Origin of the sequence: Caldisericum exile AZM16c01, from assembly GCF_000284335.1 — a bacterium.
Classification (GTDB): domain Bacteria; phylum Caldisericota; class Caldisericia; order Caldisericales; family Caldisericaceae; genus Caldisericum; species Caldisericum exile.
Genome location: NC_017096.1, coordinates 1,441,664 through 1,557,006, shown reverse-complemented (window position 1 = coordinate 1,557,006; position 115,343 = coordinate 1,441,664). Strand labels below are relative to the sequence as shown.

93 protein-coding genes (2 of these 93 running past the window's edge) are annotated in these 115,343 nt (G+C 35.8%); 63 read left to right on the top strand and 30 right to left on the bottom strand.

The genetic code is table 11. The features are described 5' to 3' along the window. The 12 genes from CSE_RS07735 to CSE_RS08615 form a co-directional block, all read left to right on the top strand. On the top strand, positions 1–1,335 hold the 3' portion of the coding sequence (locus tag CSE_RS07735; protein ID WP_014454101.1) for an IS200/IS605 family accessory protein TnpB-related protein. 300 nt of this gene lie to the left of the window's left edge; 1,335 of the gene's 1,635 nt are visible here — the last part of the coding sequence; its start codon lies beyond the left edge, outside the window; its stop codon occupies positions 1,333–1,335. Between the two features lie 15 nt (positions 1,336–1,350). Then, positions 1,351–2,988, top strand: coding sequence for a 2-oxoacid:acceptor oxidoreductase subunit alpha (locus CSE_RS07730; protein WP_014454100.1), 1,638 nt, complete (start codon positions 1,351–1,353; stop codon positions 2,986–2,988). Beyond that, positions 2,985–3,827: a thiamine pyrophosphate-dependent enzyme gene (locus CSE_RS07725; protein ID WP_014454099.1), complete on the top strand. Its 843-nt coding sequence runs from the start codon at positions 2,985–2,987 to the stop codon at positions 3,825–3,827. The genes CSE_RS07730 and CSE_RS07725 overlap by 4 nt, the downstream gene beginning before the upstream one ends. Positions 3,828–4,071: 244 nt before the next feature. Next, a complete protein-coding gene (locus CSE_RS07720) occupies positions 4,072–5,304 on the top strand; it encodes an efflux RND transporter periplasmic adaptor subunit (RefSeq protein WP_014454098.1) in 1,233 nt (410 codons plus the stop codon). A gap of 2 nt (positions 5,305–5,306) precedes the next feature. Continuing rightward, positions 5,307–6,026, top strand: coding sequence for an ABC transporter ATP-binding protein (locus tag CSE_RS07715; protein WP_014454097.1), 720 nt, complete (start codon positions 5,307–5,309; stop codon positions 6,024–6,026). Beyond that, the gene (locus CSE_RS07710) at positions 6,023–7,222 is read left to right on the top strand and encodes an ABC transporter permease (protein ID WP_014454096.1); all 1,200 of its coding nucleotides are present in this window, start codon (positions 6,023–6,025) and stop codon (positions 7,220–7,222) included. Before CSE_RS07715 ends, CSE_RS07710 begins: the two co-directional genes overlap by 4 nt. Positions 7,223–7,507: 285 nt before the next feature. Next, positions 7,508–8,638 (top strand): hypothetical protein, encoded by a 1,131-nt coding sequence (locus tag CSE_RS07705; protein ID WP_014454095.1) that lies wholly within the window; start codon positions 7,508–7,510, stop codon positions 8,636–8,638. A 116-nt stretch (positions 8,639–8,754) separates the two neighbouring features. After that, positions 8,755–10,425 (top strand): IS1634 family transposase, encoded by a 1,671-nt coding sequence (locus CSE_RS07700; RefSeq protein ID WP_014452655.1) that lies wholly within the window; start codon positions 8,755–8,757, stop codon positions 10,423–10,425. Positions 10,426–10,544: 119 nt separating this feature from the next. Further along, positions 10,545–13,190 carry an HD domain-containing phosphohydrolase gene (locus tag CSE_RS08090; RefSeq protein ID WP_407919060.1) on the top strand — a complete coding sequence of 882 codons (2,646 nt, stop codon included), beginning with the start codon at positions 10,545–10,547 and terminating at the stop codon, positions 13,188–13,190. A gap of 21 nt (positions 13,191–13,211) precedes the next feature. Then, positions 13,212–13,925, top strand: coding sequence for an anaerobic ribonucleoside-triphosphate reductase activating protein (locus CSE_RS07690; protein WP_014454093.1), 714 nt, complete (start codon positions 13,212–13,214; stop codon positions 13,923–13,925). Positions 13,926–14,666: 741 nt separating this feature from the next. Then, positions 14,667–15,236, top strand: coding sequence for a molybdopterin-dependent oxidoreductase (locus CSE_RS07685; protein ID WP_014454092.1), 570 nt, complete (start codon positions 14,667–14,669; stop codon positions 15,234–15,236). Continuing rightward, positions 15,208–15,747: a type IV pilin protein gene (locus tag CSE_RS08615; protein ID WP_014454091.1), complete on the top strand. Its 540-nt coding sequence runs from the start codon at positions 15,208–15,210 to the stop codon at positions 15,745–15,747. Before CSE_RS07685 ends, CSE_RS08615 begins: the two co-directional genes overlap by 29 nt. On the opposite strand, the gene CSE_RS08080 is transcribed toward CSE_RS08615, so the two are convergent. From CSE_RS08080 to CSE_RS07660, 4 genes are read right to left on the bottom strand one after another with little or no spacing between them, the layout of a single operon-like run. After that, complete coding sequence (locus tag CSE_RS08080; RefSeq protein WP_014454090.1) at positions 15,736–16,647, bottom strand: ParB/RepB/Spo0J family partition protein; 912 nt, start codon at positions 16,645–16,647, stop codon at positions 15,736–15,738. The genes CSE_RS08615 and CSE_RS08080 overlap by 12 nt on opposite strands. A gap of 7 nt (positions 16,648–16,654) precedes the next feature. Beyond that, positions 16,655–17,416: a ParA family protein gene (locus CSE_RS07670; protein WP_014454089.1), complete on the bottom strand. Its 762-nt coding sequence runs from the start codon at positions 17,414–17,416 to the stop codon at positions 16,655–16,657. Further along, on the bottom strand, positions 17,413–17,946 hold the full coding sequence (gene yfcE / locus CSE_RS07665; protein ID WP_014454088.1) for a phosphodiesterase: 534 nt from the start codon (positions 17,944–17,946) through the stop codon (positions 17,413–17,415). Before yfcE ends, CSE_RS07670 begins: the two co-directional genes overlap by 4 nt. Continuing rightward, positions 17,943–18,329 carry a PadR family transcriptional regulator gene (locus tag CSE_RS07660; RefSeq protein WP_014454087.1) on the bottom strand — a complete coding sequence of 129 codons (387 nt, stop codon included), beginning with the start codon at positions 18,327–18,329 and terminating at the stop codon, positions 17,943–17,945. Before CSE_RS07660 ends, yfcE begins: the two co-directional genes overlap by 4 nt. Positions 18,330–18,540: 211 nt before the next feature. On the opposite strand from CSE_RS07660, the gene CSE_RS07655 reads away from it, so the two are divergent. Both CSE_RS07655 and uvrA read left to right on the top strand, forming a co-directional pair. Continuing rightward, a complete protein-coding gene (locus tag CSE_RS07655) occupies positions 18,541–19,320 on the top strand; it encodes a hypothetical protein (RefSeq protein WP_014454086.1) in 780 nt (259 codons plus the stop codon). Continuing rightward, positions 19,310–22,141 (top strand): excinuclease ABC subunit UvrA, encoded by a 2,832-nt coding sequence (gene uvrA, locus CSE_RS07650; RefSeq protein WP_014454085.1) that lies wholly within the window; start codon positions 19,310–19,312, stop codon positions 22,139–22,141. Before CSE_RS07655 ends, uvrA begins: the two co-directional genes overlap by 11 nt. On the opposite strand, the gene CSE_RS07645 is transcribed toward uvrA, so the two are convergent. From CSE_RS07645 to rgy, 7 genes are all read right to left on the bottom strand, one after another. Then, the gene (locus CSE_RS07645; protein ID WP_014454084.1) at positions 22,124–23,401 is read right to left on the bottom strand and encodes an ATP-binding protein; all 1,278 of its coding nucleotides are present in this window, start codon (positions 23,399–23,401) and stop codon (positions 22,124–22,126) included. The genes uvrA and CSE_RS07645 overlap by 18 nt on opposite strands. Before the next feature lie 104 nt (positions 23,402–23,505). Continuing rightward, positions 23,506–25,008: a hypothetical protein gene (locus CSE_RS07640; RefSeq protein ID WP_014454083.1), complete on the bottom strand. Its 1,503-nt coding sequence runs from the start codon at positions 25,006–25,008 to the stop codon at positions 23,506–23,508. Beyond that, positions 24,986–25,996, bottom strand: a complete 1,011-nt coding sequence (locus CSE_RS07635) for a radical SAM protein (protein ID WP_014454082.1) — start codon at positions 25,994–25,996, stop codon at positions 24,986–24,988. The genes CSE_RS07640 and CSE_RS07635 overlap by 23 nt, the downstream gene beginning before the upstream one ends. Beyond that, positions 25,974–26,840, bottom strand: a complete 867-nt coding sequence (locus tag CSE_RS07630) for a radical SAM protein (protein WP_014454081.1) — start codon at positions 26,838–26,840, stop codon at positions 25,974–25,976. The genes CSE_RS07635 and CSE_RS07630 overlap by 23 nt, the downstream gene beginning before the upstream one ends. A 15-nt stretch (positions 26,841–26,855) precedes the next feature. Continuing rightward, the gene (locus tag CSE_RS07625; RefSeq protein WP_014454080.1) at positions 26,856–27,101 is read right to left on the bottom strand and encodes a YkoF family thiamine/hydroxymethylpyrimidine-binding protein; all 246 of its coding nucleotides are present in this window, start codon (positions 27,099–27,101) and stop codon (positions 26,856–26,858) included. Beyond that, a complete protein-coding gene (locus CSE_RS07620) occupies positions 27,092–27,775 on the bottom strand; it encodes a class I SAM-dependent methyltransferase (RefSeq protein WP_014454079.1) in 684 nt (227 codons plus the stop codon). Before CSE_RS07620 ends, CSE_RS07625 begins: the two co-directional genes overlap by 10 nt. 38 nt (positions 27,776–27,813) lie before the next feature. Beyond that, positions 27,814–31,293, bottom strand: coding sequence for a reverse gyrase (gene rgy, locus CSE_RS07615; protein ID WP_014454078.1), 3,480 nt, complete (start codon positions 31,291–31,293; stop codon positions 27,814–27,816). 64 nt (positions 31,294–31,357) lie between these two features. Here rgy and CSE_RS08450 point away from each other — a divergent pair, with 64 nt between their 5' ends. Beyond that, the gene (locus CSE_RS08450) at positions 31,358–31,531 is read left to right on the top strand and encodes a hypothetical protein (RefSeq protein ID WP_014454077.1); all 174 of its coding nucleotides are present in this window, start codon (positions 31,358–31,360) and stop codon (positions 31,529–31,531) included. An 85-nt stretch (positions 31,532–31,616) separates the two neighbouring features. Then, a complete protein-coding gene (locus CSE_RS07610) occupies positions 31,617–32,213 on the top strand; it encodes an indolepyruvate oxidoreductase subunit beta (RefSeq protein WP_014454076.1) in 597 nt (198 codons plus the stop codon). 74 nt (positions 32,214–32,287) lie between these two features. On the opposite strand, the gene CSE_RS07605 is transcribed toward CSE_RS07610, so the two are convergent. Then, on the bottom strand, positions 32,288–32,938 hold the full coding sequence (locus tag CSE_RS07605; protein ID WP_014454075.1) for a peroxiredoxin: 651 nt from the start codon (positions 32,936–32,938) through the stop codon (positions 32,288–32,290). A 168-nt stretch (positions 32,939–33,106) separates the two neighbouring features. Between CSE_RS07605 and CSE_RS07600 the strand changes: the two genes are divergently transcribed. The 10 genes from CSE_RS07600 (at position 33,107) to CSE_RS07555 (ending at position 49,302) form a co-directional block, all read left to right on the top strand. Continuing rightward, positions 33,107–35,578, top strand: a complete 2,472-nt coding sequence (locus CSE_RS07600) for an ATP-binding protein (RefSeq protein ID WP_014454074.1) — start codon at positions 33,107–33,109, stop codon at positions 35,576–35,578. A 3-nt stretch (positions 35,579–35,581) separates the two neighbouring features. Then, positions 35,582–36,619 carry an HD domain-containing phosphohydrolase gene (locus tag CSE_RS07595; RefSeq protein ID WP_014454073.1) on the top strand — a complete coding sequence of 346 codons (1,038 nt, stop codon included), beginning with the start codon at positions 35,582–35,584 and terminating at the stop codon, positions 36,617–36,619. A 72-nt stretch (positions 36,620–36,691) separates the two neighbouring features. Next, positions 36,692–37,438, top strand: a complete 747-nt coding sequence (locus tag CSE_RS07590) for an alpha/beta hydrolase (protein WP_014454072.1) — start codon at positions 36,692–36,694, stop codon at positions 37,436–37,438. Then, positions 37,414–38,673 carry an MFS transporter gene (locus CSE_RS07585; protein WP_014454071.1) on the top strand — a complete coding sequence of 420 codons (1,260 nt, stop codon included), beginning with the start codon at positions 37,414–37,416 and terminating at the stop codon, positions 38,671–38,673. Before CSE_RS07590 ends, CSE_RS07585 begins: the two co-directional genes overlap by 25 nt. 15 nt (positions 38,674–38,688) lie before the next feature. After that, entirely contained in the window at positions 38,689–39,585 is an 897-nt protein-coding gene (locus CSE_RS07580) for a phosphate acyltransferase (RefSeq protein ID WP_014454070.1), read from the top strand. A 316-nt stretch (positions 39,586–39,901) separates the two neighbouring features. After that, positions 39,902–40,108, top strand: coding sequence for a DUF2905 domain-containing protein (locus tag CSE_RS07575; protein WP_014454069.1), 207 nt, complete (start codon positions 39,902–39,904; stop codon positions 40,106–40,108). A gap of 338 nt (positions 40,109–40,446) precedes the next feature. Next, the gene (locus CSE_RS07570) at positions 40,447–43,572 is read left to right on the top strand and encodes a S8 family serine peptidase (RefSeq protein WP_014454067.1); all 3,126 of its coding nucleotides are present in this window, start codon (positions 40,447–40,449) and stop codon (positions 43,570–43,572) included. Between the two features lie 16 nt (positions 43,573–43,588). Further along, the gene (locus CSE_RS07565) at positions 43,589–46,816 is read left to right on the top strand and encodes a stalk domain-containing protein (RefSeq protein WP_014454066.1); all 3,228 of its coding nucleotides are present in this window, start codon (positions 43,589–43,591) and stop codon (positions 46,814–46,816) included. Positions 46,817–47,328: 512 nt separating this feature from the next. Next, positions 47,329–48,744 carry an ATP-dependent DNA ligase gene (locus tag CSE_RS07560; protein ID WP_014454065.1) on the top strand — a complete coding sequence of 472 codons (1,416 nt, stop codon included), beginning with the start codon at positions 47,329–47,331 and terminating at the stop codon, positions 48,742–48,744. A gap of 30 nt (positions 48,745–48,774) precedes the next feature. Then, positions 48,775–49,302 carry a hypothetical protein gene (locus tag CSE_RS07555; protein WP_014454064.1) on the top strand — a complete coding sequence of 176 codons (528 nt, stop codon included), beginning with the start codon at positions 48,775–48,777 and terminating at the stop codon, positions 49,300–49,302. 43 nt (positions 49,303–49,345) lie between these two features. Here CSE_RS07555 and CSE_RS07550 read toward each other — a convergent pair whose 3' ends face one another. After that, the gene (locus CSE_RS07550; protein WP_014454063.1) at positions 49,346–49,621 is read right to left on the bottom strand and encodes a ubiquitin-like small modifier protein 1; all 276 of its coding nucleotides are present in this window, start codon (positions 49,619–49,621) and stop codon (positions 49,346–49,348) included. A 9-nt stretch (positions 49,622–49,630) separates the two neighbouring features. Further along, complete coding sequence (locus CSE_RS07545) at positions 49,631–50,494, bottom strand: DMT family transporter (RefSeq protein WP_014454062.1); 864 nt, start codon at positions 50,492–50,494, stop codon at positions 49,631–49,633. A gap of 86 nt (positions 50,495–50,580) precedes the next feature. Here CSE_RS07545 and CSE_RS07540 point away from each other — a divergent pair, with 86 nt between their 5' ends. The 3 genes from CSE_RS07540 (at position 50,581) to CSE_RS07530 (ending at position 62,536) form a co-directional block, all read left to right on the top strand. Continuing rightward, complete coding sequence (locus tag CSE_RS07540; RefSeq protein WP_014454061.1) at positions 50,581–52,164, top strand: M2 family metallopeptidase; 1,584 nt, start codon at positions 50,581–50,583, stop codon at positions 52,162–52,164. A 415-nt stretch (positions 52,165–52,579) separates the two neighbouring features. Next, positions 52,580–57,964, top strand: a complete 5,385-nt coding sequence (locus CSE_RS07535) for an Ig-like domain-containing protein (RefSeq protein WP_041726160.1) — start codon at positions 52,580–52,582, stop codon at positions 57,962–57,964. 198 nt (positions 57,965–58,162) lie between these two features. Continuing rightward, on the top strand, positions 58,163–62,536 hold the full coding sequence (locus CSE_RS07530) for a S8 family serine peptidase (RefSeq protein WP_041726158.1): 4,374 nt from the start codon (positions 58,163–58,165) through the stop codon (positions 62,534–62,536). Positions 62,537–62,724: 188 nt separating this feature from the next. Here CSE_RS07530 and CSE_RS08075 read toward each other — a convergent pair whose 3' ends face one another. Next, positions 62,725–63,027 (bottom strand): hypothetical protein, encoded by a 303-nt coding sequence (locus tag CSE_RS08075; protein WP_014454058.1) that lies wholly within the window; start codon positions 63,025–63,027, stop codon positions 62,725–62,727. An 8-nt stretch (positions 63,028–63,035) separates the two neighbouring features. After that, positions 63,036–63,173: a hypothetical protein gene (locus CSE_RS08445; RefSeq protein WP_014454057.1), complete on the bottom strand. Its 138-nt coding sequence runs from the start codon at positions 63,171–63,173 to the stop codon at positions 63,036–63,038. A 198-nt stretch (positions 63,174–63,371) separates the two neighbouring features. Between CSE_RS08445 and CSE_RS07520 the strand changes: the two genes are divergently transcribed. The 7 genes from CSE_RS07520 to CSE_RS07490 are packed head-to-tail and all read left to right on the top strand — an operon-like array spanning position 63,372 to position 70,354. After that, entirely contained in the window at positions 63,372–63,821 is a 450-nt protein-coding gene (locus tag CSE_RS07520; protein WP_050981367.1) for a glycosyltransferase family 2 protein, read from the top strand. Between the two features lie 44 nt (positions 63,822–63,865). Then, positions 63,866–64,276, top strand: coding sequence for a hypothetical protein (locus tag CSE_RS07515; RefSeq protein WP_014454055.1), 411 nt, complete (start codon positions 63,866–63,868; stop codon positions 64,274–64,276). Positions 64,277–64,316: 40 nt separating this feature from the next. Next, entirely contained in the window at positions 64,317–65,420 is a 1,104-nt protein-coding gene (locus tag CSE_RS07510; protein WP_014454054.1) for a glycosyltransferase, read from the top strand. After that, complete coding sequence (locus CSE_RS07505; RefSeq protein ID WP_014454053.1) at positions 65,417–66,790, top strand: ArnT family glycosyltransferase; 1,374 nt, start codon at positions 65,417–65,419, stop codon at positions 66,788–66,790. The genes CSE_RS07510 and CSE_RS07505 overlap by 4 nt, the downstream gene beginning before the upstream one ends. Next, complete coding sequence (locus tag CSE_RS07500) at positions 66,777–67,871, top strand: glycosyltransferase (RefSeq protein WP_014454052.1); 1,095 nt, start codon at positions 66,777–66,779, stop codon at positions 67,869–67,871. Before CSE_RS07505 ends, CSE_RS07500 begins: the two co-directional genes overlap by 14 nt. Further along, the gene (locus CSE_RS07495) at positions 67,855–69,012 is read left to right on the top strand and encodes a glycosyltransferase family 4 protein (RefSeq protein WP_014454051.1); all 1,158 of its coding nucleotides are present in this window, start codon (positions 67,855–67,857) and stop codon (positions 69,010–69,012) included. Before CSE_RS07500 ends, CSE_RS07495 begins: the two co-directional genes overlap by 17 nt. Continuing rightward, positions 69,002–70,354, top strand: coding sequence for a sugar transferase (locus CSE_RS07490; protein ID WP_014454050.1), 1,353 nt, complete (start codon positions 69,002–69,004; stop codon positions 70,352–70,354). Before CSE_RS07495 ends, CSE_RS07490 begins: the two co-directional genes overlap by 11 nt. A gap of 32 nt (positions 70,355–70,386) precedes the next feature. Here CSE_RS07490 and hepT read toward each other — a convergent pair whose 3' ends face one another. Genes hepT through mntA form a run of 3 tightly spaced genes read right to left on the bottom strand, consistent with a single transcriptional unit; the run spans position 70,387 to position 71,205 of the window. Beyond that, positions 70,387–70,632 carry a type VII toxin-antitoxin system HepT family RNase toxin gene (hepT, locus tag CSE_RS08650; protein ID WP_014454049.1) on the bottom strand — a complete coding sequence of 82 codons (246 nt, stop codon included), beginning with the start codon at positions 70,630–70,632 and terminating at the stop codon, positions 70,387–70,389. Further along, positions 70,575–70,802 (bottom strand): hypothetical protein, encoded by a 228-nt coding sequence (locus CSE_RS08440; protein ID WP_050981364.1) that lies wholly within the window; start codon positions 70,800–70,802, stop codon positions 70,575–70,577. Before CSE_RS08440 ends, hepT begins: the two co-directional genes overlap by 58 nt. Beyond that, the gene (mntA, locus tag CSE_RS07480; protein WP_014454047.1) at positions 70,777–71,205 is read right to left on the bottom strand and encodes a type VII toxin-antitoxin system MntA family adenylyltransferase antitoxin; all 429 of its coding nucleotides are present in this window, start codon (positions 71,203–71,205) and stop codon (positions 70,777–70,779) included. Before mntA ends, CSE_RS08440 begins: the two co-directional genes overlap by 26 nt. 241 nt (positions 71,206–71,446) lie before the next feature. On the opposite strand from mntA, the gene CSE_RS07475 reads away from it, so the two are divergent. Together CSE_RS07475 and CSE_RS07470 are read left to right on the top strand one after the other, a co-directional pair. Continuing rightward, positions 71,447–72,370, top strand: a complete 924-nt coding sequence (locus CSE_RS07475; RefSeq protein ID WP_014454046.1) for an SDR family oxidoreductase — start codon at positions 71,447–71,449, stop codon at positions 72,368–72,370. 33 nt (positions 72,371–72,403) lie between these two features. Further along, entirely contained in the window at positions 72,404–74,884 is a 2,481-nt protein-coding gene (locus CSE_RS07470; protein WP_014454045.1) for an O-antigen ligase family protein, read from the top strand. Here the strand turns inward: CSE_RS07470 and CSE_RS07465 are convergent. Then, positions 74,881–75,276, bottom strand: a complete 396-nt coding sequence (locus CSE_RS07465) for a PadR family transcriptional regulator (RefSeq protein WP_014454044.1) — start codon at positions 75,274–75,276, stop codon at positions 74,881–74,883. The two genes, CSE_RS07470 and CSE_RS07465, sit on opposite strands and share 4 nt — an antisense overlap. Positions 75,277–75,766: 490 nt before the next feature. Between CSE_RS07465 and CSE_RS07460 the strand changes: the two genes are divergently transcribed. Beyond that, positions 75,767–76,660 (top strand): polysaccharide deacetylase family protein, encoded by an 894-nt coding sequence (locus CSE_RS07460; RefSeq protein ID WP_014454043.1) that lies wholly within the window; start codon positions 75,767–75,769, stop codon positions 76,658–76,660. Positions 76,661–76,701: 41 nt separating this feature from the next. Here CSE_RS07460 and CSE_RS07455 read toward each other — a convergent pair whose 3' ends face one another. Continuing rightward, positions 76,702–77,115, bottom strand: coding sequence for a hypothetical protein (locus tag CSE_RS07455; RefSeq protein ID WP_014454042.1), 414 nt, complete (start codon positions 77,113–77,115; stop codon positions 76,702–76,704). 54 nt (positions 77,116–77,169) lie between these two features. On the opposite strand from CSE_RS07455, the gene CSE_RS07450 reads away from it, so the two are divergent. Together CSE_RS07450 and CSE_RS07445 are read left to right on the top strand one after the other, a co-directional pair. Continuing rightward, the gene (locus CSE_RS07450) at positions 77,170–78,429 is read left to right on the top strand and encodes an Nramp family divalent metal transporter (RefSeq protein WP_014454041.1); all 1,260 of its coding nucleotides are present in this window, start codon (positions 77,170–77,172) and stop codon (positions 78,427–78,429) included. A gap of 509 nt (positions 78,430–78,938) precedes the next feature. Beyond that, the gene (locus CSE_RS07445; protein WP_014454040.1) at positions 78,939–79,232 is read left to right on the top strand and encodes a GIY-YIG nuclease family protein; all 294 of its coding nucleotides are present in this window, start codon (positions 78,939–78,941) and stop codon (positions 79,230–79,232) included. A 231-nt stretch (positions 79,233–79,463) separates the two neighbouring features. On the opposite strand, the gene CSE_RS07440 is transcribed toward CSE_RS07445, so the two are convergent. From CSE_RS07440 to CSE_RS07430, 3 genes are all read right to left on the bottom strand, one after another. Continuing rightward, entirely contained in the window at positions 79,464–80,882 is a 1,419-nt protein-coding gene (locus CSE_RS07440; RefSeq protein ID WP_014454039.1) for an IS110 family transposase, read from the bottom strand. A 576-nt stretch (positions 80,883–81,458) separates the two neighbouring features. After that, complete coding sequence (locus CSE_RS07435) at positions 81,459–81,935, bottom strand: methylglyoxal synthase (RefSeq protein ID WP_014454038.1); 477 nt, start codon at positions 81,933–81,935, stop codon at positions 81,459–81,461. Positions 81,936–81,974: 39 nt separating this feature from the next. Continuing rightward, positions 81,975–82,931, bottom strand: coding sequence for a diacylglycerol/lipid kinase family protein (locus CSE_RS07430; RefSeq protein ID WP_014454037.1), 957 nt, complete (start codon positions 82,929–82,931; stop codon positions 81,975–81,977). 46 nt (positions 82,932–82,977) lie between these two features. On the opposite strand from CSE_RS07430, the gene CSE_RS07425 reads away from it, so the two are divergent. The 12 genes from CSE_RS07425 (at position 82,978) to CSE_RS08335 (ending at position 102,980) form a co-directional block, all read left to right on the top strand. Further along, positions 82,978–83,661 (top strand): hypothetical protein, encoded by a 684-nt coding sequence (locus CSE_RS07425; RefSeq protein WP_014454036.1) that lies wholly within the window; start codon positions 82,978–82,980, stop codon positions 83,659–83,661. A 395-nt stretch (positions 83,662–84,056) separates the two neighbouring features. Then, positions 84,057–84,188 carry a hypothetical protein gene (locus CSE_RS08610; protein ID WP_014454035.1) on the top strand — a complete coding sequence of 44 codons (132 nt, stop codon included), beginning with the start codon at positions 84,057–84,059 and terminating at the stop codon, positions 84,186–84,188. Between the two features lie 107 nt (positions 84,189–84,295). After that, positions 84,296–87,901, top strand: coding sequence for a stalk domain-containing protein (locus tag CSE_RS08345; protein ID WP_156785907.1), 3,606 nt, complete (start codon positions 84,296–84,298; stop codon positions 87,899–87,901). Positions 87,902–87,999: 98 nt separating this feature from the next. Further along, complete coding sequence (locus CSE_RS07415; RefSeq protein WP_014454033.1) at positions 88,000–90,810, top strand: stalk domain-containing protein; 2,811 nt, start codon at positions 88,000–88,002, stop codon at positions 90,808–90,810. A gap of 12 nt (positions 90,811–90,822) precedes the next feature. Further along, positions 90,823–93,642, top strand: a complete 2,820-nt coding sequence (locus CSE_RS08340; RefSeq protein ID WP_014454032.1) for a copper amine oxidase N-terminal domain-containing protein — start codon at positions 90,823–90,825, stop codon at positions 93,640–93,642. Between the two features lie 128 nt (positions 93,643–93,770). Then, positions 93,771–94,736, top strand: coding sequence for a peptidoglycan DD-metalloendopeptidase family protein (locus CSE_RS08055; RefSeq protein WP_014454031.1), 966 nt, complete (start codon positions 93,771–93,773; stop codon positions 94,734–94,736). Positions 94,737–94,748: 12 nt separating this feature from the next. Then, entirely contained in the window at positions 94,749–95,150 is a 402-nt protein-coding gene (locus CSE_RS07400) for a bactofilin family protein (RefSeq protein ID WP_014454030.1), read from the top strand. Beyond that, the gene (locus CSE_RS07395; RefSeq protein WP_014454029.1) at positions 95,134–95,478 is read left to right on the top strand and encodes a nucleotidyltransferase family protein; all 345 of its coding nucleotides are present in this window, start codon (positions 95,134–95,136) and stop codon (positions 95,476–95,478) included. The genes CSE_RS07400 and CSE_RS07395 overlap by 17 nt, the downstream gene beginning before the upstream one ends. Continuing rightward, complete coding sequence (locus tag CSE_RS07390; protein ID WP_014454028.1) at positions 95,471–95,830, top strand: HepT-like ribonuclease domain-containing protein; 360 nt, start codon at positions 95,471–95,473, stop codon at positions 95,828–95,830. Before CSE_RS07395 ends, CSE_RS07390 begins: the two co-directional genes overlap by 8 nt. A 2-nt stretch (positions 95,831–95,832) precedes the next feature. After that, on the top strand, positions 95,833–96,465 hold the full coding sequence (locus CSE_RS07385) for a phosphoribosyltransferase (RefSeq protein WP_014454027.1): 633 nt from the start codon (positions 95,833–95,835) through the stop codon (positions 96,463–96,465). A 106-nt stretch (positions 96,466–96,571) separates the two neighbouring features. Next, entirely contained in the window at positions 96,572–99,751 is a 3,180-nt protein-coding gene (locus CSE_RS07380; protein WP_014454026.1) for a stalk domain-containing protein, read from the top strand. Between the two features lie 103 nt (positions 99,752–99,854). Then, positions 99,855–102,980 (top strand): stalk domain-containing protein, encoded by a 3,126-nt coding sequence (locus CSE_RS08335; RefSeq protein WP_014454025.1) that lies wholly within the window; start codon positions 99,855–99,857, stop codon positions 102,978–102,980. A 186-nt stretch (positions 102,981–103,166) separates the two neighbouring features. On the opposite strand, the gene CSE_RS07370 is transcribed toward CSE_RS08335, so the two are convergent. Continuing rightward, positions 103,167–104,381, bottom strand: coding sequence for a glycosyltransferase (locus CSE_RS07370; RefSeq protein ID WP_014454024.1), 1,215 nt, complete (start codon positions 104,379–104,381; stop codon positions 103,167–103,169). A 1-nt stretch (position 104,382) separates the two neighbouring features. Next, complete coding sequence (locus CSE_RS07365; RefSeq protein WP_014454023.1) at positions 104,383–105,165, bottom strand: nucleotidyl cyclase domain-containing protein; 783 nt, start codon at positions 105,163–105,165, stop codon at positions 104,383–104,385. Between the two features lie 577 nt (positions 105,166–105,742). On the opposite strand from CSE_RS07365, the gene CSE_RS07360 reads away from it, so the two are divergent. From CSE_RS07360 to CSE_RS07345, 4 genes are read left to right on the top strand one after another with little or no spacing between them, the layout of a single operon-like run. Continuing rightward, positions 105,743–106,861, top strand: coding sequence for an acyl-CoA dehydrogenase family protein (locus tag CSE_RS07360; protein ID WP_014454022.1), 1,119 nt, complete (start codon positions 105,743–105,745; stop codon positions 106,859–106,861). Positions 106,862–106,865: 4 nt separating this feature from the next. Further along, on the top strand, positions 106,866–107,462 hold the full coding sequence (locus CSE_RS07355) for a deoxynucleoside kinase (RefSeq protein WP_014454021.1): 597 nt from the start codon (positions 106,866–106,868) through the stop codon (positions 107,460–107,462). A 9-nt stretch (positions 107,463–107,471) separates the two neighbouring features. Further along, a complete protein-coding gene (locus tag CSE_RS07350; RefSeq protein ID WP_014454020.1) occupies positions 107,472–107,678 on the top strand; it encodes a type II toxin-antitoxin system Phd/YefM family antitoxin in 207 nt (68 codons plus the stop codon). Then, a complete protein-coding gene (locus CSE_RS07345) occupies positions 107,668–108,270 on the top strand; it encodes an NTP transferase domain-containing protein (RefSeq protein WP_014454019.1) in 603 nt (200 codons plus the stop codon). Before CSE_RS07350 ends, CSE_RS07345 begins: the two co-directional genes overlap by 11 nt. Here CSE_RS07345 and CSE_RS07340 read toward each other — a convergent pair. The 4 genes from CSE_RS07340 to accD are packed head-to-tail and all read right to left on the bottom strand — an operon-like array spanning position 108,267 to position 111,774. Then, positions 108,267–109,607: an acetyl-CoA carboxylase biotin carboxylase subunit gene (locus CSE_RS07340; protein ID WP_014454018.1), complete on the bottom strand. Its 1,341-nt coding sequence runs from the start codon at positions 109,605–109,607 to the stop codon at positions 108,267–108,269. The two genes, CSE_RS07345 and CSE_RS07340, sit on opposite strands and share 4 nt — an antisense overlap. Further along, positions 109,597–110,055, bottom strand: coding sequence for an acetyl-CoA carboxylase biotin carboxyl carrier protein (gene accB, locus CSE_RS07335; RefSeq protein ID WP_014454017.1), 459 nt, complete (start codon positions 110,053–110,055; stop codon positions 109,597–109,599). Before accB ends, CSE_RS07340 begins: the two co-directional genes overlap by 11 nt. After that, complete coding sequence (locus tag CSE_RS07330) at positions 110,045–110,965, bottom strand: acetyl-CoA carboxylase carboxyltransferase subunit alpha (protein ID WP_014454016.1); 921 nt, start codon at positions 110,963–110,965, stop codon at positions 110,045–110,047. Before CSE_RS07330 ends, accB begins: the two co-directional genes overlap by 11 nt. Beyond that, complete coding sequence (accD, locus tag CSE_RS07325; protein ID WP_197535271.1) at positions 110,962–111,774, bottom strand: acetyl-CoA carboxylase, carboxyltransferase subunit beta; 813 nt, start codon at positions 111,772–111,774, stop codon at positions 110,962–110,964. Before accD ends, CSE_RS07330 begins: the two co-directional genes overlap by 4 nt. Before the next feature lie 533 nt (positions 111,775–112,307). Between accD and rpmH the strand changes: the two genes are divergently transcribed. The 6 genes in view from rpmH to mnmE are tightly spaced (at most 10 nt apart) and all read left to right on the top strand, a layout consistent with a single transcriptional unit that may run on beyond the window. Then, entirely contained in the window at positions 112,308–112,445 is a 138-nt protein-coding gene (rpmH, locus tag CSE_RS07320) for a 50S ribosomal protein L34 (protein ID WP_014454013.1), read from the top strand. Then, positions 112,445–112,798: a ribonuclease P protein component gene (gene rnpA / locus CSE_RS07315; RefSeq protein ID WP_014454012.1), complete on the top strand. Its 354-nt coding sequence runs from the start codon at positions 112,445–112,447 to the stop codon at positions 112,796–112,798. The genes rpmH and rnpA overlap by 1 nt, the downstream gene beginning before the upstream one ends. Continuing rightward, positions 112,795–113,004 carry a membrane protein insertion efficiency factor YidD gene (gene yidD / locus CSE_RS07310; RefSeq protein WP_014454011.1) on the top strand — a complete coding sequence of 70 codons (210 nt, stop codon included), beginning with the start codon at positions 112,795–112,797 and terminating at the stop codon, positions 113,002–113,004. Before rnpA ends, yidD begins: the two co-directional genes overlap by 4 nt. A 10-nt stretch (positions 113,005–113,014) precedes the next feature. Beyond that, positions 113,015–114,151, top strand: coding sequence for a YidC/Oxa1 family membrane protein insertase (gene yidC / locus CSE_RS08045; protein ID WP_014454010.1), 1,137 nt, complete (start codon positions 113,015–113,017; stop codon positions 114,149–114,151). 1 nt (position 114,152) lies between these two features. Continuing rightward, positions 114,153–114,599 carry a Jag family protein gene (locus CSE_RS07300; protein ID WP_014454009.1) on the top strand — a complete coding sequence of 149 codons (447 nt, stop codon included), beginning with the start codon at positions 114,153–114,155 and terminating at the stop codon, positions 114,597–114,599. Continuing rightward, positions 114,596–115,343: the 5' portion of a tRNA uridine-5-carboxymethylaminomethyl(34) synthesis GTPase MnmE gene (gene mnmE, locus CSE_RS07295; protein ID WP_014454008.1), read on the top strand. 593 nt of this gene lie beyond the right edge of the window; 748 of the gene's 1,341 nt are visible here — the first part of the coding sequence; the start codon lies at positions 114,596–114,598; its stop codon lies beyond the right edge, outside the window. Before CSE_RS07300 ends, mnmE begins: the two co-directional genes overlap by 4 nt.

Below are 115,343 nucleotides of genomic sequence, written 5' to 3'. Positions count from 1 at the left end.
ACAGGTAAAAGATATAAAGAACTAAAAAGAGAATGGAAAGAAAAAAGATTACTTCTATACTCAAGAGGAGACAAAACAAAATCAGGAAACCTAAACACAAGACTAATAAAAGAAAACGAAGAATGGTATTTAAGAATAAACACAGATAATAGACAATGGATAAAAGCAAAAATAATAAGAAAAGTAAAAAGAGGAACAGACAAATGGATAGACTTCATATGGAGACTAACAGAGGCAGAATTAACAAACAACTACTTTCCATATTCAGTTGAAATAAAACAAAAAAACGGAAAACTTTACGCAAATATTAGTTATGAAGAGATAATACCTGAAGTTAAATACACAAAAGAAAACGGTATTGTAGGCTTAGATATAAACGCATCACCAATTCACATAGCACTTGCCAATGTAAGTAAAGACGGAAATCTAATAAGCTATAAATCAATAAGTCTACATGAATTAATAGGAAAAACCAAGAACCAAAGAGAATATCTTTTGTGGCAAATAGCACACGAAGTAATAAACTATGCAAAAGAAAATGAAAAAGCTATTGCAATAGAAAGATTAGAAAGTATAAGCAAAGGCTACAGAGGAGATGGAAACGCAAAACTAAGAAAAAGATTTGAGCATTGGTCTTATAAATCGCTCCTAAACAAAATAAAGATATTAGGACAGAGAAATGGTATGCAGGTAATTGAAGTAAATCCAGCCTATACAAGCATAATAGGAGCATACAAATACTGTCCTCAGTATTTAATAGATAAAGATATAGCAGGTGCTTATGTTATAGGTAGAAGAGGATTAGGCTATAAAGATGATATACCAGAAAACTACTTAAAACTATTATCAAATAAAGAATATTTAGAATACTCCATAGCCAAATTAGAAGAGAAAAAAGAAGAACTAAAAGAACTTTTAAAGAATGAGAAAAACATCTATAAAAGAAAACCAATAAAGCAAGAAGTAAGTAAAATTAATAAAGATATTAAGTTGTTAAAACTTAATATACAAAACCTTAATAGCAACCCAAAGACTCAAAAACAGGTAAACCAAAGGAAGGAACCTGTGAGAGATGAATACTTTAAGTATTCATACAAACTTTGGAGAGTTGTTAAGGCAGCCTTAGGTATTCCTATTCTTGGTAAATCCTTTGTAAGGGACTTCTCTCCGTTAAAAACACTCTTAACGGATTGGGATAGGATACCAAGAAGGTTAGTTCCTGTGCTTGGTGCAGGGACTATGGTTAGCCAAATTCCGCCTGTAGGCTATATGGCTAACCTGAATTGGCGGACTACAAATAAGCCTACCAAAAGTGTAAGTTTTATACACTTTTGAGGACCAGGCTTTTAGATGGACTTTTCAATCTTTATAGGTGGACAGGCTGGCGAAGGCATCAAGCGTGGTTCAATGCTTATAGGCAAAGTTTTCAATAGATACGGCTATCACGTGTTTATTATGAACGACTACGGTTCAATTATAAGAGGAGGCACAGATTACTCTGAGATACGAGTTTCCACAAAGGAAATCCATACCTCATTTAATAAATTTGACTATATGTTTGCATTCCACATGGACGTATTCGAAAAATACAAAGATAAAGCAAAAGAAAACTGTTTTATACTTACTTTAAATGATTTCCCATATGATGATATTATTAAAAATACCGAAGGCGAGCCTTTTATGAAGCCTTCTATTGTTTTAGGAGTTCTTACGTATTTATTGGGAATTCCTCAGAATTTTGTTGAAAGTGTTATTGAAGACGACCTTGGGAGAAATGCACCAAAGAACATTGAACTATTTAGGATTGGCCTTCAAATGGCCCGTGATAGAAATTTCAAAACGATACACTTATTGAAAGGAGAAAAGACCCCAAAACCTCTTTTATACGGAAACGATGCAATTGGACTTGGTGCTGTGCGGGCAGGAATGAAGGTATATGCAGCATATCCTATAACCCCATCTTCAACCCTCCTTGAATTTCTTGCAAAAAACGCAGATAGGTTTGGAATTGTAGCACTCCAACTTGAAGATGAAATTGCTGCAATAAACCTTGCGTTGGGTAGTGCCTATGCAGGAGTTCCCTCAATGGTTGGCACATCTGGTGCAGGGCTTGACCTTATGGGAGAGACGATAAGCCTTGCAGGTGCAGTTGAAACACCAATTGTTATTCTCGATGTACAGAGGGTTGGGCCTTCCACAGGAGCACCAACTTATACGGAGCAAAGCGATTTGAACCTTGCGCTTAATATTGGGCATGGGGAATTTCCACGCATCGTGCTTGCGCCAGGAGATGTTGAAGAGGCATTTGAAGTGACAGCAAAGGCATTTCAATTTGCATGGTGGTACCAGACGCCTGTTATAATTCTTTCAGATAAACATATTTCGGAAAGCGCACGAACAACGGACATTCCTTTTTCAAATAATTACCCGATGTTGGTAAAAACCTATGATAAGGATTTTGATGGGCCGTACCACAGGTATAAGATTACACCAGATGGTATTTCCCCATTTGCTTTTCCTCAAACACCTGATGTTGTTGTGCATGTAAATTCAACAGAGCACACAGAAGAAGGCTACTCTTCAAGTTTACCTGAAACGCTAACTAAGATGAAAGAAAAACGATTAAAGAAAATGAAAACAATTGAAGAAGACTTTAAATTAATGCGCTTTATAAATGTGTTTAACGAAGATGATGTTGCTGTTGTTTCCTTTGGTTCACCTAAGGGTGCAATCCTTGAAGCAATTGAAAATCTTCCAATAAAATTTATCCAAGTTATTTCTTTGGAGCCTTTTCCAAAAGAAGCATTATTGGAAGAACTTGAAGGCGTAAAGAAGGTCATCTCCGTTGAGCAAAACTCATTTGGGCAGTTTGCGGACCTCTTTGAAAGGAAAACCAATAAGAAAATCGACAAAAGGATTCTAAAATATGACGGAAGGCCTTTTAGTCCGTGGGAATTAAGAAGTGCATTTGAGGAGGTGCTAAGATGAACCTTTCAACTGATAGAAAAATCCAGTGGTGTCCGGGGTGCGGAAACTTTGGCATATATAATGCGCTAAAAAGTGTTTTGGAGAAAGAGATTGATGAAGGTCATATTAAAAAGGAAGATATTGTACTTGTCTCAGGTATTGGGTGCTACGGGTATATAACAAACTATTATCACCTCAATTCCTTTCATACTATCCACGGGCGTGTGCCACCGCTTTTAACCGGTATTAAACTTGCAAACCCATCTTTAATACCAATTGGTTTTGTTGGCGATGGTGATGCATTCGCTGAAGGGATGTCTCACACGATCCACGTTGCAAGGAGAAATTCTAACGTAAAACTAATCCTTCACAATAATGCAGTTTATGGACTTACAACGGGGCAGTTTACCCCAACTTCTCCCAAGGGATTTAAAAGTAGATCTACCCCCTATGGAAATCCTGAAAACCCAATAAATCCTATAACACTTATGCTTGTATCACAGGCGACATTTGTTGCAAGGGGATTTTCAGGCGATATAAAGCATCTTCAATACATATTTTCTGAAATGATGAAACACAGAGGATTTGCTTTTGTTGAAGTCCTTCAGCCGTGTGTCACGTTTAATAATACTTACCAATTTTACAAGGAGCGGGTGTATAAATTGGAAGAAACTAATTACGAACCAACTGAATTTGGTTTAGCGCTTCAAAAGTCCCTTGAATGGGGTGAGAAAATTCCCACGGGTATTTTCTACAAGAAAGAACTTCCTACATATGAAGATTTAGTTTTGAGAGGCGAGGACATATTCTACGAAAGGAGCGTCCCAGATCTAAAGGATGTAATAAATGAATTCGTATAAGCGGGAGATTACTTTAGGAAAAATAAATACTTTATTAGAATGATATAAACTGGAAGTGATTTTGTTTAGTATACGACAATTAATTGCATTTTCACAGTGGAACATTTGATATAAAGAGCATCTTATTTGAAGCAAAACTTCGCTATGGTTAATTTATTTATTCTCGTTTTTTATAACTTGTGTATAATATAAATAGATTTAAAAATTTAAAGGTAATACAACAAATTATTTAGGAGGCGTATTTATGAAAAAGAAACTTTTAGTTTTAGGAGTTGTGCTTGCATTGGTTGTTTTGTCGGTTGGGTGTGCAAGTGTATCAGACTCAGCCAAAATTAGTTCAAACCCGAGAACATTTACTGTATCTTACATGGACCTAAATTCCGAAGTGAATTTGACTGGCACAGTTTCCTATATTGATGAAGAAAATGTCTATCCAAAGATATCAGGGATTGTGAAAAATATCTTTGTAAGTGAAGGCTCTTTAGTGAAGGCAAATGACAAGATTCTTGAAATTGATTCAACGCAGGCAAATTTATCGTATCAAAATGCAAATGCAAGTTATCAAAACGCAAAAATATCGTATGAATTAACGTTGAGATCAAAGGCAGATCTTGAGAATAGCGTTAAGCAGGCAGAGAATAATCTCAAAAGTGCAGAGGCTTCTTATGATGTAGCAAAAGCAAACTATGATTCCGTCTTTGGGAGTGATAAATCAACCGACCAACAAAGGAAACAAGCAAAGCAACAATTAGTTCAGGCGGAGGTGACGCTTAATAATGCTCGAATTTTACTTGATAATGCAAAGAGGCAACTTGATAACTTTACTCTTAAATTAGAACAAGTAAAAATTCAACTCGATCAGGCAGAGGCCTCTTTTGATGTAGCAAAAAAATCACTTAACGATTATATTATAAGAAGCCCAATTGACGGAGTTGTCCTTACATTAAACGTATCTCTTAATGCGCCAATCCAAGTAGGCGTGCCTGTTGCGGTTGTTGGCAATCCCCGGGGATTTCTTATCACAGCCTACGCAGACGAAATTGATATGCCAAAGTTAAAGGTAGGCCAAAATGTGACCGTTACCTTTGATGCACTGCCGGGAACAGCCTTAAAGGGTCGTGTTTCATTTATTGGCCTTAAAAAGGTTAATATACAAGGCGGCTCTGCATATGTTGTAAAGATTCAAGTGGACGAATCAAATCCAACTGTAAAATCTGGAATGTCAGCAAATGCCCTTATTGTTACAAGTTCAAAAAAGCATGTTCTTGCAGTACCAGTTTCTTCGATTGTAACTCTTGCAGATGGGCGCGCCTTTGTGGACAAGGTTATAAATGGTAAGGTTCAAAGAATTGAAGTTAAAACGGGAATTTCTTCAAATGCATATGTTGAAATTGTAAGTGGATTAAGTGCTGGAGACACAGTTCTTCTTATTCCTAATACAGGTAGCACGACTTCGAATTCTCCTTTTGGAGGATAAAAATGCAATATTTAATTGAAGCAAGAAACCTTGTAAAGGTTTACAAATTGGGAGAAGTTGAAATTGAAGCACTAAGAGGTGTTAGTTTAAACGTTCAAGAGGGAGAACTTATCTCAGTAATTGGGCCATCTGGCTCTGGAAAATCAACATTGATGCATATTTTAGGTTGTCTTGATACACCAACGAGTGGTGAGTATCTTCTTGAAGGAGTTAATGTATCCAAACTCAGCGACTATGAGTTATCTCGTGTTAGGAACGAAAAAATAGGGTTTGTGTTTCAAACATTTAACCTTCTTTCGCATCTTACAGTGCTTGAGAATGTCCTTTTGCCAGTGCAATACAACCCCAATGGAGATATTAAAAGTGCAACAAAAAGGGCATATGAACTTCTTGAAAAATTCGGATTAAAAAATAGAGTTAGGAATAGGCCCACTCAACTTTCTGGTGGAGAGATGCAAAGGGTTGCAATTGCAAGGGCATTAATAAACAATCCTAAAATTCTTTTTGCAGATGAACCAACAGGAAACCTTGATTCAAAAACTGGCCTTGAAATTTTGAAGATACTAAAAGAACTTCACAAGGAAGGCATGACGGAGGTAATAGTTACCCATGACCTTAATATCACAAGGTTCACAGAGAGGATTATAAAAATAAAGGATGGACTTATCGAGGGCGAGGAAGTTAATAGAGTTGTTTACGAAGTTGAGGAGGAAGGAATATGAAGATCTTAAGGATTGTGAGAATGGCATTTGATTCGCTAAGGCTAAATAGATTAAGATCGATTCTTTCGACACTTGGCATTGTTGTTGGTGTTGCATCTCTTATTCTTATAACTTCGTTTGGTTATGGTGCACAACAGGAGATTCTTTCAAGCATAAACAAAATTGGCTCTGATGCAATAATTATTACTCCTGGCAAGGTAAACGATGTAAGGAGAGCATTTTCCTCTATTGGAAGCGCAGTAACAAAACCTATAACCTATGACGATCTACAATTTCTTAAAAGCCAGATTCAAGGAGTTATTGCAACACCCTCGCTTACAACAGCAAGGGCAACTGTTAAGGTTGGCACAAATGAAATTTCAGTTACAGTAAGCGGAGTTAATGAGGATTTTCTTTCTGCACTTGGATATGACCTTGCATCAGGTAGAGGATTTACTTCTACTGATATAAATAGTTTTATGAACTATGCAATCCTTGGGTCAAAAATTGCAACTGATCTATTTGGAACAGAATCACCTGTCGGAAAAAGTATAAATCTTCTCAATACAAAATTCTATATCATTGGTGTCTTAGTCCCCCAAGGAAGTACAATGTTTGGAAGTGTCGATAGGAACATCTATATTCCAATTACTAAACTTTTTTCGATAACTAATACAAATTCTTTGGGTGCAATTTATATGAAGCCACCTCAGGGGATGTCAAAGGATGTGCTTATTGCTTTGGTAAAAACACTTCTTACAAATCGGCATGGCGTTGAAAATTTTACGATTTCAGATATGGCGCAATTTGCAAATCTTGCAAACACTGCAACTTCAATTTTGACAACAGCCTTAACACTTATTGGGCTTATTGCCCTCATTGTTGGTGGCATTGGCATTATGAATATCATGCTTGCAACAGTTGCTGAGCGAACCCGTGAAATTGGGATAAGAAAGGCAGTTGGTGCAAATTCACGAGATATTTTATTGCAGTTTCTGTTTGAATCGATTGTTATAACCGTTGTTGGTGGGACAATTGGAATAATTTTAGGTGTGCTTGGGGCACGACTTTTAAATAGTTTATCGAGAACGGCAATAACTCCAACTTCGATAATTGTTGGCTTTTCGGTTTCCGTTGCAGTTGGTGTGTTTTTTGGAGTTTATCCTGCGGTTAAGGCATCCAAACTTAACCCTGTTGAGGCACTGAGATACGAATAACACATTAGAGGGGGATTAACAATTCTCCCCCTCTAACTCCCCCTGAAAGGCGGAGATCCCTCACATTCGCTCGGGATGACTTTTTTGGGGGAATACTGAGGGGGTTTGTTGCCCCCTCAGATTTGAAGTATTTGCTTCAAAAAGGCATTTCAGGGTGAAAATTTTCAAAAATAATCGATGATGTGTTAGCAAAAAATAGCACTCGGTAAAAAAATTTGCTAAAATGTTTTAAATAAATTTGAATATTTCGTGAAAAGTTCTATAATGTAACTAGTGGGTGTAAAAATGGACTGGCTATTAATTGTTCTTGAGTACTCTGTTTTTACGGTCCCTATTGGTATCGGATTCTGGTTATCATTTAGGTGGTTTGTGCAAAAGCGAACTTATGAAAGAGTCCTTTTTATTGTTTCATTTTTGCTTCCTGTTACATCAGTTTTGTCTCTTATTAAAGTTTTTTACATTTTAGAATTGGGGCCGAAGGAGCCTGCGTTTTTACCAGTTAATTTTATATTTGCATTGGGTATTGTTTTAAGTGTCTATATAGTAATTTTTCTTACAACAGGAAAATATGTTGCGATACCGAATAAAATTGAAATTATTGGTATAGGTTTTCTTATTATTTCGTCATTTTTCATACAGAATAAAATACGTATATTTGATTATGTTTCGTGGGGTTTAATAGGGATTGCGGTAATTCATCTTGCAAGGGGTTTTGCATATTCAACATACGGCTCAAAGCGTGAAAAGAGGATCTATGTTTTTGTAGTAATCTTTTCTTCTATTTCAATTCTTTTGAAACTTCTTTTCTATCTTTCCCTTATTTCTCTTAAGCCTGCAATTTATATTTCTCTTACCCTAATGTTCCTTTCATTCTTGCATGCAACGTTTGTAATGAGAGATATTGGAGCAAAAATGCCAAGCCGTCCTCTCGAAAAACAAGTTTTTAATGAAAAGGTTTCAATTTTTAGAAGACTCATTGTGGTTTCTCTCATTGCAACACTGATTATGTCAATTTCTACGGTTTTTGGATATAACTCATACAAGACCCAAAAGGATAATATAATAAGTAATCTTCAAGATAAGATTCAGAACGCCGCATTTACAATTACAGACAAACTAAATATTTATTTGGTTGACTCTTTTGAAAATTACCTTACATATCTTGCTCAAACACTTGAAGTAGACAATATTTCAAAGGCAAAATCACAGATAAAAACCTTCTACGAAACCCACAAAGATACGTTTGCTTCGGTTACTCTTATGAATAATAAAGGTGTAATCGTCTATACTTACCCTTATACATATTCAATTGGGATAAACATAGCAAATCAACCACACGTAAAAGAGGCGCTTGAGACAAAAAAAGTGACTCCTGACTTTATCACTTACTCTTCATTTTTGAGTATTTTTATCTAAAGAATGTAGTATTTATGTAGCTGTAATTTTTTGTTTTTTAAAATTGTAGTAGCAATATTTTATCATTTATTTCTTGTTTTTGCTTGCATTTTTTAATATTTATGATACAATAGGATATGTTTGTAAAAGTTACTAAGTCTGGAAAGCATAAGTATGTCTCCATAGTCTCGGCATACAGAGACAAAGAAAAAAGTATCATAAAGCACAAGGTGATCCTTAACCTTGGTAGATTAGATATGATTGAGAACAACCCAATGTTTGGAAGATTAGGCCTTCGCCTTGCAGAACTATCAAAGTTTAAGGATATGATTGACCTGAATACGGTAAAAGGTGGAAATGTCGTTAATACTGGCTATGCTGTCTACAAGAAACTCTGGGATAACTATGGATTAAATAAACTGCTTAATGATATGAGAGAGAAAACAAATATCCAGTTTGACTTAAACACTTCTATCTTCTTAATGGCAGCAGAACACCTTATGAATCCAAAGAGTAAGCTTGGAACATACAACAATCAACTGCACTATGCTAATCTTCCTTCTGTAGGATTAAACCACCTCTATCGTTCCCTTGACATACTATCAGAGCATAAAGAAACAATTGAAGATTACCTTTTTAACAAACAGAAGAGCCTATTCAATATGAATGTTGATGTTGTCTTCTATGATGCAACAACATTCAGGTTTGAAAGCGTAAAGAAGGATACATTAAGAGACTTTGGATTCAGCAAAGAAAATAGGGTTAATGAAGTGCAGGTTGTCTTAGGACTGCTCATTGATATGGTTGGTCGGCCAATAGGATATGAACTCTTTCCTGGCAATACCTTTGAAGGTAAGACACTTGAGTCGTCCCTTGATAAACTCAGTGGAAGGTTTGGCATACGCAGGGTAATCATCGTTGCAGACAGAGGGCTAAATTCAAAGCTCAACTTAAAGAAAATCAAAGATAAAGGGTATGATTACATTGTTTCATCACGCATAAAGAGCATGAAGAAGGATGTGCAGGAAAGTATCCTGAATGAAGAGGGGTACGTCACAATAAAAGGGAAAGATACCCTTAACCTCAATTCAGCCGATTCAAGCCAAGATGAAGAAACCTTCAGATACAAGCTGCTTGATTATGTAAATACTGTAAGAGATACAGATAACAAACTGTATGACCTCAAAGAGAAGCTCCTTGTAACTTATTCTCCCTTGAGAGCTCAAAAGGATAGAGAGGATAGGCAGAGGTTGATTGATAAAGGAGTAAAATTTCTTGATAACCCTTCTGCTATCAGTGGAAGCTTGAAGCGTGGAGGAAGAAAATACCTCAAGGAGACAAACAAGCTGAACTGGGAATTGGATAAAAATGCAATGTCAAGGGATGAGATGTTTGATGGATACTATGCAATAGAGGTAAGCAAGACTGATATGAATGTAAATGACATTCTTGATGCACACCATGCTCTATGGAAGATAGAAGAATCATTCAGGATAATGAAGAGTACGTTGGAGGTTAGGCCAATCTTCCACTGGACCGAAAAAAGAATCAAAGGCCACTTTGTTGTTTGTTTCCTCTCTTTCCTTCTTGAAAGAACGCTTGAACTAACACTTAAAGAGAATAATATCAAAGCATCACCTGAAAGAATCAAAGAAGCACTCAACTTAATGAATCTTACAGAATTTAGTGCAGAAGGACATTCATTCTATCTTAAAACAAAGTGGGATGAGCTTGGTAACAAGATTCTTAAAATACTTCATATTAAACCTCCAAAAAACATTACTCCCTTTGAAGAGTTAAGAATCTAATCAGAACAAAAAGATCAAACAGAAGTTTGTAGTAGCAAAATGAAGGTTTTTAAAAATTAATTCTTAGGATTTATGCGGGTTGGTTCAAGGTCAACTGATAAAGTCGGGATAAAGGTGTAATCGTCTATACTTACCCTTATACATATTCAATTGGGATAAACATAGCAAATCAACCACACGTAAAAGAGGCGCTTGAGACAAAAAAAGTGACTCTTTCGATGCCATTCAAAGCAGTGCAGGGTTTTAATGCAATAGCACTTCATATTCCAATTTTCAAAGAAAACGAATTTTATGGCACAATTGCAGGACTTATTGACCTCAATATGCTTTCACATACCCTGACAAACGCTATTTCTCCATTAAAATTCATCGTATCTGAAGATAATATTATCTTTGCAACAAATATTTCAGATAGCCTATTTCTAAGCAATATAGATGACATTGTAAAGCACATGACCTCAGATAATACTATTTCAAGAACTTACCCCTTTACATATCATTCACACCACTTTGTTATTCATACCTTTGGTAGTTTAAGCGATGTTGCCGATAGCATAAACAATGCTTTTAGAAACACTGTTTTAACTTATGGGTTATTTTTAATATTATTCCTTATTTTTTGCGGCATACTTCTTTTTGGGCTTTTTGAAACCGAAAAAGAAACAACAACCGAACTTGAGATAGCGCTTAAAAAAGAAGTGGAAGCCTTAAAGGTATATAAGGAAACGCAAGAGAAACTAAATATATTGAATAATTTTATTTACAATACCTCTATAACAATGCAAGCTGAAGAAGTTGTGCAAAAATTCCTTGAAACGATATTTACTCTTATACCAAAGATAGAAAAGGGTGTTTTGTGGCTTGCAATTGGCAATTCAATTATGCCTGTTGCATCCATTGGCTATGACAAGGAGATTTTAAAAAATCTCATCCTTGATAAGACTTATGAAAGCAAACTATGGACTAAGCCAATAATTATCGAGAAAATTGGTATCTCTGGATTTCCAGAAAATTTTAGAAACTATGCAAGACAACTTGGTCTTGAAGAAATAAAAGAAACGCTTATAATACCCATTATTGTTTCAGATGAATACGCAGGCCACTTATCGTTGGATATTTTCAAAGATGATGTCCACTTCGGAAAAGAGGATATAGATCTTGCAAATACTGTTAGCAAAATTATATCTTTCTATCTTTCAATTCAAGGTGCACTTAATGCCCTAAAAAGAGAAGTCGATTTAAACGCCTTGCTTGCATCAAAACTTGAAACCATTATTGACTTCATCTCAAAAGCATCTTTTAAAGAAACAAACGAAGAATTTTTCTCAAAGTTGCTCGATCTTACGCTATCGCTTATAGAAGAGGGCGAAATGGGTTCAGTTCTTCTAAGATTTGGAAACAAACTTAAGTATGTTGCATCCTCTGGATATGATATTACACTTTTAAATAAACTAAGGATTGATCTTGAAAGAGAACAACAACTTGTAGAAAAAGGTAAAGCTAAAATTATTAAATCGATTGGAATTGTTGGTTTGGAGGAAAGCGAGAAAGACCTTGCACTTAAGATTGGCATTGATAAAGTGCGATTTACAATCACAGCATCGTTTTTTGTAGATGAGGAATATTACGGCGGGGTATTCATAGATTCCACAAAGGAGGAAAATCCGTTTACCTCTGATAGCATTGAAGTTATGAAGGCAGTGTCAAACTTGGGGTCACTTTTTTTGAGAACGAAGAAACTATTTGAGGGACTTGAAAATGAGTTAAAGATAGACAGGATTATAAGGGGAATTTCAGAGCATCTTGATTTTGAGAATGAATCATCCAACTATATGAAGGAAGCATTCAGATTAATAAAGGTTGTTTTTGATTACATTGAGTATTTAAAACTGAGTGTGAGAATTGAGGAACGATATATTCACGCACTTTTATTTGATGACAATGTAAGATTAATTAGAAATGATACAAGCGAATTTATATTTGACGAAGAGAAGAATTTTGAAACACTCGAAAAGATAAACTATGAAATAGAGAAAGATTTTATTGAAATCGGAGTATCCAAAGGTAGCGAAACTGATGTAGATACATTAAATCAACTGGAATTGGCAATACTTCCTTCAATAAAAAGTTTCTTCATCTATAAAGATAGGTCTAAACTTTTTGCGGACATTATGATTGCGTTTGCTCGTGCTATTGATTCAAAAGATCCTTATACAAGATTACACTCTGAAAATGTAACAAAATATGCATACTTTTTTGGAATACACCTTGGACTTGACAACAAAGCCCTTAAAACGCTTGTATTTGCTGCGGTATTACACGATGTTGGAAAAATTGGAGTAAGTGACATAATCCTTCTTAAAAATGGAAATTTAACTCAGGAAGAATTTTCTGAAGTGAAAATACATCCTGAAAAAGGCTTTGAAATTGTTTCTGCTATTGAAGGTTTAAAAGAAGTTGCAAGAGTTTTGCGCCATCACCATGAACGGTGGGACGGCATTGGTTATCCAGATGGACTTAAGGAAGAACAAATCCCATATTTATCAAGAATTCTTACAATCGTTGATTCATTTGATGCGATGACTACAGATAGACCTTACAGGAAGGCGAAATCAATTGAGGAAGCAATGAATGAAATTGAAAGGAATGCAGGTTTGCAATTTGATCCACAACTTGCAAAGAAGTTTATTGAACTGAAAGATAAAATAATGGATGCCTTGGACTTTTCAATTGAAAAAATACTAACAGCAATACTAAGAATCTAATAAAAGTTGTATAATACTTTGATGAGTGAATCAAGAAGTGTGGATATAAGAATTGGAGCATTTCAGAAGTTTTCTCTTGTAGATTATCCTAATAAAACTTGTGCTATTATTTTTACACTTGGATGTAATTTCCGCTGTCCCTTTTGCCACAATAGAGAACTTGTTTTGCCAACTCTTTTTCCTGAGGAAATACTTTTTGAGAGTATTGAAGACTTTCTTAAAAGTAGAGTTGGGCTTCTTGATGCAGTCGAATTTACAGGTGGAGAGCCTTTAATTTATAAAGATTTAGTTAAGATTGTAAAAAGAATTAAGGATATGGGTTTTTTGGTAAAGTTAGACACAAACGGATCTTTTCCTGATAGGCTCAAAGAAATTTTGCCCTTTGTTGATTATATTGCGATGGATATAAAGGCACCGCTTGAAAGGTATAGCGAAGCAATTGGCGTAAATGTTCTCGGTAATATCATAAGAGAAAGTGTTCAAATTATAAAAAACTCAGGTAAAGACTATGAATTTAGGACAACAGTTTTTAAAAATTATTTCAAAACCTTAGACGATTTTGTGAAGATAGGCGAAATTATAAATAGGGCAAAGGCATATTATATCCAACAACCGCATTTTGACAAGGTGCTTGACCCAACTTATCCATTTGAGACATTCACCAATGCAGAACTTAACGAAATAAAAAAATTAATGCAAAACTTCGCAGAAAAAGTAGAAGTAAGAAATATTTAAGTTGACTCTTTCCCTCGATAACCACCAAAAGTTGATGGAGAAATAACCCCTCTTCAGTATCCCCCAAAAAAAAGTCATCCCGAACGAATGTAAGGGATTTCCGCCTTTAAGGGGGAGTTAGAGGGGGAGCCTTTTTAATCCCCTCTATTAAAGAAGGAGATTCCTCAGGCTAAAGCCTTCGGAATGACAAACGACGGTCATTTCGAACGAAGTGAGAAATCTCCTCAGTTAACTTTGAGGGGGCGAAATCCTCTCTCAGCACTCCCCAAATAACTCAATTATTTTATGTAGTCATGCCGAAATGACTTTCTGAGGCATCCCCTCAGTTCAATCTGAGGGGGCAAAATACCCCCCTCAGTACTCCCCCCCAAAAAAATCTTTTTGTCCTTTCAGGGGGAGTTAGAGGGGGAGAATCGCAAGTCCCCCTCTAAATTGTTTAAAGGGGGATATTTGAACTCTTTCGATTTAAAAGAGGAGATTCCTCGCCTTTGGCTTCGGAATGACGAAACAAGGTCATTTCAACGAACGCAGTGAGAAATCTCTGCCTTTGAATTCCTCTTACAAAAAACAAGTGAATTTTTTATATTTTTGAGGGAAAAGTCGGTTAGTGATATCTATTTTGCTTTTCAATCACAATTGGATAATTTTTTCTGTGAGTAGTTGAAGTTTTATAACATACCATTTGTAAGAGATATCCTTTTAAAACTTTGTAAAATCATTATAATAAAATGAGGTGATGAAATGGGAGAATTCAAAATGCCACCAGGACAAAAACCGTCCGCAAGGCTTTACCCAATTTCTGTTTTTGGAAAGCCAAAAGAAATTGATATCGATAAGTATTCTGTAAAAATTACAGGCCTTGTAAAAGAAGAAAAGATAATTCCCTTAAAGGAAATCCTCAAGTTGTTAAAGGAAAGTGTCCAATTTGATATTCACTGTGTTGATGGGTGGAGTTATCTTGGGGCTGTTTTCTCGGGCATATATCCAAGAACTCTGTTTGAAGAAGTTTCAGTTTTACCAGAAGGAAAATTCGTTATGGTAAAAAATCTTGATGGCTATTCAACGGATTTACCGCTTGATTTTCTTTTAAGCGACAATTCATTTCTTGCATACGAGATTGATGGGAAACCTCTTGATATCGCAAACGGATATCCTTTAAGGCTTGTTGTAAACGGAAAATATGCCTACAAAGATGCAAAATGGGTCGTTGAGTTTGAAGTAATCGATGAAGATATCCCAGGCTATTGGGAGAAAAAGGGATATTCAAGAAAGGCAGATGTCTATGAAAACGACCGATTTGAGAAAAAATAGAGGTTTTACACTTGTTGAATTAATGATTGTTGTTGCAATTATAATAATTCTTGTTGGTATTGCTATCCCAGTGTTTGGCGAGGTTATTAACAGAGGACGTGCAGCACAACTTCTCAGTAATTTTGATTCTCTTGCAAGAGACCTTGAACATTACAAACAAGATTGGGGAGTATACCCAAATCCTGTAAATCCAGCAGAAGAATTTGGGTATTCAGTCGATAGAGAAACTCCAACATCACTTCTATCACGGGAACTTTTGGGAATTAACTCTATTAAAAACAAGCATGGCAATAAGACGTTTTTGGGCGAAGATGGTGGTATAGAGTATATTCTTCGCCCACAGATACTCCAAAATATGCAAAATCCATTTGGTAAAGATTACAAATTATATTATGGTTCAAAAGATGGCGGAAGTTATGTTCTTTATGCGGAACTACCCAACGGAAAATACATTGTGCGATATCCAAATACCTCGTCTGAAATAACTACAAACCTGCCTTCAGTCCCTTAACTTCTCTTCCAATTCCATTACAAGGTCTTTTAGGATTTTAAGTTCTTCTTTTAACGTTTCCCTGTTTTTATCATCTACAAAATCGATTAAATTAATTGCATTTTCTATACTCTTTATTGCACCTTTGAGGCTTGCAGGTTTAAAGTGTTTTAATGTGCTTACAACATTTGCAACATCATCAGAGGAAAGTTCATTTTCCTCAATTACTCTTACGACCTTTTTAATCACATCGAGGTCCTTTACCTTAAGTAAGCTTTCAACATGTTTTGATGTCAAAGGTGAATTCGGATCGTCAATTTTCTTCTGTATCTCCTCGGGCAAATCAAGAAGACTAATCCAACGAATAAGCGTAATTGGTGTTTTTCCTATTGCTTTACACAGTGCGCTCACGGTGAGCGCAAAATCTTCGGGGACACTCCTTCCCATTCTGTAATTTATAAGAAGTGTTTTAACATTTTTATCCTTTGCGTAGGGCTTCAGGTATTCATAAATTGCCTTTGCGCGTTCAATTGGCGAAATGTCCTCTCTTTGCAAATTTTCGACGATCTGGATTTCCCTTACAATGCTTTCACTTTTTGGATCTATCACAATTGCAGGAATTGTATCTTTTTTGAGTAGAAGAGTTGCCCTGAATCTTCTTTCACCTGCAACAATCATATATTTTGTGCCAACCTTACGCACAAGAATTGGTTCTAAAACACCATGCTTTTCAATGCTTTCTGCAAGTTCTTTTAAACTCTCCTCATTAAAAGTTTTTCTCGGCTGGTTTGGATCTGTAATTATATCTTCTACGTTTAGTTCAATCACTTTTGCCTTGATTTTTTCATTTGCAAGTTCTTCAACATAGCCCTTATCAAATCGGAGGTTAAAATCTTTTGGTAAGCCTTTTTTTGATTCCATTTTTCACCTACTTTCCTAATCTTTTTAAAACACTTTCGCCGAAGATGGCATAAGCATGCGCTCCTTTTGAATCTGGTGCAAAAGTAAAGATGTCCTCTCTAAATGCAGGACTTTCCTCAAGGCGTACGCTTCTTGCAATTGGCTCTTCAAAAACAAGGTCTCCAAAGAGTTCCTTTATTTTTAATGAGGCATCTTTGGAAAGTGTAGTCCTTGTGTCAAACATTGTTATAAGAACACCTAAAATTTTTAGTCTCTCATTAAATGTTTCTTTTACACCTTCGAAAGTGTCCAAAAAGTCTTGCACGCCTTCAAGTGCCCAAGGTGATGGTGTAATAGGTATTACTACGAAATCAGATGTGGTAAGCGCATTTACTGTAAGAAGACCTAAGGATGGGGGTGTATCAATGATTACAAAACTGAACATGTTTGCAATTTTTCCCATAATCCTTCTTAATTTAAGAGGTGCATCGAAAACTCCTGCAAGGGCCCTTTCAACTTTTGCAAGGTGAATTGACGAAGGCATCAAAAATAGATTTGGGACTGCGGTTTCATGGATAATGCCCGTTGGATCAACCTCCTCCTCTACAAAAATTGAATAGGTGCTTAATTTTGCAGGATTGTCAAGAAAAACAAAAGTCGAGTTTGCCTGAGGGTCAAGATCAACAAGAAGGGTTTTAAAATTCTTCCTTGCGATGAAGGAAGCAAGATTTACCGCAGTTGTTGTCTTACCAACACCGCCTTTCTGATTTGCAATCGTTATTGTTATCATACTATCTCCTTAAATTCTACAAGAAATTTATCTTTTTCAATATCAAGAATTGCGAATGATTTCTTTGATGAGCCCTTTGGTAAACTTATTGAACCTGGATTAATATGAAGTCCGAATTTATTTTCTTCGACAACAGGTATATGGGTGTGTCCTGTTAAAAGTGCCTTTACGCCTTTATATTTTTCCATAAAATTTTCAAAGTCTTCAATCCTATCTCCGTGTGTTAAAAGGAGTGTAGCTTCTTCAATGTGCACAAGTGCAAATTCTTGAAGCATTGGGTATTTTATCATAAGTTGATCTACATCTGCATCGCAATTGCCTTTCACAAAGATGAAGTTGAAGGGAGCGTTATTTATAAGTTCTGCAACTCCCATTGGGTTATACCCCTCTGGTATTGGGTTTCTCGGTCCATGATAGAGCACGTCGCCTAAAACAAGCACAAGGCTAATATCTAATTTTTCCAATTCCGTAAAAACCGTCCTAAGCGATAAAAAATCACCGTGAATGTCCGAAATAACGCCAATTTTCATAATAAACCCTCCTCATCAATTAACCTCAAAATTTCAATAAACTCTTTGATACCTTCTTTCCAATCCTTTCTTAAAGTTCTGTAGTAAGTTTTACCTTTTTCAGTAATCTTATAAACAAGGCGTGGGTGTTTTGATTCTCCTATAACCCAATCACCCTTTATATAGCCGCTTACACTTAACTTCTTAAGCACGGGGTATATGAATCCAGGATTTGGATACCAAGTGCCCCGTGAGACAATGAGTATTGCTTTGGAAATTTCCTCACCATACATATCTCTTTCACTTAGAAGGTGAAGAATATAAAAATACAAAAACTCCTTAGAGCCAAAAAAACTCGTAATAAATAAATTCTTTCCCTTTTTTCTAAAAATGTTTTCTAACATTTTTCACCCCAACCTATAAATTTTTATAATTATATACAAATACACAAAATTTTAAAATTAAAATTTTTATCCACATTAATTTTCTTAGGAAAATTTTTAGCGCTTAAAATCTTTCCTCGCCTAATAATATGTAAAAGGTGTCGAAAATTTTTAAAAAGTACTTGTAAAAACTATAATTTACCTTATAATTATTATTTGCGGGAGTTAAAAAATGGACAAAATTATTAAGGTATCCAAAAGAATTTTTTTTGAGGCACTGCTTATAGCGATTATTCCTACACTTACTGTAATTCTTAACCGATATTTGAGTTTTAGAACCGAAGTGTGGTATGTAGGTTCAACGCTTACAATTTTGGGCCAGTACATATTGAGTTCGTTAATCCTTCTTTTAATTACTCTTATTGAAAAAGATAAAGTAAAAGAACTATTCCTTGTTTCGCTGCTATTAAATTCAGTTGTTTTTATCCTAAGACTTTTTGCGTCCACTATGCCCAGTTTTCTTTCACAGGTTTTTAATATATTCCTCCCAGTTACATATATTGGCGTTGAAACAGTATTCCTTGCAAGCATTCCGTTTATGCAAAACTTTTCTACCATAAACCCATTTTACGGCATTCTTTCAATTGTTATTTTGAAGTTTATTATAAACTATTTCGTTATGATTCCTGTGCTGAATATTCTTCAGGACATTCATATGGTAATTGTTTTAATCTTCATAAGCCAAGTAATCCCTATGGTGCTTTTTGCAAGGCTACCATTTGAGCTGACTGAATATCCGTTTTTAGAAGCCGTAAAAAGAAGCCTTTTGGACTTCAAAAAATATTTTAGAGCCTCTCTTACAATTGGGAGTATTTACTCAATTATTGTTGCAGTTGTCTCTGTTTTTGGGGCAATTGCCTCCTCTGAGGTTCTCGTACCTATAATTTTGAATTACATATCCGTAATAATTTTTGTGTATTTCTTTGTGTGGATTTCAGAATATGAGAGATGATATCTTTATAAAAGGGGCAAGGGTCCATAATCTTAAAAATATCACCCTCACAATCCCCCGAAATAAACTTGTTGTAATAACAGGTGTTTCAGGCTCAGGTAAATCATCTCTTGCTTTTGACACAATCTATGCAGAAGGACAGAGGCGCTATGTTGAGTCGCTTTCTGCATACGCAAGGCAATTTATAGGCCTTATGGAAAAACCCGATGTTGATGTGATTGATGGGCTTTCTCCTGCGATTGCAATTGATCAAAAGAGTGCAAGCAAAAATCCCCGATCAACTGTTGGCACAATGACTGAAATTTACGATTATTTAAGGCTTCTCTATGCGCGCATTGGTGTTCCTCATTGTCCAAATGACGGCACAGAGATAAAAAAACAAACACCTGATGAAATTGTTGAACAGATATTTAAAAACCTTGCGCACAAAAAAATCGAAATCCTTGCACCTCTTGTAAGGGGAAGGAAAGGCGAATACAAGGCTCTCTTTGAAAAATACCTCAAAAAGGGATATGTGAGGGTGCGTGTCGACGGGAATATGTATTCCCTTCAAGAAGAAATCCCCCTTGATAAGAATAAAAAACACGATATTGACCTTGTTGTGGATAGGGTTGTTGTGGTTACTGACGAGAAGAGTCGCATAGAAGATTCAATTGAACTTGCACTTGAAGAAGGCGTATACGTTGTAAAGGTTAGGGACGAAGATGGAATGGAGTATATCTACTCTTCGAAATTTGCATGTCCTGTGTGCGGGTTTTCAATCGAGGAAATTGAACCACGTTTATTTTCGTTTAATTCACCATATGGAGCATGTCCTGAATGCTCTGGGCTCGGCTTTAAAATTGAACCAGATCCAGACCTCATTGTGCGTGATTGGAATTTAAGTCTTGAAGAAGGCGCAATTCAAATTCCAGGTTTTAGGGGTTTTGATACATACACCTTTCAGATCCTTTTGCAAGTTGCAAGAAGATACGGAATTGATACCTACAAACCCTTAAAAGAACTTTCAAAAGAAGAACTTGACATCATTTTCTATGGAACTGAAGGTAAAACTCCCGTAAAGGTCACATCTAAAAATGGTGAAGTTTACAGTTTCTCAACATATTTTGAAGGGATAGTAAATCTTCTTAAGAGGCGCTATAACGAGACCGAATCTGAAAATATGAAAGAGGAGTACGAAAAGTTTATGAGGCGAGTTGAGTGTCCTGTTTGCCATGGAAAAAGGCTTAGGAGTGAAGCCCTTGCAATTACGGTAGATGGAATAAATATTGCCGATTTAACGAGTATGTCCGTTGGGCACGCGTATAGGTTTTTTATAAATTTAGAGAAGAAACTAACCGAAAAAGAGCGGATGATATCACACCAAATTATAAAGGAAATTAAGAACAGACTCAAATTTTTACTTGATGTGGGGCTTTCGTATTTAACGTTGGATAGACCATCTGAAACACTTGCAGGAGGTGAGGCACAAAGGATTCGCCTTGCAACACAGGTTGGTTCAAAACTTGTTGGCGTATTATATGTCCTTGATGAGCCATCGATTGGGCTTCACCCAAGGGATACTGATAAACTCCTCAATACCTTAAAAGAATTAAGGGATCTTGGCAATACAGTGATTGTCGTTGAACACGACGAAGAGACGATAAGGGAGGCAGATTATATTATTGATATTGGCCCTTACGCAGGTGAAGAGGGTGGCTATGTTGTAAAAACAGGTTCTCTTCAAGATATAATAAATGAAAAGCGCTCCCTAACGGGGCAGTACCTTAAAGGTGAATTAAAGATTCCTGTCCCAAGTGAGCGAAGAAAAGGAAACGGTGAATTTCTTGTTGTAAAAGGTGCACGGGAACATAACCTCAAAAATATCGATGTCCAATTTCCACTTCATACATTTATTTGCGTTACAGGTGTATCTGGCTCTGGAAAATCAACACTCATTTACGATATCCTTTACAAGGCTCTTATGAAAAAACTCTACAAGTCAAAGGAAGAGCCGGGAAAATACGATAAAATTGAAGGTATTGAATATATCGATAAAGTTGTAATGGTTGATCAATCTCCTATTGGAAGAACGCCTCGCTCGAATCCTGCAACTTACACAGGTGTATTTACTCCAATAAGAGAACTTTTTGCAAGTTTGCCTGAGTCAAAGGCAAGGGGTTATAAGGCTGGGAGGTTTAGTTTTAACGTGCCAGGTGGAAGATGTGAAGCATGTGAAGGGAACGGCTACATAAAAGTTGAAATGCAATTCTTACCTGATGTATATGTGCCATGCGAAGTGTGTCACGGAAAGCGATATAACAGAGAAACCCTTGAAATAAAATACAAGGGGAAAAGTATAGCAGATGTGCTTGAAATGAGCGTAAAAGAAGCACTATCCTTCTTTGAAAATATCCCTGAAATAAAACGAAAATTACAGTTCCTTGACGATGTAGGGTTAGGGTATATAAAATTAGGACAGTCAGCAACAACACTATCAGGGGGTGAAGCGCAACGTGTAAAACTTGCAGCAGAACTTCAAAAAAGAGGCACCGGAAGAACCGTTTACTTTCTTGATGAACCTACAACTGGCTTGCATTTTGCAGATGTTCATAAACTCATTGATGTCCTTCAAAGGCTTGTTAATCAAGGGAATACGGTTATTATAATTGAGCACAATCTTGATGTTATAAAATCTGCAGATTATATTATCGACCTTGGTCCTGAGGGTGGCGAGCGTGGAGGATATGTTGTTGCAACTGGCACTCCTGAAGAAATTGCAAATAACCCCAGATCCTACACAGGGCAATACCTCAAAAAGGTTTTATCGCAGGCTAATTAACCACTTATAAATTGGAATAATTTCTACTTCAATGTCATGAATCTCAAATGTTTCTTCCTCATCGTAGGTTATGATTAAACCCTTTTTAACTCCTAAAAATTTGCATGCTTCAACTATCCCCTCGATTTCTCTTTCCCTATTTGTATCGTTTATTTCATATGTCACCTGAATTGGTGTTAATTCTTTATCTTTTACAGCTATAAAGTCGCATTCCCTTTTTTCATCAAAGTAATAAAGGTCATATCCCCTTCTTTTTAATTCAATAAATACAACATTTTCCATTCTTTTTCCAATATTTTGCGAAGTAGTATCCTTTGCAAGTCCAACATCAACAAGGTATATTTTTGCAGGGTTTCTTGCCCGCTTATACGATGATTCAGAAAATTTTCTTACCTCGAAAATTAGCATGCTTTCGAGGATCTTCTTATAATAGTCATATAAAGAATCTTTCGACAAAGGCATCTTATCTTTGTATTGCTTGTATATAGAAGTTAAAGATAGCCTTGTTGAATATGAGGAAAACAATTTATCAAGAAGTAATTCCAAAAGTGTTATGTTTGTCATTTCATATTTTTCAACAAGGTCTTTAAAGAACATTGCATTAAAATACTCTTTTAGGATTTTTTTCTTTTCAAACTCGTTTTTTGCAAGTATAACCTCTGGAAATCCTCCCCATGCAATGAATTCACGAAAACTTCTTTTTAGAATCGCTCTTTGCTCCGGTATAAGGATAATATTTTCGAAATCGATGGATTGTGTTTTTAAATACTCTCTAAAAGAAAACGGTAATATTTCAATACTCCAAGATCTACCTCTAAGAGTTGTAGATATCTGTTCAGGTCTTATCTTTGACAATGACCCGCTTACAATTACCGATGCATTTTCTCTTTCTACAACTCTTCTTACAAATTTTTCAAAACCCTTAACATTTTGAATTTCATCAAGATAATAGTGGATTTTTTCACTTCCTAAGTGTGGTTTTAATTCGATTGCTGCACTCTTTAACTTTTCGAAATCCTCCATTCTAAAGTTATTGAGCCTATCGTCTTCAAAATCTATATAGATTGCTTTATCAACATGTTTCAAGAATTGGTTGAAAAGAATAAAAGTCTTTCCGCTTCTTCTTACGCCATACAAAATTATTGCCTTTTCAATGGATTTTGGGAATACGATATTTTCTCTTTCAATAATTTTTCCTTTCCACTTTTTTATGTATTGCTCGTTTGTATAAATCACTTCTTTTAGGGTTTCTGTATTCATTTATCCCTCCTACAAGGATATTTTATCACAGATTTATCCTTTTTAAAAGGACAAATATGACTATTTTTATCCTTCTTGGAAGGACAATTTTAAGGTGATCATTTTTAATGTGTTGCTGTTTGCTTGTCCTGGATAAGGCGGTTAAATGCGATTAATCTTCCAAGGGTCAATGGTCTTATGATAACAAAGCGATTAAGCACCTTTTTGTATGAGTGTGTTTTTCTATAGTATTTCAAAAACATCTTTGACATCTCTATTGGTGATGGTGGACGAATAGGGGAAGTTATGAGGTCGAAGTATTCTTCAATTTGAGGCTCTATTTCATTTGAGGAGCATACTTTAAGAAAACTTCGTATATTTTCAATTGAAGGCTCTGCATCAAGGTGTTTTTTAAGGCGTTTTAATTCTACAAGTTTTTTTAGGAATTTTACAAAGTTTATCCTGTCTTTTGTTATACCATTTGATACATTTCTTATATGCCTTGTAAAACTCTTGTGTTTCTGAGCAAGATTCTCTTTTTCTTTTAGAAGTGCAAAGTAAATTACCCTTTTAACATCCTCAATTGCCTTTTTGTAGGTGTAGCCTTCTTTTATTTCTTCAATATTTTTTACCTTCAAGGACAACAGATACTCTTTGTATTGTGGAAAAAGGTCGTATGGGTCTTTTATCACATCAAAATCTCCGATGAGTTCTTTAAGGATATTCTTAATTTTTTTGCTTAAAAGATTTGGAAATGGAAATATGATGTAATTGCTATTTTTAATAATCACGTTTGAAAATGCGAGATCCTCTTCAATTAAGGATGGGTTGGCCGAATAAGATTTGATAAATACATAATTTACTTCCGAAAAAGTCTTTGGAAGAGATATATGAAAATTAAAGTATGCGCTGAGGTACATCTTAAAAAGGGTTGCAGTTGCAAGTGAATGATCAAATAGCGTTATGTCATTTGCAAAAAGCCTTGTTTCAGAAAGTGCTTTTAAAAATGGCTCTTTGGAATACTCTAAAACTTTTCTTCGGAAATTTTTAATATTGAAATTCTTACTTCCAAATCCTTCTTCTAAAAGTGCAGAGTCAAGTTTCTCATAAAACTCAATCCTTAATGAATCGAGTTTTTCGATTTCAACCTTCTTTGGATTTTCAAAAAATCTATCAATGAATACCTCTTTATAACCCTGTTTTCCTGAATCAAGTGGGTTTGAAGCATCCATATGGTCAAGGGTTTTAAGAAGTTCCATAATTTTGTAGTCTTCAATTTTATCTTTGAGCTTGCACGGAGGGTTCCTTAAACATCTATTACACCCATGATGGGCACAGATCATATGAATTAAAGAAAAATCTATTTCAAATGGCGCACTTTGTGGATCAATTTGAAGAATTTTATACACTTCGCTATTTAAAAACCGTAAAAGGTTATCGGGCACCCTATTGAGTGCAAAATCGATATAGAGAATTTGTCCGTGATAATCAAGCCCTTTTATGCCTTTTGCCTTAGATGAGATAAAGTATCTTGAAAGTTTTCCAATGTCATGAAGGTAGACGGAAACTTCAAGAAGAAGTATTAAATCCCTAAAGGGATTACTATCAGTTGAATTCGACTTTTCCATCAAAAACAACTTTTACAAAGTCCTTAAAAACAAAACTTGTATCGCTGGGTTTTGTGGGGAAATTATATAATGGCCCCGCTGGAGTTTCATTGTAAAAAGGTCTATTACAGTTTGGACATCCCTGAGTAATATAGTTTGAAGGATCGCTTATAAGTTCAAGAATTTTCTCTTTTGGTGCATCGATTTTAACTCCTGAAAGTTCGCCACTTTCAAAAATTGGCTCGAAGGGAATGTGTTTAAAGAATAGTGCTCTTACGAATTGAAATTTCCGATATCGCCCTATTGGGACTTTCGGATGACTTTCGAAAGGTGTCCCTTTAATTGGCGTGAAAGCAAATAATGACACAAGCACATTATTGTGAAAAAACTTTTCCATCGCATCATACAATTCAAAATCGGTCTCGTTAAGTCCGACGATGATGTGTGTTGTAATTTTCCCTTTGAATTCCCTTGCCGTATCTATAATAAAAGAGAATGTGCTTTCAAAATTTCCTCCACGAATTTTTGAGAAGTGTTCCTTTGATACAACATCAATAGGAAGACCAATACGCTCAACCCCAAGGGAAAACATTTCTCTTATGCGGTTTATGTTTGTTTCTCTTATCGAAATTGATATTGGCACATTTATTTGCGAAACTTTGAGAACTTTTAAAAATTGAACAAGGTCTTCGTAATAGTTTCTTCCATTTACAACTTGAAAGCAAATACGCCTGTAATCATCTTTGTGTTTTATTAATGCATCAAGCACATTTTTAAATGTTTCTTTTGGCCAAGTTACCCTTGATAGGTTTTCGAGATTTGCATTTGATTCCCTTGCCTGCGCACAGTAAAGGCAATTAAACATGCAACGCTCTTCAACCATAAGGTAAATTGTTGTTGGCTTTGCAAAAACTTTTACATCTTTTAACCCAAGGAGTGCAAGGCTTCCAATGGAAACTCTAATATCCTTTTGAAGAATATCCTCTTTATATAAGGGCACAACACTCATTGAATATCCTCACTTCCTCACCTTTTTCTTTTACAAGATCGCGAAGAGCTTTTGATGGAAGCACAAATCCTTTAACGCCCAATTTGTATGCTTCAACATCAAGGCGCTCTCTATACTCACCAAACGGCCTCATACATCCCAAAAAGAGGGTTGTTGTGCGAGATGTTCTTCTGTATGCCTTGTCAATCATCTTTAATACTTTATCTAAATTAGGAAGTGGGCAATTTTCGTAAGGTGTGCCCTTTGTTGGGATAAAGACATCAATTACAATAAGTGTTGGTTTTATAAATGCAAGTTCATCAATTGTGTCCTCTTCGCCTTGATCAACTTCACCGCATTTAAGCCCCAATGTTATATGTGGGACAACACGGGATTGGGGTAGACCTTCCTCATTTTCAATACGTCCTCCAATAATTCTTCTCATAAGAAGATAAGTTTTTTCAAAGTCTTCTTTGGTCTTGTCTTTTAAGTGATACACATCTTGAATCACCCTATCATCATAAACAAAATCAAAAGAAATTCTTTCTACATATGGTTTTATTGCTCGTATCTCTTCTTCGGTTAAAAGTCCTGTGTGAAAGTTTAGTTTAATTCCCATTGAATAAACCTTTTGAATGAAGTCCATGTGTTGAAGAATGGGCACTTTGCCTTCAGGCGTTGAGCCACCTGAAATAAGGATACTTTTAAATCTTCCGGGATTTTTTTCAAGGATTTGAAGGATCTCTTCTTTTGTTTTCATTCTTGAAAGATATTGAGCATTACAGTGATTACAGTTAAGGGCGCACGAGGTTCCTGTTAAACTTACTTCAAGAGTTTCTCTTGATGGATAAAAGAAATATAGCATATTTATAATCCCTTTCTATGGTTTGGGGCACGCATTCGATAGCGTAATAACAAAAACAAAATGAACTTTTCCTTCAAACTGCCTCATCACTTCGTTAAATGCTTTAAAAATTAATTCCGAATCTCCATATGTAACCGAACTTGTAGGCCCAACTGTTACATCAAGCCCAAAACTTTTCACAATACGCACTGTATCATAAACATAGTCTCCGTAATTTTCAACCTTTAATGGGTATATTGAAAATTGTGCTGTTATAAGCATTTTGTTCCTCCTCCTATAAGTAGAGCCCCGAATGGTTTTAAATACTTTCTTCCAAATTTCTCAAGGGCATAGGCCCTATCTAAAATAAACTTTGGAGGTGTTGGGTTAAAGAAAACAGAAGAGTTAACTTCAACATTACAAATATGTCTTCTAAGGAGGTTCCTTAATTCCCAGTAATTGTAAAAATGCATTCCTCTAAATAAGTCGTTTGGGTCAAACAGTCCTCTTATTCTTCTTGAGATGCCATAAAAAGAAATTGCATTCAACACCGCAACAACAATTCGACCGGAAGGTTTTGCAACGCGCACCATTTCGCTTACAAATTTTTCAGGGTCCTTTGAATTTTCCATTGAAGTCATTGATAAAACGATATCAAACAAGTTATCTTCAAATGGAATTGCTTCCCCATATCCAAACTTTACTTCAAAACCTCTCAATTGCGCAATTTTAAGCATATTACTTGCAGGGTCAATTCCGTAGACTTCTGCGCCGCGTTTTCTAAATTCCATTGCAAAAAGGCCCGTGCCAATACCTACTTCAAGCATTTTCTTCCCGTTTAAATCGGGAAGTGCACTTATTAAGGCATCAATTTCTAATTCTTTTACTACACGCCCAACGGGGGTTTCAAACCAAAGGTCATACTCGTTTGCAATTTTATCAAATTTCTCTTCCATCACTTAATTATATCACAAGGAGCCTTAAAAGGTAATTTTTAATCTTCAATCGATAGACTCAAAAATTCTTTCAATTTTTCAAGTTGAAGATCGTTGAAAATCTTTTCTATCTCTTTGTTGTAATCCCCGCTACCTTGTTCTATTTTATCCATCTTTTGTTCAAGTTCTTTTGTGTATCCTTCACTTACAAATGGTGAAATTTTCATATTTTTCTTTATGAGATTTACAATCTCAGCACCAAGTTTTGTAGGGATTAAAAAACCCTTTTTATCAATAACATATTTTCTTGCAATGAGTTTTTCAATTGTGATTGCATAAGTTGATGGCCTTCCGATGCCTTTCTTCTCCATTTCTTCAATTATTGTTGCATGCGTATAAAAAGGCACATCACTTTTTCTTATAAGAAGTTTGTTTTCAATTGGAATAATCCCTTCTGAGACTGGATAAATTTCAACAGGGTGAATTTTATTGAAACCCTCTTCTACAATTCCAATATTTACCTCTTCCTCTTTTTGAAGGGTGAGACTTCCTATATTTAAAGAGTACAAAACTTTACCGCCTTCAACAACAGTGTCCTTCATTTGAGATGCAATAAATTGCCTAAATATAAGGTCATAGAGTTTAAGATGCATTGGCGTAATACCTAAAATTGGGTTTATTGTAAGATATGATTTTAATTCTTCAACATCCATTGCTTTTGTTGGTCGAATGCACTCATGTGCGCCTTGGGTTTGTGAATGCATTCTGATTTTTACAAATTCACTCCCGAAATTTTCTTCGATATACTCTTTTGCAATACGCACACCTGTCTCACTCACCTTAATACTATCAGTCCTGTGATAGGTGATTAATCCCATCTCAAAGAGGTCTTGTGCAAGTTGCATTATTGTAAAGGATGGGAGTTTTAATTTGTTTGATGCCTCCTTTAAAAGTGTGTATGTTTCAAACGGCTTAACAAATAAATTTTCTTTGTGTCGATCGAGGATTTTCACATAGATTGTCTTAACTTTATCGATTTCTTCTTTGTTTAGAGTGCTTTCGAGTTTAAACTCAACCGTTTTTGAACTAAAAAATACTCTTAAATATGGGTTCTTTTTTGATGCCTCAATGCCACGATTTACAATCCACTCAAGAACAGGTGTTTGCACTCTTCCTGCTGAAAGAGTTTTAAGTCCCTTTTCCTTTTGGATGTATTGCGAAACTGTAAAGCCTACAAATCTGTCTGCAATTCTTCTTAAAAACTGTGCCTTAACAAGGTTAATATTTAAGTTTCTCGGATTCTTTATCGCATCTTCAAAAGCATGCTTTGTAACCTCGTGAAACTCAATGCGCTTTATGTGGTTTGCATAAGGAGAAAGGTTAAGCCATAAATCATAACTTATCTTTTCTCCTTCTGTGTCTGGATCGGAAGCAAGTAAAACCTCATTAACTTCTAAAGATAATCTTCTTAAGGATTTAAGAATATTTTCTTTGTCTTCGTCAATTGGCTCAAAAAGCGGAATAAATATTCCATCTCTCTTCAAAACGCCAAAATACCCCTCCGTTTTGTTTAGATCTAAAATATGTCCCTTTGATGCAGCAATTGTGAGGATTGTATCTTTCATGATGATCTCAAATGCGTCAAGATTTCCAATACGTCTTCTTATGGGTTTACCATAGAAGGATGCAATTGTTCGTGCCTTATTTGGGGATTCAACAATCACAAGTTTTGTGTCAAATTTTGGTTCTACATCAGTAAGAAATCCACTTTCAATTTTACGTACAAGTGCTCGGTCATCGTCAATTTCTTTGAGGATACTTTCAATGTTAACTGTTTCATATGGTAACAAGAGAGCGTCTTCAATGAACCACTTGAGTTTTTTCCCTAAAACCAATAGTGCCTTTAGATCATTAGTTAAAATAAGAGAAAGTCCTTTTGTAAGACCCGTTGCAATGAGGCGGGAAGTTCGACCAGATGCCTGAATGTAGCCTGTGGTATCTACAACCACAAATGAAAGTTCATTTCCCTTTCTTTGCAGTGCAATATCAGGTGTCTCTTCGATGATTTTTACAATATCCTCTCTTTTAAAAAGTTCCTTAAAATAATTTACTGCTTCAGCATATGCTTTTTGATATGGATTATCACCACTTTCTTCAATAACATTTGAGTATCTTTTGAGGATATTTAAGTATCTATAGATTTTTGCAACTTCTGAGTCTTTAAGTATTTTCTTCCTTGTAATATGTGGTGCAAGCATCAAAATTGCATAGTATAATCCTCTATTCCCTTCGGTTGCACTAAGCGAAAATTTTATCTTAGGCACACCCACAAAGAGTGCATACCTTATAACGGAAGGAAGGTCAATCCCTCTTGCAAGTGGATTTCTGTATGTAGAAAATCCAACAAGTACATCAAGACTACCCTGCTTAAAATCTTCTAAAACCTTTGTGAGATGTTCATATGAGAGAGCCTTTACGCCGTTTTTATTGAGGAAGTGCACGAAATTTTCAAGGTCTTCCTTTGTGTAATCTGTATTAAGGAATATAAGTCCACCTTTGCCAAGTTTTTTAATTTCTGAAAGCGCCTCGGAAAAAAGGTCGCCTTCAACAATTTTATAAGTATCAACAACTTTTCGCAACGTTGAGACAACCCGTCCTACTTCGAAGTTGAGAAGTTCCCTAAAAAGGAGTACCTTTTTTGACTTTGGGTTTGTTGTCGCAGATGAAACAATCAAGACACCTTTTCGCTTTGCTTTAATTTTATTAACATCTTCAATGACACTTTGAAGTGTCTCCTGGTCAACCTTATTTTTAAGAGAGAGCCTTTTTAGGTCAATAAGTTTAAGCGCCTTCTCAATGTCTTCATCGTTAAAGTTCAGAAGTTTAAGCACCTTATCTATATTTTTTGAATTTTTTAAAATTGAATCAACATCGTCAATAAATACAAGCGAGTAAAGACCCTTTGGCACCATATCAAAGTTTTTGTAAAGGAAATTTGTAGTTGTTATAAGTATCTTGAAATCGCCTTCTTGAATCCGATATTTTAGAAGTTCAAGCGTATTTTTTGGAAGATTTGAATCATATGCGATAATCTCATTTTCGGCAATCCCAAATTTTAACAATTTTTCTTTTGCTTGTTTTACAAGAATGTTTGTTGGGAAGATAAGATACACAAAGCCGATGTTGTTTTCCGAGATGTACTTTGAAAGTGTAAGCCCGAATGTAGTTTTTCCAATACCAGTTTCCGCAATAAGAGCAAAGGAGTTGTCGAGAAAAAATCTTATTGCCCACATTTCTTGAAGGGAAGATAAGTTAAAGCCGGTTGTGTTTTTAAATGTATTTTTGAATTTAGATAGATGCTCTCTCAGGTTGCAAAAGGATTTAAACTGCTCTATTTTAAGATAGTTACAGATTTGTTCTTTTGGGACAATCCTATCCAAGCATGCCTCACATGTAAGCCCTAATTTTAATCTATCGTCTGTAATGTCATTTCCGCAGTTTGGACAAAGATTTTTGTAAATTGTTGAAATTGTTTCCATATTTTCCTCCAACTCATTATAATGTTAATGTATGTTAATGTAAATATTTTAAAAGGAGATTTGTATGGAGGGATTTGGAGTTTTTGCAGGTGGTTTAGTGATTGTTTATGTAATTCTTGTAGTCGCCCTTGCCGTATTGCCATTTGTGTGGCTTCATAACATTAGTCTTAATGCCTTTAGAAGTTATCAGGAGCTAAAAGAAATAAAAGAGATACTGAAAGAATTAAAAAACAAATAGTTTTTCACATTTAGAAAATTTTTATAAGGTATTAAAATTTTTTGAAAATTTTCTAAATGTTATTATCATATTCTCGAGGTGAGATATGCAATATAATATTTACATTACAGGCGTTGGCGGTCAAGGAGTTGTAAAAACATCCATTGTAATAGGTCAGGCATGCATAAAGCAGGGCTTAAATGTTGTAACTTCCGAAATTCATGGGATGTCTCAAAGAGGTGGAGTTGTGCCTGTTGAGGTGCGCATTGGCGATGTGAATGGCCCAATTATAAAAAACGGAAGTGTGGATTTGTTGTTATCTTTTGAACCATTGGAAGCCGTTAGAGCCCTTCCAAAGTTAAATGAAAACACAGTTGCAGTTGTTAATACCGAAGAAATTGTGCCATTTACAGCATCACTCGGCATTTCAAAATACCTTTCAAGCAAAGAGTATATAGACGAATTAAAAAAATACCTTAAGGTAGTTATCCCTGTAAACGCAGAGGCTATTGCAAAAGAGATTCACGATAGTATTGTTTCAAATATGGTTATCTTGGGGGTTGGCGCATCTGTTCCAAATTTTCCCATCGAAAAGGAATACGTTATAGATGCTATAAAAGAGAGTTTTAAACCTCAGTATGTGAACCTCAATATAAAGGCATTTGAAAGAGGATACGAATTAGGAAAAGAATATTTTAAATAAAAGAAAAAGGAGGAGATTAATATAGGCGGGGTTGTAATTGCCCCGCCTATGTGTATTTGGGTGTTCAGAACCTTCTATTTAATTTTCTTATGGCAGAACCACCAATCGTAACAAGTGTATTCCTTCATTCTCTTTGAGGCAGTTTCTACATCAGATGCAGGTGGAATAATTACTTCGTCTTTAATAAGTTCATTGTTTGGCCAGTTAGCAGGTATTGCTACGCCTTCTTTGTCTACAACCTGGAGAGCCTCAACGATTCTTAGAATTTCGTCCATGTTTCTTCCAAGTTCCTGTGGATAGTAGAGCATTGTCCTTAATATGCCCTTGTCATCTACTACAAAAACTGCTCTAACGGTGTTTGTACCTTTGTTAGGATGAAGCATTCCAAGTGCTTCTGCAACAGTTCCTCTGTCGTCTGCAATGATTGGGAATGGAATTTGCACCTTTAATGTGTTTTCAATCCACTCAACCCACTTAATGTGAGAGAATACCTGGTCAATTGAAAGACCAATAAGTTCTGTGTTAAGTTTCTTAAATTGTTCATACCTCTTTGCAAATGCTACAAATTCGGTTGTGCAAACAGGAGTAAAATCTGCCGGATGGCTAAAAAGAATAAACCACTTTCCTTTGTAATCATCAGGTAATTTCTTTACACCGTGTGTCGTTTTCACAGTAAATTCTGGTAATTTTTCTCCCAGTAAAGGTAATCTTTTAACTTCTTCCATCTTACCCACCTCCTAATTTAAAATTTTTCTAATTTGTATTATATACAATTAAAAATTTTTGTCAAGAGGGTGTATAGGTAATTTTTGACTTATATGTTCTGTTTGAAGTATATGCGTATCTAATTTCATATAGAAAATGAATCGTCTTATAATTAATAGGAGGGAGAGATGAATATTATAAAAAAATTTTGGGAGTATGAGTATTTAAAACAGGCAACTATTTTTATATCTTTTTCAATCATAGCATTCGTGCTATTTGCATTTTATCCGATTACTGAAACACACTTTCTAATTGAGCTGTTGAGCATTTTTATCAATGCCTCAATTTTTTTAATTTTCGTTTTAACACCAACATTCAAGAAAACCTTATTTTTGCTTATTATTGGTGTTTCATCGCTTGTAGTTGCAGTGCTTGATTTTTTCCATGCGGTGTATTTTCCCGGTGGAGGAATACGAAACGATATAATACTTTCACTAAATTACTGGATGCTCGCCCGGGCAGTGCAATCTTTTGGATACCTTATTGCAACGATGCAAAAAGAAGTGCAGGTTAATAAAAAGATGTATTTAAATACGATTATAATATTTTTGATTGCAATCCCGGTTTTGATTTTTGCAGGAAGATTCATTCCGCAAGGGGTTTTCTATGTGGAAGGATCTGGAACAACTTTTTTAAAATATTTGTTGGAAGTGCTTTTTGCAGTGTTTTTCTTAATCTTTGCATTAAAGGAGAGAAAAGTGCCTGAATTATTCTTTGCGGGTATTTTTATGGCTCTTTCGGAAGCAAATTTTGTTTATTATAAATCCATCTTAAGTAAGTTAGTTTTAACCGGTCATATATTTAAAATTACAGGGGCAATTTCTATGCTTTTCTTTGCATCTAAATATTACATAGTGTTACCTTTAAAAGAAGTAATAGAACTCGAAACCAAATATAAATCGGAAAGTAGAAGTATCAAAAACTTATTTAATGAGGTAATGCATAGGTGGGATAAGGTGGCAGAGTTAAGAAATGCTATTATTGCTCTTGAAGATGAAGAGAATATTTACGAAAAGATTAAGGAATTTTATAGAAAAAAAGATGATACAATAGGAATTGCAATATTTAGGTCAGGGAATCTTTGCTATAAAAATGATCCAAAATATCCAGATTCATTAGAAAAGTATGACACGGACAAATTTGACAGTGTAATAGTTAATAACAACACGACGTTTTTCTTTGACAAATCTTCGCCTTATTTAAATATATATAAGCAGCTTTCTCTATTTATTTCGCTTGTTCTTGAAAATATCTCTGAAAAGAAGAAACTCACAGAGTTGAATGCAAAACTTGAAGAGGCTGACCAATATCGTATCGAATTTATTAGGGGTTTCTCTCACGAATTGAAAACGCCCCTCAATGTAATGAGCGGCTACTTACAAATTCTAATGCGAGGCGCATACGGAAAATTGTCTACGCAGGTTGAAGAAATTATTAAAGAGATTTATAAAGCAAATCTCCGTGCAGTTGAAACTGTAAATAACTTACTTGATCTTTCGAGATTAGAGTCTCACAATGTTTTACCGAAAGCAGAGAAATTGAATGCATTACAATTTTTAAACGAAACGCTTGCATCAGTTGAAGAATTATCAAAGCAGAAAGGCCTTGAATTTATAATTGAAGTTGATACTGACCTTATCATACCTTCAGATCCTAAATTTTTGAAAATGATTGTGACCAATCTTGCAAGTAATGCAGTAAAAAATACTGAAAAAGGTTTCGTTAAAGTAAGTTTAAAAGTTAATGATTTGGACTTTCTTAAGTTGATCGTTTCTGATTCAGGCATAGGGATTCCTGAGGAAAAAATTACCGAAATCTTTAAACCCTTTGTAAAAGGAGAATCACAAGAAGGACATGGTCTTGGACTTAGTCTTGTTGAAAAGTATGTAAAGGCACTTGATGGGACAATTAGTGTTAAAAGTGAAGTTGGAAAGGGGACTGTGTTTGAAGTAACTATTCCTATTTTTCCCCATATTGATACTACAAATATAAAGAAGAGAAATCAAATAGATTTTCTTGTGATAGAACCAGACGAAGGTAATAGAAATTTTTTAAAGCATCTTTTAAGAGATTACAAAGTTGAAGTTGCGTCAAATGCAAGAGAAGGAATTATCAAGGCACTCGAAATGGTTCCTAAAGTGGTAACTGTTGACTATGGGCTCTCAACAATCACTGGTGATCTTTATATAGAAAAACTAAGGGAATTCCCGGAACTCACGAATACGAAGTTTTTACTATACACAGGAAAGACATTAAATAGAATTTTTTTGAGCGACATACCTGTGGTTGAGAAGATTGGTATAAATGTCGAAGAATTTAAAGAAGTTCTTAATGCACTGAAGGATTCAGATATCCTTTTCCTTTATGGAGGCGAATTTGAGGCTACAAAAGAAAAACTTATCAAAGCGATAAAGAATGAGCATCCTTCAAAGGGAGTTTTTGCAAGAAATATAAAAGAATTTCAGTTCGTGAATCTTTCGATACTTTTTGACCTTGTGTATCTTACAAAATCAACCGATGTAAAAGAAAGTAACCTTATTGACGAAATTTTAAAAATAAGAAGTCAATTCGACAAAGAATTTAAAATATTAGGAGGTTAATTTATGATAGACATCTTACTTGTAGAAGACGATCCTTTTACAAGAAAAATGATGGAAGATATGCTCAAACTTATGGGCTTTAACTATGCATCCGTTCCCAATGGAAAAGAGGCAGTTGAATTTGTAAAAAAGGAAGAGCCAGTTCTAATCCTTATGGATATTTCAATGCCTGTAATGAATGGAATTGAAGCAACAAGAGAAATCAAAGCAATGGGCAGGGGCTCGATAATTATAATGCTTACTGCATTTGGAGATGAAAAGGCAATGAGTGAGGCTGCAAATGCTGGTGCAGATGATTTTATACTTAAACCCGTAGATTTTAATATCATGAAATCCCGAATAGAGACCGCAATAATTGCAGAAAAATTTTTCGAACAGAAAAAGTCGATGCTTAAAAATTTTGAAGAACTAAAAGAACTTAACGAAAAGAAGATTGAGGAATTAACCGAAGAAAACTTCAATTTGACATTTGAACTTCTTCAAAAACTTGCAATAGTCTCAGAATTCCGTGATCAGGAAACTTATGAGCACACTCAAAGGGTAAGTGAAATTTCTGGATTCATTGCTAAAGAATACGGTAAAGATATGGAGTTTGTTTTTCTTGTTAAGAGATCTGCTCCCCTTCACGATATTGGTAAAATTGGTATTAGAGACTCAATTCTTCTTAAACCTGGGAAATTAACAGAAGAAGAATACAACGAAATGAAAAAGCATGTTGAAATAGGCAAAAACATCCTTTCAGGTTCAAATACGAAAGTTCTTAAAACGGCAGAAGTTGTTGCTTACTACCATCATGAAAGATGGGACGGAACTGGTTATCCAGAGCGGTTAAAAGGGACAGAAATTCCAATTGAGGCACGAATTGTTTGCCTTGCAGATTCAATTGATGCGATGTTTAGCAAACGGCCTTACAAGGAGGCAAAGGAAGAAAGTTTCGTAAAGGAAGAACTCTTAAGAAATAAAAGTACCCAATTCGATCCCGACCTTGTAGATATTGTGCTTTCGAATTGGGAATTTATAAAATCGTTTTATAGGAAATAGTTTTTATTTTAATTTTTAAAGTTTTTGTTTTTTTGTTCCTTTTTCTTTATAATCCTTTAAGGACGACGAAAAATGGGCGATAAAGAAAAAGTTGGGATTTTGCTTATTCACGGCTTTACTGGAAATTTGAAGACCCTCTCTTATCTTAAAACTCAATTTGAAAACTCAGGGTTCATCATTGAGATGCCATCATTGTCTGGTCACAACACCGATTATCGAGATCTTGATAAGGTGAAGTTTGAAGATTGGCTTGATGATGTTGAAACGGCCTTTAAGAGACTAAAAGAAAAAACGGGAACAATTTTTGTTCTTGGGCTTTCGATGGGAGGAGCACTTGCTCTTCACCTGCAAGCAAATTTTAAGGATATAAAAGGAGTCATCCTTGTAAATCATGCACTAACTTTAAAAAAGAGTTTGAAACTGTTTTTTGTCCCGATCTTGAGGCACTTTGTTAAATTTATTTACGATCCCGGCTCTGATATAAAGGACAAATCAAAAACAGGTCTTGCTTATGATTATATTTCTTTGAATGCACTCTACGAATTTATGAAACTCATGAAGGTTATAAGAAGCGAACTTGCAAACGTTACATCGCCTCTTCTTATCTTCAAATCACTTGAAGACCATGTTATTCCATACGAAAGCGTTATAATAACTCTTAAGGGTGTAAATTCAGATGAAATTATTCTTATTCATCTTAAAAATTCGTATCATGTTGCAACTGAAGACTTCGATAAAGAAGTTATTTTTAATAGAAGTATAGAATTCATAAAAACGCTTTTAAAGGAGGAAAGATGGAGGATAGATCTAACGCAGTAAAGCCTAAAGCAAACTACAAGAAAGTATTCCTCTTGGGAATGAGTTCGTTTTCAGATCAACTTTTCTGGGGAATTTATAATACTGATATCCCCATAATTGTGCAAACCGTTTATCACTTATCTAACACCCTGACAGGTTGGGTTATGAACATTGATAACATCCTTGGCTTGTTTTTGCTTCCACTTGTTGGAATGCTATCTGATAGGACAAACACCAAAATTGGAAAGAGAATGCCATACATCCTTGGCGGCCTCTTAGGTGGAGCATTCTTCTTTTTCCTCATTTCACTTTTTGCCCATTTTGAATTGCCATTTATATATGTGTTTCTTGCGATATTCTTCGCAGTGTCGGCTATGTCGGTGCAAAGGTCCCCAACAATTGCGCTTATGGCCGACATAACACCGAAAGAAGATCGAGCCCCTGCAAACTCAATAATGAATCTTATGACAGGTATTGGTGGTATTTTTGGAATTCTTGTTGTGGGAATGATTTCATCGATTAACAGGCTTTTAGGATTTTTTGTTGCAAGTATCTTTATAGTGATTGGTGCCTTTGCCGTATTCTTTTCGATAAATGAAAAGCGCGATGCAAAATATAGAAGTGAGACTGATAGCGAAGAGCCTTTTAGTGTTCTTAAATCATTTGGCTTTTTATTTAAAAAAGAAAATACATCTCTTCTATTTTTGCTTTTTGCAGTTGCATTTGGTTGGATTGGAGTTAATACAGTTGAAACATTCTACACAGCGTATATGAGTATGGAGTCTGGCTTGCAAGCAACAATTGGCGAGCAGATGGCAAAACTCAATCTTTCAATTTTCTTTATTGCTTTCATTGCATTTTCTGTTCCTGCAGGCTTCCTTGGGAAAAAATATCGAAGAAAACTTCCCATGCTTGTTGGCCTTTTAGGGCTTGTTTTTGTGTTCGGTATTGTGGTTTTTGTGAAGAACTACTCTATTCATAAGTATCTTTTTGCGCTTGGCGGAATATTGTGGGATCTTTTCATTGTTAATGCAATCCCTACAGTTATTGATTTTGGAACGTCAGAAACACAAGGCACATATACTGGCTTTTACTATTTATTTTCTCAAACTGCAAATATCATTGCGCCGGTTCTTGCAGGTAGTTTAGCAGATGTATTCAAAACGAAATTTGTAATTTTCCCTGTTTCGGTTTTTGCATTTATTATATCTTTTACTTCTCTTATATTTATGAGAAGAGTGCCTATTAAAGATTAAGTTAAAGGAGGCGCTATGTTTAAGAATTTTCAGGAGATTATTGATCACCTTAAGGGTTTTGGAAAAACGCCAATCGTTGTTGTAGGCGAGGATAAGGATGCAGTTGAGGCAGTTTATGATGCCCATAAGATTGGAATAGGTGTTGGTGTATTTGTAGGGAGTAAAGAAAAGTTTGAGAAAATTTTTAAGGAGTATGAAGATAAAGGGTTTATAAAGGATGTAATTGATTCAAAAGATGATGAGGAGAAGTGCAAACTTGCAGTTGAAACCGTGAAGAATGAGGGTATACTCCTAAAAGGCTCTGTAAAAACAGCTACTCTTTTAAAAGCAGTCCTCAATAAAGAGTGGGGGCTTAGAACTGAGAGAATCATAACGAGCGTTGCTGCATTTGAGTCGAATTATGAGGGGAGAGAAAAAATAGTCCTCATCTCTGATGGGGGCGTTTTAATTCGTCCCGATATTGATACTATTGTTAAAGAGATTGATAATGCCGTATTTGTTGCAAATAAACTTGGGAACCCTATGCCAAAGGTTGCGCTCCTCTGTGCAGTTGAGGTTGTAAATCCTGATATGCCTGAAACGGTGAATGCCGCAATGCTTCGAAAGATGTGGGAAAGAGGGCAAATAAAAGGTTGCATTGTTGACGGACCTCTTGCACTTGACAATGCACTCTCTATGTATGCAAAAGAAAAGAAAGGCATTGTTTCAGATGTCGCAGGCGATGCAGATATTCTCATTACTCCAGATATTGTTTCAGGGAATATCCTTGGAAAGTCTGTTGAGTATATTGGTGGTAAACCTCTTGCAGTAACGGTAGTTGGTGCAGCAAAACCGATAATGATCCCCTCTCGTGCAGACCGAGCTGAGTCTAAACTGCGCTCAATTGCCTTGACAATGTTAATATCGCGATAATTTAGAGGGGATTATACGTCTCCCCTCTAACTCCCCCTGAACGTCGGAGACCCCTCGGAAAGACTTCTCGGGGTGACTTCAATTAGAAAGGGGCACATCCCTTTTCTAACTTACTCCTAAGGATAAAAAGATTTTTTATTTTTAGGGTGGAGTTGGAGGAGGGTGTCCCTCCTCCATTATAAGTCATGTCGAGCGTAGCGAGACATCTCCTCCTTTAAGGTGAATATATAGAAATATATCTTTCTAACTTCAAAAAACTACAAAAAGGATTTTTTGGTTGTATAATTAACCTATTTTTTCTCTGCTATAATATAGTATGAAGATGTGGAAAGTGCTTGTATTGTTAGGTGCCTTACTTATCGTGTTTGGTTTTATTGTGATGCTTTTTGAAAACTGGAAGTTTCGACTTCCAGGAGATATCTACATTAAGCGTGACAATTTTGAATTTTATTTCCCGATCACAACCTCAATTGTCATAAGCCTTATTCTAACGCTTATTTTAAACTTAATTTTCAGAAAATAAATTCTCAAAATTTACAAAAAGGGAGTTTTTTTCAAATTTATAGTTGAGACCTTGACTAACTTGCTTCTAACTTTTTTCTAAACCTAAAAGACTTATAATAAAGTCATTTGGAGAAAGACAGTTCTTTGGTCGCGCAGAAGTGTAAGTGAGGTATATCATTCGTTTAGTTTTTTGTTACTTATGAAGGTTCGACCACATTCTCTACTTAATGAGTAAATTTCTTATAATGGTGCGAAATGATAATCAATTGAGAAAGAAATTTTGAAATTGTTATTTCTGAAATCTCTTGGTATTTTTTGTGTTTTTCGTATAATTTTTGAAAAAGGAAAGGAGGAAACATGAAAGTAAGTAAAAAACTGTTAGCATGTTTACTTGTGGTGCTTTTTGTAGGATCTATTCTTAAAATTTCTCCTTCTCGTACATTTGCTACAGAAGCACCGAAACTGTCGAACAAGTTTACTGCCGAACAACTTACAACAAATGATTATGTAAATGTTATTGTAGAGTTGAAAGACGATCCTGTAATCACTTACTCGTTAAGAAAAAAGAACGAACCAACACTTCTTTCTCTTGGAAGAGGTTTGTCAACTAGCGACTATGAAAAAATGCTCACGGAGAAGCAGATTGAACTTTTTAGACAAATCAAGAACGTCTCTCCGGATGCTAAACTTGGGTATAGATATCAGTATACCTACAATGGTTTTGCGCTTTCTATAAGAGGAGCCGACCTTGAGAGAATTTCAAAACTTGACCTTGTAAGGAAAATTTATCCAAGCAAAACTTACACAGTTTCTGATGATGTAAGCAATTCTGTAATTGGCGCAACTAATGTTTGGCAGCAAATAAAAGATGCGAAGGGAAATCCTGTTGACGGGACCGGGATAGTTATTGCAATAATTGATACAGGTGTTGACTATACCCACCCTGATTTAGGAGGTGGTTTTGGACCAAATTACAAGGTCATTGGTGGTTACGATTTTGGGGATAAAGACCCAGATCCAATGGATTCGAATGGTCATGGCACTCATGTTGCGGGCATTGCAGCAGCAGATGGAAAGATAAAAGGTGTTGCTCCAAAGGCAAAAATCCTTGCATACAAGATAGTTGCAGGTGGGAGCAGAAACGCTTCAACGGAAAATATCATTGCAGGTATCGAAAGGGCAGTAAAGGATGGGGCAAACGTTGCAAACCTTTCTTTTGGCTCAGCTAGCCTTGGAACTTCCGATCCTGAAGACCCCGAAAACAAAGCCTTTGACACAGCGGCTGATGCTGGAGTTCTTTCTTCAATTTCAGCTGGAAACCAAGGCGCAAGATGCCAAACAAAGCCGTATCCATTAGGTTCACCATCAGGAGCAAGAAAGGTACTCTCTGTTGCTGCATCTGATGATGGCATTCATCCTGCAATAAATATAGTTTCTCCAACCGTTCCCGAGGGGCAGAGTATTATTCTTGGGAATTATGCAGACCTTTCACCAGCATTTCCAAAAGACCAGCAGTTTGAAGTTGTTGTATGTGGCTATGGAAGGCCATCTGACTTTGAAGGTGTAGATGTTAAAGGTAAGATTGCTCTTGTTTCTCGTGGTCCTTTAGGCCCAAATGCAATATATTTTAGAGATAAAGATTTAAATGCGAAGGCAGCAGGGGCAGTGGGCATCATTATTTATAATAACATGCCTGGAATTGTGTCCCCTACTTTTAATGTGCAAGCAGGAGATGAAAAGAAAGAGTATATTCCTGCGATATTCGTTACTCAAAGTGATGGTCTTTTTATTAAGGACCTAATTAACAAAGGATTGAAAATAAAGTTTAATGATGTTTCTAATCTTGGTACAATCGCCTCGTTTAGTTCGATGGGACCTTCATCTGACTTCTACTTCAAGCCAGAGATTGCAGCACCTGGTGTTGCAATATATTCCACGATTCCTGGCGGTGCATATGCAAGTTGGAATGGCACTTCAATGGCGGCACCACATGTTGCAGGTGCGATTGCCCTCTTTAAACAAGTACATCCTGATTTTACCTCTGAAGATATAAAGGCTGCATTAATGAATACGGCAGTTGTACTCAAAAACTATCAAAATAACGAAACTATAACATGGCTTTTGCAAGGTTCAGGACGATTGAATATTGCAAGTGCAATAAGTACTCCTGCAACTATTAAGCCGTATGATATTTTAGTGAAAACAGATAAGCTAACACCAGTTACTTTAACAATCAAAAATGTAAGTGGTACTAATCAAACGTTCTCGGTTTCTTCAGAATTTACTCTTGGAAATAGTTCGGGTTTAACGGTAAACATAAATCCATCAAAGGTTACAATTGCACAAGGTCAATCTTCTACAGTAACGCTCACTTTTTCGGTTGATAATTCAAAACTTTCAAAAGGACCTCACGAAGGACTTGTTTGGTTTGATAACGGACAAACAAAACTACATGTTCCGTTTATAATCTGGAATGGAGATGTTGAGATACCTGAAAAACTCTATGATGTTAACACGTCCTCAAATGTTCTTAAGGTTGGAAGTAATAAAATTGACTTTACCTTTGCGTTTGGCTCTGGCTCTATAATTCCTCCAGCGGAACCTAACGAAAGACCGGAAAGTTCAAACATCATAGATCAAGTTGAGATAAGGGTAAAAGATCTTAATGGAAATACGCTCGGAGTAATATACGATAGGTCCTTGCTTTTCCTTGGCCACTATAGTTTTTCATGGGATGGAAGAGACATATACGGTAATTACTTCCTAAAGGATGGAAAATACAAGTGGCAGATTGCAGTTGTAGAATCCAATAATGACCAGCAGAATCCTATCATTGAAGACACCGCAACTGTCGAAGGAGATTTCGAAGTTCAAAATTCACCCCAAAACTCCTGTTTGATTTTGCTTGATAAACAAACTATTGCCCAGGAAGAAACATCCAACGCTATTTTGAATGCTTCTCTAAGGGATGCTGTATCTTCACTCAGCACTGTAATATCTTTTAATGCCAACATTACAAAGGCAGAAAATGTTGCACTTGGAAGTTCTTTGAAGACTGATGATATTGATTCTTATTCGCTCAAAGTTGACAACCTTACAGGTGAAATTTTTGTTAATATCAAGTTCAAACAGGGTCACGAACTTAAAGGAAATGTCAGTTTGGTCTCATTTGCGCTTAGAGGAAAAATTCCAGGTACAACGCAGGTAGGTTTTAAGGAATCTAATATAACTAATGCAAACGGAAATAGCATCTTCTCTGTATTCTTGCCAACACAAATTAAAATTAATAAGGCCGAAAAACCATGGGACCTTAATAGGGATAAGAAGGTTAACGATTCTGATCTTGCGCTCTTTAAGCAAGCATTTGGGACAGAGCCAAAAGACTTGAATTATTTGCCACTTGCCGATTTCAATATGGATGGCATAATTGATGGAAAAGATTTAGTTATATTGCTCTCCCACTTTGGGGAGACATACCCATAGGAAGGGGTGAGAAACAATGAAGAGGATAATCTCACTTTTAATTTGCATTGCATTAATGCTTGCAAGCGTATCGTCTGTAGTTCCTGTAAGGGCTGATACGAAACCTCTGTATCAAGTTGGAGTTATTGGGATACTTCCCGACGATTACATTGGTGCATTTGCTTTACATACGGCAAATACTTATGAAAGCGATTATAAAAGCGATCTTTCTTTCCCGATGCAAGGAATGACTTCTACTCCAGATGGGAATCTTGTTGTACTTGATACAAGCTACGGAAGAGTTCATGTTCTTGATAAAAATCTTTATAACATTTTGACATTTGGAAAACTGGGATATGGTGAAGGAAAACTCCAATATCCTGTAGATGTTGCTGTGGATAAAGACGGAAATTTCTATATCGCAGATTTCTTCAATAATTACTTTGCAAAATTTGATAAAAACGGAAAGTGGATCTTTAATGTAGGAACTGAAGGGTCCGGAAACGGACAATTTAATGGCCCTTCTGGTATTGCGGTGGATTCTTCTGGAAATGTTTATGTATCGGATCAATTGAATGGAAGAATTCAAGTATTTGACACTAATGGGAATTTCAAAGCAGTTCTTCAAACCGATGTTGTTGCACCTGGCGGTATGTGTGTTGATTCTTTAAACAATCTTTATGTGGTTGACATGCGTTCATCTGTTGTCTATAAGCTTGATAGTACTGGTAAAACCTTACTCAAATTTGGAAGTGCTGGCACAAACGATGAACAATTTGTATATCCGTTTGACATCTCTGTTGACAAGCAAGGCAATATTTATGTCCTTGATAGGGGACTCGGCTCTAAGAAACATGCCTGTGTTCAGAAATTTGACTCAACAGGTAAGTTCCTTATGAAATTTGGAGACAATGCAACAAAGATTCCTCAACCTAATGGAACCTTTCTTACTCCAGGTGGTTTTGCTGTTGACGATAACGGCAATGTTTTTGTAATTGACTCCGGCTATTTCTATAATCCCGGAAATCCTTTTGGATATCCTGTTGGAATAAGACTTACTCAATTCGATTCTAAGGGTAATTTTGTAAGGAAAGTTGACTTTAATGAATCAACCAAAGGACGACTTATTAACCCTTGGGCTGCCTGTGAAGATTCAAAGGGTAACATTTGGGTTACAAGTTGGACTAATTTTAATGATGTGGGCGAAGTTGACATTTTTACTCCTGATGGAAAATTTATTAAGGCAATAAAAGGAATAAGCGACAAGGAACCATTCAAAGCAATTGGTGGTATTGCATCTGATCACAACGGTAGCATTTACGTGGGTCTTGGTGACTATGTTGCTAAATTTGATGAAAACTTCAATTTCGTAACAAAAATTGGGGTAGGCAAGGTTTCCAACGTTTTTGGTGTTGCAGTGGACTCATCTCAAAACATATGGGTTGCAAGTAATGGAACACAGACAGTTGTCGGTTTTAAGTCAGATGGTACTTTGTTAAGTCAATTTTCACCTGCACACGCACCTGTTGGACTTTATGTTGATAAAAACGGAAACTTCTACATTACTACAACTGATGATAACAAAGTATATGTTTATGATTCCTCTCAAAAACTTAAGGGCTCTTTTGGTGGTGGTGGAAGATCAACTGGTAAATTCTGGGTTCCTTATGGAGTTGTGGTTGATAATTCTGGGAATATTATCGTAGCAGATACTGAGAACGGTAGGCTTCAAGCTTTTAAAGGAGATACTTTTGATCTTTTGTGGTCTACCGAAAGGGAATTTTATGAACCGGCAATGCTTAGTTTAACTAAAGATGGTAAGATTCTTGTTGCAGATTGTTTCCACAATGTGGTAAGAATTCTTTCAGAAACTGCACCTCAGGTATCTCAATTCGATTTTGCTGTTAGAAGTTCTGTTTCCGATGTAAAAGTCAAGGCGGGAGATACTTTAAACTTTAATGTAGCGATAGAAAACATAGGCAAAACAGATGATTCTTACTCAGTAAAAGTTGAAAACAATCTTCCATCAACTTGGACTTTCACAGTTAACACAAATACTGTTTCAGTAAAATCTAATGATATGATTTTAATACCTATTTCAGTAGGTGTTCCTATGACTGCAGGCTCAGAGGAAGGTGGCACAGTTACCTTGACATTTACTTCTACAGGTTTACCAAATCTGTCAAAATCTGTTACGATTTCAATCTTCACTCCCGAAGTTCCGCCTGTTAAGGTTAGTTTCGTAGGAGATAAAGTTCCGCTTGGCAGTACAGGGACTATCGATCTATCGGTTGAAAAGGCAGATGACCTTTATGGATTAGCTATTACAATTTCATATGATAGTGCAAAACTGAAAGTCTCGAAAGTTGAACCTGTCTTTAATCTCGGGAGCAATGCAGTATTCCTTGAAAATCATGACAAGGCAGGGACAATTATTGTTGGCTATTCTCTTGAAGGTAAAGTTAGTGGCGTTACTGCCACAGGAAGCCTAATAAGAATTACATTCACAGGAGTTTCAGAAGGTGATTCAAACATTGTGCCAACCGATGTTACCTTCTATAACAGTAAACTAGGCGTTATAAAAACTGAAGCAAATCCTTCTACGATAACTGTTTATAACCCTGTGCCACCAACTCTTACTGTTGATTTTGCAGATGGAATTACAGTTAAGGATTCAAGTTTTTACATTACAGGAAAGACAGATCCAGGCTGTGCAGTTACGATTAATAATTCAAAGATAACCGTTGGAAGCGATGGCAGATTTGCCTATAGCATAATTTTAAGGGAAGGTGCAAATACAATTACGATTGTTTCTACTAATAAGTACGGCATTTCAAACAAAATAACAAGAACTGTTTACCTAAAGACATCAACAGTCATTGTCCTACAAATTGGGTCAACCACATTTACGGTTAACGACACACCAGGAGCACTTGATTCCCCTCCAGTTATTAAGAACTCACGTACGCTTGTCCCAATTAGGGCAATCATCGAGGCAATAGGCGGATCAATATCCTGGGATGGAACTACGAAAAAAGTGACTATTGTTTTGGGCGATAAAACCATAGAACTGTGGATTGGTAAACCTCAGGCGAAAGTAAACGGTGTTACTAAGTGGATTGATGATACAAACCATAAAGTAATGCCAGAGATAATTAATGGAAGAACTATGCTTCCGCTAAGGTTTGTTACCGAGAATCTTGGTGCAAAGGTTGATTGGGATGGGGCAACCAAGACGATAACGATTACTTATCCAGCGCCGTAAGGACTTACTCAATAAGTATCTGGCAGGAGGCTCTCTCCTGCCAGATTTTAATTACCAAATTCTCAAAATTTACAAAAAGGGAGTTTTTTCAAATTTATAGTTGAGACCTTGACTAACTTGCTTCTAACTTTTTTCTAAACCTAAAAGACTTATAACAAAGTAATTTCGGCGCTACAATTAAAAGTCGTTCCAAAGCCGAAGGCGAGGAATACTTAATTTAGAGGGGGATTAACAAGACTCCCCCTCTAACTCCCCCTGAAAAGGCGGGGGTCCCTCACATTCGTTCGGGATGACCATGTTATATGGGGAGTGCTGAGGAAGTTTGTTTCTCCCTCAAGTTTTGGAGATTTCTCCTCGCAACATTTGTCTAAGTGACGGTTTTTTGTCGCACCGAAGTGTAAGCGAAGAATTGCTCAGTTTACGGGAGGAGACAAAATTTACAATGCTTCTTCCTCTGTTTGAATTTTCTTATTTCTAAATCCTGTGCGATAATATTTTTAGAGAGTGAAATTATGGAAGACACTGATTTTATTGAAAGCGATGTAAGGCTTTTTTACGAAATACTTTCTCACGAAAATGAAAGCGAAATTCGTCTTATAAACGTTGGTGTATATCCTATTGTAAAAATCGTAAAAGGTGTTGAAAAATTTGTTAGCGTTGCAAGGGAATACAATGACAAAAGCAATGTTTACACAGTCCTGCGTGAAAGAAGGCCAAATTTTAAAGGATCTGCAAGGGCTGAAGATATCATAAAAGTGCAAATCATTGCTCTTGATTTTGACCCAATAAGGGAAAAGGAGTATCCTTCAAATGATGATGAACTAAAAAGAGCAGTTGATGTTGCAACAAAGATTGCAGAGGATTTTGAAAAGAAGGGATTTTTAATGCCACATATTGCAGCAACAGGAAATGGCGCAGCGCTCTATTTTAAAATTGAGGCAATACCTATAACAAGTGATAGCCGCACATATATAACTGAACTACTTCAAAGGTTTGAAGAATATGTGCGATCAGAGTATAAAGCGCTTTTACATAAAAATGAAGTTCGTCTTGACAATATGTATGATCTTCCACGTATTGGGCGTGTTATAGGGACCAAAAACATAAAAGGGACAGAAACAAAAGACCGCCCGCACAGGGTGTCGAGATTTCTCTATGTAAATACTCCTTTAAGAAACGATAAAAATCTCTTTGATTTTATAAAAAGCCTTTCAAAGAAACCTTATGTTATTTTAGAAGAAATGGTATCTTACGAACCCTTAAAGTTGAGCAAGAAACCACCCTCTTCCCAACAATCATTACACTCAGAGCAAAAAATGGCATCTACGACCGAACAAACTCTTATCTTTGAAGGTAGTCCAGTTTACCCAATGCAACCAATTCCATACTTTGGAGAGGTGCTTGTTGGAAATTGGATTTGGGAATACAAGGTTGATGGCTTTCGCTTGCAAATTATTAAAAACGATGGGAAAATTTACTATTTTGGCCGCAGGCTTGAGAAAAACCCCGATTGGACAGAGAAACTAAACAAGGTAATCCCCTTTGAATCTTTTAGGAATCTTCCTGATAAATCGATGCTTGATGCAGAACTATATTCAACTATTGGGAGAAGAGGTGTCCCATCAGTGTTTGCAAATAATGGCAAGGCTGCACCAATTATTTATGTCTTTGATGTAATCTTTTACGCAGGAACGTTTGTAGGGAATCTTCCTTTATCAAAGCGCAAAGAAATGCTTAACTCAATCGAATTTTTGCCTCCAATTTTTGTTTTGCCGTATTTTAAAGTTGAAAACCTTGAAAATCACTTGAAAGAAGCAATATCAAAAGGCTTTGAGGGAATTGTCATAAAGGAACTTAATTCAAAATACGAGGTTGGCTTTGATGCACCAATTGCAACGCAGTGGTGGCGAAAAATAAAGCCAAAATAAGTTAGAGATGTAATATTTAGGAGGTGAAGAATGGCAGTTGGAAGGTTTCAAGTAATGGCAACACTTCAAGCGGCAAGAGCATACGTTCTAGGAAAGCCGATACATGAAGCAAAGAGTTTTGGGTTGAATCGTGCGATATTTTATGCTGCAGCCAAAAAAGGGTTCAAGGCGATGAAAGGTGCAAAGCCTCCAGAAAAAGTTGTCATAGGAAAAACCGAACTTCCAGAAGATAAAATCAAAAAGATTCAAGAGAGTTTCAAGGTGGAAAACATCGGCGATGAAATTGCCTACGCAGTTACATTGGATGGCAAAACTTATTATATCATTGGAAACGAAATTCAAACAGAGGAAGACTTTGCAAAAGAAATTGAAAGACGCTTCAATGGAAAATTTGACAAGGCATGGGAAGAGGCATTAATGATTGTTTCAAGTTATGATAAAGGCGTTCTTCTTTCCCAAAGATATTTTTATGAGGTAGTTTACAAACCACGTAGGGATGAACTTGCAAAAAAGTGGACTGCCCTTGCGGAGGGTGAAGATTTAGAAAATAACGGATAAATTTTTTAGGATACCTTTTCGGGGAATCTTTCCAAAAATGTTTCTATCCACCTGCAACAGGGGGGAAAATTGAAATCTTATCGCCGTCTTTTAGAGGGGTGTTGCCCTTTTCAAGGAATTCAACATTTCTTCCGTTAAGTAAATATATATAGTCGTTTTTAAGGGAACCATTTTCATTAAGCACTTCATCTCTTAAAATGGGATACTTTTCAACCATCTTTTTTATTGCATCAATTACGGTTTCTGCATCTATTTCAACTTCGCCCTCTTTAAACTTTTCTCTAATTGTTGCATACATCTTAATCTTTACGTGTGCCATGGTAAATTATTATACCTCAACACGAGCAGAAATGTAAATACCAGTTAATATGAGCACTGCTCCAATAATCTCCAAAAGCGACGGTATTTCGTTAAGAATAAAGTATGCACCTATTGTTGCAATAACTGGTTCGCCAAGGATTGTGACAGCAATAAACGATGGGTCTAAATATTTAAGAGAATAGTTATATGCCGTGTGTCCCAAAATCTGCGGGATAAACGCAACAAGGAAAAACATGAAAAATGTGTGCATTGGGTAGTGGAAATTGTTTTGTCTTGTTATAACTGAAACGATAATAAGGATAATTGCAGTGTAAGAATATGTAAAAAATATAAAAGGAATTAATTCAAATTTTTGTCTTATTCTGTTTGTAAATGTGAGATAAAGCGATACGGCAATTGCTCCAAGTAGTGCAAGTATGTCTCCTAAAAGTGGTGCTTTTGCCATGCTTCCCTTTGATGAAAGTCCAATGAGAATACTTCCTGATATTGCAATTGCAATACCCAAAAGGAGTTCTTTTTTAACAACCTTTTTGTAGAAAAGATAACCAAAAATCGGCACAAAAATGGGATTTGTTGTTACAAGAACAGTTGAACTTGCAACCGTTGTGAATTTAAGGGAGTATATCCAAAGGATAAAGTGTGTTGATAGAAACACTGCAAGTGGCACAAATGCAATGGATTCCTTAAAAGGAATCTTTTTTTGATAAAAAATATAAAGTGGTGCAACCAAAAGGGCACTAAGCGTAAGCCTGTAAGTTGCAATAACAATAGGCTCTGCATCCGTTAGCCTTATAAGAATTGATGAAACTCCAACACTTATGACGCCAATAACAAGTATCAATATTAACTTTACTTTGTTTTCGCCTTCCATAGAATAAATTATAATGAAAATTTTTCTTTTTACACGACTTTTATGCTACACTAAATTAGGAATCCATAAGAAAGGTGGTGAAATACATGGAAATAAAAGAACTTTTAAGTAAGGTAAATAGTGACCTTGAGCGCCTTTATAAGGCATATGCCCTTGCCTATTGGAATCTTGCAACCACAGGAAAAGAAGAATACGCCCGTGAACTTGAGCGAACAGAAGTTGAATTGAAATTATACCTATCAAATAGAGACCTCTTTGAAATGATAAAAGAATCCTTAGAGCAATTCGGTGAAAACCTCGATCCACTTGACAAAAGACAACTTACGATTCTCTTTCACGAGATGTTTCCAAATCAACTTCCAAAGGAAGCAATTGAAGAGGTTGTAAAAAGGGAAGTTGAAATTGAAAGTATTTACACAAATTATAGACCGCAAATTGATGGCAAAGAAGTTTCCACAAACGATATTGTGGAGATTTTAAAAACAAGCACCGATATTGAAGAGAGAAAAAAGGCTTACCTTGCCTCAAAATCAATTGGTGAAGTAATTGCACCAAAACTCATCGACCTTATAAAAATTCGAAACGAAAATGCAAAATCCCTTGGCTTTACGAATTACTATGATATGATGATGGAACTTCAAGAACTTTCAACTGACGAGATCCACACACTTTTTGCAAAAATTAAAAATGACACAGATGAGATATTCACAGAGATAAAAGACGATATTGACACAGTCATCTCAAAGAAATTTGGTGTGCCCAAAAGTGAAGTAAAGCCTTGGCTATACGAAGACCTCTTCTTCCAGGAAGTGCCCTCAATTGACGATTATGATTATGACAAGTTTGTGAAAGATAAGGATGTTGTTAAACTTGTCGAGGATGTTTATTCACGGATTGGTCTCGATATAAGGGATATTGTTGAAAGGTCAGACCTCTACGAAAGAAAAGGCAAAAACCCTCACGCATTCACCATTTCCATTGATAAGATGGACGATGTGAGGGTGCTTGAGAATATTCGAAACGATATAAAATGGCTTGAGACAACTCTTCACGAGTATGGGCATGCAGTTTATGAAAAGTATATCGATAAAACTCTTCCCTTTATTTTAAGGGATCCTGCTCACATCTTTACAACTGAAGCAGTTGCAATGTTCTTTGGACGGCTTGCTCGTCATCCTGAATTTTACGAAAAGATCCTAAACCTTGCTTCTCTAAACCTTTCAGAAATTTCACCACGCCTTATGAAACTTCTCCGATACCAACTTGCAATTACAACTCGCTGGGTTATCACATTTGTGTTCTTTGAGAAAGAACTATACAGAAATCCCGAAGGCGACCTCAACAACCTCTGGTACGATATTGTGCATGAATTACAATACATCGATCTTCCCGAGAGGCGCATGTATCCCGATTGGGCTTCAAAAATTCATTTTGGTTCTTCGCCTGTGTATTATCACAACTACCTTTTGGGTGAAATCCTTGCATCCCAATTTAGCGCCTATATTAATAAAAATATTTCCAATGGGTTTATTGAGCCACAGGTTGGCGAATTTTTTGTGGAGAAAGTTTTTAGGAAAGGTGCATCTCTTCGCTGGGACGACCTTGTTGAATTTGCAACCAGCGAACCCTTAACTTCTACTTACCTTGTTGAATTTATAAAAGGAAAGTAATATTACCTTATCATTTTAATCGGAGGAGGGAGAAAGTTTCCCTCCTCGACATTCAACTCGACTGTGCAATAGTTGTTTTTAAAAGTGTCGATAACAGGGTGTCTAATATTAATCGTCATTTATAGTCATGCCGAAATGATTTTAATTGTCACCCCGAGAAGCCTTTCTGAGGGGTCTCCTCAGTTCAATCTGAGGGGGCAAAATACCCCCCTCAGTGCTCCCCCATAAACATTAAAAATCTTTTTATCCTTAGGGGTAAGTTAGAAAGGGCATGTGCCCTTTCTAATAATTGTCTTACCGCAATACTTCTCTGAGACGACTAAAATATAATTTTTTATGTATTTTCTTTTTTCGCACTTCGTTTTACAATTTTCCTGTGGTAAAATATATGCCACAAATAAAAGAAGGAGGTAATATGAGAAATAAAGCCTTTGCTGTAATGGTTGCGATTGCAATGGTTGTCTCTCTCATTGCACCGCTTGGAAATGTAGTAAAGGGAGCTGCGTCCTTATCTTGTTCTTTTCCATTTTATTATGCACCTTACGATGGGACGCAGAATTCTGGAACACCTGTTGCTTATTACTTAACGATTACCGGAGCAAACCCTAATGCAAACTACTATTTAAATGCCTACTATTACTATGGCACTAATCCTTCTGGTAGCTACATTTGGAATGCTTCAACATCTCAGTGGGTTCCGACAACTTCAAGTTCTCCAAGTTCAACATCAGGACATCCTGTTATAACAACAGATAGTTCTGGCAATTGGTCTGGCTGGGTATTTGTAAAATCAAGGATTGATAAGGATTACGGCACTTTACCTAACATAAGATTTAGAGCCTATCTTACAAGTAATACAACTACTCAGATAACGGGAACTTACAATTCTGTTCATATGATGAATATGCGTATTTCAGGGTTTACTCCTCCATCCTGGGTAGATACAGATGGCGGTTGGATTGAAGGAATTGCTTACCAAATTGACGGAACTACACCTGCCTCAAACTGCCCAGTGGTAGTGAAGAACTCTTCCGGCACTATCATTGGCATTTATATGACTGAGGATAATGGTGTTAATGAAGGCTATTCTTCAACTCCTGGCTATTTCAAAGTTGCAGCACCTGTTGGTACAGGATACACTGTTGAGGTGTGGGATCCTTCAACAAATACTAAAATTGGAAACGCAACAACAGATGTCTTTGTAAAAGCAGGACAAACCACCTCGAATGTCACTATAAATGGAACTCAAACAAGTTATCCTCCATCTGTATTTTCTACGACACCTTCAGATGGAGCAACAAATGTTCCATTAAATACCACCGTGAAAGCAGTCTTTACGAAAGCAATGGATTCTTCTACCATAAATGTAAATACGATTATTCTTAAAGACTCCTCAGGTAATCCAGTTTCTGGAAGTGTAAGTTTTGAATCATCTACTAATACAGTTACATTTTCTCCTTCTTCTTATCTAAATATAACAACAACTTATACATTTACAATTTTAGGTGGAAGTAATGGTGTGAAGGATTCCTTAGGAAATCCAATGCCTTCGGATTACTCCATCTCATTTACTACCCAAAGTGCAGGCCCTAAGGTTCTCTCAACTAACCCTGTTGACGGTGCAACAGGTGTAGCAGTTGATACAACTATTTCTGCAACTTTTGATAAAGACATTGATACCTCAACACTTACAACCTCATCATTTACATTAAAAGACTCTTCAAACAATTCTGTTTCTGGGACAGTTTCTTATGATTCTTCTTCCAAAACTGCAACATTTACACCTTCGTCTAATCTTTCTTCAAACACAACATATACTGCAACACTTTCAGGCTCTATAAAGGATACAAGCGGCAATCTTATGGGTGCTGATTACTCATGGTCATTTACAACTGTTGAACTTCCAATAACGATTGCTGAAGCAAGAGCAAAGCCCTTAGGTACAACCGTATACATAAGAGGTAATGTAACTGTTGTTCCAGGAACATTTAACAGAGGTTTTGCAATCCAAGATTCAACTGGTGGTATATATATTTATCCTTCAACTCAGCCAACAGGTATATCTCTTGGCGATGTAGTTGAAGTAAAAGGAACACTTTACAATTACAATAACCTGCTTGAACTTTCTCCTGTAAGCTATATTAACCGAATTGGTCCAGGCACTTGCCCTGATCCAATTACTCTTGCACTTGATCAAGTTGGTGAATCATACGAAGGGTTCCTTGTTAAGGTAACTGGCACGGTAAAGTCAAAGAGCGGCACAACAAATATAACTATTGTTTTAACTGATGGAACAAACGACAGGCAAGTTTACGTATATTCTTCAACCGGTATTAATACCTCAAATATACTTGTTGGAGATAGTATAACCGTTACAGGTTTCCTTGGGCAGTATAGTTCTAATTACCAGATTCAACCAAGATATCAAAGCGATATCCTGCTTAACAAGCCTCAAATTGTCTCAACAAACCCTGTAAATAACGCAACTGGAGTTTCAATGAATTCTACGATTAGTGTAACATTTGATAGAGCACTTGATCCTACAAGCATTGATAACTCAAGCATCATCGTGAAAGATTCTTCCGGAAATCAAATTGGCGGTAGTGTTTCATATGATAATAATACTTTCACGATCACTTTTACTCCAAGTGGGAGTCTTCCATATGATATTGGAATTACAGTAACCGTTTCTAAAAACATTAAAGATACCAATGGTTATACAATGGGCACTGATTATACATTCCAGTTTGCAACAGTAACGTTCCAATCTCCGTCTCCTACAACACCGTTTACAACATCACAAGATACTTCATTAAAGATTTTTGCAGTTATGTATAATTCGCTTGAACAAGGCATAAATGAGAAAGGTGAAGCAGTTTGCCTTATGAATACAGGTTCTGCAACTGTGGATATTTCTAACTATACGATTACAGATTTCGAAGGCACAATACAATTCCCACAGGACACTTATATCGCACCGGATACAAGAATTTGGGTTGCAAGAGAAGCAACTGAATTTTACAATGAATTTGGATTTAAGCCGAATTTTGAATACGGCAAAGATACAGACTCTACGGTTCCAAATCTAACCGATGTTAATGGCACGTTCCCTATTTTCGATAACAACGGTGATGAGTGTGCAATGTTTGATAGTTCAAACAGTATTGTGGACATAGTAGTATGGGGAAATTCTGACTATGCTAACACTGGCTGGATTGGATCAAAGATTACTCCTTATATCTTTGCTTCATACATCTCACCTGAAGGCGATATTGCCTATAGAAAACTCGATGAGACAACAGGAAAGCCAATTCCTGATACAAATACCGCATCAGACTGGTCTTGGGATCCAAACGAGCCAATCGGTGGTTGCAAGATAATGTACCCAGGCTGGGATACATGGGATCTTTTCCCTACAACTGTGAAACATTCAGGCGTTGTAACAACAACATTTGCCCTTTCTCCAGACAATGCTTTCTATGCTTTAAGAGATGCTATAAGGTCTGCTCAATCATCTATTAAGATTGAACTTTATACTATAACAAGTCTTGAACTTATGCAGGAAATTCTTAACAGAATGGATGCAGGAGTGCAGGTTAAGGTGCTTATGGACGGTCAAGTATACGGTGCAACTGGTGGGACATACGATCAAGTAAGATGGTTTGTAACACAAGTCGTAAATAAAGGCGGAACTGCATACTTCCTGAGAAACCCATCCAACTCACCATATCCACACGATAGATACAATAACGTCCATATTAAGACAATAATTATTGATGATAGCAAAGTATTTATCTCTGCAGATAACCTCACAAGAAGTTCAATGCCTTGTGATGACCTTTCTGATGGCACAGCAGGAAATAGAGGTGCAACAATACTTACAAATGATCCAGTCATTGTTCAGGGAGTTTTGAAAATCTTTAATCATGATTTTAATATTGGCTATTATGATGTATCACCATATAATCCTCTAACAGATGCGCCTCCTTCTGGATACACTCCGCCTGCAATGGATAATCCATCTGGTTACTATCCTGTGCAACCGCAACCTCTTACCGTAACGGAGTATGAGGAACTTGAACTTATTCAATCGCCTGATACCTCAATTAAAGCAACAGAAGGAATTATAGGTTTGATTAATAGGGCAGGAGCAGGAGATATTGTTATTGATGAAAATCAATATGAATATTTATACTGGGGGCCATCCAGTAGTTACATCAACCCAAGACTTCAAGCACTCATTAATGCTGCAAACCGTGGTGCGCAGGTATATATCCTGCTTGATAGCGTAAATAGTGCTTCAACAAATACACCAACCAAGAATTACTTGGATAGTCTTAATAATCCTAACATACATGTGCTTCTCGGAAATCCAACCTCTGGTAATGGCTCTTATCCAATACATAACAAGATGTTCCTTGCTCGTATCGGTGGTAAAGGTTATGTAAATATTTCCTCAATTAACGGCTCAGAAAACTCTTCTCGTGCAAACCGTGAACTTGGTATCATCATCCAATCAAATGCAGGTTTTGAATACTTCTACAAAGCATTTGCCTACGACTGGGCAGTCTCCGGCGGAACTCCACTTAGTAGCAATCCAGGAACTTTGTATTTTGTGGTTTCTTCTGTTAACAACTCTTCCTTCGGCTCCATAACTCCTTTGGGATCTATTTCCATTCCTTACGGTGGCAGTCAATCTTTCACCATTAAAGCAAATCCTGGATACTTTATCTACAAAGTTTTAGTCGATGGATCTCCAATTAACATAACAAATTCTTTTAAGATGACATATACATTTACTAATATTACCTCTAACCATACGATTTCTGTTGAGTTTATGAAGCTCCCTGACACCACTCCACCTACAGTAACTCTTCCAACCATAAATGGTATTAACCTTGATTCACCTAATACAACACTTAAACTCAAAGATAATTCACTAACATTCACAGTCTCTGCAACTGATGAATCAGGTATAGCACGAATGGTTGTAAAAGTAAATGGCATTGTAGTAATTGATAAAAACAACCTTGATCCAACAATAGCCCTTCCTGATGGACTAAATACTGTTGAAGTAATAGTCTATGATACAGTAGGAAACTATACCTCCAAATCCTTCAAAGTGCTCGTTGATACAAAACCACCAACAGTTATCCTTCCAGATATTCCACAAACAACATCAACCAATTCTCTAACTCTTAAAGGCACATTGATAGATACTGTTTCAGGTGTAAGGTCCCTTATCATAAATGATATTCCTGTTCCTGTAACCCTTGAAGGAAACTTTGAAACAACTCTTACACTTTCTCAAGGCACAAACACCATAACATTAACCGCAGAAGATAATATGGGCAACAAGGTTACCAAAACCCTTACAATAACCTATACTCAACCTCAACAAACAAAGAGATCCCATATCGTAACCCTTACCATAAACTCCCCAACCATTACCATTGACTACACCATCACCAAAAACATCGATACCCAAGGAAGTAAACCCATCATCCAAAACGGTAGAACCCTTATCCCCATAAGAACTCTCATTGAATCTCTTGGTGGCAAAGTCCTGTGGGATGCAAAAGAACAGAAAGTAACCATAGAACTAAACGGCCACTCAGTAATCCTCTATATTGGCAAAACCTATGCCTATGTTGATGGAAACAAGAGAACCCTTGATGTTGCTCCTCAAATCATAAACGGTAGAACCTACATCCCCTTGAGATTTGTCTCTGAATCCCTTGGCATGGTTGTAGACTACGACTCTCAATCAAAGACCATAACAATCTACTACATACCATAATCCAACCTAACTTGTAATAACTACCTATCAAGGCAGGCTTCAATGCCTGCCTTTTTATTTAGGATTTCTGCAAGTTTCCCAAAAAGTTTGAAAATTTATGTTTGAGATATTGACTTTGATTTTTTTACAGTTATAATTTTTTCAATGGAGTATAATATTTATAGTAGTAAAAAAAGAACAATTATTAAAGGAGGTGCTATGAAAAAATTAGTTTCGTTGTTGCTTGTTTTAGTGTTTGTGCTTGCACTTTTGCCTGGCTATTCATTTACAAAAGCAAATGATGGAAGCAGTATAATTTCTGTTGCCAAGTCTCATGTAATTGAGTACCTTGATAAAAAACTACAAGCAAAACAGCATCCAAAAGTTGAGGCAAATTTCGATGTTATTGATGGTGTTGAACTTCCAAAGGATGTTATAAAGGCTTACAATGTAAAGAGCGGAGACGATAAAGTAACAGTCTATGTCCCCGGTAGCAAAGATCCTTTAATTACAGGAAAGGCATCACTATCTGATTTAAAATCAGAACATGCTTCAATTGAATCGGCAATTTCGCAATCTGGTGCCAATGTATCAAATAAAAGAGAACTTTATGTGGTTGCAAACGCTATTGGGTTTGATGTCAAAGTAAAAGACCTTCTAAAACTCTACAAAGCGCTTGGGAAAGACAGAGTTCACTTCTCCAATGTTTATAAAGTTGAACTAAATTATAGTGTTCCATTAATTGGGGCAACTGATGTGTGGTCTAATTATGGTGCTGATGGAAGTGGCTTATATTTAGGAGTTGTTGATACGGGAATTGATTATACTCATCCAGATTTTGGCGGCGATGGTACAAACCATGGTTTTCCAACCTCAAAAGTAGTTGCAGGATACGATTTCGGTGACAATGATTCTGATCCAATGGATTTGCAGGGCCATGGCACACATGTTGCAGGTATTATGGCAGCAGATGGTGTTGTAAAAGGTGTTGCACCTAAGGCAAAACTTGTGGTTGCAAAGATTGTTAAAGGTGGTGAAGGTTATGCTACTGGTATTGATATAGCAAGAGCCTTTGATTATATGGGAGATCCAGATAACCTTGATAACGGCCCTGAAGGAAAACATCCAAAGGTTACAGCAGTTAACATGTCGTTCGGGAGCCCTTACGGATTTGTAGATCCTTTTGATATTGAACATATGGCAATAGAACGTTGTATAGGAACTGGTGTGTTTGTATCCCTTTCTGCGGGAAACTCATATTGGGCTTATGCAAATACGTTTGGTACATCATATAGGTATCAATATATTCCTGATTGGGCTTCGGTTGGTTCTCCTTCTATTACTCCATCTGCAATGTCAGTTGCAGCAAGTTATAATAGTTATTCAAGATATCCTGCACTCACAAGAATTGCTCCTACTCCTGAAGTAAACTATGCATATACCGTAGGATCTGGTTCACCCGATCCAATTACAACACTTGGGGATAATAATGGACAGGGATACGAGTATGTTTACTGTGGATATGGTGGTTCCTCTGAGTTTCCACCAGAAGTTTCTGGAAAAATCGCATTAATTAGGAGGGGAAATTATACCTTCTTAACTAAAATTCAAAATGCTTATAATGCCGGTGCAATTGGAGTAATTATTTTCAATAATACAACTGGTTATCTTACAATGGCAACAGATGGTCAACCATCAATTCCTGCAGTATTCATTAGTAAGGCTGATGGTGAAGCTTTACTTCCTTACGCAGTAAACGGTGAGACGGGTGGCGGTAGGGTAGGATTTAGGTCAAATACCTATGCAGATGTTCCACAACTTGTAGATACTATGGTTAGTTTCTCCTCATGGGGACCTGCTCCTGATTTGTCTTTCAAGCCTGAAATAACTGCACCTGGTGGTGGCATTTGGTCAACAGTTCCTGTTGCTCAGGGGAGTTATGCAAATTATTCAGGCACATCAATGGCTGCACCTCATGTTGCTTCTGCAGCAGCACTTGTAAAGCAGGTTCATCCTAATTGGCAAGTTTCAGATATTAAAACTGCTTTAATGAACACAGCAAAATTGATAACAGATCCTTCAACGGGCGTTTACTATTCACCTCACCTTGTTGGCGCAGGAAGGGTAGATGTAAAGTCTGCTGTGAAAACTCCGGTTCTTGTAACGCATTTTAGCCCTAAAGGTGAAATACCAATGCCAACGGAACTTCCCTATGTTGCATTAGGAGAACAAACAAATTACAAAAATCAACCAATTTCCTTTACCTTAAGATTGAGAAATACAACATCTACACCTGCTACATATACAGTTAATCCAGGTTATGTCCAGACAGTTGATTATGTAATGAGAGCAAGAGTATTACCTGGTGCAACAATTTCCGCAAGTCCTTCAACAGTTACGGTTCCTGCAAATGGTGTTGCATTTGTTACGATAACAATTGATGCAACAAATTGCACGCAGCAAACCCTTTACTTTTACGGTTATATACTTGACTACTATGTGAATTATGTTGAGGGATTCATAAAATTTGTGCCAACAGATCCAACTCTTCCTGAGCTCCATATGCCTTATATGGGTGTGCTTGGTAAGTGGAATCAGTTTACAGATGAAAACGCTTGGGACTTTAATCCAATAATTGACCCACCCGCAGATGATCCATATAACCTTATTTGGTGGTGGTATGGCGAGAGTTATTTTGATACATGGCCTGAATTTACAGATGGTAGCCATTGGTATTTTACAGGTATTGATTTTTATGGAAATCCTGACAGAAATGCAATAGCAGTTAATACTAATTCTTATTATCTTGAAGCAAACTTTGGTTTGCTTAGAAATGCTCAAAATGTGACAATTGAGATAAGAGATAATTCTAACAATCTTGTAAAGACAATTGATTCTGTTGATTGGATGTATAAAGACCCTTATTATGCGCTTGATGGGTGGTTATGGTACTTTGCCAATCCATGGACTGGGCAACCTTTCTGGTGGGATGGAACAGATGCAAATGGAAATTCTGTGCCTGACGGAAAATACCACCTTGTAATAAAAGCTACACCACAAAAGATGTTTAATAAGGCAAATTATGATGCACCACATATAGTTGACTTCCCCGTTTCACTTGATAGAGTTGCACCATCAACAAGTTGGACTACAACAACAAATCCAGATGGATCTGTTACTGTTACATGGAGTGCATTAGACTCAGAGCCTTCTTCAGGCATTTGGGGATTTGATATTGAGTGGACAAGTGGTTTTGCTATTGTCTCACCTACACAGAACTCCTTTACTATTCCTGCAGGTGAAAATACAAGTGAAATTTATGTTATCGCAATTGACAATGCTTGGAATATGGGCTTTGGAAGTAACCCTGTTCTTACAATAAATCCAACTGAAGCAACTATAAGTGTAGGTCAAACTGTTTCCGCAACGCTTAGTGTATCGGGAGGAGTTGCGCCTTACAGCTATTCTGTTCCGACTGTATCGCCAAAACCAAACGGCAAGTATGGAATTTCAGGAAATACATTTAATTTCACACCATCCATTGATGATCAAGATAAAGTATTTATCTTTACAATAAAGGTTGCAGATTCATTTGGAAGGGAAGATTCAAAACAATTTAAAGTTAATGTTCTTAAGCTCCCTGACACCACTCCACCTACAGTAACTCTTCCAACCATAAATGGTATTAACCTTGATTCACCTAATACAACACTTAAACTCAAAGATAATTCACTAACATTCACAGTCTCTGCAACTGATGAATCAGGTATAGCACGAATGGTTGTAAAAGTAAATGGCATTGTAGTAATTGATAAAAACAACCTTGATCCAACAATAGCCCTTCCTGATGGACTAAATACTGTTGAAGTAATAGTCTATGATACAGTAGGAAACTATACCTCCAAATCCTTCAAAGTGCTCGTTGATACAAAACCACCAACAGTTATCCTTCCAGATATTCCACAAACAACATCAACCAATTCTCTAACTCTTAAAGGCACATTGATAGATACTGTTTCAGGTGTAAGGTCCCTTATCATAAATGATATTCCTGTTCCTGTAACCCTTGAAGGAAACTTTGAAACAACTCTTACACTTTCTCAAGGCACAAACACCATAACATTAACCGCAGAAGATAATATGGGCAACAAGGTTACCAAAACCCTTACAATAACCTATACTCAACCTCAACAAACAAAGAGATCCCATATCGTAACCCTTACCATAAACTCCCCAACCATTACCATTGACTACACCATCACCAAAAACATCGATACCCAAGGAAGTAAACCCATCATCCAAAACGGTAGAACCCTTATCCCCATAAGAACTCTCATTGAATCTCTTGGTGGCAAAGTCCTGTGGGATGCAAAAGAACAGAAAGTAACCATAGAACTAAACGGCCACTCAGTAATCCTCTATATTGGCAAAACCTATGCCTATGTTGATGGAAACAAGAGAACCCTTGATGTTGCTCCTCAAATCATAAACGGTAGAACCTACATCCCCTTGAGATTTGTCTCTGAATCCCTTGGCATGGTTGTAGACTACGACTCTCAATCAAAGACCATAACAATCTACTACATACCATAATCCAACCTAACTTGTAATAACTACCTATCAAGGCAGGCTTCAATGCCTGCCTTTTTATTTAGGATTTCTGCAAGTTTCCCAAAAAGTTTGAAAATTTATGTTTGAGATATATGATCCCTTACCTAATTTTTTTAGCACGTTTTTAATTGCTAACTTTTTCAAGCAATTCTACTTGAAATTATTCTGAGTCAAAGGAAAATCAGTATATCTAAGTCTCTTTTAAGTAAAAGAGGATTTAGTGTTTCATACATTCTCCTGAGATTCTTCTTTATTTCTTCAGATACTAACTCACATTCAAGAATCCTTTGATAGGGTGTCTTGGGTTTGTCGTATTTCTTTGATACCTTACTTCCAATTCTTGTTTTCTCTTTTAGTTTCATTGAAGGTAAGAAAAAGTTCGTATAGAGCCTCAATGTATTGTAGAGTTCATTCATTATCTTCAGTTCCTCATCCGTATCATACCTTATGTATCCTACAGCCCTTCTTACCACAGAATAGTTTATCTTTCAACAAAGCAATTGTCATTCTTTCTATAAAGTCTTGCCCTTGTAATTGTGATATGCTCTTTTTCACAATAATTCAATAGATGTGCATTGATGAATTCACTTCCATTATCTCTCAATACCTTTTTATTCACGAAGAGAAACTCTTCCGAGTCTTCTTTAATACAATGAATATCCTCGTTTTATTTTTTAAATTTCTATAAGGATTTTCTATATTAGGAAATGACTTAATTTTGTGAGGGTTTTTGATTAGGCAATTCGAAGATTCTCTATTATTAGAATTTTTGGGTATAATTTTCTTGTAAGTTATTTTGTATTAACGGATGAAAATAATGGAAAACTTAGGGCTTGTTTCAATAATAATGCCGGTTTACAATGCAGAAAAGTATGTGAAAGATGCGATTGAGTCTGTATTAGCTCAAACATATCCATACTTTGAACTTATAGTTGTTAATGATGGCTCAACTGATAGGAGTGATGAAGTAATTAGGTCCTTTAAGGATAAGAGGATTGTATATATTAAGCACGAGAAAAATCTTGGAGTTGCAGAAGCACGAAATACCGCCCTTAGGATTGCAAAAGGAAAGTGGGGAGCGGTTATTGATGCAGACGATGTGTGGCTAAAGGAAAGATTGGAAAAATTAATTCCAATAATAGCAAAAAATGAGAATTTTTTTGTTGGAGATGATCACATAATTTGCTTTGATTCTCCGATGGGCTTAAAAAGGTGGGAGAGTCAATTACGTTTATTTCACAATAAAATTTTTTTAATTCAGAAATAATAGAATTTGATATATTTGATTATATTGATGCTGGGAGCATGATGATGCATCCAATTTTTCCTCTATCAATAGTAAAAGAGAGAGAAATATTTCAACAACAACAATTTGTTCCTGTTGAAGATCTGTGCTTTTACTTCGAACTTTTTTTGTCTGGGCTAAAATTGAAAGTGACAAAAGAATCTTACTACCTGTATAGAATTACTCCTGGTTCATTGACTTCGAAAAAACCAATTGACAATATGCCTTTAATTGTTGATTATCTTTCTCAAAAATATCCGTTAACAAAAGAAGAAAAAAATGCTTTTAACAGACTTATTAGAAAATCTAATAGAAACTATATTTATAATATGTTTACATATTACCTAAAGAAAAAGGATTTTAAAAATGCATTATTGTTCGGATTTAAACATCCGTTTGTATTTTTGAATTTCTTTTTAGACTTAGATACTCCTTGAGATATCGTATTAAAGCAAAATTATTAGGAGGAATAATTAGGTGAGTAATATTGAAAAAAGAATTGCATTTTTTTTGCCGAACCTTAACGGTGGTGGTGCAGAAAAATCAATAGTAAACTTAGTCAAGGAATTTTCAAAACGCAATTTTTATATCGACTTAGTATTAGTTAGTGCACAAGGACCATATATTTCACAAATTCCTAATAATGTAAGAATAATTGATTTAAACACTTCGCATGTTATTTTGGCTTTACCTAAATTGGTGAAGTATCTTGCTAGTAATAAGCCCGATGCTTTAATTTCTTCTTTAAATCATGCAAATGTTGTTGCAATAATGGCAAAATTGATTTTGAATAGTAAAACGAAAATAATTGTTAGGGAAGATAGTATCCCTTCTCAAGAAAGAAGGAATTCAAAATCGATAAAAAGCAAAGTTTTGCCTCTGCTAATGCATGTATTTTATCCATATGCAGATTTTGTAATTGCAGTATCGAAAGGTGTAAAAGAAGATTTAGTTAGTTATGTTAGACTAAAACCTGGCAGGATAAAGGTGATATTTAATCCCGTATTAGATTTAGAAATTTTTGACAGGGCAAAAGAAAATGTTGATTATAAGTGGTTTAATGATAATAATTATTTACCTATTATAATCTCTGTTGGTAGGTTAACTGAGCCGAAAGACTTTGGCACATTGCTGAAGGCGTTTGCACTCGTTCGAAAACAAATTGATGCAAGACTTGTCATCTTAGGTGAAGGAGAAGAAAGAAAGAATCTGGAGACTCTTACAAAAGAACTTGGTGTTTCAGATTATGTCTGGATGCCAGGTTTTGTTGACAATCCGTATAAATATATGAGCAGAGCAGATGTTTTTGTTCTTTCGTCTTTGTACGAAGGGCTCTCTATGGTTCTAATAGAAGCGCTTGCGCTTGGTGTCCCTGTTATCTCAACTGACTGCAAAAGTGGGCCAAGAGAAGTTCTTGAGAATGGAAAATATGGGAAGTTAGTGCCAGTTCACGATGTAAATGCTCTAAGTACTGCAATTATGGAAGTTTTGACTAATCCGAAAAGTTTTGAAATTGATAAAGACGTATTAGAGAAATATAAATCAGAAAAAATATTTGAGGAGTATTTGAAATTAATATGAAAGAAAATAGCCTCTTAATTAAACGAGTTTACCGAGTTTTAATTTTGTTTTTTGTCTTTATTTTTGTACTTGCTATAAGAATTCCTGTAGTGCAAAATATTCTATTAACTTTTGCTGGTTTCTTGATGATTCAATGGCTTGTACCGATGGAAATGAAAAATGCTTTATTTCTTGCTTACGTTATAAGAATTTTATTTCTTTTATTTAACACATATGCTTTTCATCTACCTTTACTAAATACGGGTGATGCCACAATGTATGATTCTATTGGACTTCAGTGGTCTCAAAATGGAGTAGAATGGGTGCTTGCACATTTTACATCCGGAGCGTTCATGTATAGTTGGTTCATTGCAATTGTTTATTACACTTTTGGGTATAATCCTTTTATTGTGCAATTTATAAATGTAATGTTTGGAACTTTTACGATTTTTTATGTTTATCTTATTACTGAAGACATCTTTAGTGAAGAAGAAGCGTTAATTACCTCTTATATTTCCTCAATATTTCCTTCTTTTGTTTATTTCTCCCTGGCTATTCTAAGAGAAGCCCCGATTGTTTTTTTCTTTACAGGTGGTGTTCATTATTTTATAAAATGGCTTAAAAATGGAAGTTTAATTAGTTTGGTCGTATCTGAGGGCATGTTTGTCTTGTCAGTAGGATTCCATACCGGGGCATTAGTTTCTCTTTTTGTCGTTTTTCTAATTAATCTCTTTCTTCTATTGGAATGGCTTATTCGGAAGAAAAAAACATATATCTTCCAAAAATCTGCGGGAATATTTGTGTCTTTATTTTTCATATGGTTTGAATTTGAGACCAGATTTGGTTTTGAAAAATTATCGCCTCTTCAGTTTCCTACTCCTCCTACTACTATTTCTAATTTTCTGGGTAAACTTATAATATTAATAAAATCTTTTCTACAAAGTTTGATAAATTATATTAACAAAATGCAGATTGGATATTCTTATGGGCGTGCAGTTTACTTACCAAATTTTGTTGTGAAAAGTTTCCCTGATTTAGTATTGCAAATACCTGTCAGATTGTTTTATTTTCTTTTTTCCCTTTTTCTGTGGATGATAAAAGAACCTATTGACTTGCTTGGTTTTTTTGATGCTATTTTTTATATTATTATTGTAGTTCTTATTTTGCTAAACATTAAGAAATTAGTTAGAAAAAAAGAAACTTTGTTTATTCTTATTTTGCTCTTTGCAGAGTTTACAGTTTTTGGTCTTATTACTTCCAACTATGGAAGCGCTTTGAGACACAGGGCGAAGTTTGTTGGACTACTAATTATACTTGCTTCGCCAACTGTTAAAAATTTTTTAGAACGATTTAATACAAATGTTTTATGGAGAAGAAATGAAGGTACTTAATCTCATTGACTCACTATACGCAGGTGGTGCAGAATCTCTTCTTAAAAACTTTTTGATTGAAGTAAAAAAACATCCCGATATACAAATTGATGTGTGCACTTTGTATTCAAGGAACGTATTTAAAGATGATCTTGTTAAGAACGGTGTTAATGTATTCGACCTTGCACTACCTTTTAAATATGACTTTAGAGGTGTCTTGAAACTTGTAAAATTAATAGGAGAGAATAATTATGATATTGTTCATGTGCACTTGTTTCCGGCGGATTTGTTTGGGGCTTTGGCGTCATTGTTTGTTAGTAAAAAGGCTAAATTTATCTTTTCCGAGCATAGCATTTACAATAGAAGAAGAGATATAAAATTATATAAGCCAATTGATATGTTTGTTTACTCACGATATAAAAAGATTATCTGTGTAAGTGATTTAGTTAAAAAGAAACTGATTGATTACATTCCTGAACTTGCAGACAAGACTACCGTGATTAAAAATGCAATTCCTGTAAAAGATGAAATTGGGGAACAGAAGCATAAAATATACGATGTTTTATTCGTTGGTAGGCTTGAAAAGGCAAAAGGAGTTGATGTTCTTATAAAAGCAATTTATGAAATAAAATCAAAATACTCCTTGAACCTTGCTGTTGCGTTAATTGGCGATGGATCTTTGAAAAGCGATTATGAAAAACTTGTTAAAGAACTTAATCTTGAAAGTAGTATAAAATTTCTTGGTATAAGAAGAGATGTTGAAGCGCTAATGAGAATGAGCAAAATTTTTGTCCTTCCTTCACTCTGGGAAGGACTGCCAATGGTGCTACTTGAGGCGATGGCAAATGGGATTCCTATAATTGCAACCAAAGTTGGTGGAATTCCTGAGGTGATTGAGGATGGTGTTAATGGCTTACTCGTTGACCAAGAGTCGTCCACCGAACTTGGAGAAAAAATTGTCTATCTTCTTAATAGCTCGGCTTATGGAGAACAACTATCAAAAAATGCCTTTGGAAAGGTTAAAAGAGAATATTCGATTGAGGCTTACACAAAAGAAATGTTGCGCTTATACAGGGAAATTCTAAATGAAGAAAACAATTAAGAAAATCTTATTTCTCGCAACTGTTGATTCGCACATTTATTATTTTCATATTCCTTTTATGAAATTGTTGAGAGATATGGGATATGAGGTCGAAGTTGCGTGTTCAAATGTCGGCTTTACAGATAAGATAGAGGTTGAAGGTTTTAGAGTCCATAATATTCCCTTTAGCAGGAATCCTTTAAGTATAAGTAATATAAGATCTGCAATTGAATTGTATAAACTCGTAAAAAAGGAAAACTATATAATGCTTCACACTCACACACCTGTTGCAAGTTTTATAGGGCGAATTGTGGGGAGGATAGCAGGAATTCCTCACATTGTTTATACAGCGCATGGTTTTCACTTTCATGAATATGGCAATCCTTTAATGAATTTGATATATTTCCATCTTGAAAAATTTGCAGGTAGGTTTACTGATGTTTTGATAACAATAAACACAGATGATTATAAAATTGCAAAAGAAAAGAAAATTGTGCCAAACGGAAAGATAATATATTTAAAAGGAGTTGGAGTTGATACTGAGAAGTTTAAGGCAGAATCCGAAAATTTAGATAAAAATTTCAATGTGGGTAAAAGTTTTGTATTTACTTCTGTGGGAAGAATGGAGAAAGAGAAACATTTCGACCATTTATTAAAAGCCTTTTATGTGGTAAGCCAAAAGAATAAAAATTTTGAGTTAGTTTTAATAGGTGACGGAAAGTGTTATGATTCCTTAAGAAATCTTTCGTATGGGTTGTCTTTGGAAGATTACATTAGATTTGTAGGGTATTTAGAAGACATTAAACCATATTTAGGGAGTTCTCTTGCGTTCGTTTTTACATCGTCCCGTGAGGGTTTGCCTGTTTCTGTTATGGAAGCGATGGCAATGGAAAAACCTGTCGTTTCATATAATATAAGAGGTGTGAGAGATTTAATCGAAGATGGCGTGAACGGATTTTTGGTGCCATTTGGTGATATAGAAGGTCTTGCAGATAAAATTATTTACCTTATGGAAAATCCTGAAGTTGCAAAAGAAATGGGCAAAAGAGGAAGAGAGAAAATTGAAAGAGAATTTAGCCTAAATATAATTTTAGCGCAAATGAAATATATTTATAAAGAAATTCTTGAAACCCAAGGGCAAAATTTTGAAAATGAAAAATAATAAAGACTCAATAAGATTAAATTATGTTTTACTTAAGGGAGTCCAGTTTTTATCAGATATGTTAGTCGTTTGTTTCTCTTATTTTCTTTCAATTTATTTGAGATTAATTGCAGGGAAACCTCTTTCTCATGATAATATAGCAAGTATTAAATTAGTTTTGCCGTATATTTTGCTTTTGTATGCTATATTTTATTTCATATATAAACTTTATGACATTGAGTCATTGGATTCTTACGAGACATTTTTAGGTATTTTCTTTTCGACCATTTTAATATTTTTACTTACTCTTGCTTTATCGTTCTTTCTAAGAGCATTTGCTGTTCCAAGGACAATTATTATAGGTTCATTTTTCTTGCAACTTATCTTTCTTTTACTTTCGCATTATTTAATTTCGTTGATTTACGATAAGGTTATTCCTCCACAAGATATTGCTGTAATTACTAAAAGCGTTGATCAGGAAAATAAAGTTTTGGAATATTTGGGTCGACTTAGAAGAGGAAAAGTAAATTTAAGTTTATTAACTGTTGACACTCTGGACTTTAAAGAAAAAATTGAGAAGGTTTTAGATTCATACGATCTTTTTGTTGTTGATGATAGTTTCACACTTTTTGAAAAAGATGAAATAGTAAAATTTTTAGCATATTTAGATAAGCCTTTTTATATCGTGCCAGGGTTGTATGGTTTACTACTTTTAAATCCAAACCTCCACTTTATAAATGACTTAACTTTGTTTGAAGTCTATGTTGTGAATTTCTCGCCTATAGAAAGAATCATTAAGCGCCTTATTGATATTGTTTTTTCTATTGTTACTTTGGTAATTTTTTCTCCTGTTATTTTTATAGTTTCCATTGCAATTGTTTTAGACTCAGGCTTACCGATTTTCTACTTACAAGAGCGAGTTGGTGAAAGAGGCAAAATTTTCAAAACAATAAAATTCCGAACGATGATTAAGGATGCAGAAAAGCACACTGGTGCAGTGCTTTCCTCTGAAAACGATCCTCGAATTACAAGGGTTGGAAGGTTTTTAAGAAAAACAGGTCTTGATGAGGTGCCCCAGTTTATAAATGTCCTTAAAGGAGAGATGAGTGTTGTTGGTCCAAGACCTGAGCGCCCAGAACTTATTGAGAAAATCAAGAAAGATGTCCCATATTTTGATTTAAGGCTTTTAATGAAGCCAGGAATTACTGGTTTTGCACAACTTTACGGGAAATATGACACCTCTTTCGAGGACAAATTAAAGATGGATTTGGCGTATGCTAAAAGTAGGCACATTATTCTAACCGATATATACATAATATTTAACACCATAAAATTGTTTTTGTCACCGCACAAAAGAAAGTAAGTAGTCTTCACAGTTGATAACTAATTTATCTATTATTGAACAAAAATTTTTTTAATCTCCGAGATAAATGAAGTAAATGTTTTGAGTTCTGATAGTAGAGAAAATAAGTGTTCTACATTAATTTCAGCATATTCATGCACTAATAAATTTCTCAACCCAACTATTTTAATAAGTTCATTTGCGGTAGAGTTTTTAATATAATTTTTATCTCTTAGGATTTCTATACATTCCCTATAATTTTTAGGATTTCCAAGGTTGAATCTGAAATTAACGCGCACGCAACACCTATAACAATTTGAGAAGATTCAAAAATACCATACCTTAATGCCCATTCAAGGGTTTTGTCGTTTAGGATATCATTTATTTTGTATCTTTTTTTGAATGCTTGTAAATAGTGGAGGTTATCCTCAAGAGTTTTTAATCTATCCAGTATAGTTTCTATCGCCAATTCGTCCCTCACTTATCCTCTTTATAAATGCTTCATTTATTAAACGTAGCGTTGGTTTAAAATCAAAGTAGTAGAGAAAAACTTTTGTTTTATATTCTGAAAGCGCATTTTTATCCTTTGTGAACAAGACTTTCCCTGTTGTAATTATTGAATAAGCAAAACTTGGGTTTTCTTCGTATAGTTTGTTTAAAGTTACGATGTCAATTTGCCTTTTTGTTATGGTTTCTAATTCTGAAACTAATTCACCCAAATCTAAGATGGTGAGATTCTTCTTGAGAAATATGCCTAAATCAATATCACTTGTTTCTTTTGCTTTATGAGTTGCAAAAGAACCAAATAAAATTGCAAAGGTTATAAACCTCTTTTTTAAAAGAATTTTTGTTATCTTTTTAATCTCTTCCATTTCCAAATCCGCAAAATTTAAATGTATGGTAAAAACCTTTTAAATTGTAACCCAACTATTTAATTATAAAAGTTTCTCAAAAATATACAAATTGGAGCATATCCGACATGAGAAAGTAAGTATAATTAAAATTTACGAGTCTGTAATTATGTTCAAATTGTCTTTGAGTGATTTGCTTGTTTGACCTAGAAAGATATAATAAAAAAAGAACTTCATTGAAATTAATTGTTGGAGGAAAAAAATGAGAATTTTAGTTACCGGTGGTGCAGGGTTTATTGGCTCAAATGTAGTGGATGCATTTGTTGAGAAAGGCTTTGAAGTTGGAGTTTTAGATAATCTTTCAACAGGAAAAGAGAAAAATATAAATCCAAAAGCTAAATTTTATAATGTAGATTTGAGAGATTTTAGTTCCCTTGAAAAAGTTTTTGTAGACTTCAAACCTGAAATTGTTGATCACCATGCAGCACAGATTGATGTAAGAAAATCAGTTAAAGACCCTTCATTTGATGCCGAAGTTAATATCATAGGCTCTATAAATTTATTTGATTTGGCAGTTAAGTATGGTGTAAGGCGAATTATTTTTGCTTCAACTGGCGGTGCGCTTTACGGGGAACCGAAAGTTTTACCTGCAAATGAGGATACACCCATTAAACCTCTTTCTCCGTATGGGGTTTCAAAATACTGTATGGAAAATTACCTCAATTATTTTAAAAGGCTTCATGGTATTGAGCGTGTAATTTTGCGGTATGCAAATGTCTATGGACCAAGACAAGATCCATTAGGTGAAGCAGGCGTTATTGCAATTTTTACAGGGAGAATCTTAGAAGGTAAACCTGTTACTATTTTTGGTGACGGCACCCAAACAAGAGACTTTATTTATGTTGAAGATGTTGTAAGTGCAAACTTGCTTGCACTTGATGGTGTTGAGGGCACATATAACATTGGCACAGGTAATGAAACTTCGGTTAATGAAATTGTTCAAGTATTTGAGAAAGTATTGAGAAGAAAGGTTGAAGTGGAATATGCTAAACCCCGACCAGGTGAAGTATATCGTATTGCACTTGACTATACAAGGGCAAAACAATCCTTAGGATTTGAGCCAAAATATACCTTGGAAGAAGGGATAAAGAAAACAATTGAATGGTATACAAAGAATATGAAATGATAAATTTTTCGTGGTTTCTCTTATAATATAACGATGAAAAAAGAACAACATAAGGCAAATAAAAAAGAGCAAAAAGGTAATCTACCAAATCTTAATTTACTGGTTTTCATTCTTGCTTTTGTCCCTATATTTTTTTCAGGGATTTTTCAAGGGGGATATTTTGAATGGGAAACGTATTTGACATTTCTTTTAAGTTTACCTTCAATACTTTTATTTTCATATCTTAAATTTGTAAAAGGAGCACCTTTCAAAGGTATTCAAAAAGTTAATCTTGTAATATTCTTGTTTCTTTTGGTTTCGTTTATCTTGCTTTTCTTTACTATTTATTTTTATGCAACGCTAACTGAATTTTATAAAGTTTTACTATATGTATTTATGTTTTATATTGCTATTAACACCGTTATAAGTGAAAAAATCTATAAAGTTTCTCTTAATTTGATTCTTTTGCTATCTTTTATCCTTGCGCTTTTAGGCTTTCTTGCTTACATTGGATATAAATTTAATGTTAATTCACCAATTTTTAATTATGTAAGAGACCGCGGATTTGCAAACAGTGGTATAATTGCTTCAACTCTCCAATATTCAAATACTTTTGGTGCTTTCCTTGTATTGCCAATGTTTATTGCACTTGGATTTTTTATTTACGAGAAAAGGATTTTCATAAAAGTTTTGTATATACTTCTTTTTGTTTTTCTTTTGGTTGTATTTATTCTTACACAATCGCGTGGCGCAATTCTTACGTTTTTGATTGCACTACTTTTATTTATCCTTCTTCTTAAAGGTAAAGAGAGGCTATATTCATTTTTTTCAATCGCAGGGTTTGTAGTTATTTTGGGAATAGTTGCATTTTTGAAAAAGGATGTGATATTTCCTTATATTGGAACTTTGATTGGTAAGTTTAAGATCTTTTTCAATTTCTTAAGCAAAGGAAATTATGACCAATCACTTGGTGGACGAATCTATATGATAAGGGATAGCCTTAAAATTTTGAAAGACTACCCCATTTTTGGCACGGGATTTGGCACATACCAGTTTGTTTATGCAAAATACAGGTCCATTTATTTCTTTTCAAAGTTTCCACATAGCCTTTTATTCCAGTATATTCCTGAAAGTGGCGTTGTTGGTGCGGCAGTTCTTCTATTTTTTGTTATCATCTTAATTTACAAAGGATATGAAGTTATTAAGAGAAATTATTCTTCCCTAAATGTTGGTCTTTATGCAGGGGCCGTTGGAATATTATTGCATGCTTTTATAGATTTTGACTGGTCGCTTATGTTTATGCCACTTATAACATTGTTTTCCTTTGGTCTTTTATTTTCACAAGGAGAGAAACAAAATATAGAGTTTGGAGAAATTTTGAATAAAATAGGATTTAAGAAGAGTTTAGTTAAAGAAAAAACAACAAAGAGAGAAGATTTATCAAATATAAATAGAATTTTTGCTTTCGTTATAGTTTCCATAATTGTTATCCTTGCAATGCTCTTCCCATTTCTTTCAGCAAATGTAAACAGGCTTGCCCTTGCAAACCAAGGAAGAGTAGCCTTAGAGAAGACAATATCTGATTATGAAACAGCGATACTGTTCAATCCATTAAATGCTAATCCGCACTACAATCTTGCAAATTTGTATTCACAAATTATTAAGGCACAAAGTAAACCCGATCAATCATATGTAAGTGTTGCAAAGTCTGAATATCAGGCTTCAATTAGAAGATGTCCGATGTTTTTCCTTTATCATTACGATTACGGTAAATTACTTTACTTTCTTGGTGATAAAGAGTCAATTAATGAATTCAAGAAGACCATTGAAGTAAATCCCCTTGATCCAGGAGCACATGCATCGCTTGCAATTGCATATATTAATTTGGAAACTAATTTAGCAAACGCAAAAAGTGAACTTGACCTTGCGCTTTCCTTGGGGCAGGATGCTATAAACAAAGGATTTGCACAGAACGATACCCTAACAGACATATATATTGGTTATGGTTTGTATTATGAAAAGTTAGGTGATGTAAATAACGCAATAGAAAATTATAGGCTTGCAATATCTGTAAGTCCCAAGAATTCTTATGCATATTACAAGGCGGGAACTCTCGAAACCCAATTTGGTATGTTGCAAGAAGGGATTCAGCATCTCTTCTATTCCTATTATTACAACTCGAATGACCCAAACATTCGAAGCGAGTTTGAAAAATACGCACCAATTATTATAGTCGGAAGCCCCAAAAATGGCGAAACTTATAAAAAAGGTTCACAGATTAATATTTCGTGGGTACCAAGCAATAATACCAATGTGGAAAAGTATGTAATCTGGTTAATTCCACCACAGGGTGATTGGATACTTGTGAATGGCAATATATCCACACAAACGCTTACAATTAAATATACTCTCCCAAAAGATATTCAAAATGGAACCTATACTTTACGTATTTATGCAGTCTCTCATAAAATTATGCAAGGTCAACTTGGTGATTGGATTTCTTACGGCGAAGTAAAGTTTAATATATCTGATTAAGCCTCTTTCATGAATACTTCTTTCTTTACATTTTCAAGGACCTGGATAAGCTCGTCTAATTTTGTTTCGAAGATGGCTCTATATTTTAGATATTCTTCCTTTCCTTTATCTGTAATTTGATAAATGTAACGGGGATGTGCCTCTGTGTAATCCCATTTGCCTTTTATAAGGCCGTGACTTTCGAGACGTTTTAAAATTGGATACATAAAACCAGGGCTTGGCTCCCAGAGGTTTGAAAGAAGTTCAGAAACCTTTTTTGAGATTGCTTCACCATACATTGGCTCATCGGAAACAAGGTGAAGTATATAAAATGTAATGAATTGCCGTGCTCCAAATACCGAAGCAACAAAGAAATTCTTCTTTTTATTGCAAAAATCAAAAATGCCTTCCATTTTGCACCTCTTATTCAAATATATATAAATCTTTATTAATTTTACGACAAATTCGCTTTCCTGTCAACTTATTCACTTATTTTTGAGAAGACGGCGTTGTGTCCTCCCAACACTCTACAAAAATGTCATTTCAAGCGAGTAATAAATTTCCTAAATCTGAATGGGCAAAAGCCGCCTCAATATCTCCTAAATTACTAAGTCACTCCGAGAAGCCTTTCCGAGGAGTCTCCTCCTTTCATTCTGAGGGGCCAAAATCCCCCCTCAGTGCTCCCCCCAAAAATTAAAAACTCTTTTGTCCTTTCAGGGGGAGTTAGAGGGGGAGTCTTTTTAATCCCCCTCTAAATTAGGACACCTTGCTTACGCTTCGCTATAAGTTTGTAATGGTTATTTCGGGAGAGTGAAGAAACTGAGAAATTAGGGTTAAGAAATAAATGAAATACCTTTTAAAAACTGGAACTTTGTTGTAAAATTTTGTATCTAATATGTGAAGATGAAAAAAATTATTGCGGTTTTTCTTATCGTTATCTTTTTGGTGTCCTTATACGACAAAGCACTTTCAAATGAAAAGATGCCCTCATTAAATGTGCCAAATACATATTTTGAAAGTGCATTATATAACCTTGGAAGAATTTATGGAATTAAGAAAAACACGGAAACTCTTAATGAATATAGCTCATTATTCTCATCGAAGGATACCTTTGTCCTTGTGCTTATGTATCACAACATCTATACCGATAAGAAAATTAATTCATATGATGTAAGTCTTGATGACTTTAAAAAGCACATAGAAATTCTCAAAAGATTTGGATTTGAAAGTATCACTCTTGAAGACTTATACGAGTTTTTAATGTTTAACAAAAGGATCCCCAAAAGAAGCGTTATCTTTACATTTGATGACGGATTCAAAAGTGTGGTCCTTGCATCAATGGTGCTTAAGGAAAATGGATTTAAGGGTGCTACATCTCTTATTACAGGTTACATTGGTTCTACATGGGAAGTAAGCGATCAAGAAATACAGACACTTCTCAATAATGGCTTTGAAATTTCGCTTCATTCTCACAAACTCCACAACATCTATACAAAACTTCTTAAGGAAAGGAAGTATAAGGAAATCGAGTGCGATATAAAGCAGTCAAAAGAATACGCAAAAAATACACTTCATATATCACCCATTGCCTTTACTTATCCACAAGGAGCCTACGATAAGAGTATTGAAGAGATACTTAAGAAAAACGGATTTAAAATTGGCTTTGGACTTTATGGTAAGTTAATCAATAGATACGGTGATAATCCTCTTTACATAAGTAGAGTTGAAATTTCTGAAAGGCTAAATACATCAAACTCCGTAAAGTTTCAAAAACTCATTGAGAAATTAATAAAGTAAATTGCCGTAAATAGGTGGGTTTATAAATTACCTTAATTTATTCAACCTTGCGAATTGTTTTTATTCTCTTTGGGTGGTTCTTCAGGTTTTGTTTCTATTTGTTTTGGCTCTTCAATTTGCTCGGTTGGTGTCGCTTCTTTTATCTCCGCATCTTTTTCGGAAACTTTTTTAAGGTCCTCATTTAATTTTGCAATCTCTCCGTTAAGTTTTGCAATTTCAGAATCAAGTGCGTCAATTTCATCTACTACTTTTTTGAGAGATTCTTTCAGCTCCTCTTTAAAAGTTCCTGCCTTTACTTCGTTAAAGAAAACCTTTCCCAGTTCTTTAAAAAGGCCATCTTTCTTCAAATTAATGTTTCCAATCTGAGCTTTAAGCCCTGTAATTTTTGCTAAGATTCCTGCTTTTTCTGTTGCCTCTTTTGCACCTTTTTTAAGTTTGTCAAAGAAGTCTGCCATCTTGCACCTCCTAAATCATTATACTGTTTTGTTGGTTTTTTGTATAATTTAAAAATGGAAAACTTAAAAAGACTTTTCAAAAACCATAAACCGAGATTAGAGGCATTTGAAATTCTAAAGTATATTGGGCCTGGGTTTCTTGTGACGGTGGGATTTATTGATCCTGGAAACTGGGCATCAAATGTTGCAGCAGGCTCAATGTTTGGACACAAACTCCTCTGGATGGTTACCCTTTCAACACTCATGCTTATCATTTTGCAGCACAATGCGGCACATCTTGGGATTGTTACGGGGCTTTGCCTTGCAGAGTCCATAAATAAATTTTATAGGAAACCTATTGCGAAGTTTCTCCTCATAACTGCATACCTTGCAACAATCTCAACTGCTCTTGCAGAAGTGTTGGGGGCTTCAATTGGCCTAAAAATGCTTTTTAAAATCCCAATAAAATTAGGAGCAATGCTTACAAGTGCTCTTGTTATATTTTTAATCCTTACAAATTCCTATAAGAAAATTGAGCGAATAGTAATTGGATTTGTAAGCCTTATAGGACTATCATTCCTTATTGAACTTTTCATGGTTGGGGTTGATGTAAAAAGCGTTTTCGTTGGGTGGTTTGTGCCATCTATCCCAAAAGGGTCTGAACTTATTGTAATGAGCGTTTTGGGTGCTGTTGTTATGCCACACAACTTGTTTTTACATTCTGAAATTATCCAAAGTAGGCAATGGAACCTAAAAGATGAAAGCGTTATCCAAAAGCAACTTTCTTTTGAGTTTCTTGACACAATTTTTTCCATGTTTGTTGGGTTTCTCATAAACTCTTCTATGATAATTGTTGCATCGCAAGTTTTCTTTAAGTATGGGCTTAAGGTGTCCGAGTTAGAAACGGCACAAGCAACGCTCAAACCTCTTTTAGGGAATTTTGCTTCCATTGTTTTTGCAGTTGCATTACTTTTTTCTGGGGTTTCTTCATCGATTACGGCTTCAATATCGTCGGGGATAATTGTTGCAGGGGCATCAAACGAGCCATTCGATGTGAAAGACAATCACTCGAAGGTTGGCATTATTTCGTCGCTTCTTTTTGCAACACTTATTATATTTTTCTTGAAGGATACATTTAGAGGATTAATTATAAGCCAGGTAATTTTGAGTATCCAATTACCTTTTACAATTTTAGGGCAGATAACACTAACTGCAAGCCCTGTTGTGATGGGTAAATATAAAAATCACGGCATAGAGAAGGTGCTACTCATTTTGACATTTGTAATTGTCACAATCCTAAATGTGCTGTTGCTTTTAAATATTGGAAAAATATAAACAATATTGTAAAATTTCCGGTTTTTGCGGGAATAATTCGTTGCTCCTAAATATTGAAAAGATATAAACTGAGGAGATACCTTACTTTGCTCGGTATGACAAATTATGCGTCATTTCAGCGAACCTAGTGAGGAGAAATCTCCTCAATTTGAGGGGGAAACAACCTCCCTCAGCGCTCCCCCAATAACACAATTATCTTGTAGTCATGCCGAAATGACTTTCTGAGGCATCTCCGCCTTTTAGGGGGAGTTAGAGGGGGGAGAATCGTAAGTCCCCCTCTAAATTAGGACACCCTCCTCCAACTCCACCCAAAAAATAATAATTGGTCACTCCGAACGTATGTGAGGAGTCTCCGCCTTTTAAGAGGGAGTGTCTTTTTAATCCCCCTCTAATTAAAGGAGGAGATTCCTCAGGCTAAAGCCTTCGGAATGACGAATGACAGTCATCCCGAAGGAATGTGAGGGATTTTCTTTTGATAATTTCTATGCCTTTTATTATAATTGTTTCAAATGGACGAAAAGAAATTTTATGTGTATATTCTTTCAAACAAACATAATAATGTCCTCTATGTTGGTATTACCAATGATTTAAAGCGAAGAATATACGAACATAAGAATAAATTAGTTGATGGTTTTACAAAGAAATATAATGTTCATAAACTTGTCTATTATGAAATATTTGAAGATCCAGTTAATGCAATATCAAGAGAAAAACAACTAAAAGACTTTAGAAGAGAAAAGAAAGTAAAACTCATAAATGACTTTAATCCCAACTGGGAAGATTTGTATGAAAAAATACTTTAAAAGAAAAAATTCTTATTGCTCATTTTATTTGTTTCTTGAAATGACAAATTATTTTTAATCACAAGAAGCCTTTCTGAGAAATTCATACCTTTTAGGGAGAGAATCGTAAGTTTCCCTACGGGTAAAAGAGGAGATTCCTCGCCTTCGGCTTCGGAATGTACCGTGTTAAGTCAATACCTTTTCATGAGAATTTTGAAAGTTTTTAGAAAATTGTTTTCCATATAGTAGTTATCAGTATTCTGCAATATTTGGATAGTGGTTTAATATGTTATCTAATGGTATAGGTATGTTATTGATGGTGGTATTGATCTTTTCCTTCTTATCTTTCTGTTGTTTTAGAATTTTCATTAATTCTTTCTTTTCTTTTATTCTTTCATGTTCCTTAAGGATCTCTTTTCCCATATCCTCATCTAATCCATATATTGGATCATATGACTTATTGAACTTCACAATTGAGAATGCCTGTCTTATGAGTTTATTTGCAACTGCAATATGTATGAGTTTCTTCTCCTTTCCCTTAGTGAGGAGTCTATTGTATAGCAATTTGCACTGAGTATTGTATCTTGATGCAGATAGAGATGCCATGTAGAGTAATTGTCTTAGATATGGATTTCCCATCTTTGATATGTTGTATGATGCTCTTTTTACGCTCTTGCCAGATTCCTTTATTGATGGTGTAAGTCCTACATAAGAGGAAACCTCCTTTGCATCGTTAAATGAATCAAATGTGCCAAAGTATGCAATGATAGCAGAGGCAGTTCTTTTACCTATACCTGGTATACCTGTGAGTCTTATGAATAGTTCTCTGTATTTCTCCTTGTTTTTAATTACATTGTCTATCTTCTTTTCTATCTCTTTTATCTCTTTCTCTAATTCAATTAATACTCTCTTTAGACTCTCTATTGCATCATGAACATATGAATCTGGATATTGCTCTAATGCCTCTATCTCATTGAGTATTCTTGTCCTTGTTCTTTTGAGTCCTTCAAGGGTTTTAATGAGTATCTTTATCTCAAGTTTATCTTCATATGAGGAATCTAACAAAAATGACCTAAGAGTCTCATACTGTCTTGAGGATATGTTTGATCTATTACTTGAAACTGCCTCATACACATACTGACAGATTGTCTCTGATGCAATTTTATCTGTTGATGCTCTATCAAGGGATTCTTCAGTATACTTTCTTATTACCAATGGATTAATGACATAGATGAAGATGGGTATATTGTATAATCTATCTTCATTTGCTTTATGTTCTCCAATTCCTCTTTTCCACTTAAGCAACTGAAGTGCAAGTCTTGCATGGTATGAACCAGTTGATTCAAAGAGGATATGAACTTCGGTAATAGTAGGAGTATTATCAGTAGTGGTAGTATTAGCAATACTATTGGTAGTACTATTAGTAATACTATTAGTATTGGTATTAGTATCATTTTTCTTTTTGCTTTTCTTTGTACCTTTTTTCGTTTCTTCTAATTTCTTCTCTAATTCAAACCCCTTTTTAATTCTCTTTTCAATTTCTTTTATTAGATCTTCAATACCTTCATCTTTGTTTGAGAAGACACGACTCTTTCTCTTTTTGCCATCAAAGGAAGACACATCGAGTTTCTCTTTTGAAACATCAATACCAATAGCAAGTATTGACTCCATCTATCCAACCTCCTATAATGGTAATAGTTATTTTAGGTATGTGATTATTGAGTTTTCCTCTTGACCTATCATCGTAAATACAGGCTAATGTGCCTAATGTACCAAGTGCAGGTTCTTGAGGAAAAGGGGAAGTGGTTTTAACATTCCGAACGGTTTTAATAAACCAATGACGAAATAAAAATCATCACTTCCCCACATACCTTTAACAATACTTACGATGCACTGTTAAAGAATATGCTCCTCATTCTCACTACCTACACTATTATATACGATGACCCAAAATCTGAGGGGAAACCCCCTCAGCGCTCCCCCAATAACACAATTATCTTGTAGTCATGCCGGAATGACTTTCTGAGGCATCTCCTCATTTCAATCTGAGGGGGAAACAACCCCCCTAAGTACTCGCCCAAAAAAGTCATCCCGAACGAATGTGAGGGATCTCCGCCTTTTAGGGGGAGTTAGAGGGGGGAGCCTTGTTAATCCCCCTCTAATTAAAAGAGGAGATTCCTCAGTCGCTTACGCTCCTTCGGAATGACTAACGACAGTTATTTCGAACGAAGTGAGAAATCTCTGCCTTTACTTCTCTAAATCCTCTATTTTTCGCTCTATATAGGATTTGTAATCCTTCATCTTTGGGGTGTAATCGGATCCAAAAAGAATAGAGGAAATTATAAAGTCTGCGGTGGAACGATTCATTGCAGTTGGAATGTTGTATAGGGTTGCAATTCTAAGGAGTGCCTTTACATCAACATCATGAGGCTGTGGCTCCATTGGATCCCAGAAGAATATAAGATAATCAATTTTTCCTTCGGCGATAAGAGATGCAAGTTGAGCATCTCCTCCAAGTGGTCCTGATTTTAGCTTTGTAATTTTTGCAGTTATTCCCTTTTTAATAAGTGCCTCTTCAACAAGTTTTCCGGTAGTGCCGGTGCAAATAAGTTCGTGTGCGCCAAGTGTCCCCCAGTTAAACTCCACCCACTCAATAAGATCTTTCTTTTCCCTGTCATGTGCAACAAGCGCAATGCGCTTCACAAATTTTCTTTCCTTTTCCATATTTCAATTATATGTAGAATTCTCCACACAAGGAAATTTTTAATACACAACTTTTATTATCTTATTAACTGCAACTGCTTTAACGGGTGTATATCCCAACACTTCACCATCTGCCTCTATCAAAGATGGTGGGTCTGTCTTTACGAATATTTCCTTTGCAAAATCGTGGTAGAGTTTTTTCTCTGTAAGTATTGTGCCATCAAAAAGTTTTTTGATTTTAAAAAGCACTTCAAGCCCTGTGTAATTTTTGAAGACGGATATATTAAGAAGTCCATCTGTAATATCTGCCTTCGGTGACACACACATACCTCCACCGAAATACTTGCCATTTGCAATGTCAAATTCAAAAAACTTACCGTTAAGTTCATTTTCGCCATGTTTGAGAATTCCTTCGGGAATTGTTATAAAAAGAAGCGTTGAAATAAGCGAAAGCGTGTATATAAGCCCTCTAAAAATGGATTTTTTGCCTTTGTTTGCCTTGTCGGTAACTTCACCCGAGAAGCCACCGCTTAGAATATTAAGGAAGAAACGGCTTTTAGGATTTCCTGAAAAGTCCACATATTCAAAAAGGCCAACATCAATTAATTTGCCTTCACCTGTTAGTGCAATTTTTAGGGAAGATATCACATCTTTTGGAAGTTTGAGGGTTTTTCTAAAATCATTTCCCGAGCCAATTGATACAACTGCAAGTATTGGGATTTGCTTAATTTCGCCCTCTGTAAATTCAAAAACACTCTTTTTAAATTTTTCTTGAGCCCCCACAAGGATCCCATTCAGCACTTCGTTATGGGTGCCATCTCCTCCAAAACTTATAATACGATTAAACCCACTTTGAAAGGCACTTTTTGAAAGTTCTATTGCGTGTTTTGGATATTCTGTAAATAGGATTTTTGGTGTAGGTTTAAGACTTTTAAGAAAACCCTCTACTAATTTAAACTCCTTAAGCCCTTTCCCATTTGCAGATACTGGATTTACGATTATACAAATATTTTCCATAAGATAATTTTAACAGAAATTGAAGGAAAAGTATATAATATACTTGATGAAAAAATTACTTGTAAGGAAGTTAATTGTAATTACACTGTTTTTTGCGGTGGTTTTTGTAAGTTTGCCTAATGGTGCGATGGCCGAAACGCCCGGCGAAACCCTTAAAAATATGGGCTATGTTATCGGTTTTGCAGATGGCAAACTCCACGAAAATCTTATTATGAAGCAAGGCGAACTTGTTGCACTTGTTTCTCGATTTATAAGGGCAACTCAAATTCCAAAAGAATATCAATTTATGGCAGAGCAAAATAGTTTTGACAGATTCGTGAATAAAGTTTATAACTTTTTTGTTAAAAATTACTATAACGTGCGCCTGTTTTTTATAAGGACATATTACGAATTGACAAACAAGGAAATATACCCAGGAGTTAGAGAAGGGCACTACCTTTTTAATTCTATCGTTATTCTTAAGGCGTATGGATTTACAATACCAGAAAGCATTGATATCAACGCCAAATTGACCTCTGAGGATTTTTTCAATATTCTTTATGGAATGCTTGGGTTTAATGAAAATGAATTTGAGAATAGTAGTGATGTGCCTTTACCTGAAAAATATAGAATAATTTTTTCACTTCACGGGAAAAGAAATTCTCCACTTCTTTCAAAAAAAGGCTACCTTACCCGTGGTGAAGTTTTTGAGGAATTTTTAAGGCTTATCCAGACTCAAAGTAGCTCATAGTTTAAGTGTGTATTTTTTACACTGAGTGTGTAAATTTTACACAGAAAAACGGTAAAAGGTGGCAGTTCTTAGGGGCAGGTTTTAAGGTATTTAAAACATCAAAAATTCCGATGAAATATTGTAAATACTTTGTTATCTGTGCATATACATTTAAACATCTCCCCACTTTGGCACGGTTTTTGCATATATTAAGTGGAAGGTTGTAGATAGTTTTAAGATAGTCCTTCCCTTGCAAGAAAAACTTGCAAGAAATACCTTGAAAACTGAAGAGAGTGAAGATGAAAGTAAAAATAAGTTGAAGTTTTTAATGTGCAAATCTTATACAGTTTAAAGATATTAAGGCGGAGATGTCCCAGAAAGGCATTTCGGCATGACAAAAGAGTAGTCATTCCGAAGTGGCGAAGCCACGAGGAATCTCAGAATTTCGGTTTTTACTGCTTTTGGGTGTTGAAGGCACTTTGCAAACTGGCGCTAAGGAGAAGGCACTTAGCACAGGCAAAAGCCTTCAGGATTCAAAAGTAGTTTAAAAATAATAAATACACTCACTTAAAAGTGGAGGTGAGAGTTGGGCACAAATCCACGAAAAGAAACAAAAACTAAAAAATTTATCGCTTTGAAAGGAGGCGAAGAATTTATGAGAAAATTCTTAAGCATTTTCCTTACTGTAATGATGCTTCTTTCTCTTATTGCACCCTTTAGAGTGCAAACAGCAAACGCAGCAATTACAGCAATCAATTTGACTTACAGTTATCCATCCACTAACAACTTGTCTTATTACAACCCAGTTCCTGGCTTTGGAACGCCCGGAACGCTTAATGGCGCTATTAAAGCAGTTTACACAATGGGCGATGTCATTAAGGGCACATTTACAACTGACGCAAGTGGTGCACATACTATCTACCTATTGGATGAAAATAATAACGTAATTGATTCAGTTACTGTAACTGTGCCTGGTTCAGGTACTTATTCCTTTACAATGGCAACATCGAACGTAAGATTTGACGGTCATTATTATCTTTCTGCTGATACAACTGCGGGCAATACAGGCGATGTTGAAGTGTTTATTAAATACAATATTGCATTTACCCAAGAGACGCTTCAAAATTGCGCAGGAAGCCAAACTATTTCTGGTGTTGTTTATAGAGCAACAGGATATCCAGATGTCGCAGTTGACGTCTATGTTACCTATCCAGACAATACTCTTGCAGGGTGGTATCATGTAAATCCTACGTCTGGCTTCTTCACAATTACGTTCCCAGCAGATGGCCCGGATTCAGATACTTTACCTGATGTTGGTTATTTTAGAGTTTTTGTAAGAGATGGTTACTCAACAGGTCTTGATAATGATGCAATTGTCTACAAGACCTTAAGTAATGTTCCGTCAATTTCCTTGAACTTACAACCTTATATTACGCCATTTATTTACAAAAATACTAACAGCCAGCCAATTGTTCTTGTCTTAACTGATCAAAGCGGAAATTATATTTCAGGCGCAACATTTACATTAACAAACGCATCGGGGAGCTACTTTGAAATATCTCCAGGCTTCTACAGGTTCGTAATCAATGTTGGTAACGTTGTTGATGTGAGATTTAATGCAAGCTATAGTCCTTCTTGGGGTGGTACATTAACCAAGACTCTCATTATTAATACTAGAGATCTTGGGGTATTTAACCCATTTATTGATATTAATGCACCATTGGCAATTCCTCCATATGGAAATGGTCCATGGGAACTCGATTCAGTTCAGAGCGTATACGACAAACTTCCTTGCACAATTGGGAATAGTTTCTATTTAGAGGCAGGTTACTACGATCCAAAAGACTCTACAAATTACACAGTCCATGATTTCAGTTATGAAGTTAATGGTCCAGTAGTAGATGTTGGTGATGGATGGTATCTTGTTACTGGCAAAGGTAAGATAAGTGTTTCAATGAGTGCTATTATTTGGGAGAAAGCAAATAAGGATCAACCAATTAGCAAATACAATGCTTGCTGTCACACTTTTGAGAAGACAGTCGATATTTGCGAAGTTAACTCTTGTACAGTTGGTGGAGTAACACTTTCTGGAACAAACATTGTTGACTCCACAACTGTAGAAGTTGGGAAGAAAGTTGACAGACTTTCTGTTTCTGTAGACCCAACAGGAGCACCAGCAGATTTAACGTGCTCATGCCCGAACTACGTAGTGCTTATGTACATGGTAAATTCACAAGGTAGCTTAGTGCCTAATGCATTTACAGTTGACACATGGGCTGGAACAACCGCAAAAGGTTCAGTTATTTGGTACAACCCGCAGGGTGCAACCGGACCAAACATTCCAGACCAGCCAATACAGACTTTCAAACCCACAGGACTTTACGATGCATCAGGAAGCCTTGTTGAGACGGGACTTAAGTTTGGCGACTGCCCGTTCAACCTCTATGGTATTACCTTTAACTATCCAACAGATACTTCTTGTGGTTATCAATTAGTTGTAAAAGTATTTGGACTTCAGAGAACATTTGATGCTTGCGGCAATATGACCGTTAAGTACCCAATGATTGCAGAACTCTTTGACCCAATTACTGTTTTACCAACAGTTAAGAAACTCTCAGCAACTGCTACAATCTGGGAAGGAGCACAAGATCCAGATCAGATACTTGCTGGTGTTTCTACAGTCGTTGATATTACAGATCCTAAGTTCTCTGGCACTCCAACATGGAAGTTCTATCTTAATGGAAAGAGCGTATCAGGAATTGGCGTAAGTCAGACTGATACTGGATGGAGATTCTCCAACATTTGCCTCAACAACGCCGGAACATTTAAGATTTATGGTTACTATTATAATACAGGTTGCACTGTAAGAGAAGAAGTTACGATTGAACTCAAAGTAGTGCTTCCTGATTTCACAGTAGAACTTGGTCTTGCTGATGGATCCAAGATCCCATCTGACGGAATCCTTACAGAAGGCTTCACTGAGAGCGTCTTTGTAACTCCAAAAGATCCTCGTGGACTTCACGACTTTGGTACTGGCGGATGGCAGTTAGACATTGGCGTTAAAGATAACGATTGTGGCCTTGCACCAGCAGTTGCATGTGCAAGCAACCTTCCTGGTGTTTGCTGCGGAATGGGCGGTATTGGTATAACCGGCTGGGATAATCCATGCCTTGACGATGCTCCAATGGTAGATCTCTACTTTGTAAGCGAATGTGGTGCTAGGATTTATGTAACTTCGTTCAAACTTGTTACACCGACTGTAAAGGTTGATCCAACTGAAGTACCATTCACAATTCCTGCAACACCAACACACCTTACATTCGAGGTTAAAGATGCACATGGACATGGTGTCCCTGGTGCAACAATCACGATAAGTGGTGTAACAGGATTTGGAACAGGCTCTGCAGGTTATACATGGACGGCAAGTGGCGCAGTTACTGACAAAACTGGCCATGCAGACTGGGCATTTGTTCCTCCATTCTCTGGTAAGTATGTCGTTTCAGCGGACGTTGGCGCAGAGTTCTGTAGGGTAGAAGGTGTTAACTTCGGAGCACTTGGCTGGGGTGTTAGCACTTCTGCATCATTTACAGCAGTCTACAAAGCACCAGAGAAAGATACAACTGCACCAACACTTACAGTTACTGCACCGGAAGACGGTTCAACAGTTAATACTGCAACTGTTAAGGTCACAGGGACTGCAACCGACAATGTTGGTGTTACATTGGTAGTAGTTAACGATGTTCCAGTAACTCTCCTTCCCGATGGATCATTTGCAACAACAGTTACACTTGTTGAAGGTGCAAATACCATCGTTGTTAAGGCATTCGATGCTGCAGGTAATGTAACAACAAAGAGTGTTAAGGTTACTTACAAGATCCCAGCACCAACTGGAACAAAGATTGTTCTCAAGATTGGTTCTGATATTATGACAGTTAACGGCCGTGTTGTCCAGCTTGATGCAGCACCAGAGATTAAAGAAGGTAGAACCTTCTTACCTTTGAGAGCAATCGCAGAGGCATTTGGTGCACAAGTAACCTGGGTACCTGAAACACAGGGCATCACAGTTGTTCTTGGCAACAACCAAATTGGTCTCCAGATTGGCAACAACACAGCAGTAGTTAACGGAAATGTCCTCTCAATTGTTCCTCCATACATTAAGAACGGAAGAACAATGGTTCCTATCAGAGTAATTGCTGAAGGATTCGGCGCACAGGTTGAGTGGGATCCTGTTAACTATATCGTAACTATCACGATGCCATAAGGCTAATAACTTGAGCCTTTGCCCCCCGAAAATTCGGGGGGCTTTTTTAATTTGTGGAGATTATGGTATAATTACTGTAGAATTTGGGAGGTGATTATTTGAAAAGATTAGCAACTGTAGTTATTATTCTATTGTTGGTGGTTACATCAATTAATTTACAACCAGTCTATGCAGATGTTGAAATAAGAAATGTTTTGGTTACTCCATCCACAACAGATTCTTTTGCTCAATTTGCCTTTTATATTGTGCTTCACAAAGATCTCAATAGGGGAGAACAGATATACATAAAATTTCCTCAAGGTTTTTCTCTTCCATCAAGCATCAATAACGATTTAGTGGAAATTGCAGGTTACAAGCCAACCTCTGTAACAATAAGTAGCAACATTGTTATTTTAACTTTAAGTGAGCCTGTTTTGCAAAACCAAGGTGCCGGGACTGGAGGGGTTGCGGTTACGATTTCAAACACTGCTGGAGTAAAAACTCCCGTTTTACCTGATATGTATTCAATCGAAATTTGGACAACAACAGAGCCAAATCATGCAACCTACTCTTTTTATATAGGAACTGAAACAACAGGCTCAAAAGTGTCAAACCTTATTATCATTCTCAGCAATAACTTTGCAGGGAAAAATGCAATGTACGATATTACATTTAATATATCGAAAGACGGGGTACTTTTAGGTGGTGATTACATTGATGTATTTTTCCCCAAAGGTACAATTTTACCTTCCAATCCTGATGTGTCAAAGGTTTTAATTTCTTCATTTAATCCTTCAGCAATAGTTATTCAAGGTAACAGGGTTCGATTGTATGTGCCTGATGGAAAAATTATTCTCTCTTTTTCAGTATGTCGCATTATTTTTAGAGAGGATTTTGGAATAATTAATCCAGAATTTACGGGGAATTTTGCACTTCAAGTTGCAACAAGTAAGGACACTGGACTTGCAACTTCAAACACATATACCATATACGGCTCTGCAATTGTTGGACTTATTGCAAGCGCCGATCCTTCATCTCAGAAAATGAATGCTTCATATTCTATTGAATTTAAGACATCGCCACTTGGCGCTTTAACAAAAGATAAGGATAAAATAAATATAAAGTTTGCAGATAGCTTTCTTTTCCCTCAGATTGCAATACCAGGTGCTATAACTGTTAATGGTACACCCTGTACTAATGTAACTGTTAGCGAAAACAAAATTACTCTTTATGTGCCTGTAACCATTGATTCAAATGCAAATGTCAAAATAGTTATTGCTAAGCAATTTGGGGTTGTTAATCCCCAGTCCGTTGGAAATTACGAAGTTTTTGTTAATACTTCTTCGGATGCAGTATTTGTAAGCAGCAGCATTTCGATAACACCATCTACAATCACATCTCCTGTGGTGCAACTTTCGAATACATCTTCAGGGCAGGCAAGCGCTTACACTATCTCTTTCAGAACAGGAGCAAGCGGAAATCTTCTCCCTGGCATTGATAGGATAAGCATTGTGTTTCCACTTGGGACAACGATCCCAACAACTATCCCCACCTCACAGATAACGATAAATAATATCCCAACGACTCTCATTGAAATATCTGGAACAACTCTCACAATAACTCTGCCTATAGAGGTAAAGGTATTTTCAGACGTAACTGTAAGGGTATTAGAAGGTGCAAATATTAAAAATCCAGTTCAGGCAGGTAACTATACTCTCTCTGTCTTTACAACCAAAGAGCAAACCCCAATGGTTTCAAATTCGTATAAAATCGAAAATGTTCCTGAAACAAGAGTTATACTTTCTCCTGGAACACCAAACGGCACAAATGGATTCTACAAAACACGTCCATCAATTACATTCTCAGTATTCAGTGCAACAGATCCAAATCCGACTGTCTATTACTACTTTGACTCTAATACACCTTCTATCTGGAATGGAAGTCCAATAATTGCACCAGAGGGAATTCATACCCTTTTCTATTATGCCGTTGATAGAGAAGGACATAGAGAGTCAGTTCAATCAATGCAAATAAAGGTGGATACAATACCACCTACATTGGTTGTTGTGGAACCAAAGGATAATTCTGTAGTTCCAAACAGAACAGTAAAAATTAAAGGAATTGTTGACGCAGGCTCGACAGTTACAATAAATGGAGTCCCTGTTATTGTTGATGGCTCGGGCAATTTCGATGGTAATTTTGAAATGAAATCGAATACTGAAAATATCTTTATCGTTGCAACAGACCTTGCAGGAAATACCAGTGAAGTTGAGGTGAAAGTGACATTAGACACAGAACCTCCACCACTTACAATTTTGAAGCCTGTAATGTTTGAAAATGTTATTAAACTTCCATTAGTGGTAGAAGGAACAACAGAAAAAGGTGCAACAGTCACTGTTAATGGTGAAAAAGCAACAGTAAAGGATGATGTATACTTTGTTTATGAACTGTTCAATTTAAAGGAAAATACTCTAAATAATATTGAGGTTGTTGCAACAGATGAAGCAGGGAATTCCACAAAGAAAGTAGTTACAGTAAGATATTCAAAATCTGTCTCAATGATTCTTCAAATCGGAAATCCTGTTGCTGTCGTTAACGGACAGAATTACACTCTTGAGGCAGCGCCGCAGATTACTTCTGGAAGGACTGTGGTGCCACTAAGATTTGTTGGAGAGTCATTTGGTGCAACATTTACATATGAAGCATCAACAAAGAAGATCGAGATAAGTTTTAATAATAATTCGATTACTATGTGGGTGGGAAAGAAAAGCGCACTTGTTAACGGAAAAGAAATTCAAATAGATGTTGCACCATATATTGTTAATGGAAGAACTCTTGTGCCAATAAGATTTATTTCAGACGTTTTTGGTGCAGATGTTATATGGAATTCGCAAACAAAAACCGTTCTTATTATCTATCCAAAGCGATAGGGGGTGACTTTAATGAGAAAAGTATGGGTACTTTTAATAGTTTTATCTTTGGTTTTGAACGCTTTTGGAATTATTAGTAGCATTAAAGCGGTTTCCATAGCACCGCCATTTAATGTCGAAGTAGACCCAATAAACGGGGGAGTTATTGCCCAATATAGGATATACGGAAGTTATTCAGATTACGATAATGTTGGTATGTTAAAACTCTATTTCCGTGATGACACGCGTTTCAAATTCGACTCAGCCCCTTACGGGAGTGTTCTTGTCAATGGTGAGCCCGTGAAAGGGGCGCAATTCAAACTAATAACTTCAGATAATTCAGTAGAACTTTCGCTTTATCTAAGCAAATTAATCAATAAGGGAGATAATGTTGAAATACTTATTAAAAAAGAAGCAGGACTTGTAAATCCTATAACGCCTGCAACATGTTACAAAGTAAGAGTGGTGTATTTGACAACAAACGGTGCAGAATTAGGAGCAACTTTATCAAATAGTTATAGGATTACTGTTTCTTCGGTACAAGACGTTGTTGTCAATGTAGACCCTGCAGTTAGAGGAATGAATGCCTTGTACGTTGTAAGGTTTTTAACAGGAGCAAAAGGCGCACTTCGTGCAAATGAAGGCGAAATAAGGATAAAGTTTCCGGAAGGTACGGCTTTTCCCCAAATACTTACAAGGACAAATGTTAAAATTAATGGATATGAAGCATCTGGCGTATATAGAAGTGCAGATAATCCGTTTATGCTTAGAGTCTATGCTCCGATAGATATCCCTGCCTATTATCCAGTAATGATTGAGTTTAGCGAGAAATTCGGAATAAGAAATCCATCTTCAGGTGTAAAGAAAATTTCACTTTCAACATCGGTAGAGGAGACCTGGATTGATTCTGACCCTTTTATAATATATGATCCTCAGGTGCAGAATCTCTCGATAAATCTTTCAAGGGATTTTACAGGCGCGAACTCTGGTTTTGAAATAAACTTCTCAACCTCACCTGTTGGAAATCTCCCAAAGGGGAAATACATATATATTGACTTTGGACAAGATTTTTCTTTGAACAATGTCAATTTACAAGGATTTGTAACTGTGAACGGAATGACTGCAAATGCATCTGTAAATGGTAGTGTTATTATAGTTGAAAATCAGTTCGATTTATCTGCTTTGCAAAATGTTTCGGTTGTAATTAATGAGAATGCAGGGATTGTAAATCCTATTAATAATGGAGTATATAAAATATATTGCTGGACAGATACTGATAATTACAAGGTGAGTGTACCTGTTACAATAAACGAGTCAACAATATCAGAAGTTGTTTTAAAAACTAAAAACACAGGCATATTGTCAATTAACGAATTTAACATCAGTTTCAAAACGGGGCCGGTTAAGATGCTTCAAAAAGGCAAGGATACGATAAATATTACATTTGATAGCGGGTTTGTATTCAGTAACGAGAATATGCCTAAAGATGCTTTCAAGGTAAATAATTTAGAAGTAGAAAATGTTGCAGTTAATGATAAAACTATTTTTCTTTATATTCCCCAGGATATATCTCCCAAAACCCAGGTTGAAGTAAATATACTTAGCTTGGCAGGTATTAAGAATCCAGCAAATCAAGGTGAATATGGAGTAACAGTATCAACATCTCAAGAAACAAAAGGGGTTTCAAGCAATAAAATAAAGATTATCCCTTTGCCAGTTGTTGAATTTACTTTTAATCCTTCTTTGCCTGACGGAATGAACGGTATTTACAGAACTCCTCCTGAGGTAACTCTTTCGACGTCAAATGGTGTTAAAGTATTTTACAAAATAGATGACGGTGAATTCAAAGAGTTTGAAAAGTCTTTCAAAGTTTTAGAGGGCAAACATACAGTTTTTGCGTATGCAGTTGATGCTTTAGGAAACCAAGGAGAAATTATTGAAAAGAAGGTAATAGTTGACAATACTCCGCCTGCTATTAATATCGATTCCGTTTCTTTAGGTAAGGTTATATTCGGAGCGGCAAAAGTCGTTTCTGGCTATGTTTCAGAACCATGCACATTAAAAGTAAATAATAAGGTTCTTGACCTCAATGACGACCTGAAATTCTCCGTGCCCATCGATGTAAAAGATGGTGATCCTGTTATTGTCTGGGCAAGAGATCTTGCGGGGAACCAAACAACAATTCTTCTTACAGCAAAAATTGATGAAACACCACCCGAAATTTCTTTTGTTGATTTGAACACTAAATTAAATTCTTCTGTTATACAAACTGAGACAACAGATGAAAACTTTACCCTAAAAATTAATTTAAGTGAAAGTGGAAAAGTTTTTGTGAATGGAATAGAAGTCCCGCATAATAGCAACACATATATCTATTCAACGCATTTGGCGGATGGTGATAATGTTTTTGTTGTGGATGCATACGATTTAGCAGGAAATAAGAGTTCGAAGACTGTTGTAGTAAAGAAGGTAAACGAGAAAATCATTAAACTTCAAATAGGCTCAAAAGAGGCAATAACTTCAAGTACTACAGTTTTGCTTGAACAGAGCCCATTTATTGAAAATGGAACAACTCTTGTTCCTTTAAGATTTATTGCAGAAGCATTTGGCTCAACGGTTAATTATAATGAGGCTTTAAAACTCATTACAATAGAGTTTGCAAATAAGATTATTCAAGTTCAGGTTAATTCGACCATTGCCTTGATAAATAATAGCGTTTATAGACTTACCGTTGCACCTAAAATAGTTCAAGGCTTCACCTTTGTTCCCCTTCGTTTTATCGCTGAGGCATTTGGTGCAAATGTTAGTTGGGATGCAGCAACAAAGACTATAACTATTACTTATAAGCCATAGGACTCTTTTGGGGGGATTCTTTAATCCCCCTCTTGCATTTTTTGAAATTTTTTGTTTTTGTGTATTATAGGTATTAGGAATTTGGTGTGAGGTATTGGCGTTGAATTTTGTTGAAAGAAGGTGAGAATGTGGACCTGTGGAAGCATAAGTACGAAGTACATAAGAAAAAAGTGAAGAAGCAAGGCGGCTTTACCCTGATAATTGTACCTCACTATCAAGGTAAAACCGTAAGAATTGTCCTAACACCTTTAAGAATTTACACGATTTTATTTACCTTTGCCTTGATTGTTACTTTTGCGGTTTCCTTTGGCGCATCTTACAGGGAACTTCTTGTAAACGCAAAAGCCCCTGGAGTTTATGCAAGTTCTTTAAGTGTGGAAGATGCCAAGAACTTACAGGCTCTTCAGGATGAACTTGCAAAGACCAAAGCAGATGTTGAAGCCTTGAGACAGTATGTGCTTGCTCTGGGCAAACTTGAAAAGGATGTGAGGTCGGCCCTTAAACTTGGCGGGGAAACAGTGAGTTTAGAGTCAATTCTTGCACGTCCATCATCAAAATCTCAGATACAATCATATACAGAACTTCCAAAAACTTATGCGCAGGTAAGAACTGAACTTGCAGATACATCGAAACAAGCAGTCCAAACAGAGCAAACCCTTACAATGCTTCAGGAAACCGTATACAAGTTTAACGAGATGAAGGCACAAACGCCAGATTATTGGCCGCTACAGGGATCAATTACTTCTTACTTTGGGTGGCGAATAAGTCCGTTTGGTGGTGGCTGGGAATTCCACAAGGGAATTGATATTGCAAGTTATTATGGTGCACCTATTAGGGCGGCAGCAGATGGAGAAGTAACTTTTGCAGGTTGGGATTCAGGTGGCTATGGAAAGATGATTATTATTTATCATAGAGATGGTATAGAGACAGTTTATGGACACCTTTCAGGAATCGATGTAAAAGTAGGAGATAAGGTTAAAAAGGGACAGGTTATTGGTTATGAAGGGTGCACCGGATTGTGTACTGGACCACATTTGCATTTTGAAATAAGAGTCTGGGGTGAAGTAATTAATCCGTTAAAATATCTTGAGTAAGGAGGTTTTACAATGGCATTTGGAAGAAAAGATGAGACAAAAGAAGCAGTTTCAACAACACAGACGGTAATTGCAAAAGATCTTTTTGTAAAAGGTGATGTTAAGTGCGAAGGTGTAATGAGAATTGAAGGAATAATTGAGGGGCATATTTCAGGTAATGGCGAAGTAACAATTGCAGAAGGCGGAAAAGTAAAAGGTGATATCCAAGGAAGAAAAGTAATTGTAATCGGGCAAGTTGAAGGAAATATTACTTCAAAGGAAAGTGTTGAAGTTTTGGAGCATGCAACAGTAATTGGAGATATAACTGCTGAGAAAATCTCAATTGAGGAAGGCGCAACGGTTGAAGGAAAAGTAATCACAAAGAAAGCACAGCAAGTAATAACAGAACCGCCAAAGAATGAGGAAAAAAAGTAGGGGGATTTTCAAGAAAGACAAATCTAAAGAACTAAGTAAGGATGAAATAATAAAAATACTTACGAAGAATAGAAAGATCCTTGGAAAGTTCAAGGTAAAAAGAATAGGTATTTTCGGTTCATTTGTTAGAAATAAAGCAACCTCAAAAAGTGATGTTGATTTATATGTAGAATTCGAAGAGCCTACCCTTGAGAATTTTATTGGATTGAGTTCTACTCTTGAAAAACTTTTTAAAAGAAAGGTTGATATACTTACACCATTGGGAATTGAAAGTATTAGAATTCCATCAGTGAAGGAAGAAATAAAAAAGAGCATAGAATATGTCTAAGAGAAAAGATAGAGAGTATCTCTTTGATATTAAAGAAGCAATTGATAGAATAAAAAATTATACTAAGGACATTGATTTTGGAACATTTATTGCAAAAACAGAGAAACAAGACGCTGTATTGAGGAATCTTGAAATAATTGGAGAAGCTGTCAAAAATATTTCACCTGAGATAAAAAATAAATACTCAGTGGTTAATTGGAAAAGTATTGCTGGCCTGAGAGATAAAGTAATTCACTTTTACTTTGGAGTAAATCTCGAAATAGTTTGGGATGTAGTTCAAAACAAACTTGGGAACCTTGAAAGAACTTTGGATAAAATTTTGGAAGATCTTGGGGAAACGCACAAATCGTAGGTATGTTTAAAAATAGGCTTGATGCAGGAGAAAAACTTGCAAAGGCAATTTCTGATGAGGGCATTGCCTTTGATTATTTATTTGCGTGTCCCAGAGGTGGTGTTGAGGTTGCATTTCCAATTGCAAGAGAGTTTAAAAAGGAAATAATACCACTTTTTTCGCACAAAATTCCATCATCTATAAATGAAGAATTTGCAATTGGTGCGGTGTCAATTGATGGTGATTACATTATAAACGAGTATGGACAATCCGAAGAAAAATATTATTTAGAGGAAATTATAAGAAAAACTGTCGACCTCATGAAAAAACGGGCGGAAAGTTATGGTGTAATTTTTGATTTTAAGGGCGTTAAAGATAAGGTTGTGCTTGTTATAGATGATGGTATCGCAACAGGTGAAACGCTATTTGCAGGCGTAAAAAGTATTCTTAAATACGAGCCCAAGGAAGTTTATGTTGCAGTGCCTGTTTCATCTTATGAAGGCTATACAAAATTGAGGGAGATTGCAAAAGTGATTGCTTTGCATATTGATAAGTATTTCTTTGCTGTGTCAGAATATTACGATGAATTTGGTCAATTCGATGATACTGAGGTTAAAAAATATTTAGCACTTTCAAAAGAATTTTCAAAAATTTAATCAATCTGCGGAACTTTTTTGAAGGTTTTAGTATCTAATATATGGTGAAAAGAATTTTTGCTATAATTAGACAAAGACTTACAAGCCTTGAAAGGAGGTTAAGATTATGTTTAAGAAGTTATTAGTTTTCTTATTAATTTTTACGTTAACATTAGTTGGAATTGCGATTCCTACAAAAGCAGTTTATAGCGTCTCTGTTAGCGCCACTCCAAACACAGCAGGAGCATTTGCATCGTATTCGATTTCATTTTTTATGCAAAATCCACTTGCAGCATCTGGATCTATATTTATTACATTTCCATCGGGATTTACTGTGCCACAAGGAGCATGGAATACAAACTATGTGCAGGTTAATGGCGTCTATCCTACATCAGTTTCTGCTTCAGGGCAGGTCATTACAATAGTGCCATCTCAACCAGGCGGTCTTGGAGCAGGTTATGTTTCTGTTTTTATTTCGAATTCGGCAGGTGTAAAAAATCCGCCAATAGGTGGAACTTATTCTATTACGATAAGCACAACTACTTCAGGAGAGGGAGCTGGTTATGGTACATTAACAATAACAAGTGCAGTTACAGGTGTTTATGTTTCGGTAAATCCACTTCTTGCTGGAACAAAAGCCTCATACTTCATTCAATTTACGCCAAATGTTTCTTTAGTGCAAAACACAGACTATATTTACATAGAATTTCCAACAGGAACAACACTTCCGACACCTATTCCTAACAATGTTATGTATGTTGGTACTTCTCAGGTTCCTTCAACGTATATATCATATCCCACTTCTACAAAAATGCAGATAAAAGTACCTATAGCCTTAAATGCAGGCGTTGTCCAACAGGTATACATCCCTGATACATTTGGCATTATTAATACTACAACTTCAAACGTTCCCTTAACGGTAAAAGTTTCTACAAGCAAGGAAACAACACCAGTTGACTCAAATCCTTTTACGCTTATAGGCACAAGTGTATCTTCTCCAACAGTTACGGTAAGCCCAAATTCTGCATCTTCCAATGCGTCTTATACTATTCAGTTCAATGTAAGCCCAACAGGTGGTTTATCGCCTACAACTGACTACATAAAAATTGAATTTCCAGAAGGTACCACAGTGCCAGCAAACACTAACCCAACGTATATTTCAGTAAACGGTATAGCTTGCAGCAATAGGTTGGTAAGTGGAAACCTACTAACAATATATATTCCTTCGACACTTGCTATAAACAACGGCCAATTTGTAATCGTCCAAATATCTAACAATTTTGGAATCGTTAATCCAAGCACGCCAGGAACATATACTTTAAAAGTTTCTACAAGTAAAGATATTATCCCCGTTCCTGCATACTATACCATTACTGGCACTTCTATTTCAAATCTTGATGTTGTGGTTGATCCGCCAACACAGAATGCTAACGCCCAATATACAATCACATTTAAAACTTCTTCAAGTGGTGCACTGTCAAGGAGTGCTTCCGATAAAATCTATGTGGCATTCCCAACAGGATTTACAACTCCAAGCTCAATAAGTGGTGTTTATGTTACTGTTAACGGAACGCAGTGCACAACATCGATTACAAATACAAGCGGAAAATTGACAATTACAACACCTGTTGATGTAGGAGCAAATTCCACCGTGACAGTTGTAATTTCGAAGAACGCAAACATTATTAACCCCTCTTCCTCAGGCACATATCAAATTAAGGTTTCCACAAGTAAGGATGTTGTTGAAGTTATGGATAACGTTGATATTGTTAAATCAACTGTATCAAAACCACAGGTGCAACTTACCTCTTATGCCGTAAGTGACGATGTTGGGGTGACGATTATTTTTAATACAGGGTCAGGTGGTGCACTTACAACATCTGACACAATCTCATTAGTATTTCCATCGCAATTTACATTGCCTTCGACAATTCAGACGGGTCTCGTTAAGGTAAATAATGTAAATGCACTTCAAGTAACGAAAAGCGTAAATAGAATAGACATAAAACCATCTGTAAATATTGGTGCAAACTCACAGGTAACAGTTGCAATTGATAAAAGCGCAGGGATAAAAAACCCAACTCAGTCAGGAGACTATAAGATTTCTGTTTATACATCAAAAGAGACAACTCCAATCGATTCGGATACATTTAAGATCGTTATACTCCCTGTAACTACCGCAGCCGTAAGCCCAGCACAACCTGACGGCGAAAACGGATATTATAAGACAACACCAAGAATTACTCTTACTGCAACAAGCCCTGTTGATACAAATCCACAAATCTACTTCTATATTGATAATCCTTCACCGCAGTTATACAGTGCGCCTATATCAATTCCTGACGGAGTGCATACTCTTTACTTCTATGCAAAGGACAAATACGGAAATACGGAAGTTGCTAAATCTCTTCAATTCAAGGTTGATACCATAAAACCTACGATTACAATTACATCACCTCAAGACAATGCAGTTTTGAACTCAAAAGATATTACCATAAAAGGAAGGGTATCAGAGCAAGCAACCCTTACCGTAAACGGTGCACCTGTTATCGTAAAACCTGATTTAACATTTGAATATGCAACAACAATTGTTGGCAAGACCACATTCACAATTGTTGCAAAAGATGTTGCAGGAAATACCAATCAGACAACCCTTACAGTTTCGCTTGACACAACGCCACCAAAACTTACCGTAACGAAACCTGTTGCATTCCAAACAGTAAATGTGCCTTACGTTAATGTTGAAGGAATAACCGATGCTGATGCAGTTAAAGTTACCGTAAATGGGCAACAAGTTCAAGTTGGAAGTGATTTTAAATTCTCCTATAGAGTGACACTTACAACAGAAGGCCTTAACTCAATCGAAGTTATTGCGGAGGATCTTGCAGGGAATCAGGCTCGACAAGTAATACCAATTAACTACGTGAAGAAGACAAAACTTATTTTGCAAGTTGACAACAAGAACGCCATTCTAAACGATAAGGCAATTCAACTTGATGCACCGCCAAAGATTGTTAACGGAAGAACCCTTGTTCCAATAAGAACAATAGCAACTGCATTTAACGCCGAAATTGCATGGGAACCTGTATTTAGACTCGTGATTATCAAGTTGGGAGATACGACAATTTACCTTCAAATTGGTGTAAGCTATGCATCGGTTAATGGTAAAAAGGTTACACTTGATGTTGCACCACAGATAATTGGGAATTACACGTATGTGCCATTAAGATTTATTTCGGAGTCGCTTAATGCTTCAGTTGAATGGGACGGAGCAACAAAGACGATTATTATTATTTATCCAAAGTAGAGAAGTTTTGATGTTTTAAATGGGGGGCGAAGCCCCCTTTTTTTATTAAATTGTTTTTTAATTTTTCAATAGTGGGTGTAAAATAAAATAGGAGGTGGTACAAATGAAATTTAAAAAGGTTGTTACTTTCTTTTATATCTTATTCATAGTTAGTCTTTTTATAAGTCCTAAAGAGATAAATGCTTTGCCAACACAAATTGACCTTATTGATAAACAAACAGAGAAAGTTTTCTATTTTGATCCTATACCAAACTTCAATACACAGGGGACTCTCTTAAATGAAGATGCTTTTGTTTATAAAGTGGGAGAAATAATTTATGGTAGGATTAACGAAAATCAAAGCAGTTCCTGGTATGTAGGTTTGAAGGATTTAAGCGGTAATATCCTTGTTCAGACACAGTTGAATACAAAAAATGAATTTTCAATTGTTGCTTCTGTAAATAAGGATGGGAAGTATGTGATTTTTGCAACCGATTCTTTAACAAGTCCATCATGGATAATAACGAAGGAAATATACATTGTTTATAACTTTGAATTAATAAAGGCAGACATCAAGATGTGTTCAAATATGACATCAACTGTCGAGGGAAAAGTAAAACTTGGCAACAATGTTGCACCAACAAACCCCATTACTGTAAGTGTTGTTAATCCAAATAAGAAACTTGCGGTAAAAAGCACGACCAATTCTTATTTTAATCTCGTTTTCCCTGGGTCAGGTATCTTGGGAGATTCTTATTTAATTATAAGCGACGGGTATCCATCTTCCACTGGTTCGGATGCGATAGTTTATGCAATAATGCCAAACTATCTTACAGAAACTTGGAAACTTGAGGAGTTAACCCCCAACGCGCCTATTTATAACGATGAGGAAGGAAATCTTGAACAGTCAATAGTGGTTGTTCTTAAAGATTCAAAAGGAAATCTTATCTCAGGGAAAAGCGCTAATTTCATAATAGGTTCAACCTGGCAAAATCCGAGTATAAAGGAAATTTCAGAAGGTGTATATAAAATCTATGGGGGGCATGTAAAAGGTAATTTGGTTGAAATTTATGTAAAAGATATCGTTATTTCAAATAAAATTGTAAAAATGACCAAAAAGTTGACCTACTTTAATCCATACATCGAGGTTGATGCAAAATTTTCGAAAGCGCCATACGGAGCAGGGCCTTACAAGGATTTGACACTTGGAAAAGATGTTTTTGACCTTGTTCCAATTAAAATTGGATATTCTCTTGAAATAAACTGTGGGGTTTTCCCTGTTCCAGGAATTAAAGATCCTGTAAGTCCGAAATACACATTAAAAGAAAATTATTATGTTTACAAAGTGGAAACTGAAATTGGACCAGGACTTGAAAACCATGATACGAAGACAGGAATTAAAAACATTTACTATGTAAAAAGTTTGAAAGGAGCTTATATAAAGATTAAAGCAATTATATGGGAAAGAGCAAATAAAGATAAGACAACACCTTGGTCCCAAGCGACGCCAACTCCATATAACGCATGTTGTTCAAAGAGCATTTCTGAAACATTTTATTTAACTTCAGAAACTTTGGAAATGCTTTACGAAGTGGATCCTGTAAAATTTGAAATTGGAGAAATTAAAGATTTAAAAATTAAAGTTGATAATTCCTTTTCAATAGTTCATGTATATATGGTGAATTCAAGAGGACAAAAATTGCAGGATTCAATTACTGTTTCTTACAGAGGAGGAAGGGAGCGCAAAACACTTTCTGACTTGTGGTTTAATCCACTTCATATAACAGGGACAAACATTCCCGATTTACCTATCCTATTTGGTTACGATGATAATATAGATTATGTCTATGCTAATTCAAATGTTATCTTTAAGGGAATTTCATTTAACTATATAACTAATTATCCTTTGGATAAGAACAGTATTGTTGTTGAGATATTTGAAAAATGCGATAGCACTTATCCCTATTGCGCAATTTTGAAAGGTACTGTAGAAGTGACACCGAAAGTGCAAGAAATTATAGGTAACTATGAAATTTATACAAGTAGGATTGATAAATCAAAATTTTACTCAGGTATTGATAGAAGCGTTTTTATAAAAGCGCCGTTTACATTTAAAGATATATTCATTAATTGCTATTTGAATGGCAAACCTCTTTCTGATTTTGGGATTGATTTTTCTTACCAAAAGAGCGAAGATGGAAAAATTCTTTTAGTCTTTGAAAAACCTATTCCATATGAAGAAGATGTTTCTCAAAATGAAATTTCCGTGAAGATCGAGGCATTTAATGATGACCTAACTAAAGAGGAGGTCTCAGAAATTAAAATACCAGTCTTTAAACCGATTGAGGATAAAACTCCCCCAAAGATTGAAATTATTTCACCAAATGACGGACTTTTGACAAATAATGAGATGTTGGAAGTGTCAGGAATGGTAACCGACGATACAGAGGTTGAAAACGTATACATAAACGGGGAAAAAGTGAGTATTTCAAAAGGTCTTTTTAAAACGAGTCTAAAGTTGAATGAAGGACAAAATGTAATAATGATTTTAGCAAGGGATATTTACGGAAATGAAGCAAAAGAAATTTTGAAGGTTTATCTTGATAAAACCCCACCAACTTGTGAAATTAATTATCCAAAGGTTACAGAAAAAGGGAAAGTGCAAATTACAGGAAAAACTGAGAATGATACAAAAATATATTTTAGAGGAAACGAAATAAAAAACGAGAATGGGAGTTTCTCTATAGAAGTTGAACTAAGTAAAGGCCTAAACTATTTCTTCTTTAGCTTTGAGGATAGGGCAGGCAATAAGGCAAAAACAACAATAGAAATAAAGAAGATAGAAATTACAAAAATCATATTACAAGTCGGAAATAAAAATATGTACATAAATTCAAAATCTTTGCCAATTGATCCTGGAAGAGAAACAACGCCAATTATTAAAAACGGGAGAGTTCTTGTCCCGATAAGAGCGATCGTTGAATCTGTTGGAGGCAAGGTTTACTGGGATGGATCTACACAAAAGGTGACTATTCTATACTATAACACAACAATTGAATTATGGGTTGGAAAAGAAAAGGCTCTTATTAACGGAAAGGAAGTGCCAATTGATTCCATAAACAAAGAAGTAAAACCTGAGATTATAAACGGCAGAGTAATGGTGCCTATAAGGTTTATTGCTGAATCTCTTGGGGCAGAAGTTGAGTGGGATGCACAAAGCAAAATAGTTATATTAACTTTTATAAGGTGAGGTGTTAACACCTCACCTTAATTTTAGAAGATAACCAATAAAATTCCTTATTTATAGTAAATTTACTTAATAATTCTGGGTAAGAATGCCCCTCTAAAGAATAGAAATTAACATTGTTTATTTTTCAAATTTGAAAAGTTTATATAATCCTAAAAGTATGGATATTTTAGTAAACTGCTCAATTCTTTAAAATCTCGGTGTTTTGTCCCATACAATTTGTTTTTCTCTTTGTTTAAACTTTAAGAAATAACTTCTTATTGCAAGGATTATCCAAAGTTGTGCATAGGTAAAGTACATGAGAAATGCAAAAATTGTGTTCTTAAAGTTTATTTCGTTATCAATAACCTCTGAAGCGATAATTTCCGAAGTATAAATCCACAATGTTTCGAACCAGAGAAGTAAAAGCGGAATTGTATATGGAATCGAAAGTCTGTTTAAAAGTCCCAGAACAAACCAGATATCCGAAGCGATAACGAAGAAAACAAATACATAATATACAGAAACTAATTGGATATTGTTTATAAAATTTTTTCCTTTTCTAAGTTCAGGCTCATTAAAAATTTTTGAAATTAAGTATAAATTGCCAATAAGCCAACGTGTTCTTTGTTTAAAAAAGACTTTGAAACTTTCAGGTTCTTGCTCATATGTAATGGAATCATCAACCACAGGAATAAGGTATCCTTTTGCATAAATTCTTGCAGTAAGTTCCGCATCCTCTGCAAGCGCATAGTTATCCCAGCCACTCAGTTCTTCAATTACTTGCCTTTTAATTACAAAATTTGTCCCAGTAAGTGTGCCAAATTTGAAAAGTTGCCATCTTCCACATTGCATTACAAGTTGAAATAGCATGAACTCAAGGCCAATCATTCTTGTAAGGCTATTTTTGTAGATATTTTTTGTCTTAACATAGCCTACCGCTCCTGCATTTTTAGGATTGTTAGACATTTGTTCAATTAATCTTCTAAGAGCAAATTTGTCAGGTTCGTTATCTGCATCGTACACTGCGATTATTTTGCTTTTAGAAATGGTTAATCCGTAATTAAGCACTCGTGATTTTCCTTTCGGGCTGCCTTCAGGTACTTCTATGTGTTTAAAATTCTTATACTTCTTTTCGAAAAATTCGGCAATTTCTTTTGTGTTGTCTTCTGAACTGTCGTTTAACACGTAAACCGTATACTTGCCAGGATAATCAAGTTTCGCCATCGCATCAAGTGTCTCAAAGAGGACTTTTCCTTCGTTTCGTGCGGGAATTAGAATGTCAACATCTTGATATGATTCAAGGCTAACTTCTTTCTTTCTCCTTGTGCGGTATATAAGTCCTGCAACTGACAGCACGGCATAGTAAAGGATTAAGATCCAGAATAGGATGGAAACAGCAATTACAAGCCTTGGAAGAATCATGCTATACCTCCTCAAGGAAGGATAGTAAATCTTCAAAGTCTTTCCCGAATTCCTTTTTTTCTACATCGAAGATGTTTAAAATTTCTTCTGGATATATATTCGGGGTTTTGCTCAAGTTTTGTTTGATTCTTTCAAATACTGCATTTATTCCATCGAAATTTGTATTTTGAAGAAGAACTGCAAGAGTGTCTCTTCTAATTAATCCAACGGCGTCAAATTCGCTTCTTACAGTTTCTGAAATTACTTTTCCCATAGTCTCAATTATGGAAGTAGGCACTTTTTCATCAAATGATTTCAATTTAAAGATAAGAAGTCCCAATTTTTCTCCTCTTCTTTTGCTTGATTTAATGAATATTTTTGCAGTGTCAAGAAACTCGCTTCGCGTAAGAACTCTTGTGTTACCTACAAATTTCTCGAGTTCTTGGACTCTCTTTAAAAGGTATTCATTTTCGTCAAGAATTCTTTTGAAGTAAATCGATTCAATCCAGATAATTACTGATAATAAAATGAGCAAGGTTTGAGATGTGATAAAGTTTAACTGATTTACATAGAGTTTGCCCCATGTAAGGATTACAAAATAGAATCCAATGGTAAGTGTGCCTGCGATAAGATAAACAAATGACCTAAGATGTCCTTCAAAAAACGTTAAAATTGCCAAAGCAACGATGAATATTAAGAAATAAATCTTTAGGTAATTTGGTACAACAGTTACAAAAAGATACATAAATAGAAGCATTAAAATGGGCAGTATACCAAAGTTTAAATACAAAAAATACTTTTTCATAATTTTCCTCCCCCTAATTTAAATTCTTAAAAAAATATTATACACCTAAAAAATTTATTTGCAATAACGAACTGAAGAATTTTAAAATATATATTTTTATTTCAAGTTTAATGTTTCTAAGCTTATAAGTGCTATGTTGTATAATTAGAGTTAGATTATTAAAAGCCGAAGGCAAGGAATATCCTCAGTTTATATCGAATGGGGATTTGGAAGATCCCACTAACTCGCCCTAAAGGGACAAAAGAATTTTTAATTTTTTGGGTGGAGTTGTAGAAAGATGTTCCTCAGATTTAACTGAGGAGATCCCTCACATTCGTTCGGGGTGACTTCAATTAGAAAGGGGCACATCCCCTTTCTAACTTACCCCTAAGGATAAAAAGATTTTTTATTTTTAGGGTGGAGTTAGAGGAGGGCATTGCCCTCCTCTATTAAGAGGAGACCCCTCGGAAAGACCTCTCGGGGTGACTTTGTTGCCTTTTTAGGGTGGAGCCCTGAGGAGGGAGCCTTATTCCCTTCTCAGGTATAGGTTTTTTATATTTTTTCAATTCCTGTATAATTTGAAAAATAGGAGTGGATAATGGAGAAAATTGAAGAAATTACAAAGGAAGTTTGTAAAGAACTTATAGAACCTATTGAGCGTGATATTGAGGATAAGGGGCTATATATTCCCGAAACGCTTTCAAAACTTGGAGAGCTTGGATTCTTTTCCGTTAGTTTTCCAAGAGAATTCGGCGGTGTTGGACTTACATTTGAGGAGGCTGTTAAATCGTCAATTATTCTTTCATCATACACAAGCACACTTTCAATGATTATTGGTGCACATCAACTTGCAAGTTTTTCAATTTTTCTTTTTGGCTCTGACATGCTTAAAGAAAAATACCTTTTAGAACTCAATAAGGGTAAACTTATTGGCGCATTTTCTCTTACAGAACCCCATGCAGGGTCTGATCCCTCGGCAATTAAAACAACTGCGGTCCTTGATTCTGATTACTACATTCTTAATGGCACGAAGGCATTTGTAACTAATGCAGGATTAGCAAACCTATATGTAATTTTTGCAAAGACAAACCCTGAAAGTGGTGCAAGAGGAATTACTGCATTTGTTGTTGAGGGGAATACCCCAGGCCTTGCAGTAGGACACAAAGAGGAGAAAATGGCACTTCCTTATTTACCAAATGCAACAGTCACATTAAAGGATGTAAAGGTCCCGAAGGAAAATGTTATAGGGCGAGCAAACCTTGGTTTTATTGTTGCGATGAAAACGCTTGAACTTGGAAGGATTTTAACTGCGGCAGGATCTGTTGGCCTTATGGAAAGAGCACTTCGAGAGTCTATAAAATACGCAAAGGAACGCACACAAGGAGGGCAACCAATTGCAAACTACCAAATGATTCAATCATACCTTGCTGAAATGAAAACACTTTTAGAAACCTCACGTGAAATTGTATTGACTGCTTCAAGAAAGAAAGACTTAAATGCGTCTGATTTAGGGCTTTACTCTTCGATTGCAAAATACTATGCAACAAAATCTGCAGTTGATGTAACACGCCTTGCAACACAAATCTTTGGTGGGTATGGTTATGTAAGAGGGTATACTGTTGAAAGGCTTTACAGGGAAGCAAAAATGTATGAGATTGTTGAAGGCACAAACGAAATTCAAAAACTCATAATTGCAAATCAAATTTTAAAGGGGTGAGACTATGTATATCGTAATTTCAGGAAACATCGGTGCAGGAAAAACATCTTTAGCGCAGATTATTTCAGAAGATCTTGGATTTTCCGTTTACTTTGAGGATTTCCACTCAAATCTGTTTTTGAAGGACTATTATCAGGACATGAAAAGGTGGGCATTTGCCACACAGATTAACTTCCTTGCGCTTCGCTATGAGCAAATTGTCCATCACATGCTCTTATCAAAAATCCCAGCAGTGCTTGATAGATCAATTTACGAGGATAGAGAAGTCTTTGCAAAGTCACTATACGAAGAGGGCTTGATGACAAAAGAGGAATGGATCGTTTACGACAAACTATACAACCTTATGGTAACGCACCTCCCTACACCAAATCTTCTAATATACCTTGAAAAAACAGTTGATGAACTTCTAAGAAACATTGCAAAAAGAGGGCGTGACTTTGAGAAAATTCCTCGAGAATATCTTGAAAGCCTCGACAAAAGATATAAAGAATTCTACGCAAATTGGCATTTTCCAAAGATAAAAATAACAAACGACATTTACGATAATAGGGAAGAGATTATACAGAGAATTAAGAATGCGCTTTATAATGCAGTTTATTGAGGGTGAAAGATGCTTCAATCGATTTCTGCATCAAAATTGAAAAGGGATTTACTAAAGGTGCTCGATAGTATTGAACAGGGCGATGCTTTTGCGGTTGTAAGAAAAGGGAAAATCGTTTCAGTTATTATTGATTATGAGACATTTGAAGCGATGAGAGAGGCTTACGAAATCATTCAAAATAAGGAACTTTTGAAGAAATTCCTCGATGAAAGTTAATATAGGGAATACGCTCGAAGTTGAGTTTTTTGGACGCAAAGCCTCCTACAAGAGAGAGGAAAAGTTAATTTATGAAAGTGTATTACCTTCCATAAGAGAGGCAGTCTCTTTTATTATCCTTTATTCAAAAGGTTTTGATTTGGAGAGGGCAATTAATATTGCAAATGAAATTGAAAAACTCTCAAATGAATATTACCCTGATATAATTTTTGTAGTTGGAAGTGTTTCCCACCTAAACGCAATTAAAAAGGTCTATGATAAAAAATTCTACAAGTGCGTAATTTCTGAAAAGGTATACGCACCGATTTTTTCTTCCTTTAAACTTGGCTTAAGACTTGTCTCACCTTATAGTATTGGTTCAGTGCTTATTTTAGGGAGTCGTCAAATTCCAGAAGCACATATTTTAATAAGGCTTATTGAACAATTGAGGAAAGGTTCAAAAATTGTTGTGCCTGTAAAAGATGGCAAGCCCACTCACCCTATTGCATTTAATAAATTAATGTTTGATGAACTTGCAACTCTTCGAAAAGAAAAAGGCATTCCGTATATACTCAAAAGGTACGAGGAATTAATAGAACTTGTTGAAATTTAGATGTTTTTAATAAACTCTTCAACAAAGCCTGTGTGAATGTTATTTTTTAGAAAATTTTCATTTTGTAGCATCTTCCTGTGAAACGGAATGTTTGTTTTAATGCCTTCAATTACAATTTCATTTAAAACACGCCTTGCAATATCAAGTGCATCATTTCTGTTTTTTCCCTTTACGATTACTTTTGCAAGGAGAGAATCAAAAAGCGTTGGCACCACGTATCCTTCATAGATGTGAGAATCGATCCTTACACCTCTTCCAAGAGGGAAACGAAGTTTTTCAATTTTTCCAAACGAAGGTTTAAAATTTTCAAAAGGATCCTCGGCGTTTATTCTAAATTCAATTGCATGCCCTAATGCTTGTTTCACATCAAACCTGATTTTTTCGCCTTCTGCAATCTTAATCTGTTCTTTAACAATATCAACATTAAAAACCTCTTCGGTAACAGGATGCTCAACTTGTATTCTTGCGTTCATTTCGAGAAGATAGTGTTTTCCATCTGAATAGAGAAACTCAACTGTTCCAACATTTGAATAGTTAATTGCTTTTGCAAATTTAATTGCATTATTTTCTATATTTTTCTTCTCCTCTTCGCTTAAGATAACAGCATCTGCCTCTTCAATTAATTTTTGGTGGTTTCTTTGCATTGAACACTCTCTTGTGCCAAGCGCTTGGATATTTCCAAATGTATCGCCTATCACTTGAACTTCTATGTGTCGAGCCTTTTTAAGGTATTTTTCGATGTATATTGCATCACTTCCAAACGAATTCTTTGCTTCACTTTTTGCAATTTCAAATATTCTTGAAAGTTCGCCTTCGTCTCTTGCAATTCTAATTCCTTTTCCTCCACCACCCCTTGCCGCTTTAATCATAACAGGATAACCAATACTACGTGCAATTTTTCTTGCATCTTCTAAGTTTTGGACAGGTTCGACTGTTCCTTCCAAAATTGGTATTCCGTTTTCTTTTGCAATTTTTCTTATGTGTGCCTTGTCCTTTAGAGACTTCATTGTTTCTGATTTTGGTCCTATAAATTTTATTCCATGATCCTCGACAATCTTTGCAAACATAGGATTTTCAGAGAGAAGTCCATATCCCGGATGGATTGCGTCAACTTTGAGAAGTGTTGCTGCACTCATGATATTTGGGATATTGAGGTATGAATCTCTAACATTTCCTTTGCCTATACAAACCTTCTTCTCTATGAGTTTAACGGGAAGGGAATCTTTGTCTTCATATGCGTATGCAATAACTGGTTCGATATCCATTTCCATAAGGCTTCGAGCAATGCGAAGTGCAATTTCTCCTCGGTTTGCAATTAATACTTTCTTAATCTTCATATATCTCCTCTATTTCAAAAAGAGGTGTTTCAACTTCTACCATTGCGCCATCTTCCACTAAAATTTTGGTTATCTTCCCTTTTCTTTCTGCTATAATCTCGTTCATAATTTTCATTGTTTCTACGATACAGAGTGTTTGTCCTTTTTCAACAATATCGCCAACTTCAACAAAAGGCTTTGCATTTGGATTTGGCTTTCTATAAAATGTTCCTACAAGGGGAGATTTTACTAAAAATACATTACTTTTTGTTTCCGTTGCATTTTGCTCTATATTATTTGCTGGAAGAGATGGTTTCTTGTTTATGTTTTCTTCGAGGACTTCACCTTCTTTGAATTTTAAATGTAGTTTTAGGTCTCCAATTTCGAGGTTAAGTTCAAGAATTCCATTTTCTTTTGCTAAATCAACAATATCTTTTATTTCTTTTGAAATGCTGTCCCTATTCCTCATTGTAAACCCCCATTTTATCGAATTTTTGTTTTCTTTGGGTAAGAAGATTTTCAATACTAATTTTCGATAGTTCATTTAGATTTCTCTCTATTGCATCTTTAACATTTTTGAAAGTCTTTTCTGGATCTCTGTGCGCACCAAACAATGGCTCCTCGATTACTTCATCTATCACGCCAAGCGTAAAAAGATCTCTTGCAGTCAATTTTAAAGATACTGCAGCTTCTTTTGCCTTTGTTGCATCGCCAAAAAGAATTGAAGCGCATCCTTCTGGTGAAATAACCGAGTAAATTGAATACGTAAGCATGAGAATTCTATCGGATACACCAATTCCTAATGCTCCGCCACTTCCTCCCTCACCAATTACAACTGATATGATTGGTGTATTAATCTCAAAAAATTCCATTATATTTTTTGCAATTGCTTCGGCAATACCTCTCTCTTCTGCACCCTCTGTTGGACTTGCACCAGGAGTATCAATGAGAGATATTATTGGTGCCTTAAATCTATCTGCGATGAGTTTTGCAACCCTTAACGCTTTTCTGTATCCTTCTGGATTTGCCATTCCGAAATTTCGTTCTAATTGCTCCTTTAGGTTTTTTCCTTTTCTGTGTCCTAAAATTCCAACAGTTCTTCCGTTAAACTTGGCAATACCTGTGATAATTGAGGGATCATCTCCAAAGCATCTATCACCATGAAATTCGATAAAATCTGTAAAGAGATTTGAAATATAGTCTTCTGTGTGAGGTCTTTCTGGGTGTCGGGCAATTTCTACGATTTGATATGGAGTTAAATTTGAATAAATTTCTTTTAGTTTTGCGTCTAATAGTTCTTTTAAGGCAGTCTCATTTGGGCGTTTTTCTAAATCTAAATACAACTTTTCTAAAGATTTTTCAAAGGATAATAGTTTCATTTTAAAAACTCCAAAATTTTTGCAAGTGTCTCTTTTAAACGCGCTCTTTCCACTATCATATCTACAAAACCGTGCTCAAGTAAAAACTCAGCTGTTTGAAAAGTTGGAGGCAATTTCTTTTTTGTTGTTTGCTCAATGACTCTTGGACCTGCAAACCCAATCATTGCCTTTGGTTCCGAAATTATAATATCGCCAAGCATCGCAAAACTTGCGGTAGTGCCACCATATGTAGGGTTTGTAAGGATTGAAATATACAGTTTGCCTTTTTTCTTGTAATCGGAAATCGCTGCATTTACTTTTGCCATCTGCATGAGGGAATAAATTCCTTCTTGCATTCGTGCACCACCTGATGCAGAGACAATTACTAAGGGAAGACTATTTTCAATTGCATAGTATATAAGCCTTTTCAATTTTTCTCCCATTGCAGCACCTAAACTCCCACCAATGTATTCAAATGAAAGTATGCCAATTGCAACTTTTATGTCGTTAATGTTGCCTGCCCCAGTTATAACCGAAGAACTATATCCGTGAGCCTTATCAATTTCTTCAATTTTAGTTTTGTATGGTTCTTTATCAACAAAGTTTAAAGAGTCGTAAGATTTGATATTTGCAAACAATTCCTCAAAGGTGCCCTTATCTATAAGTAAGTCGATTCTTTCTTTTGCTGTCAGTCTAAAGTGATACCCACAGTAGGGACAAACCTTATTATTTTCAATAAGTTCATCGTAGTAGAGGAGTTTCTTACAGCCATTACATCTAATCCACTCCTTATTTTCAGAGCCAGTTATAACTTTAACCACTTTTTTCATATCGCAAAAATTATACATAAATTTCCAAAAAATCCAAAATATTAGAAATAAATTTCTTAAATTTTTATTGCGTAAGTATGGGTGTATCGCCACCCTTCCATAATAAGTTGTAGTATATATGACACTCCCTACATTTAATTTGGGGAGAGTGAAAATATGTTAAAAAATTTTTCTTTTATAGAATTAACAAAAAGGAGCATGGATTATAAAGAAGTAAATGAAACTTGAAATGGTTTATCAAACCAAGGATACCATATAGGTAGTTCAAAAACAATTTTATCTCTGAATTTAGGAAGAAGATATCTAAACGCACTTTTCATCAATCATTTGAAAAGTCTCTACATAAAATAGGTAAAAAAAGACCACATAAAAGTTTAGACAATTTAATGTCAATTGGTTATGTGCTAAAATATTCAGGAGAACCTTAATTTTATGCAACTCTTACATCTTATTGACTTTATTCAAACTTTTGGTATATTTAATTAGTTAGGTTTGATTTTTTAGAGAAAAATTTTAAATGAGGAGGTTGAAATATGAGGACTACGTTTAACCCACACAACAAACATATTAAGAGAAGCCAGGGCTTTAGAGCAAAGATGAAATCGAGAAGCGGTAGAAATGTGCTTTCAAGAAGAAGAGCACATGGTAGGAAGAGACTTATAACAGTATAGTGAAGTTGTGGGAAAGACTCAGTGAAAAAGAGTTTGAGAGTGTCTACAAGAATGGCAAGAAATTCCACGGTAGATACATTTTGGTTGTTGTATCAAGCACCGTTAAGAAGAAAGCGGGGTTTGTTGCTTCAAAGAAGATTGGTAAATCCCACGAGAGAAACCGTGCAAGACGATTGATGAGAGAGGCCTTCTTGAAATTGGAGCCAGTTTTACCCGGGAATTACAGTTTTGTTCTTATAGCAAAAGACACAATTAAAGGTCTTAAAATGCAAGATGTCCTCAACGACCTTGAGGGCATCATTTTTCGCTTTAAGAAAGGTATTGCTGCCACAAAGGAGGCGGAGCAACAGTGAAGAAGTTTTTGATTTCTATCTTGAAGTTTTATAGAAAGTACATATCGCCTCTTAAACCACCAACATGCAGATTCACTCCAACTTGTTCCGAATATGCAATTGAAGCAATTGAAAAATATGGTGCAAAAAAGGGTGGTTTTTTAGCAATAAAGAGAGTATTGAGGTGTAATCCCTTCTTTCCAGGAGGGAATGACCCTGTTCCTTGAGGAGGATAAAATGAAGAAGATTTTATTAGTTTTGGGTTTTGTATTGTTAGTGTCGATATTTTTAACAGGTTGTGCAACGAGCCCTTTTCCTAAGACGACAGAGCCCGGTGTAATTGTCCAAGTTGTAGGATCTGGGCACCCCCTTGAAAATGTTCCCGTGGGTGTTAGAGTTGTAAATAACACAACAGATCCCATTCTTGATGTAACAGTTAAACTTGTTTCAATTAACGGAAATGAGGATCTTAAACCTTTTGAACTGTGGAAATCCACAAGAGTAGTTTTACTGAAGGATATTTCAAAAACAAGCGTAATTGATGCAGGTAAGGATGCCACATTTACTTTCTACATTACAAGTTATACAGAGATTGAGGCAAAACCATATCCAATAAAGTTTGAGGTGACCTACAAAGATGCAAATGGTAAGGTAATTACGATCGATAAAGAGGCGATTCTAAACATTACGCCCACAAGCGGATTCTACAAATTCATGCGTCTTATTATTGAGTGGATTAACAAAGTTACAAAGAATTATGGACTTGCAATTATTGTGCTTACTATTCTTATAAAACTTGCAACCCATCCTTTAACAAGATACCAGTTCAAATCAACTGCAAAACTTCAAGAAATTCAACCAGAGTTAAAGAAAATACAGGAGAAATACAAAGACAATCCACAAAAGCAACAGCAGGAGATTGTAAAACTCTATAAAGAAAAAGGCGTTAATATGTATGGAGGGTGCTTACCAGTACTTATACAGTGGCCGCTTCTAATTGTGTTATATGGAGCACTTATGAACTATGCACCTTTCAATAATGTAAGATTCCTGTGGCTATCTAACTTGAATATCCCTGATAAATTTTACATTCTTCCAGCACTTGTATTCCTTTCGATGTTCTTGCAATCAAAGACATCACAGATGCCTGGTACGGAAATGGATGCCAATACAAGGATGTTTATGTATTTCCTTCCAATCATCTTTGCAGTATGGGCAGTTAGTTGGCCACCATCAGTGTTACTTTACTGGATTACTTTCTCGCTTACAGCGACATTTGAACAATATCTTATAATAAGGTCGCTTGAGAACTTCAAGAGAATGGCGTTAGAAGAACCAAAAGAGGTTATCAAGAAGGATAAAAAGGAGAAGTAGTATGAGCGACTTTGTTGTTGATTTTGTTAAAACTCTTTTTGAGAAGATGGGAGAGTCTCCCCAGATTGAGGCAGGGAAGAAATTTGGGGGTTACTATGTGAATGTGAAAAATCTTTCCGACAAAGGGCAATACATTGGCTACGATGGGACGGTTTTGAGGGCGATACAATTTATTGTGAATGTCTATGCACATAAGGTTGACAAAAATTTTCCAACAATAATTCTTGATATTGATGGCTACAAAGGAAAGCAATACGAGAGGCTCAAGACCATTGCAATCGAAGCAGCGTTGAAGGCAAAAAGGCTTCGAGAACCCGTGGAACTAAGGCCAATGTCAGCACAGGCAAGAAGAATTATACATCTTACCCTTAAAAACTACCCCGACATCTGGACGCACAGCGTTGGGAAAGAACCAAGAAGGCGTGTTATTGTAGATATTAAAAAGTGAGCGATACAATTGTTGCAATTTCAACTCCTCGTGGCTTTGGAGGGATTGGTGTAGTAAGACTTTCGGGCGATAAAGCCCTTGAACTAACACAGAAAATTTTTAATAAAAAGATTGAGTTGCCCCGTTATGCATACTACGGGGCTATTTCTATTGAAGGCACTCCCATAGATACAGGCATTGTAATTTACTATAGAAAACCTCATTCGTATACGGGGGAAGATGTTGTTGAAATTTCGATGCATGGTGGTATCAAAAATTTAGAGATGGTTTTAAATCACCTTATTTCCCTTGGTGCACGACTTGCAGAAAAGGGTGAGTTTACAAGGAGAGCGGTTGAAAATGGAAAGATGGATATCTTTGAAGCAAATGCCGTCATTGAACTCATTGAGGCAAAGACAGAAAAGGGTGTGCTACTTGCATCTTCAAGGCTTTTTGGTAAATTAAGCAAAGTTGTTGAGAGTGTTAGAAAAAAGATTCACGAAGTGAATTTACAAATTGAAGCAACAATTGATTTTCCTATGGATGTTGAGGAAATTCCACATAATGTTTTGAAAAATTCTCTTAATGAAATAAAAAATGAAATCGAAAAACTTCTTTCTACATACAGGGATTCGAAGGTCATTATTGAAGGAGTGCGTATTGCAATTGTTGGAAAACCAAATGTTGGAAAATCAACACTTCTTAACGCCCTTCTAAGGTTTGAAAGAGCAATTGTATCAGAGATCCCCGGCACAACAAGGGATA

Bases quoted from the DNA above. Each gene is read 5' to 3' on its own strand.
- CSE_RS07730 (WP_014454100.1), top strand. From the start codon at position 1,351: ATGGACTTTTCAATCTTTATAGGTGGACAGGCTGGCGAAGGCATCAAG.
- CSE_RS07725 (WP_014454099.1), top strand. From the start codon at position 2,985: ATGAACCTTTCAACTGATAGAAAAATCCAGTGGTGTCCGGGGTGCGGA.
- CSE_RS07720 (WP_014454098.1), top strand. From the start codon at position 4,072: ATGAAAAAGAAACTTTTAGTTTTAGGAGTTGTGCTTGCATTGGTTGTT.
- CSE_RS07715 (WP_014454097.1), top strand. From the start codon at position 5,307: ATGCAATATTTAATTGAAGCAAGAAACCTTGTAAAGGTTTACAAATTG.
- CSE_RS07710 (WP_014454096.1), top strand. From the start codon at position 6,023: ATGAAGATCTTAAGGATTGTGAGAATGGCATTTGATTCGCTAAGGCTA.
- CSE_RS07705 (WP_014454095.1), top strand. From the start codon at position 7,508: ATGGACTGGCTATTAATTGTTCTTGAGTACTCTGTTTTTACGGTCCCT.
- CSE_RS07700 (WP_014452655.1), top strand. From the start codon at position 8,755: ATGTTTGTAAAAGTTACTAAGTCTGGAAAGCATAAGTATGTCTCCATA.
- CSE_RS07690 (WP_014454093.1), top strand. From the start codon at position 13,212: ATGAGTGAATCAAGAAGTGTGGATATAAGAATTGGAGCATTTCAGAAG.
- CSE_RS07685 (WP_014454092.1), top strand. From the start codon at position 14,667: ATGGGAGAATTCAAAATGCCACCAGGACAAAAACCGTCCGCAAGGCTT.
- CSE_RS08615 (WP_014454091.1), top strand. From the start codon at position 15,208: ATGAAAACGACCGATTTGAGAAAAAATAGAGGTTTTACACTTGTTGAA.
- CSE_RS08080 (WP_014454090.1), bottom strand. From the start codon at position 16,647: ATGGAATCAAAAAAAGGCTTACCAAAAGATTTTAACCTCCGATTTGAT.
- CSE_RS07670 (WP_014454089.1), bottom strand. From the start codon at position 17,416: ATGATAACAATAACGATTGCAAATCAGAAAGGCGGTGTTGGTAAGACA.
- yfcE (WP_014454088.1), bottom strand. From the start codon at position 17,946: ATGAAAATTGGCGTTATTTCGGACATTCACGGTGATTTTTTATCGCTT.
- CSE_RS07660 (WP_014454087.1), bottom strand. From the start codon at position 18,329: ATGTTAGAAAACATTTTTAGAAAAAAGGGAAAGAATTTATTTATTACG.
- CSE_RS07655 (WP_014454086.1), top strand. From the start codon at position 18,541: ATGGACAAAATTATTAAGGTATCCAAAAGAATTTTTTTTGAGGCACTG.
- uvrA (WP_014454085.1), top strand. From the start codon at position 19,310: ATGAGAGATGATATCTTTATAAAAGGGGCAAGGGTCCATAATCTTAAA.
- CSE_RS07645 (WP_014454084.1), bottom strand. From the start codon at position 23,401: ATGAATACAGAAACCCTAAAAGAAGTGATTTATACAAACGAGCAATAC.
- CSE_RS07640 (WP_014454083.1), bottom strand. From the start codon at position 25,008: ATGGAAAAGTCGAATTCAACTGATAGTAATCCCTTTAGGGATTTAATA.
- CSE_RS07635 (WP_014454082.1), bottom strand. From the start codon at position 25,996: ATGAGTGTTGTGCCCTTATATAAAGAGGATATTCTTCAAAAGGATATT.
- CSE_RS07630 (WP_014454081.1), bottom strand. From the start codon at position 26,840: ATGCTATATTTCTTTTATCCATCAAGAGAAACTCTTGAAGTAAGTTTA.
- CSE_RS07625 (WP_014454080.1), bottom strand. From the start codon at position 27,101: ATGCTTATAACAGCACAATTTTCAATATACCCATTAAAGGTTGAAAAT.
- CSE_RS07620 (WP_014454079.1), bottom strand. From the start codon at position 27,775: ATGGAAGAGAAATTTGATAAAATTGCAAACGAGTATGACCTTTGGTTT.
- rgy (WP_014454078.1), bottom strand. From the start codon at position 31,293: ATGGAAACAATTTCAACAATTTACAAAAATCTTTGTCCAAACTGCGGA.
- CSE_RS08450 (WP_014454077.1), top strand. From the start codon at position 31,358: ATGGAGGGATTTGGAGTTTTTGCAGGTGGTTTAGTGATTGTTTATGTA.
- CSE_RS07610 (WP_014454076.1), top strand. From the start codon at position 31,617: ATGCAATATAATATTTACATTACAGGCGTTGGCGGTCAAGGAGTTGTA.
- CSE_RS07605 (WP_014454075.1), bottom strand. From the start codon at position 32,938: ATGGAAGAAGTTAAAAGATTACCTTTACTGGGAGAAAAATTACCAGAA.
- CSE_RS07600 (WP_014454074.1), top strand. From the start codon at position 33,107: ATGAATATTATAAAAAAATTTTGGGAGTATGAGTATTTAAAACAGGCA.
- CSE_RS07595 (WP_014454073.1), top strand. From the start codon at position 35,582: ATGATAGACATCTTACTTGTAGAAGACGATCCTTTTACAAGAAAAATG.
- CSE_RS07590 (WP_014454072.1), top strand. From the start codon at position 36,692: ATGGGCGATAAAGAAAAAGTTGGGATTTTGCTTATTCACGGCTTTACT.
- CSE_RS07585 (WP_014454071.1), top strand. From the start codon at position 37,414: ATGGAGGATAGATCTAACGCAGTAAAGCCTAAAGCAAACTACAAGAAA.
- CSE_RS07580 (WP_014454070.1), top strand. From the start codon at position 38,689: ATGTTTAAGAATTTTCAGGAGATTATTGATCACCTTAAGGGTTTTGGA.
- CSE_RS07575 (WP_014454069.1), top strand. From the start codon at position 39,902: ATGAAGATGTGGAAAGTGCTTGTATTGTTAGGTGCCTTACTTATCGTG.
- CSE_RS07570 (WP_014454067.1), top strand. From the start codon at position 40,447: ATGAAAGTAAGTAAAAAACTGTTAGCATGTTTACTTGTGGTGCTTTTT.
- CSE_RS07565 (WP_014454066.1), top strand. From the start codon at position 43,589: ATGAAGAGGATAATCTCACTTTTAATTTGCATTGCATTAATGCTTGCA.
- CSE_RS07560 (WP_014454065.1), top strand. From the start codon at position 47,329: ATGGAAGACACTGATTTTATTGAAAGCGATGTAAGGCTTTTTTACGAA.
- CSE_RS07555 (WP_014454064.1), top strand. From the start codon at position 48,775: ATGGCAGTTGGAAGGTTTCAAGTAATGGCAACACTTCAAGCGGCAAGA.
- CSE_RS07550 (WP_014454063.1), bottom strand. From the start codon at position 49,621: ATGGCACACGTAAAGATTAAGATGTATGCAACAATTAGAGAAAAGTTT.
- CSE_RS07545 (WP_014454062.1), bottom strand. From the start codon at position 50,494: ATGGAAGGCGAAAACAAAGTAAAGTTAATATTGATACTTGTTATTGGC.
- CSE_RS07540 (WP_014454061.1), top strand. From the start codon at position 50,581: ATGGAAATAAAAGAACTTTTAAGTAAGGTAAATAGTGACCTTGAGCGC.
- CSE_RS07535 (WP_041726160.1), top strand. From the start codon at position 52,580: ATGAGAAATAAAGCCTTTGCTGTAATGGTTGCGATTGCAATGGTTGTC.
- CSE_RS07530 (WP_041726158.1), top strand. From the start codon at position 58,163: ATGAAAAAATTAGTTTCGTTGTTGCTTGTTTTAGTGTTTGTGCTTGCA.
- CSE_RS07520 (WP_050981367.1), top strand. From the start codon at position 63,372: ATGGAAAACTTAGGGCTTGTTTCAATAATAATGCCGGTTTACAATGCA.
- CSE_RS07515 (WP_014454055.1), top strand. From the start codon at position 63,866: ATGCATCCAATTTTTCCTCTATCAATAGTAAAAGAGAGAGAAATATTT.
- CSE_RS07505 (WP_014454053.1), top strand. From the start codon at position 65,417: ATGAAAGAAAATAGCCTCTTAATTAAACGAGTTTACCGAGTTTTAATT.
- CSE_RS07500 (WP_014454052.1), top strand. From the start codon at position 66,777: ATGAAGGTACTTAATCTCATTGACTCACTATACGCAGGTGGTGCAGAA.
- CSE_RS07495 (WP_014454051.1), top strand. From the start codon at position 67,855: ATGAAGAAAACAATTAAGAAAATCTTATTTCTCGCAACTGTTGATTCG.
- CSE_RS07490 (WP_014454050.1), top strand. From the start codon at position 69,002: ATGAAAAATAATAAAGACTCAATAAGATTAAATTATGTTTTACTTAAG.
- mntA (WP_014454047.1), bottom strand. From the start codon at position 71,205: ATGGAAGAGATTAAAAAGATAACAAAAATTCTTTTAAAAAAGAGGTTT.
- CSE_RS07475 (WP_014454046.1), top strand. From the start codon at position 71,447: ATGAGAATTTTAGTTACCGGTGGTGCAGGGTTTATTGGCTCAAATGTA.
- CSE_RS07470 (WP_014454045.1), top strand. From the start codon at position 72,404: ATGAAAAAAGAACAACATAAGGCAAATAAAAAAGAGCAAAAAGGTAAT.
- CSE_RS07465 (WP_014454044.1), bottom strand. From the start codon at position 75,276: ATGGAAGGCATTTTTGATTTTTGCAATAAAAAGAAGAATTTCTTTGTT.
- CSE_RS07460 (WP_014454043.1), top strand. From the start codon at position 75,767: ATGAAAAAAATTATTGCGGTTTTTCTTATCGTTATCTTTTTGGTGTCC.
- CSE_RS07455 (WP_014454042.1), bottom strand. From the start codon at position 77,115: ATGGCAGACTTCTTTGACAAACTTAAAAAAGGTGCAAAAGAGGCAACA.
- CSE_RS07450 (WP_014454041.1), top strand. From the start codon at position 77,170: ATGGAAAACTTAAAAAGACTTTTCAAAAACCATAAACCGAGATTAGAG.
- CSE_RS07445 (WP_014454040.1), top strand. From the start codon at position 78,939: ATGGACGAAAAGAAATTTTATGTGTATATTCTTTCAAACAAACATAAT.
- CSE_RS07440 (WP_014454039.1), bottom strand. From the start codon at position 80,882: ATGGAGTCAATACTTGCTATTGGTATTGATGTTTCAAAAGAGAAACTC.
- CSE_RS07435 (WP_014454038.1), bottom strand. From the start codon at position 81,935: ATGGAAAAGGAAAGAAAATTTGTGAAGCGCATTGCGCTTGTTGCACAT.
- CSE_RS07430 (WP_014454037.1), bottom strand. From the start codon at position 82,931: ATGGAAAATATTTGTATAATCGTAAATCCAGTATCTGCAAATGGGAAA.
- CSE_RS07425 (WP_014454036.1), top strand. From the start codon at position 82,978: ATGAAAAAATTACTTGTAAGGAAGTTAATTGTAATTACACTGTTTTTT.
- CSE_RS08345 (WP_156785907.1), top strand. From the start codon at position 84,296: ATGAGAAAATTCTTAAGCATTTTCCTTACTGTAATGATGCTTCTTTCT.
- CSE_RS08340 (WP_014454032.1), top strand. From the start codon at position 90,823: ATGAGAAAAGTATGGGTACTTTTAATAGTTTTATCTTTGGTTTTGAAC.
- CSE_RS07400 (WP_014454030.1), top strand. From the start codon at position 94,749: ATGGCATTTGGAAGAAAAGATGAGACAAAAGAAGCAGTTTCAACAACA.
- CSE_RS07395 (WP_014454029.1), top strand. From the start codon at position 95,134: ATGAGGAAAAAAAGTAGGGGGATTTTCAAGAAAGACAAATCTAAAGAA.
- CSE_RS07390 (WP_014454028.1), top strand. From the start codon at position 95,471: ATGTCTAAGAGAAAAGATAGAGAGTATCTCTTTGATATTAAAGAAGCA.
- CSE_RS07385 (WP_014454027.1), top strand. From the start codon at position 95,833: ATGTTTAAAAATAGGCTTGATGCAGGAGAAAAACTTGCAAAGGCAATT.
- CSE_RS07380 (WP_014454026.1), top strand. From the start codon at position 96,572: ATGTTTAAGAAGTTATTAGTTTTCTTATTAATTTTTACGTTAACATTA.
- CSE_RS08335 (WP_014454025.1), top strand. From the start codon at position 99,855: ATGAAATTTAAAAAGGTTGTTACTTTCTTTTATATCTTATTCATAGTT.
- CSE_RS07370 (WP_014454024.1), bottom strand. From the start codon at position 104,381: ATGATTCTTCCAAGGCTTGTAATTGCTGTTTCCATCCTATTCTGGATC.
- CSE_RS07365 (WP_014454023.1), bottom strand. From the start codon at position 105,165: ATGAAAAAGTATTTTTTGTATTTAAACTTTGGTATACTGCCCATTTTA.
- CSE_RS07360 (WP_014454022.1), top strand. From the start codon at position 105,743: ATGGAGAAAATTGAAGAAATTACAAAGGAAGTTTGTAAAGAACTTATA.
- CSE_RS07355 (WP_014454021.1), top strand. From the start codon at position 106,866: ATGTATATCGTAATTTCAGGAAACATCGGTGCAGGAAAAACATCTTTA.
- CSE_RS07350 (WP_014454020.1), top strand. From the start codon at position 107,472: ATGCTTCAATCGATTTCTGCATCAAAATTGAAAAGGGATTTACTAAAG.
- CSE_RS07345 (WP_014454019.1), top strand. From the start codon at position 107,668: ATGAAAGTTAATATAGGGAATACGCTCGAAGTTGAGTTTTTTGGACGC.
- CSE_RS07340 (WP_014454018.1), bottom strand. From the start codon at position 109,607: ATGAAGATTAAGAAAGTATTAATTGCAAACCGAGGAGAAATTGCACTT.
- accB (WP_014454017.1), bottom strand. From the start codon at position 110,055: ATGAGGAATAGGGACAGCATTTCAAAAGAAATAAAAGATATTGTTGAT.
- CSE_RS07330 (WP_014454016.1), bottom strand. From the start codon at position 110,965: ATGAAACTATTATCCTTTGAAAAATCTTTAGAAAAGTTGTATTTAGAT.
- accD (WP_197535271.1), bottom strand. From the start codon at position 111,774: ATGAAAAAAGTGGTTAAAGTTATAACTGGCTCTGAAAATAAGGAGTGG.
- rpmH (WP_014454013.1), top strand. From the start codon at position 112,308: ATGAGGACTACGTTTAACCCACACAACAAACATATTAAGAGAAGCCAG.
- yidC (WP_014454010.1), top strand. From the start codon at position 113,015: ATGAAGAAGATTTTATTAGTTTTGGGTTTTGTATTGTTAGTGTCGATA.
- CSE_RS07300 (WP_014454009.1), top strand. From the start codon at position 114,153: ATGAGCGACTTTGTTGTTGATTTTGTTAAAACTCTTTTTGAGAAGATG.